The 115343-nt window shown below is 62.0% G+C and carries 94 protein-coding genes, 1 other RNA gene and 1 pseudogene (1 of these 96 running past the window's edge); 44 read left to right on the top strand and 52 right to left on the bottom strand.

Annotated features, from left to right (window positions below):
- The coding region (locus F3J17_RS19710) for an NTP transferase domain-containing protein (RefSeq protein ID WP_167062348.1) at positions 1-295 on the bottom strand (295 nt) is incomplete at its 3' end.
- A gap of 620 nt (positions 296-915) precedes the next feature.
- Between F3J17_RS19710 and F3J17_RS19715 the strand changes: the two genes are divergently transcribed.
- Positions 916-2082, top strand: a complete 1167-nt coding sequence (locus F3J17_RS19715; protein ID WP_167062830.1) for a polysaccharide biosynthesis/export family protein — start codon at positions 916-918, stop codon at positions 2080-2082.
- A gap of 142 nt (positions 2083-2224) precedes the next feature.
- On the opposite strand, the gene F3J17_RS19720 is transcribed toward F3J17_RS19715, so the two are convergent.
- From F3J17_RS19720 to F3J17_RS19745, 6 genes are all read right to left on the bottom strand, one after another.
- Positions 2225-3610: a glycosyltransferase family 1 protein gene (locus F3J17_RS19720; RefSeq protein ID WP_167062351.1), complete on the bottom strand. Its 1386-nt coding sequence runs from the start codon at positions 3608-3610 to the stop codon at positions 2225-2227.
- A gap of 175 nt (positions 3611-3785) precedes the next feature.
- Positions 3786-6005: a glycosyltransferase gene (locus F3J17_RS19725; protein WP_167062354.1), complete on the bottom strand. Its 2220-nt coding sequence runs from the start codon at positions 6003-6005 to the stop codon at positions 3786-3788.
- A 127-nt stretch (positions 6006-6132) separates the two neighbouring features.
- Positions 6133-11025 (bottom strand): DUF4915 domain-containing protein, encoded by a 4893-nt coding sequence (locus tag F3J17_RS19730; RefSeq protein ID WP_275692913.1) that lies wholly within the window; start codon positions 11023-11025, stop codon positions 6133-6135.
- A gap of 245 nt (positions 11026-11270) precedes the next feature.
- A complete protein-coding gene (locus F3J17_RS19735; protein ID WP_167062360.1) occupies positions 11271-11924 on the bottom strand; it encodes an ABC transporter ATP-binding protein in 654 nt (217 codons plus the stop codon).
- A complete protein-coding gene (locus tag F3J17_RS19740) occupies positions 11921-12670 on the bottom strand; it encodes an ABC transporter permease (RefSeq protein WP_167062833.1) in 750 nt (249 codons plus the stop codon). The genes F3J17_RS19735 and F3J17_RS19740 overlap by 4 nt, the downstream gene beginning before the upstream one ends.
- 53 nt (positions 12671-12723) lie before the next feature.
- Positions 12724-13887 (bottom strand): hypothetical protein, encoded by a 1164-nt coding sequence (locus F3J17_RS19745; protein ID WP_167062363.1) that lies wholly within the window; start codon positions 13885-13887, stop codon positions 12724-12726.
- 446 nt (positions 13888-14333) lie between these two features.
- Here F3J17_RS19745 and F3J17_RS19750 point away from each other — a divergent pair, with 446 nt between their 5' ends.
- From F3J17_RS19750 to F3J17_RS19790, 9 genes are all read left to right on the top strand, one after another.
- On the top strand, positions 14334-15542 hold the full coding sequence (locus F3J17_RS19750; RefSeq protein WP_167062366.1) for a capsular biosynthesis protein: 1209 nt from the start codon (positions 14334-14336) through the stop codon (positions 15540-15542).
- The gene (locus F3J17_RS19755) at positions 15535-16326 is read left to right on the top strand and encodes an SDR family NAD(P)-dependent oxidoreductase (RefSeq protein WP_167062836.1); all 792 of its coding nucleotides are present in this window, start codon (positions 15535-15537) and stop codon (positions 16324-16326) included. Before F3J17_RS19750 ends, F3J17_RS19755 begins: the two co-directional genes overlap by 8 nt.
- A gap of 1 nt (position 16327) precedes the next feature.
- Positions 16328-17872, top strand: a complete 1545-nt coding sequence (locus F3J17_RS19760) for an LTA synthase family protein (RefSeq protein ID WP_167062369.1) — start codon at positions 16328-16330, stop codon at positions 17870-17872.
- Positions 17869-25491: a type I polyketide synthase gene (locus tag F3J17_RS19765; RefSeq protein WP_167062372.1), complete on the top strand. Its 7623-nt coding sequence runs from the start codon at positions 17869-17871 to the stop codon at positions 25489-25491. The genes F3J17_RS19760 and F3J17_RS19765 overlap by 4 nt, the downstream gene beginning before the upstream one ends.
- A complete protein-coding gene (locus tag F3J17_RS19770; protein ID WP_167062375.1) occupies positions 25488-26414 on the top strand; it encodes a UDP-3-O-acyl N-acetylglycosamine deacetylase in 927 nt (308 codons plus the stop codon). The genes F3J17_RS19765 and F3J17_RS19770 overlap by 4 nt, the downstream gene beginning before the upstream one ends.
- A 38-nt stretch (positions 26415-26452) precedes the next feature.
- On the top strand, positions 26453-27793 hold the full coding sequence (locus F3J17_RS19775; RefSeq protein ID WP_167062378.1) for an aminotransferase class I/II-fold pyridoxal phosphate-dependent enzyme: 1341 nt from the start codon (positions 26453-26455) through the stop codon (positions 27791-27793).
- A gap of 12 nt (positions 27794-27805) precedes the next feature.
- Positions 27806-28477, top strand: coding sequence for a GNAT family N-acetyltransferase (locus F3J17_RS19780; protein ID WP_167062381.1), 672 nt, complete (start codon positions 27806-27808; stop codon positions 28475-28477).
- Between the two features lie 110 nt (positions 28478-28587).
- Complete coding sequence (locus tag F3J17_RS19785; RefSeq protein ID WP_167062384.1) at positions 28588-28956, top strand: CidA/LrgA family protein; 369 nt, start codon at positions 28588-28590, stop codon at positions 28954-28956.
- A complete protein-coding gene (locus F3J17_RS19790) occupies positions 28953-29696 on the top strand; it encodes an LrgB family protein (RefSeq protein WP_345891220.1) in 744 nt (247 codons plus the stop codon). The genes F3J17_RS19785 and F3J17_RS19790 overlap by 4 nt, the downstream gene beginning before the upstream one ends.
- A 994-nt stretch (positions 29697-30690) precedes the next feature.
- Here F3J17_RS19790 and F3J17_RS19795 read toward each other — a convergent pair.
- Positions 30691-30858, bottom strand: coding sequence for a hypothetical protein (locus F3J17_RS19795; protein ID WP_167062387.1), 168 nt, complete (start codon positions 30856-30858; stop codon positions 30691-30693).
- A 694-nt stretch (positions 30859-31552) separates the two neighbouring features.
- Between F3J17_RS19795 and F3J17_RS19800 the strand changes: the two genes are divergently transcribed.
- Positions 31553-31714: a hypothetical protein gene (locus F3J17_RS19800; protein WP_167062390.1), complete on the top strand. Its 162-nt coding sequence runs from the start codon at positions 31553-31555 to the stop codon at positions 31712-31714.
- A complete protein-coding gene (locus F3J17_RS19805) occupies positions 31711-31956 on the top strand; it encodes a hypothetical protein (RefSeq protein WP_167062393.1) in 246 nt (81 codons plus the stop codon). Before F3J17_RS19800 ends, F3J17_RS19805 begins: the two co-directional genes overlap by 4 nt.
- A 763-nt stretch (positions 31957-32719) precedes the next feature.
- Here the strand turns inward: F3J17_RS19805 and F3J17_RS19810 are convergent.
- A complete protein-coding gene (locus F3J17_RS19810) occupies positions 32720-33730 on the bottom strand; it encodes a PRTRC system protein D (RefSeq protein WP_167062396.1) in 1011 nt (336 codons plus the stop codon).
- 246 nt (positions 33731-33976) lie between these two features.
- Here F3J17_RS19810 and F3J17_RS19815 point away from each other — a divergent pair, with 246 nt between their 5' ends.
- The 3 genes from F3J17_RS19815 (at position 33977) to F3J17_RS19825 (ending at position 37010) form a co-directional block, all read left to right on the top strand.
- Entirely contained in the window at positions 33977-34123 is a 147-nt protein-coding gene (locus F3J17_RS19815; RefSeq protein WP_167062398.1) for a hypothetical protein, read from the top strand.
- 259 nt (positions 34124-34382) lie between these two features.
- On the top strand, positions 34383-35717 hold the full coding sequence (locus F3J17_RS19820; protein WP_167062401.1) for a hypothetical protein: 1335 nt from the start codon (positions 34383-34385) through the stop codon (positions 35715-35717).
- A gap of 828 nt (positions 35718-36545) precedes the next feature.
- Positions 36546-37010 (top strand): hypothetical protein, encoded by a 465-nt coding sequence (locus F3J17_RS19825; RefSeq protein ID WP_167062404.1) that lies wholly within the window; start codon positions 36546-36548, stop codon positions 37008-37010.
- A 197-nt stretch (positions 37011-37207) separates the two neighbouring features.
- Here F3J17_RS19825 and F3J17_RS19830 read toward each other — a convergent pair whose 3' ends face one another.
- Positions 37208-38008 (bottom strand): hypothetical protein, encoded by an 801-nt coding sequence (locus F3J17_RS19830; RefSeq protein ID WP_167062406.1) that lies wholly within the window; start codon positions 38006-38008, stop codon positions 37208-37210.
- 555 nt (positions 38009-38563) lie between these two features.
- On the bottom strand, positions 38564-39619 hold the full coding sequence (locus tag F3J17_RS19835; RefSeq protein WP_167062409.1) for an integrase domain-containing protein: 1056 nt from the start codon (positions 39617-39619) through the stop codon (positions 38564-38566).
- 1159 nt (positions 39620-40778) lie between these two features.
- Between F3J17_RS19835 and F3J17_RS36615 the strand changes: the two are divergent.
- Positions 40779-41018: pseudogene (locus tag F3J17_RS36615) on the top strand (PAAR domain-containing protein); the annotation flags it as partial.
- Between the two features lie 51 nt (positions 41019-41069).
- On the opposite strand, the gene F3J17_RS19840 reads toward F3J17_RS36615, so the two are convergent.
- Both F3J17_RS19840 and F3J17_RS19845 read right to left on the bottom strand, forming a co-directional pair.
- Positions 41070-41906 carry a glycosyltransferase gene (locus F3J17_RS19840; RefSeq protein ID WP_167062843.1) on the bottom strand — a complete coding sequence of 279 codons (837 nt, stop codon included), beginning with the start codon at positions 41904-41906 and terminating at the stop codon, positions 41070-41072.
- A complete protein-coding gene (locus tag F3J17_RS19845; protein ID WP_167062412.1) occupies positions 41906-43168 on the bottom strand; it encodes an oligosaccharide flippase family protein in 1263 nt (420 codons plus the stop codon). The genes F3J17_RS19840 and F3J17_RS19845 overlap by 1 nt, the downstream gene beginning before the upstream one ends.
- Positions 43169-43486: 318 nt before the next feature.
- Here F3J17_RS19845 and F3J17_RS19850 point away from each other — a divergent pair, with 318 nt between their 5' ends.
- The 5 genes from F3J17_RS19850 to F3J17_RS19870 all read left to right on the top strand — a co-directional run bounded on the left by F3J17_RS19850 (position 43487) and on the right by F3J17_RS19870 (position 50943).
- Positions 43487-44881 carry a phosphomannomutase/phosphoglucomutase gene (locus F3J17_RS19850; protein ID WP_167062415.1) on the top strand — a complete coding sequence of 465 codons (1395 nt, stop codon included), beginning with the start codon at positions 43487-43489 and terminating at the stop codon, positions 44879-44881.
- A gap of 241 nt (positions 44882-45122) precedes the next feature.
- Positions 45123-46124, top strand: a complete 1002-nt coding sequence (gene waaC / locus F3J17_RS19855; RefSeq protein WP_205194876.1) for a lipopolysaccharide heptosyltransferase I — start codon at positions 45123-45125, stop codon at positions 46122-46124.
- Positions 46125-46362: 238 nt separating this feature from the next.
- Positions 46363-47247 carry a Kdo hydroxylase family protein gene (locus F3J17_RS19860; RefSeq protein WP_167062418.1) on the top strand — a complete coding sequence of 295 codons (885 nt, stop codon included), beginning with the start codon at positions 46363-46365 and terminating at the stop codon, positions 47245-47247.
- A gap of 46 nt (positions 47248-47293) precedes the next feature.
- On the top strand, positions 47294-48598 hold the full coding sequence (waaA, locus tag F3J17_RS19865; protein ID WP_167062421.1) for a lipid IV(A) 3-deoxy-D-manno-octulosonic acid transferase: 1305 nt from the start codon (positions 47294-47296) through the stop codon (positions 48596-48598).
- A 635-nt stretch (positions 48599-49233) separates the two neighbouring features.
- Positions 49234-50943 carry a carbamoyltransferase C-terminal domain-containing protein gene (locus F3J17_RS19870; protein ID WP_167062423.1) on the top strand — a complete coding sequence of 570 codons (1710 nt, stop codon included), beginning with the start codon at positions 49234-49236 and terminating at the stop codon, positions 50941-50943.
- A 116-nt stretch (positions 50944-51059) separates the two neighbouring features.
- Here the strand turns inward: F3J17_RS19870 and F3J17_RS19875 are convergent, their stop codons facing one another.
- The 14 genes from F3J17_RS19875 to urtA all read right to left on the bottom strand — a co-directional run bounded on the left by F3J17_RS19875 (position 51060) and on the right by urtA (position 65211).
- Positions 51060-52208 (bottom strand): acyltransferase, encoded by a 1149-nt coding sequence (locus tag F3J17_RS19875; RefSeq protein WP_345891221.1) that lies wholly within the window; start codon positions 52206-52208, stop codon positions 51060-51062.
- A gap of 478 nt (positions 52209-52686) precedes the next feature.
- Entirely contained in the window at positions 52687-53334 is a 648-nt protein-coding gene (ureG, locus tag F3J17_RS19880) for an urease accessory protein UreG (RefSeq protein ID WP_167062429.1), read from the bottom strand.
- A gap of 40 nt (positions 53335-53374) precedes the next feature.
- A complete protein-coding gene (locus F3J17_RS19885; RefSeq protein ID WP_167062849.1) occupies positions 53375-54064 on the bottom strand; it encodes an urease accessory protein UreF in 690 nt (229 codons plus the stop codon).
- Positions 54051-54698 carry an urease accessory protein UreE gene (gene ureE, locus F3J17_RS19890; protein WP_167062432.1) on the bottom strand — a complete coding sequence of 216 codons (648 nt, stop codon included), beginning with the start codon at positions 54696-54698 and terminating at the stop codon, positions 54051-54053. Before ureE ends, F3J17_RS19885 begins: the two co-directional genes overlap by 14 nt.
- Positions 54699-54727: 29 nt before the next feature.
- Positions 54728-56434: an urease subunit alpha gene (gene ureC, locus F3J17_RS19895; RefSeq protein ID WP_167062435.1), complete on the bottom strand. Its 1707-nt coding sequence runs from the start codon at positions 56432-56434 to the stop codon at positions 54728-54730.
- A 43-nt stretch (positions 56435-56477) separates the two neighbouring features.
- Positions 56478-56783 (bottom strand): urease subunit beta, encoded by a 306-nt coding sequence (locus tag F3J17_RS19900; protein ID WP_167062438.1) that lies wholly within the window; start codon positions 56781-56783, stop codon positions 56478-56480.
- A gap of 9 nt (positions 56784-56792) precedes the next feature.
- On the bottom strand, positions 56793-57095 hold the full coding sequence (ureA, locus tag F3J17_RS19905) for an urease subunit gamma (RefSeq protein WP_017773123.1): 303 nt from the start codon (positions 57093-57095) through the stop codon (positions 56793-56795).
- A 315-nt stretch (positions 57096-57410) separates the two neighbouring features.
- Complete coding sequence (locus tag F3J17_RS19910; RefSeq protein ID WP_167062441.1) at positions 57411-58337, bottom strand: urease accessory protein UreD; 927 nt, start codon at positions 58335-58337, stop codon at positions 57411-57413.
- 190 nt (positions 58338-58527) lie between these two features.
- On the bottom strand, positions 58528-59178 hold the full coding sequence (locus F3J17_RS19915; protein WP_167062444.1) for a class I SAM-dependent methyltransferase: 651 nt from the start codon (positions 59176-59178) through the stop codon (positions 58528-58530).
- 214 nt (positions 59179-59392) lie between these two features.
- A complete protein-coding gene (gene urtE / locus F3J17_RS19920; RefSeq protein ID WP_167062447.1) occupies positions 59393-60088 on the bottom strand; it encodes an urea ABC transporter ATP-binding subunit UrtE in 696 nt (231 codons plus the stop codon).
- Between the two features lie 24 nt (positions 60089-60112).
- Positions 60113-60898 carry an urea ABC transporter ATP-binding protein UrtD gene (gene urtD / locus F3J17_RS19925; protein WP_240161075.1) on the bottom strand — a complete coding sequence of 262 codons (786 nt, stop codon included), beginning with the start codon at positions 60896-60898 and terminating at the stop codon, positions 60113-60115.
- An 83-nt stretch (positions 60899-60981) separates the two neighbouring features.
- Positions 60982-62160: an urea ABC transporter permease subunit UrtC gene (urtC, locus tag F3J17_RS19930; RefSeq protein WP_167062453.1), complete on the bottom strand. Its 1179-nt coding sequence runs from the start codon at positions 62158-62160 to the stop codon at positions 60982-60984.
- Between the two features lies 1 nt (position 62161).
- Positions 62162-63802 (bottom strand): urea ABC transporter permease subunit UrtB, encoded by a 1641-nt coding sequence (gene urtB, locus F3J17_RS19935; protein WP_167062456.1) that lies wholly within the window; start codon positions 63800-63802, stop codon positions 62162-62164.
- A gap of 104 nt (positions 63803-63906) precedes the next feature.
- Positions 63907-65211, bottom strand: coding sequence for an urea ABC transporter substrate-binding protein (gene urtA, locus F3J17_RS19940; protein WP_167062459.1), 1305 nt, complete (start codon positions 65209-65211; stop codon positions 63907-63909).
- Between the two features lie 412 nt (positions 65212-65623).
- Here urtA and F3J17_RS19945 point away from each other — a divergent pair, with 412 nt between their 5' ends.
- Positions 65624-66943, top strand: a complete 1320-nt coding sequence (locus F3J17_RS19945; protein WP_240161066.1) for an aspartate aminotransferase family protein — start codon at positions 65624-65626, stop codon at positions 66941-66943.
- Between the two features lie 90 nt (positions 66944-67033).
- Here the strand turns inward: F3J17_RS19945 and F3J17_RS19950 are convergent, their stop codons facing one another.
- The 4 genes from F3J17_RS19950 to F3J17_RS19965 form a co-directional block, all read right to left on the bottom strand.
- Positions 67034-67357, bottom strand: a complete 324-nt coding sequence (locus tag F3J17_RS19950) for a rhodanese-like domain-containing protein (protein WP_167062464.1) — start codon at positions 67355-67357, stop codon at positions 67034-67036.
- A gap of 77 nt (positions 67358-67434) precedes the next feature.
- Positions 67435-68088, bottom strand: a complete 654-nt coding sequence (locus F3J17_RS19955; RefSeq protein WP_167062467.1) for a protein-L-isoaspartate O-methyltransferase — start codon at positions 68086-68088, stop codon at positions 67435-67437.
- A gap of 271 nt (positions 68089-68359) precedes the next feature.
- Positions 68360-69520, bottom strand: coding sequence for an ABC transporter substrate-binding protein (locus tag F3J17_RS19960; RefSeq protein ID WP_167062470.1), 1161 nt, complete (start codon positions 69518-69520; stop codon positions 68360-68362).
- Between the two features lie 108 nt (positions 69521-69628).
- Positions 69629-70570, bottom strand: a complete 942-nt coding sequence (locus tag F3J17_RS19965; protein ID WP_167062473.1) for a CysB family HTH-type transcriptional regulator — start codon at positions 70568-70570, stop codon at positions 69629-69631.
- A gap of 234 nt (positions 70571-70804) precedes the next feature.
- On the opposite strand from F3J17_RS19965, the gene F3J17_RS19970 reads away from it, so the two are divergent.
- The 6 genes from F3J17_RS19970 to cobA all read left to right on the top strand — a co-directional run bounded on the left by F3J17_RS19970 (position 70805) and on the right by cobA (position 77062).
- Positions 70805-72484 (top strand): nitrite/sulfite reductase, encoded by a 1680-nt coding sequence (locus F3J17_RS19970; RefSeq protein ID WP_167062476.1) that lies wholly within the window; start codon positions 70805-70807, stop codon positions 72482-72484.
- A 35-nt stretch (positions 72485-72519) separates the two neighbouring features.
- On the top strand, positions 72520-73053 hold the full coding sequence (locus tag F3J17_RS19975; protein ID WP_167062478.1) for a DUF934 domain-containing protein: 534 nt from the start codon (positions 72520-72522) through the stop codon (positions 73051-73053).
- The gene (locus tag F3J17_RS19980) at positions 73050-73838 is read left to right on the top strand and encodes a phosphoadenylyl-sulfate reductase (protein WP_167062481.1); all 789 of its coding nucleotides are present in this window, start codon (positions 73050-73052) and stop codon (positions 73836-73838) included. The genes F3J17_RS19975 and F3J17_RS19980 overlap by 4 nt, the downstream gene beginning before the upstream one ends.
- Before the next feature lie 112 nt (positions 73839-73950).
- Positions 73951-74913 carry a sulfate adenylyltransferase subunit CysD gene (gene cysD, locus F3J17_RS19985; protein WP_027816650.1) on the top strand — a complete coding sequence of 321 codons (963 nt, stop codon included), beginning with the start codon at positions 73951-73953 and terminating at the stop codon, positions 74911-74913.
- 25 nt (positions 74914-74938) lie between these two features.
- The gene (locus F3J17_RS19990; protein WP_167062484.1) at positions 74939-76255 is read left to right on the top strand and encodes a GTP-binding protein; all 1317 of its coding nucleotides are present in this window, start codon (positions 74939-74941) and stop codon (positions 76253-76255) included.
- A 36-nt stretch (positions 76256-76291) separates the two neighbouring features.
- Positions 76292-77062, top strand: coding sequence for a uroporphyrinogen-III C-methyltransferase (cobA, locus tag F3J17_RS19995; RefSeq protein WP_167062487.1), 771 nt, complete (start codon positions 76292-76294; stop codon positions 77060-77062).
- An 81-nt stretch (positions 77063-77143) separates the two neighbouring features.
- On the opposite strand, the gene F3J17_RS20000 is transcribed toward cobA, so the two are convergent.
- Genes F3J17_RS20000 through lptF form a run of 3 tightly spaced genes read right to left on the bottom strand, consistent with a single transcriptional unit; the run spans position 77144 to position 79803 of the window.
- On the bottom strand, positions 77144-77527 hold the full coding sequence (locus F3J17_RS20000) for a CbiX/SirB N-terminal domain-containing protein (protein WP_167062852.1): 384 nt from the start codon (positions 77525-77527) through the stop codon (positions 77144-77146).
- 23 nt (positions 77528-77550) lie between these two features.
- The gene (gene lptG / locus F3J17_RS20005; RefSeq protein ID WP_167062490.1) at positions 77551-78699 is read right to left on the bottom strand and encodes an LPS export ABC transporter permease LptG; all 1149 of its coding nucleotides are present in this window, start codon (positions 78697-78699) and stop codon (positions 77551-77553) included.
- A gap of 3 nt (positions 78700-78702) precedes the next feature.
- Positions 78703-79803: an LPS export ABC transporter permease LptF gene (lptF, locus tag F3J17_RS20010; protein ID WP_167062492.1), complete on the bottom strand. Its 1101-nt coding sequence runs from the start codon at positions 79801-79803 to the stop codon at positions 78703-78705.
- 134 nt (positions 79804-79937) lie between these two features.
- On the opposite strand from lptF, the gene F3J17_RS20015 reads away from it, so the two are divergent.
- From F3J17_RS20015 to F3J17_RS20025, 3 genes are all read left to right on the top strand, one after another.
- Positions 79938-81449: a leucyl aminopeptidase gene (locus tag F3J17_RS20015; RefSeq protein ID WP_167062495.1), complete on the top strand. Its 1512-nt coding sequence runs from the start codon at positions 79938-79940 to the stop codon at positions 81447-81449.
- A gap of 40 nt (positions 81450-81489) precedes the next feature.
- Positions 81490-81906 carry a DNA polymerase III subunit chi gene (locus F3J17_RS20020; protein WP_167062498.1) on the top strand — a complete coding sequence of 139 codons (417 nt, stop codon included), beginning with the start codon at positions 81490-81492 and terminating at the stop codon, positions 81904-81906.
- A gap of 67 nt (positions 81907-81973) precedes the next feature.
- On the top strand, positions 81974-82546 hold the full coding sequence (locus tag F3J17_RS20025) for a DUF2486 family protein (RefSeq protein WP_167062501.1): 573 nt from the start codon (positions 81974-81976) through the stop codon (positions 82544-82546).
- A 9-nt stretch (positions 82547-82555) separates the two neighbouring features.
- Here F3J17_RS20025 and F3J17_RS20030 read toward each other — a convergent pair whose 3' ends face one another.
- Together F3J17_RS20030 and ilvD are read right to left on the bottom strand one after the other, a co-directional pair.
- Complete coding sequence (locus F3J17_RS20030) at positions 82556-82921, bottom strand: c-type cytochrome (protein WP_240161077.1); 366 nt, start codon at positions 82919-82921, stop codon at positions 82556-82558.
- Positions 82922-83121: 200 nt separating this feature from the next.
- Positions 83122-84795 carry a dihydroxy-acid dehydratase gene (gene ilvD, locus F3J17_RS20035; RefSeq protein WP_167062507.1) on the bottom strand — a complete coding sequence of 558 codons (1674 nt, stop codon included), beginning with the start codon at positions 84793-84795 and terminating at the stop codon, positions 83122-83124.
- A gap of 283 nt (positions 84796-85078) precedes the next feature.
- Here ilvD and lgt point away from each other — a divergent pair, with 283 nt between their 5' ends.
- A complete protein-coding gene (gene lgt / locus F3J17_RS20040) occupies positions 85079-85993 on the top strand; it encodes a prolipoprotein diacylglyceryl transferase (RefSeq protein WP_167062510.1) in 915 nt (304 codons plus the stop codon).
- 72 nt (positions 85994-86065) lie between these two features.
- On the opposite strand, the gene F3J17_RS20045 is transcribed toward lgt, so the two are convergent.
- From F3J17_RS20045 to F3J17_RS20065, 5 genes are all read right to left on the bottom strand, one after another.
- The gene (locus F3J17_RS20045; protein ID WP_167062513.1) at positions 86066-86794 is read right to left on the bottom strand and encodes an SIMPL domain-containing protein; all 729 of its coding nucleotides are present in this window, start codon (positions 86792-86794) and stop codon (positions 86066-86068) included.
- Positions 86795-87083: 289 nt separating this feature from the next.
- Positions 87084-87542, bottom strand: a complete 459-nt coding sequence (locus tag F3J17_RS20050) for an EVE domain-containing protein (RefSeq protein WP_167062516.1) — start codon at positions 87540-87542, stop codon at positions 87084-87086.
- An 86-nt stretch (positions 87543-87628) separates the two neighbouring features.
- Positions 87629-87809, bottom strand: a non-coding RNA gene (gene ssrS / locus F3J17_RS20055) — 6S RNA.
- 113 nt (positions 87810-87922) lie between these two features.
- Positions 87923-88237: a cell division protein ZapA gene (locus F3J17_RS20060; RefSeq protein ID WP_167062519.1), complete on the bottom strand. Its 315-nt coding sequence runs from the start codon at positions 88235-88237 to the stop codon at positions 87923-87925.
- Entirely contained in the window at positions 88234-88584 is a 351-nt protein-coding gene (locus F3J17_RS20065) for an ATPase (RefSeq protein WP_167062522.1), read from the bottom strand. The genes F3J17_RS20060 and F3J17_RS20065 overlap by 4 nt, the downstream gene beginning before the upstream one ends.
- A 509-nt stretch (positions 88585-89093) precedes the next feature.
- Here F3J17_RS20065 and F3J17_RS20070 point away from each other — a divergent pair.
- Genes F3J17_RS20070 through cobC form a run of 5 tightly spaced genes read left to right on the top strand, consistent with a single transcriptional unit; the run spans position 89094 to position 93440 of the window.
- Positions 89094-90095 (top strand): iron ABC transporter permease, encoded by a 1002-nt coding sequence (locus F3J17_RS20070; protein WP_240161078.1) that lies wholly within the window; start codon positions 89094-89096, stop codon positions 90093-90095.
- Positions 90092-90913, top strand: coding sequence for an ABC transporter ATP-binding protein (locus F3J17_RS20075; RefSeq protein WP_167062528.1), 822 nt, complete (start codon positions 90092-90094; stop codon positions 90911-90913). The genes F3J17_RS20070 and F3J17_RS20075 overlap by 4 nt, the downstream gene beginning before the upstream one ends.
- Before the next feature lie 51 nt (positions 90914-90964).
- A complete protein-coding gene (gene cobT / locus F3J17_RS20080) occupies positions 90965-92035 on the top strand; it encodes a nicotinate-nucleotide--dimethylbenzimidazole phosphoribosyltransferase (protein ID WP_167062855.1) in 1071 nt (356 codons plus the stop codon).
- Between the two features lie 53 nt (positions 92036-92088).
- Positions 92089-92856 carry an adenosylcobinamide-GDP ribazoletransferase gene (locus F3J17_RS20085; RefSeq protein WP_167062857.1) on the top strand — a complete coding sequence of 256 codons (768 nt, stop codon included), beginning with the start codon at positions 92089-92091 and terminating at the stop codon, positions 92854-92856.
- On the top strand, positions 92841-93440 hold the full coding sequence (gene cobC / locus F3J17_RS20090; RefSeq protein WP_167062531.1) for an alpha-ribazole phosphatase: 600 nt from the start codon (positions 92841-92843) through the stop codon (positions 93438-93440). Before F3J17_RS20085 ends, cobC begins: the two co-directional genes overlap by 16 nt.
- A 41-nt stretch (positions 93441-93481) precedes the next feature.
- Here cobC and F3J17_RS20095 read toward each other — a convergent pair whose 3' ends face one another.
- Genes F3J17_RS20095 through cobU form a run of 4 tightly spaced genes read right to left on the bottom strand, consistent with a single transcriptional unit; the run spans position 93482 to position 96891 of the window.
- Positions 93482-94372 carry a cobalamin-binding protein gene (locus F3J17_RS20095; RefSeq protein WP_240161067.1) on the bottom strand — a complete coding sequence of 297 codons (891 nt, stop codon included), beginning with the start codon at positions 94370-94372 and terminating at the stop codon, positions 93482-93484.
- Complete coding sequence (gene cobD / locus F3J17_RS20100) at positions 94372-95394, bottom strand: threonine-phosphate decarboxylase CobD (RefSeq protein ID WP_167062537.1); 1023 nt, start codon at positions 95392-95394, stop codon at positions 94372-94374. The genes F3J17_RS20095 and cobD overlap by 1 nt, the downstream gene beginning before the upstream one ends.
- Positions 95387-96322 (bottom strand): adenosylcobinamide-phosphate synthase CbiB, encoded by a 936-nt coding sequence (cbiB, locus tag F3J17_RS20105; RefSeq protein ID WP_167062540.1) that lies wholly within the window; start codon positions 96320-96322, stop codon positions 95387-95389. The genes cobD and cbiB overlap by 8 nt, the downstream gene beginning before the upstream one ends.
- Positions 96316-96891 (bottom strand): bifunctional adenosylcobinamide kinase/adenosylcobinamide-phosphate guanylyltransferase, encoded by a 576-nt coding sequence (cobU, locus tag F3J17_RS20110; RefSeq protein ID WP_167062543.1) that lies wholly within the window; start codon positions 96889-96891, stop codon positions 96316-96318. The genes cbiB and cobU overlap by 7 nt, the downstream gene beginning before the upstream one ends.
- A gap of 125 nt (positions 96892-97016) precedes the next feature.
- Here cobU and F3J17_RS20115 point away from each other — a divergent pair, with 125 nt between their 5' ends.
- Positions 97017-98561: a cobyric acid synthase gene (locus F3J17_RS20115; protein ID WP_205194878.1), complete on the top strand. Its 1545-nt coding sequence runs from the start codon at positions 97017-97019 to the stop codon at positions 98559-98561.
- 4 nt (positions 98562-98565) lie between these two features.
- Here F3J17_RS20115 and F3J17_RS20120 read toward each other — a convergent pair whose 3' ends face one another.
- On the bottom strand, positions 98566-98985 hold the full coding sequence (locus F3J17_RS20120) for a PaaI family thioesterase (protein WP_167062546.1): 420 nt from the start codon (positions 98983-98985) through the stop codon (positions 98566-98568).
- Positions 98986-99181: 196 nt separating this feature from the next.
- On the opposite strand from F3J17_RS20120, the gene F3J17_RS20125 reads away from it, so the two are divergent.
- Positions 99182-99808, top strand: coding sequence for a ParA family protein (locus tag F3J17_RS20125; protein WP_167062862.1), 627 nt, complete (start codon positions 99182-99184; stop codon positions 99806-99808).
- A 97-nt stretch (positions 99809-99905) separates the two neighbouring features.
- Here the strand turns inward: F3J17_RS20125 and panD are convergent, their stop codons facing one another.
- The 4 genes from panD to F3J17_RS20145 form a co-directional block, all read right to left on the bottom strand.
- Entirely contained in the window at positions 99906-100292 is a 387-nt protein-coding gene (panD, locus tag F3J17_RS20130; protein ID WP_167062549.1) for an aspartate 1-decarboxylase, read from the bottom strand.
- An 89-nt stretch (positions 100293-100381) separates the two neighbouring features.
- Positions 100382-101224 carry a pantoate--beta-alanine ligase gene (gene panC, locus F3J17_RS20135; RefSeq protein WP_167062551.1) on the bottom strand — a complete coding sequence of 281 codons (843 nt, stop codon included), beginning with the start codon at positions 101222-101224 and terminating at the stop codon, positions 100382-100384.
- A 290-nt stretch (positions 101225-101514) separates the two neighbouring features.
- A complete protein-coding gene (locus tag F3J17_RS20140) occupies positions 101515-102423 on the bottom strand; it encodes a ScpA family protein (RefSeq protein ID WP_167062864.1) in 909 nt (302 codons plus the stop codon).
- A 38-nt stretch (positions 102424-102461) separates the two neighbouring features.
- On the bottom strand, positions 102462-102647 hold the full coding sequence (locus tag F3J17_RS20145; protein WP_167062554.1) for a DUF3460 family protein: 186 nt from the start codon (positions 102645-102647) through the stop codon (positions 102462-102464).
- Between the two features lie 539 nt (positions 102648-103186).
- Between F3J17_RS20145 and F3J17_RS20150 the strand changes: the two genes are divergently transcribed.
- Entirely contained in the window at positions 103187-104995 is a 1809-nt protein-coding gene (locus F3J17_RS20150; RefSeq protein WP_240161068.1) for an autotransporter assembly complex family protein, read from the top strand.
- Positions 104996-105050: 55 nt separating this feature from the next.
- Positions 105051-109532 carry a translocation/assembly module TamB domain-containing protein gene (locus F3J17_RS20155; protein WP_167062557.1) on the top strand — a complete coding sequence of 1494 codons (4482 nt, stop codon included), beginning with the start codon at positions 105051-105053 and terminating at the stop codon, positions 109530-109532.
- An 81-nt stretch (positions 109533-109613) separates the two neighbouring features.
- On the opposite strand, the gene metG is transcribed toward F3J17_RS20155, so the two are convergent.
- Positions 109614-111761: a methionine--tRNA ligase gene (gene metG / locus F3J17_RS20160; RefSeq protein ID WP_167062560.1), complete on the bottom strand. Its 2148-nt coding sequence runs from the start codon at positions 111759-111761 to the stop codon at positions 109614-109616.
- A 361-nt stretch (positions 111762-112122) separates the two neighbouring features.
- Positions 112123-112773, bottom strand: a complete 651-nt coding sequence (locus F3J17_RS20165; RefSeq protein ID WP_167062563.1) for an OmpA family protein — start codon at positions 112771-112773, stop codon at positions 112123-112125.
- Between the two features lie 282 nt (positions 112774-113055).
- Between F3J17_RS20165 and apbC the strand changes: the two genes are divergently transcribed.
- The 3 genes from apbC to dcd form a co-directional block, all read left to right on the top strand.
- Positions 113056-114144 carry an iron-sulfur cluster carrier protein ApbC gene (gene apbC / locus F3J17_RS20170; RefSeq protein ID WP_167062566.1) on the top strand — a complete coding sequence of 363 codons (1089 nt, stop codon included), beginning with the start codon at positions 113056-113058 and terminating at the stop codon, positions 114142-114144.
- Positions 114145-114348: 204 nt separating this feature from the next.
- Positions 114349-114885, top strand: coding sequence for a superoxide dismutase family protein (locus tag F3J17_RS20175; protein ID WP_167062569.1), 537 nt, complete (start codon positions 114349-114351; stop codon positions 114883-114885).
- Positions 114886-115155: 270 nt separating this feature from the next.
- Positions 115156-115343, top strand: partial view of a dCTP deaminase gene (dcd, locus tag F3J17_RS20180; protein ID WP_167062572.1) — the 5' portion only. The gene runs 382 nt beyond the window's last position; only the first 188 of its 570 coding nucleotides appear in the window; its start codon is at positions 115156-115158; its stop codon lies off the right edge, out of view.

Genomic DNA, 115343 nt, shown 5'->3' on the forward strand with positions numbered 1-115343 from the left:
CATAAAGCACCAGCGTGGGCACGGACGGGTCGAGCAGCGGCAGCGCCTGCGCGAGCGCATGGCCGGTGCCGAGCTGCTGTTCCTGCACGGCGAACTGCACATCGGGCGCACCGACGGCCGCGCGCACGGCGTCGCCGCCATGACCGATCACGACCACGAGGCGCGACGGCGAGAGACTGCGGGCAGTGTCGATGACGTGCGAGAGAAGCGGCTGACCCGCCAGGGGGTGAAGCACTTTCGGCAACGCGGAGTGCATGCGTTTGCCCATGCCTGCCGCGAGAATCACGATGTTCATTGCATCGATTTTTAGGTGAAGAACTCCTAAATCTTAGCACGCAAACAAAGTCAATCGGAGTGGGTCGATGAAGTTGTTGTAATTGCGTTGATGAGCTTGTTTAAGAGCAATATAAAGCGGCTGTCGAGTTTGATAATTTATCAAACGGATTACGAGTCTTGGCGAATTTTTACTTCCCATATGTTGACTTGGTATCTGTCGAAAAGTAGATTTCTCAATAATGCAAACGATTGCGCTGCCGATCGTAGCAATGTCTAGGTGTGCCCCGAGGCAGTGATCTGAGGGGGGCTGAGCGCGACTTTCTCAGGATTGCGGACACTTCCCCTCACTTGCGAAAATCAGAATTTTGCGGAATTTGAATTCATAACAAATTCTCCGGATAACGGCCTTCGTCGAACAGAAAATTTGCGACCTATGCCTTGCAAGCGACCACGTTGTTTGAGCGAGGGAGCGATCCGGCGTAGTTAAGATCTGGTCTATGGACAAGCTTTTGTCAACTGCCAAGTCATCGTTCTGTTGTACCTTGGAGTGCTTCTCTGGTGTGAGAAGTGCTTTTCAACTTCGCTCATGCAATAATTACTAAAATTTTTGCCCGCGCGACCAAAACTAAACCTGAAACGATGCGAAGTCTGTTTTCTGTATCTTTTGCCCTGTCGCTGATTGGGGCGGCCACGCTTGCAGCCTGTTCGTCTATTCCGACATCGGGGCCCACCAATTCAGAGGTTGCGAAAAACGCCACCCCAGCGTCAACTGCGCCCATTCAACTTATCGATGTTGACGATAATGTAGCAAGGCATCTTTTCGCCGAGCGTCAGGTAGCCGATTTCGCATCTACGCTCGGCGAGTCAACTGTAAGGCATGATGAATTGGGTCCCGGTGACGTTATTGAGGTATCTGTCTGGGAAGCGCCACCAGCTACCTTGTTTGGAGCCTCGCCAACTGACCTGCGTTCGGGGGGGGCGTCAAACGCTCGTGTGACTGTTTTGCCAGACCAGACGATTGACAGCAACGGGAATATTGTCGTGCCGTTTGCCGGAGAGATTCACGCGGCAGGTAGGACTCTGGACGAAGTGGGGCGGGTTGTCACCGAGCGTTTGCGCGGCAAGGCAAATCAACCGCAGACTCTGGTACGTCTAGTGCAGAACTCTACGTCGTTCGTGACTGTCGTAGGCGACGTGGCCGCGAGCAAAAGAATGCCGCTTACGCCAAGCGGCGAGAGGCTTCTCGACGCACTGGCTAGTGCGGGCGGTGTGAAACAACCCGTGGATAAAATGACGCTGCAAGTGACTCGTGGCGACAGAGTTCAGGCATTACCGTTAGAAACGGTCATTCGTGACCCGCGCCAGAATGTCCCGTTGCGACCAGGTGATGTCGTTACAGCGCTCTTTCAGCCGTTCAGTTTCACCGCGCTCGGGGCGACTGGTAAGAATGATGAAGTCAATTTTGAAGCGCAAGGGATTACGCTCGCGCAAGCGCTTGCACGCGCCGGTGGCCTGAACGACTCACGCTCAGATCCTCAGGGCGTATTTATCTTTCGTTTCGAGAATCCCAAAGCGCTTGCGTTGTCACAGCAGCCTGTACGGACGGCGCCCAACGGGAAAGTACCAGTTGTCTATCGGATCAATCTGAAAGATCCGAATAGCTTCTTCGTCGCGCAGACCTTTATGATGGAAAATAAAGATCTGCTATACGTATCTAACGCTCCAATCGCTGAGTTGCAGAAGTTTCTGAACGTTATTTTCTCTGTCGCTTATCCGGTAATCACGACTGTAAATACATTCAAATAACCTGATTAGATTGAGGCATGAAGCCGCATACCTTGATCGGATGCGGCTTTTTCATTGAGCGTGGAAAAAATAATCAGTGGTTGGTTACTCAATCGTAGCCAACCCGTCGCCCGTTTTCACAACAACAAATTTGTAAAGCACTCTACCGGTGATGAGAATTTGTTACTTGAGTCAAAAATCTTTCCCACTGTGGCAAAACATGCTCTGGTAGGAAGCGTTTGGAAATTCTCGCTCCCCTTGCTTTTACGAGTTCGCCCAAAGCTTCGGCATCCGGTCCATGCAGTACCGAACGGAGAGCGTCAAAGAGGCTTCTCGCAGAATAGGGATCGAAATATATCGCCGCGTCCTCATAGATTTCCTGATGGACGGCGATGTCGGAGGCGACCACAACCCCGCCGCTACGCATACATTCGATCCCTGAGAAGTCAAACCCTTCGGCTAGGCTCGGACATACTGTTGCGGAAGCATACTTATAGAGTACGCGCAACTCTGCTGCCGGAATCTTATGCAGTAAAAAGGCAGTCCCATTCTCGATCCAGGGTCGCATTTCTCTCATTATTGGATTCGCGTCCCATCCGACGCTGCCTACTATAACGAGCTTGATCATCGGATCAAGCTCGGTCCGCAGCATAGCCAGGACTGAGGCAATAATCGTATGGTTTTTCCGTGGTTCAATGGTACTGACCACTAGTATGTATCGTATATTTTGACGTCCCAAATGCTTGTCGTAGAATCGCTGGGATTCAGAAAGCCCGCTAAACACAGGGACGGCATCTGGAGCGTCGGAATTTAGCCGTGATTTGATGATCTCCGTGATACTAGATACAGGTCTGTCGTCATCAAAAAATTCATGTGAAACCATGTTCGGAATTGTCACAGCACGATTCGACAACTCGGGTGCTATCGACAACAGACTTCTGCGAGTTGTTTCAGATACGCAAGCGAACCAGGCTCCATGCTCAATGTTGCTCCTTAATGCATGAAAGTGATTGCTATGGTGCCTTAATTTATTGGCAAACATGTGCGGCATGAAGACTGGGAACGTATCGTGATACCGAACTACGAGCGCAGTGCTATCGCTAATCTCAGCCGGATATGGCGTCTGAGCAATAAACACATCGATGCCTTGTGTGCAGAGCCGCGGATACATGGGGCGCGTTCGGAGTCGCCGAAGATTCAAACCGACAGACTGGAAGACATGCCACGGAGCTTCGCAAACTCGATAGTTCCTGGTCGTAACTGTCGAGAAATCGGTAGCCGGAAGCGCTTTCGAAAATAGCGCTTGCCAAACGAAAATTTCATAGTGCAACGGCTCGAAATAGGTCGTGCTGATCTGGTGGAATCGCCCTAGGAAGAACCTCAGCAAAGACAGAGTATAAATTTTCCATCGTTTGTAGATCCATCGTCTCACTTCATCGATAAATTTTTTTGAATTCGATTGGGTGATGGATATGATGAGCCGCGAGTAAATCCCAAGTCGCGATGTTTCATCGGAGTCATTCTGTCGTCTATCCCGTGTGGTCGCCATTCCGGGCTCCAGAAAACGGACGGACTGCTGAAGGAGACCTTCGACGTCTGTATTTGCGCTATGACAAAGCCCACGGAATAGGAGGCGCGTCTCTTGTGGAATTCCTGCATACCCGTCGAGAGCAGGGCGCATTTCAACGAGAATTTTGACTTTTCCTGTCGACTTCATTTCGGATTTAGTGAAAATAGGTTCTCGGGGGCCACGCAAGATCACAGTCTTCGCTTTCAAGGCTCAAATTCACGCTATACGCGGGATCCGACAAAAGCACAGTCCCCCAACGTTCCTCCATGTATCCTGCTTCCCTGCGTGAGCGCAGGAGTTTCTCTGGGGTCACATCGAAACCGCGACTTGTTGATTCATGGTGATAGAGTTCCGCGAATGGGGTCCAGATATTCGTAAAGCCAGCTTCTCGAACACGTAGGCAAAAGTCGATGTCGTTGCATGCCACCTTTAAATCCGTCTCGTTAAGACCGCCTACTGATTCGTATAACTGCCTTTTTATCACCAGGCAAGCTCCAGTCACTGCAGATACTGCTCGAACTAGCTGTGCTTGACCAAGGTACCCAGGGCTGTCGCGATGTAAGAAACGATGCATATGCCCCGCGACACCCTGCATTCCAAGAACAACGCCAGCATGCTGGATGGTGTCGTCGCCATAGAGAAGCTTCGCTCCAACGGCGCCGACTTCAGTCCTCATCGCGTGACTAACCATCTCTGTCAACCACTCGGGCGTAATAACTTCTACGTCATCGTTAATCAAACCAAGTACCTCCGCGGAGGTGGAGGTAGTAGCCATATTGTTCAGCGCCGAATAGTTGAAGGGGCTTGGATCGCGGATTAATTTAATGCGATGATCCATGCAGATATCTGCAAGATAGCTGAGGGTTTCGGGTTCGTCGGAGCCGTTGTCAACAATTAGGATCTGATAATTTGTGTAAGTTGTTTTCTGTAAAATCGACGTAATACAGCGGCGCAAATGCTCTCCGCCGTTTCGAGTTGGAACGATCAGGCAGACAGACGGAATATCATCAGGTAGCTCGTACCGGACTCTATATCTACCATCGACAATTGCCGCTTTCGCGTGGATGTTGAGCCGCGTAAAGTGTGCATTGAGTAATCGGCAGCCTTCCTGTGTGGTGTGCATGCCACACCTGTCGACTTCGCGTCGTGCTCGCTCGCAAGTATATCTGTGGTATAGAACGCGTGGCAGGTGATAAATTCGAGAGTGGTCAATTAGCTCTCGACAGCGAAGGATGAACGCTTGTCGAGAAGATCCGCAAGATGCCTGAGATACGTCACCGGCGGCCTCGGTGATATCACGACGCAAGAAAGTGAGGCCAGAGAATAGATTCGTCGAATAAAACAAGTTGTCGTCCCAGTCCGGTTTCAACACGGGATTCGAACGACTCCCTTTACTATTGATTTCATCTTCATCTGTGAAAATCAAGCAGATTTCGTCATGAGCGTCGACGGCCTTCATCGCCTCTTGAAAAGCGTCAGCATTCAACACATCACCGCACTCCAAAAGCACGAACCAATCCGCGATGATTCGATTTTCGGTGTAATGCTGTGCTGATGTTATTTGATGTATTCGCTTATCCAGCTTCCAAACGGCATTTTCAGAGTGATCGGCGGAATCCGTCACCACGTACAGGTGCCAATTTGTATAGGTTTGAAGAAGAAAGCTTTGCACTGTCCGCTCAATCGAAGCGGCGTCGCCGGATGAATCGTTTAGAAACGCGATTAGCGAAGGACCCGAATGGTCTGAAGATCCTTCGAGGCTGACGTGCTTAGAACCGATAGAATGAGTTGGCTCGAATGCTGCTATCCATTCATGATAGGAAACGAGATCCCGTTCTTCACTGAAGAGAGCGCAGTAGTCCAGCCACAGTGCCTTAAATTCAGCCGCAGCGTCGACTCTGATGCTCTTCAAGCATTGACTTGGAGCGGCATATTTGTGACGCGGATGAGCATTCCGAAGTTTTTGAATGATTCGGGAATGGGCAAAGCGTTTTGTTACGGGGACGACTCGAAATCGGATAACCGTTGCTTCACGTAGCAGGAGTCTAAGGTGAAGCTGTCCTGGGCGAACGTGGATCAATCGTTTGCAAAGTCGACCAGGGTGGATTGGGAGAGTGTGGTAGTTGTCATCTTGGTCGATGTCACTGGATGACGTCCAGATAGTACCAAACACGCGCATTCTCGGCGCGTGTATTTCGATTTCAGCCATATACCACCCAGACGGAATCTCTTCTCGAGATACCAGCTCGACTTCAGACTCCGTGGAGGGAATCTGAACAATATCGACTAGCGAAAGGGGCGCACGCCAGCCTGCAAGCAATGAAATCCTGTTGATCCAATTTGAGAGGTTGCTCCACAGCTTTCGCGTTTTCATCGTACTGCTCGATCTATATCGCGCCAATTCGGATATGCGCGTGTACGTCCTACTGACAACTGGTTCCGGCATGTAACAAAGCTTATTTCTATTGCACATGCCGGATCGGGGCGGGATTGGACTACGTTCAGGCTATTCTTCTTTTTCCGCCGAGAAATCGCTGGAATACTGAACTTTTCGATCTATCTTGGAACTCTCCAAGCTTTTTGCCGAGCAGTTCAGAACTTGCGGCGATCAAATCCAGATACTGCGTGTTTTTGAAGCCCCAAATTGTCGACGTATGATCCTCTTTGTGACCGACGAGAAAAGGATGCGTCGTCATGACTCTCATGGATCTCTTACGCTCAAGATACCGATCTATTGTATTCGTGTGTACATCACGATTATCAGGATCCCAGTTCGCAATCAAGTCGAAAATGCGCTTGTTATAACAATTGAAAACCGTGCTGATCAACTTATCGACGACAACATACTGCTGGTTCGATTGGATACTCTCTTCTAAAACCGATGCTTCTTCGCTAAGGTTGGCTAGCAGGCCAGAAAAAATGTCCCATTTTTCGAAGTTGCTATCAAGATGATTTTTGATATTCTCCCATTGGTTGGAGAAATCTTCAGGGAAATCCACATCGTCTTCACAAATAGTGATGCTTCGCATGCCCTTTTGTCGGGCAAGCGAAATCATGTACTTGTAACTCAGCGCACATCCGATCCACCCTTGCATGTGTCGTAGACCCGGAAACATCATAAAGCCGTTCGAGCCACTCGCTTGAAAATCATCACCCCGCACAGTGTCCTCGGGGAGGGTCAGACAGAGCCTTTCCGACTGAAGTTCGAGCTTATGACCTGCTAGCTCCCAAAAATCGTCAAATTTGATGTTGTCCGTGGCGAGCAGGAAACGATACAGGAAGTAGTCGAACGAGTTCGACATCGATTCAAGTTTGTGGCGATTCGATTGAATCTTCGCGTCTCGCCGTGCGTCATCCTCCACCCAGTATCGGATTTTGTCGAGCATTGCCTGGATATCGTCGATTTCTACGAAATCGACGATATCCTCAAGTTCCTCATGACGCTTCATGTCGCTCGATCGTTCGGAAACGACGAGTTTGTGAAGCGAAAGACATTCGTAAATACGTGTTGTCTCAAGCAATGCGCCCGGGTAATAGTGCACATTGATAACGACCTTCGCGTTAGCCATCTCCGAGTGCAGATCTGTCCCGAAAGTGTCGTTAATGATCTTAACGCGATAGTGCTTTTGAATCTCGGTCAAATATTGCTGGCGACGATCACAATTTACGTCACCATAGAACAAGACATCATATTCCGGAGCATCGATCTGCGATTCAGGTGCGTAGTCTTTTATGTAGCCTACGGGGAGGTAAAAAGTCTGTCGACGACTTAATCCATTATCCTGAAGGAAAGCGATATTTTCGAGAGAGTAATCGAAAACAGCATAAGAGTTTTCGAGAATTTTGAAATATTCTGGCGTGAACCATCGCGAGCTGACGGATTGTTCCATCTGGAACGCAACATAGAAACCCGGCAGCGTATCGAAGATTTGCGGGCAAATTACGATATGGGGAACATCCTCGTAGCCGCCTGGCGGACGCGCAAGAATGATTTCTGATTGGATGTCCGCCCGTGCGAGTGACGCCTGAATTGCGTGCGCAATGTACAGGCAGTGTTTGACTGTCAAAATGACGATCGGTGCGCCGCTGGCGGGGCGCATGTCGAACACTGGCGCGCTGGTTGTTGCTGGTGCAACGAGTTCGAGCTTGTGCATCTCGGAATCCGAGGTGGACTCCGAGCCAGCGAGCAAGTGCAGTTTTCGATCGATCTCGGAAAGACGGGTGTTCAACGCGTGGTGCATAAACTGAAGCTGCGCTTCAATGGCGCGAATGCTCTGAACTTGATCGCGGTCGTGATGCAGCCATTTCCCGACAAATGGAATATTGCGATACCGGTAGCGGCGAACAATCTCCCCCAGACCTGGAAGGTCAACTGCCCGCGCCTGCCCCTCTTTGCTAATCGCAAGTTGCGCGATGATAACGCGCTTGCTAACACCTGCCCGCAGGCGCGTCAGGTAATAGTGCGTTCCTTGCTCGTCAGGCAGTCTACGGAGCAACGTTTCATAGGCACATTGGATGAAGCTTTCGTCGTTGCGAGCAAGAAGGTCCGCGACGGATGAAGCTGGTTCTCCAACTAGTGTGAGCGTAGGTGTGGTTGGCATAAGTCGGGTTGATTTGTTGATTTGAATAGCCGCGACAGGTGCTTGCGTCGATGCTGCGGATAAATCGGCTGTGGCCAAAATATCGTTTAGCGTGAAGACAGCAGGCTCGGAATGATTGAGCAGAATTCTATGGACGGAATCAAGTACACTTCTGAGGCGTCGAAGACGCGTGGCGCCAATGCGAAGCGGGGAAAGCCGAAGGAGCGGCGTAAGGCCTTCTTGCAGGTGAATAGCGATTTCATTGCGCTGTTGCTGAAACGCAGTCAACTGAGCCATGAAATGTTGCGCCTGCGATTGAGCAATACGTATTTGCTCTTTGAGTGAGTGTTCTCTCTCAAGCGCTTCGTTGATCTGGCGTGACAGCTTGGTCTCACTATTTGATCGTTCCTGATGCAGCGCCAACTCCAGGGCGTGCAGTTGAGTCCGCCCTTCGTTGGTCGACTTTGCAATGGCATTGCACTTTTCAAATTCGAGCTCGACTTTGCGTGCAGAAGCGAGTTGGAGTTGATCTCGCAACTCGCGCATTTCACTTCGGAGATCTTCCTCCCGCTCCAGCGCTTCGCGATTTAACAGCAACTTTTCCTGCTGATATCGGTCACTCATCTTGAGCAAGCGTTCGCTGTTTGCATTTTCCTGCTGGTGCAGGGTGAGCATTGCTTGCTCGACCTGCATGCGGGAGTCCGCCAGTTGGCTGGCGTGCAATGCATCACGTTCGGCGTGTTGAAACCGAGATTCGCGTTCACGCTGAGCACTTGCTGAATGAAGATTCCGTAGCGTTTCGGCAAACTCACGTTCACGCGCAGCGAGCTGCTCAAGATGTGCTTCTGTGCGTCGCGCAGTTGCTTCAATACTTTCGGACGTGGCTCGCTCTGCGGCTACCTGAGTCAAGCGAAGATCTTCTTCTAGCTCGGTGGTCTTTCGCAGCGCGGTTGCGAGTGCTGATGCAGATGAGAGGTCGCGTTCAACTAGCGTGTGCTGAATCGCATCCGTCTGCGAATTTGCGAGGTGTATGAGTTGGTCTTTCTTTGCCCGAAAATCGGCAAGTACGCGATCAAAGAAGAGATACGGGTCCCGCATCGGCAAGCGACCGTCCTCAACGCCGCCGTTGGAGAAGTAGTGAACTTCTGGTGAGAGCCCGCTTTGTGTTGCGACCGGATACTGGTCGGTATACCAGCTAGCATCAAAATGCTTCAGGCAAAGTTCGCTGTCTAATTCATAGAGGGCTTTAACCGCCGCTGCAAAATGACCGTCGCGCTCGTTGAGCCATTTGCGCAAATCTGATCGCTCGCGTTCATATTGAGTAGTGGCGATCTGAAGAGTGTCCGCGATGATTGCGGATAGCTCTGCCTCGTCCGCGACGTGGAACAGCGTGTAGATTTCATTCGAAGGCAGTGCGTTTCGATCAACTACATGCCAGTGGAGCGCGTCGAGTTCCAGCACCATTGCGCTAGCGATGGTTGCTTCTTCGGGATTTCTTGACCGACTGAGCCCGACAAAAATCCGCCCATCTGCCACGGCAACGCCACGAACATAAGATTCGAACTGTTTGCTTCGAAGAAGTTTGCCTTGAGGTGAGTATTCGCACAGCTCATTCTGTCCTGAATTGGCGACCAGGAGGTTATCTCCGAATTGAACCAGGCTGTGTGGCTGGTCCAATCCCTCGATCACACGGTCGCCGCTTTCCAGGTCTTCGACATATCCGCGGCCACTAGTTTGGCTCTTATAGCCTCGCGTTTTATCAAAATCACCGAATGCCGAAAAGACGACGCGCCCATTCCAAACACCTAGGCAATTGATATGACGTGAATCATCCTCACCAGGGTATACCCAGCGCTTGATCTCGTGACCATTCACATCCAGCTTGGTGATCTGATTCTTGATAGTACCTACGACGTATATAAATTCGTCATGCTGTAGAACGTCGTGAATATCGTCGAAATCTTGGCGCGTAATTTCAATGCGATCTTGTCGATGTAGAACGAGCGAATACGGCTGAAGCGCGCGCAGGAAGCAGTCGCCCGTTGCCATGATGCCCGCTGTAGGGCTGCGATCGAGAACGATTACCCGGTCGTTTTTCAGCACGAACAGTCCGCCATTTTCATTTGGACTGGAGATGATGAGCCCACCTCGGCGAGATCTTGTTTTGCAATTTTGCGCGATGGCCCCATCAGGCATCGCCGCTAAAGCGTCAGATGCTGATTGCATTCCGCTTGACTCGCCTTTGGTATCTACGATATAGGCGGCTGTGCCGTGTCGTTTCACTCCAAAGAAATAGAGGTCGTGAGTCTGTGTGTTTACGTCGAACTCATACTCGGAGAAAACGCTATCCAGATCGAGTACTTCCGCAATATCGGCTGCGGTCAAATTCTTGTAATACGTGCTCCAAACCGGATCGCCCTGAAGTAACGGCGCATCGTGAGGCGTTGTTTTTGCCGTACCATGCTCGGGGCGACCGGTTGTTGCGCAGGTGAGCAGGAGTAAGCCACCGGGTTTGAGCAACCTGACGGCATTTTTGATAGTCTCAGGATAGTAGAGATCGTGCTCGAGCGCTTCTGTGGAGACGATCGTGTCGAAGGTCGAGTCGGGCATGCTAAGTTCGTGCCCTTTGCTCACGATATCGACGTTCTTGCCTGGCAGCACGTCGAGCCCCAAGTATCGGCAGTCGTCGAAAAGGTACCTATTGTTCCCATTGATGTCGAGGGAGCCAATATCTAGTACAAGTGTTCTCGAAAAGAAAGAGGGAAATCGTTTCTTTACCGAGAGGCAGTAATCAATCTGATTTTGGTGCGCCATCGTCTTATGAAAATTGTATTTCCGACTTCGAATGTGCGGAGCGGCGTCACGATACGCTTATAGTAGGGGCGCCGCTCTCTTTGGTACGCATTCGAGATGCCAAAGACACATGCCCCATGTACGCCGCAGCGAATGAGGCTTGCAAAGAAATTGCGATTGCCACTGCGCGAGTGATAGTTCATTCCCTGCCATACCTCGAGCAAGGACGAGTCGCAGGATTGCATCTTCACTTCGTGTCTAGATGCTTAGTGTTCGTTTGCTTGGTAAAAAGCGAACGCATCTTCAACATCGTCAAATACGTTCAGTTTCCCGTTCAGTAGAACAGCTGCACGTTGGCAGTGTGCCCTGATGTATTCGGGGCTATGCGAAACAATGATCATCGCTCGATCCATACGTTTCTCAAATAGCTCTATGTGACACTTCTCGTGGAAGCGACTATCCCCTACAGCCACGATTTCGTCGATAAGAAAACAATCGAATTCTACGGCCATTGAGATCGCAAAGGCGAGGCGGGCGCGCATACCGGAGGAGTACTTTTTGACCGGCTCCCTTAAATATTCGCCGAGTTCCGAGAACTCGCGAACAAATTCGATGGCGGGCGGGATGGGGGCGCCATACACTCGGCATATGAAGCGGACATTGTCCAACCCGCTGAGACTGCCTTGAAAGGCACCACCGAACGCCAGCGGCCATGACAGGCTTAATCCCCTATGGATTTTGCCGCTGGTCGGGAGTTCGGCGCCGCTCATTAGGCGAATGAGGGTGGATTTACCGGCGCCATTACGTCCAAGTATGCCGATCTTCTGACCTTTGGTGACGGTCAGATCGATCTCACGTAGCACCGTGCGAGCGCCTTGTCGCGTATGGTATACCTTCGTCACGCGTTCCAGTGTAATCATTCTGGCTCTACTCTACGTCCTGTTTCCCTAACCAATGCGAGTCCAAAAAACGTCATGACGATGTTGACCATCAAAAGGTAGATGGGATCTTCGTAGGTGTGTACGCTTGACCCGAAGAAGCCATGGCGGATCATTTCTGTGCCATGAACCATGGGGATCCAGAGCGCCAGGTGCTGCGTGGATACGGGCAGCCAGTCCACCATGTAGGCAGCCCCAGAGAGGGGGAACATCAAATAAGTAAATATGTGCCAGACGCGTTCGACAATTTCCGATCGTTCGGATGCAGCGCCAACTATCAAACTCAAAGCGTAAGCGAACCACGCGAGTAGTATCCAGGCGATGATGACCGTGAGGATATCGGCTGGGGGGCTCATTAGACCAATACAGCTGAATACGATCGTTAGTGCAATCAGGGATGACGTAGCGCCCGCAATTTCGAGGAGAATTCGTGCTGTAAATACGTCAATAACGCGCACGTTTCGGTGATACAGCAGGCTATGGTTCACTTCGATCGCCTTGACAATCCGGTTGCTGCTATTGCGCCACAGCAGAATGGATGAATAACCTGTCAGGGAAAAAGTCGTGATAGGGAGGTTGCTACCATGGGTCGCCTTGCTCAGCACCCAAAGAGTAGTGATCCCTAGAGTAAACAACATTGGCTCAAAGAAAAGCCAAAGAAATCCAATGTTGTGACGACCATAGCGAGTGATTACCTCTCGCATCAAAAGTGCGCCGATCACACGCATCTGAATCTGAAAGGACTGCTTCAGCGAGACGGATTTGGTGCTCACGGCGAATCTTAATCCTTATGCTCTTGTAGTCCCGCGACGAGCAGGGTCAAAATGCCCCAGACAATCATGCCCAATGCGAAAACTTCCGCAATTCCCTTCAACCGATGCGGTTCGACAGCGATATCGGGAGAATTTGGCTGCACGAGTCTTTCGAGGTAGAGCTGTTTACGTTGAGCTTCGGCTCGTGCCGATTCAAGCGCCGTCATGGCGGAGGCCAACTGCTTGTCGGCAAATTGGGCATCGAGTTGAAGCCGAGCGTAACTTGCTGCCTTGTCGGACAATGAGGCTTTGCTACCAGTAACGGCGCCCTCGGCTGTGGAAAGTTGCTTCTCAAGGCTTGCAATATTGACTTTCAAGCCGGCGATTTGCGGGTTTTGCGGAGCGATTGCCTCAAGTACGCTCAGCTGATTTTGTGATGCATAGAGTTGCTGACGAAGCGTGTTGGCTTGCATCAGTTGTTGAGCAGATTCCTTGTCCGGATCGAATACGGTGTTCGCGTTGCGATACGTGGCGAGTGTAACTTCCGCGTTTTCCGCCTTGGCTGCAGCAAGATCAACCTCGTGTTGGGCAAACTGAACGGCGTCATCGGCTGCGCGTTGATTCATCCGGTTGATCAATTGTTCGCTTGCGGTCAGCAACTGATCGTTAATTCGATAGGCGTCTGCAGATGAGAATGCGCGAACCTTCAGCGTCGTAATGGCAGAGGTCGAATCATAGTCGACATCAACAATGCGCGCCTGGTAGTACTTCCAAAGGGACTCAAAGCTCCGATCAAACGTGATGCTTGGGAATCTTGAGAAGAAATCGCCGTGCTGATGTCCGAACGACTTGTACATAAAATTGTCACGATTCAGCAGGCGCAGGACATCTCGCGAGCGAATGTAGTCAATTACGGGATATGTGTCATCTTGTGCTCGGGCGAATCCAGTTCCCTGCAGCAAAGCGCCAACGACGCCAGTTTGTGTTTGGCGTTCTGGACTGCGCACAACAAAGCGCGATTCCGATACATATACGTCGGATGCGATGATTCCGTAGTACGAAACCGCGATCGTAGTCGGTACTACGACTGTGAATAGAAAGAGCCGATTAATGCGCTTGACACGCTCGATCAAGCCAAGCTTCTTCCCCGTTGGCGACGTCAGCGTCGCAACCCTTTCAGATACGTTATCCAACTTTTTTCCAGGCTATTGAGCTGCTTTGCGCCGCTCGCCGGTGTCCGGCGTTTCTTACAAAGAAGCAGGAAGATACGTAAGGCTGCGCGATCGCCTCGCTCTCTGAATGCTTCTCTTGTCGGATGGGCGAACTGCACAGGCACGCGATTGTCGATCGTCATCGGATGCGTAATGAATCAACCGATGCCAAGTCTAAGCGCGTCGCCTAGATCAAGGCGACCGATTATAGCCGGACGACTTTCAGGATGCCATCACAATGTTTGTAGCGGAGCAACACCGGGAGCGCGATCTTCACTCTTTTGCTATATAAGTCCGACGCAATGCTGTATTCTTCGCAACCTGACACCGCATGGCCCTGAATTTCACACGGGGCTTTTTATAAAAAGTATCACGGGGAATACAGATGTCTCTGTATGAGGCCGGGTTCGTCGCCAAATAAAAAGCAAATGGCTCGTTCATTCCTTGCCCTTCAGGGAACGGCCTCGCCGTTTTTTAGTCGATTGGCTAGTGCATTGCAGGAGCGCGGAAGTGGAGTGCTCAGGATTAATTTCTGCGGGGGCGATCTTCTTTACGGTGGGGCAGAGAGAGCTGCGGACTACCGCGGACTCGCGGAAGATTTGCCATCCTGGTATGCTGACTTGGCGAAGGCTGGAGACTATACCGATGTGGTGATGTTTGGTGATTGTCGCGAGGTTCATCGCCACATGCACTCTATATCCAGCCGATTCGGCTTGCGTGTCCACGTCTTCGAAGAAGGTTACGTGCGCCCGCATTGGCTCACCCTTGAGGGTCGAGGTGTGAACGGACGTTCGTTGCTGTCGCGTGATCCAGACTGGTATCGGGACCGGCGTTCCACTACTCCCACGGGCTTGGTGGGCAAAGTTACGGGCTATAATTTAGCGGAGCGTGCCTATCACGATATCCGTTATCGCGCCGCTAACACATTATATGCAGCACGATTTCCTCACTATCGTAGTCATCGCCCCAAAAACGGAATGTACGAGTACGCGGGGTTGGCTATCCGAGCGCTAGGGAGGGGGTATCATCACCGGGAAGCCGAACAAGTAACCCGCGAATTGATCGATAGGCGCAGGGAATACTATCTGTTTCCACTGCAGTTGAACTCTGATGCGCAAATCATTGTTCACTCTCCATTTGAGGGTGTTTGCGAAGCAATATCCACGGTGATGCATTCATTCGTTCGCAACGCTCATAAGGATGCGTGGCTGGTAATTAAAAATCATCCCCTTGATACGGGTTTGATCGATTTTCGTGCCTATGCGCTTAGATTGGCAACGGATTTGGGTGTTGTAAATCGTTTGCGCTTTATCGATGCGGGTCACCTTCCGACGTTGCTAGACAACGCGCGCGGCGTGGTAGTAGTCAATAGTACTGTTGGTTTGTCTGCGTTACATCACTGCCGGCCGCTTATTGCCTTGGGTACGTCGATCTATAAGATGGCCGGTCTGACGTGGATGGGTGCGCTTGATGACTTCTGGGATGGTGCAGAACCTCCAGATATGCACCTCTACCAGTGTTTTCTCGACTACGTAATACACCATACCCAGATCAACGGCGACTTCTACACTCGTACCGGCATTGACATGGCAGTCGCTGGTGCGGTTCGGCGTTTGGAGGCGGCGGAGCATGCCTAGCGAGAGCACTGTTCTGCGCCACCTCGCCATCACCGGCGCGAGCGCCGGCATCGGCCGCGCGCTTGCGCTCGCGTACGCGCGTCCAGGCGTAACGCTTGGCATTGTAGGCCGCAACGCCAATCGTCTAGAGGATTGCGCCGAAGCCTGCCGCGCACAAGGCGCCACCGTCATCACAAAAGCCCTCGACGTCCGCGACGCCGCCGCACTTGAAAACTGGCTCACCGACTTCGACGCGCAACACCCCATCGACCTCCTCATCGCCAACGCCGGCGTCGCGAGCACGCTCGCACACGCAAACGACTGGGAAGGGCGCGAGCGTACCGCCAACATCGTCGACACCAACTTCTACGGCGCGCTCAACGCCGCGCTCCCGGTCATCGAGCGCATGCGCACGCGCGGCTACGGCCATATCGCGCTCATCAGCTCGATCGCAGCACTCCGCGGCATGGCAATCTCCCCAGCCTACTGCGCCAGCAAAGCCGCGCTAAAAGCTTGGGGCGATTCCGTTCGCCCAGTGCTGGCACGCGACAACATCCGCGTCTCGATCGTGCTGCCGGGCTTCGTCAAAACGGCAATGAGCGACGTCTTCCCCGGCGACAAACCCTTCATGTGGTCCGCCGAAAAAGCCGCGAGCCACATCCAGGGCAAGCTGCAAAAAGGCCGCGCCGAAATCGCTTTCCCCGGCATGCTCGCCTTCGGCATGCGTTTGCTCACGCTGCTGCCCGCCGCGCTTGCCGACGCCATCCTCGGCCGCATGTCCTATCTGCCGCGCGAGGAGCGTTAGCGTGGCGTCACCGGTTTCGATCCCGCTAACGTTTGCGTGTGCCGCTTTGCTGTCATTTGCGGCCGATTCGATCGCACTTCCGCGCGTGGGCTTGCGCCACACGCCGGTTGCGCTCGCGCTGCATATCGTTAGCGTGGTATTCGTCGCCTGCCTGATTTGCGCGCTCACTCGCCGTCCGTACTTTTCGGCGTTTATCGCCCTGGCGCTTGTCGGCCTGGTGAGCGGCGTGAGCAATGCGAAATACGCATCCTTGCGCGAGCCTTTCGTTTTTACGGATCTCAGTCTGTTCAGCCAGCTATTCGCGCATCCGCGGCTTTATTTGCCATTCCTGAGTGTGCAGACGGTGATTGCCATCGTCGCGGGTGTGCTTCTGCTGGCGGCCGGCTTTTTCCTCGATACAGCAGCGCCTGCGCGTGTGGCGGGATGCAGCGCACTGGCGGCAGCCGCCTCGCTCATCTTCGGCTACCTACTCGCCGCACGCCTGCCGCTCACGCTCGAACCACTCGAAGACCAGCGCCGTCACGGTTTTTTTGCCGTCTTCGTCGCGTATCTGCTCAACGGCATGCGTCGCGCAACGTTCCGCGGCTTCGAGCGCGCAATGCTCGCCAGCCCATTCGCGCAAGCATTCGAGCCGAAGAACCGTCCCGACATCATCATCATCCAGAGCGAATCTTTCTTCGACGCGCGCGAGTCAAGCGCCGCAATCGAACCGTCGCTCTACACGCATTTCGACGCCGCGCTGCGAGAATCGGCCACTCACGGTCAACTGGAAGTCCCCGCGTGGGGCGCCAACACCATGCGCTCCGAATTCGCGCTCCTAAGCGGCATTGCGTCGGCCAGACTCGGCTACGCGCGCTTCTATCCGTACGCCTTCGCCCGTCGCGCCTGCGCATCGCTTGCCAACTGGTTCAAAAAAGCCGGCTACGAAACCGTCGCGATCCACCCGTACTACGCCGACTTCTTCGGCCGCGAGCGCGTCTTCCCGCTGCTCGGCTTCGACCGTTTTCTCGACATCCGCGCCTTCGCCAACGCCCGGCGCGCGGGTCCGTACATTTCCGATGAAAGCGTCCTTGAGCGCATCGTCAAAGAACTCGATTCGTCGCGTTCGAAACCCGCCTTCATCTTCGCGATGACGATGGAAAACCACGGCCCTTTGCATCTGGAAACTGTAGAAAAGGGCGAATCCAGCCGTTATCACAACCTTGGGGAAGATCCGGCATACAAGGATCTCACCGCGTATCTGCGTCACATTGCGAACGCGGACGCCATGATCGGCCGGTTGCTCGCGCATCTGCGCGCGCGCCGCCGCGACACCGTGCTGTGTTTCTACGGCGATCATGTGCCCGCGTTACCGCGCGTATTCGAACGGCTCGGCACTGTACCGAGCCGCAGTCATTACTTCATCTGGCGGAATTTCGGAGATCGGCCGGCCAGGAAGCAAGACAGAGCCGTCGAGGATCTCGGCGCCGCGCTGCTCCACACGATGGAGTCGGCAGGCGGGCGTGAGGTCGCGGCGAGCGTGTCCGAGAGAACAGAGCAGCTATGAAGAACAGCAAGATCGCAATCGTCGGTATGTCGTGCCGTTTCCCGGGTGGGGTCACCGGGCCGGACGAATTCTGGAGTCTGCTCGAGAACGAGAAAGACGCCGTCACGCAGATTCCCGCCGATCGTTTCGGCACGGAGTTCTATCAGCATCCCTCGAAGCGCGAGCCCGGCAAGAGCTACACGTTCTCCGCGGGTGTGCTCGACGATGTCGCGGGTTTCGACGCGGCCTTCTTCGGCATTTCGCCGCGTGAAGCGACGCAGATGGACCCGCAGCAGCGCTTGCTGCTCGAACTCACGTGGGAAGCGTTCGAAGACGCCGGCGTGCGTCCCGAGGCGCTGCGCGGCAGCGATTGCGCGGTCTACGTGGGCGTGGCCAGCACGGACTACGGCAACCGCAATATGGACGACCTGAGCACCGTCGATCCGTATTCGGCCACCGGCAATACGCTCTCCATCGCGTCGAACCGCATTTCGTGGGTCTACGATCTGCGCGGCCCGAGCATGTCGATCGATACGGCGTGTTCGTCGTCGCTCGTCGCGCTGCATCAGGCTGTCAAGGCGCTGCAAACCGGCGACGCCAGCATGGCGCTTGCGGGCGGCGTCAATCTGCTGCTGCATCCTTACGGTTTTGTCGGTTTCTCGAAGGCGTCGATGCTGTCGCCGCGCGGCCGTTGCCGTGCGTTCGACGCGACCGGCGACGGCTATGTGCGCGCCGAAGGTGGCGCGGTCGTGGTGCTGAAGACGCTTGAGCGCGCGCTCGCGGACGGCGACACGATTCACGCGGTCATCGCGGGCAGCGGCGTCAATTCGGACGGTTTCACGCAAGGCGGCATCAGCGTTCCGGGCACGCCGACGCAGGCCGCGCTGCTGCGCGAGGTCTACGCGCGCGCGCAGATCGATCCGCGCACCGTCGATTATCTGGAAGCGCACGGCACGGGCACGGCGGTGGGCGATCCGATCGAAACGCGCGCGCTTGCCGATGTCGTCGGCGCGGGCCGCGATGCGGATTCGCCGCTGCTGATCGGCTCGGTCAAGACCAATATCGGTCACCTGGAAACGGGTTCGGGCATGGCGGGTCTGCTCAAGGCCGTGCTGTGCCTGAAGCATCGCGCGGTGCCGCGTTCGCTGCACTTCGAAAAGCCGAATCCGAATATCGATTTTGCGGGCGGTCATCTGCGCGTGGTCGAGCGTATGACGCCGATTGGCGCGCATGGTCGTGATCTGGTGGTGGGCGTCAATTCATTCGGCTTTGGCGGCACGAATGCGCACGTCGTGTTGACGCAAGCGCCTGCGCCGAAAGCCGAAGCCACGCAGACGACACAAGCAGCAGGTTTCGCGCCGCTCGTGCTTACCGCACGTTCGGAGCGCGCACTCACCACGCTCGCCGCGCGCTATCTTGCGCGCCTCGATGCAGGTCACGCGTGGGGCGCGCTCGCGGCGGCCGCCGCGCATCGTCGTCAATGGCTCGAACATCGCGCGATCATTGCGCCCGCAACCTCCGACGAAGCGCATGCCGCGCTCGCCGCGCTGGCGCATCCGGAAAACGTGGAAGCGCAGGGCGGGATCGCGCCTGCCGCACTCGTGCATGCACAAGTCGTCGCGGACGATGCGCCGATTGCGCTGGTGTTCTCGGGCAATGGCTCGCAGTGGGCGGGCATGGGCAAGCAACTGCTCGCCGAAGACGCCGTGTTCCGCGCCGCAGTCGAAGAAGTGGATGCACTCTGGTGCGCAGACGGCAGCCCGTCGCTGCAAGCCCTGCTCGCAGCGGGGGCAGACAATGAAACGCTCGCCGCCACCGAACACGCGCAGCCGCTGTTGTTTGCGATCCAGGTCGGCATTGTGCGCTCGATTGAAGCGCACGGCGTGGCCTACGATGCATGCGTTGGCCACAGCGTCGGCGAAGTCGCCGCCGCCTGGGCGTCGGGCGCGCTCACGCTCGCTGACGCCGTACAGGTCGTGAAGATCCGCAGCCGCGCCCAGGCGCTCACGCGCGGCACGGGCCGCATGGCGGCCGCTGGCATCGGCGAGGCCGAAGCGCGCGAAATGATCCTGCAGCAAGGCTTGACCGGCGACGTCGAAGTCGCGGGCATCAACAGCGTGCAGTCGGTCACGCTGGCAGGTTCGCTCGCGGGCCTCGACGTGATCGGTACGGCGCTCAAGGCCACGGGCCGCTTCTACCAGCTACTCGATCTGGACTACGCGTTCCACAGCCGTCACATGAACGCCATCGAAGCGCCGGTGCGCGAGGGCCTGGCCGATATCGCGCCGCGCGTAGCCACGCATCGTTACGTGTCGACGGTCACGGGCGCGCCGCTCGCAGGCAACGAACTCGACGCACAGTACTGGTGGCGCAATATCCGCGAGCCGGTGCGCTTTGGCGACGCCATCGCGCATCTGGTGGGCGAGGGCGTGCGCCTTTTTGTCGAAGTCGGTCCGCACTCGATTCTGCGCACTTACGTGAAGCAGACGCTCGACGCGCTCAAGGAAACTGGCGCGCCGCTGCCGACGCTCAAGCGTCAGCACGACAGCGCCGCGACGCTGCATCGCGCGGTGCTCGCCGCCGTGGCGCATGGCGCGCGCGTCGACCGCGAACGCCTCGTGCCGCGCGTCGCCGATACCGATCGGGTGACGCTGCCGGTCTACCCGTGGCAGCACGAACACTATTGGCTCGTGCCGACGATCGAAGGCTATGGCCTCGCGAACCGTCATCGCGTGCACCCGTTGCTGGGCTATCGGCTGCACGAACACGCGTTTGGCTGGGAAAACCATATCGATCCGACGCGTCTGCCGTATCTGGCCGATCACGTCGTCGATGGCGGCGTGACTTATCCTGCCGCCGGTTTCGTGGAGATGGCGCTGGCCGCTGCGCGCGTGTTCTTCGCGACCGAAACCTGCGCGCTCGAAAACGTCGAAATCCGTCAGCCGGTGGTGTTCCAGGCGAATCACGCCAAGCTGTTCCGCCTCGTGATCGATGTGCGCACGGCGGCGTTCACGATCGAAACGCGTGAGCGCATGAGCGACGACGCGTGGTCGGTCAATGTCGTGGGCCGGCTGCTCGCCAGCGGCAACACGCTCGACGCCAACACCGCGCCGGACGCGCACCTGCTGCAATCGCTGTCGACGCAACTCGCCATCGACGCGCCCACGCTCTACGCGGCCACCGAATCGATCGGCCTGACCTACGGCCCGCAATTCCGCCGCGTGCAATGCGTGCGTGCGTCGAGCGATGCGGTGCTCGCCGAACTCGCCGCGCCGCAACTTGCCGACGACGCCGATCTCGCGCGCTACAGCCTGCATCCGTCCCTGCTCGACGCGGGCTTCCACCCGCTATTCGCGCTGACGGCGGCCAATAACGGCGATCGCGCCGCGTGGCTGCCGGTGCAGTTCGGCCGCATCGACTATCTGCGCGGCGATACGATCCGCCAGGTGCTGGCCGTGGTCGAGCGCCGCAGCCCGCATTCGGTGGTCGTGTCGTTCCATTTCCTCGACAGCGCCGCGCGCGTCGTCGCACGTCTCGCGCAGTGCCGCTTCCGTCGCGTCGATCTGCAGGCGCGCCGTCACGCCGCGCCGTCGCGCTACACGTATGACCTGGAGGCGCGTCCGCTCGCGGGCGGTTTTGACGCGTCGGCGTTGCCCGCGCCCGCTGCGTTGCTGGAAGAAGCGCAGCGCGTGCTGGCGAACCAGGGCGGCCAGGACGCGCAGAAGCGCCGCTCGATGCACCTGACCGAAGTGCTGCCGCTCATCGACGTGCTCGCCAGCGGCTATGCGCTGCGCGCGTTCGAGAAGATCGGCGCGTTCCGCACGCCGGGTCTCGCGTTCGGCCCGCTGCCGGAACTGGCCGCGCGTCTGGCGTCGATGCTGGTCGAAGACGGTCTCGCGCGCTATGAGGGCGATCTGCTCGTGCGCGAGCCGGAAGCCTGCGAGGCGTTGCCGTCGATCGACGAACTCTGGCACAGCCTGCTCGAACAGTCACCCGCTCACGTCGCGGAACTGACGCTGCTCGCGCATTGCGGCGCGGCGCTGCCCGCGCTGCTCTCGGGCGAAATGGCACCCGAAAAGCTGATGTCGCCGACCAGCAAGAGTCTGGTCGAACACTTCTTCGAAGCCTCGCCGACGTGGTCGCATGTGCGTGCGTTGATCGCCGCGTTTGCTTCGCGCGCGGTGGCGTCGTGGCAAGCGCCGCGCCGTCTGCGCGTGCTGGAAATCGGCCGCTCGGATGTGGACGTGCCGCGTCCGCTCGAAGTGGCGTTGCCGCTCGCGCGCTGCGATTACGCGATTGCCTGCACCGCGCCGCAACAGGCGTCGCTGGCGGCTGAAGGCGGCCACAGCGCGCGCCTCGTCACGCTGGTCGCGGGCGATCGTCTCGCGCTTCAAGGCGACGACGACGCGCCGTATGACCTCGTGATCGCCAATTGCCTGCTGGCCGGTCAGAACGATCCGCTCGCGACGCTGACCGCGCTGCGCGGCTGGCTCGCGCCGGGCGCGTTCGTCGCACTGGCGGAGCCGCGACGCGGCCGCTTCGGCGATATCGTGTTCGGCCCGGCGCGCGCCGATGCGGCTTCGTCGCTGAATGCCGCCGATCTCGCGCGTCTGCTGGAAGCCGCCGGTTTCACCGATGTCGTGTCGTTCGCGGAGCAGGGCTACGAAATCGAAGGCACGCCCGCGATGATCGTGGCGCGCGCACCGACGCGCCAGCCGACGAATACGGCGGTCGCGGCAGAACCGGCGAAAGCGCCGTGGTTGCTCGTCCACGCCGATGAGGTGGCGGATGCTCGCGCCGCCGGCCTCGCCGATGCCCTGCGCGCACGCGGCGGCGATGTCCAACTCATCGCGCAAGCGGAAGTCGCGACCGCACTGCATGCGATCAGCGCCGCGCGCGATGGCGCGCCGCTGCATCTCGTGTTCGTCGCGCCTGACGTTGCGCTGCCCGTCGATGCCGATGGTGCAGCACTGATGCAGACCCAGCGCGCAACCTCGGTGGCGCTTGCGCGCCTCGTGCGCGAACTGGGTGCATCCGCGCTGCCCGTACAACTGAGCATCGTCACGCAGGACGGTTCGCCGTTCGCGCTCGAAGGCGACGGCAATCGCGCGCCGCGCCGCGCCGAACAGGCGACGCTGTGGGGCCTGGGCCGCGTACTCTCGAACGAACATCCGGAACTGGGCTGCCGCCTGATCGACGTATCGGCGGCCTGTGCGAACGCTCTGGAAACGCTCGCGCAGGAACTGCTGGCGGGCGATGTCGAAGAAGAAGTGCTGCTCAGCGCGCGTGGCCGCTTCGTGCCGCGCATGCTGGATGCGACGCAGGCGCAACGTCGCGCGCCGGAAAAAAGCGCAATCGCCAAAGGCTCGGTACTCGCGTTCGATACGCCGGGTTCGCTGCGCAACCTCGAATGGTTCGCACAAATCCCGCGCGCACTCGAAACCGATGAAGTCGAAATCGAACCGGTCGCCACGGGCCTGAACTTCCGCGACGTCATGTACGCGATGGGTCTGCTCTCGGACGAAGCCGTGGAAACCGGCTTCGCGGGCGCGACCGTCGGCATGGAGCTGTCGGGCCGTGTCACGCGTGTTGGCGCTGGCGTGAGCAACTTCAAGGCCGGCGACGCCGTGCTCGGTTTCGCACCGGCTTCGTTTGCGACGCGTGTTGTCACGCGGGCGGGCGCAGTCACGCGCAAACCCGCTTCGATGACGTTTGAAGAAGCCGCAACGGTGCCCACCACTTTCTTCACCGCCTGGTATGCGCTCGTCGAACTGGCGCGCGTGCGCGAAGGCGAGCGCGTGCTGGTGCACGGCGGCGCGGGCGGCGTGGGCATCGCCGCGATCCAGCTCGCTCGTCTGCTGGGCGCGGAGGTCTACGCAACCGCAGGCAGCCGCGAGAAGCGCGAATTCGTGCGCCTGCTGGGCGTCGATCGCGTGTTCGATTCGCGTAGCCTCGCGTTCGCCGATCAGGTGCGCGATGCAACCGGCGGCGCGGGCGTCGATGTGGTGCTGAATTCGCTCGCGGGCGAGGCGATGGTGCGCAGTATCGACACGCTGCGTCCGTTCGGCCGCTTTCTTGAGTTGGGCAAGCGCGACTTCTACGAGAACAGCCGTATTGGTCTGCGGCCGTTCCGCAACAACATCAGCTATTTCGGCATCGACGCCGATCAGCTCATGGGCGCGCTGCCCGAGCTGACCACGCGTCTGTTCGAAGCCGTCATGCAGCGTTTCGCCGATGGCGTGCTGCATCCGCTGCCGTATCGTCTGTTCCCGGCGGCGCGCGTGGAAGAAGCGTTCCGCTACATGCAGCAGGCGCGCCAGATCGGCAAGGTGCTGGTCGGCTATCCGGCGGGCACGCCTGCGCCGACGCGCGGCGCGACGCACGCGGCACAAGCGGCGCACGCGCTGCGCTGCGATGCGAACGGCGCGTATCTGGTGATCGGCGGCACGGGTGGTCTGGGCTTTGCGACGGCGCGCTGGATGGTGGCGCGCGGCGCGCGTCATGTGACGCTCGCCAGCCGCAGCGGCACGCTGAGCGACGCCGCACGCGCCGAAGTCGCGCGCTGGAACGACGAACACGGCGTGCAGACGCATGTGATGTCGTGCGACGTGACGAACGCCGCCGCTGTGCAGGCGCTGGTCGCGCAGATCAATGCGCGCGGCACGCCGCTCAAGGGCGTGCTGCATTCGGCCATGCATATCGACGATGGCCTCGTGCGCAATCTCGACGATGCGCGCTTCGAAGCCGTGCTCGCACCGAAGCTCGCAGGCGCGTGGAATCTGCATCGCGCGACGCTCGGTTGCGCGCTCGACTTCTTCATCGTCTATTCGTCGGCGACGACGGCGCTCGGCAATCCGGGCCAGTCGAGCTACGTGGCGGCAAACAGTTTCCTGGAGGCGCTGGTGGAAACGCGGCGCGCTACGAACCTGCCGGGCACGTTCATGGCGTGGGGCCCGCTCGACGACGTCGGCTTCCTGGCGCGCAACGAGAAGACGCGCGAGGCATTGCAATCGCGTATCGGCGGTACGTCGATCTCGTCGGAGGAGGCGCTGCTTGCGCTTGAACGCGTGCTGGTGGCGGGCGGCGCGGGCGAAGCGGTGGTGCGCCTCGACTGGCAGGCGCTCTCGCGCGGTATGCCCGCGGCCGGCGCGCGCCGTTACGCGGCGCTGCGCACGCGCAACGCAAACGAACCGGCAAGCGATGGCGGTCAGCCGTTGCGTGGCCGTATCGCAGCGCTGCCGCACGCCGAAGCGCTCGCGCTGGTCGAAGAAACGCTGCGCACGCAGATCGCGCGGATCCTGCACCTTGCGCCGGAAAAGGTGGAACTGGAGCGTTCCGTGCTCGATATGGGCATGGATTCGCTGATGGGCATGGAACTCGGCCTCGCGGTGGAAGAGGCCTTCGAGGTCAAGCTCTCGGTGATGGCGATCGCGGAGGGCGCGACGGTGCGCACGCTGGCGGCGCGCATCGTCGAATCGATCGAGGCCGACGCGGAATCCGCCGATTCGCCGCTCGAAGCCCAGGCCGACGCGCAGAGCGCCGCGCAAACCGAAGCGGCCGCGGCGCTCGCGCGCAAGCATGCGATCGAGGTCGAGCCTTCGACGTCGGCCACGCCCGCCGTCGAGGAGCTGGTCGAATGAGGGCGCCGGAAGGCTGGCGCGACACGCAAGGCACGCTCGCGCGCGAACTGACGCTGGCGGGCCACGGTCTGCACACGGGCCGCCGCGTCAACGTGCGCATCCTGCCGGTGCCCGACGCAACGGCGGCTCACGGCATCGTGTTTCGCCGCGTCGAGGCGGGCCGTGAAGTCGCCATGCTGCGCGCCGATCCCGCTTTGCGCGAGGCGCAGCCGCTTTGCACGATGCTGCGCACGCGCGATGGTGTGACGAAGGGCGAAGGCGTGCGCACGGTCGAGCATCTGCTTGCTTCGCTGCTGGTGTGCGGCATCGACCACGCCATCGTTGAACTCGACGCCGAAGAAGTGCCGATCCTCGATGGCAGTGCAGCGCCCTGGATCGACGCGATCCGCGCCTGCGGACGCACGGCGCTTGCGCAGCCGCAACGCTTTATCCGCGTGACGAAGCCGGTGGTCGTGAGCGACGGCGAGGGTTCGCAGCGCCGTGAAATGCGCATCGAGCCCTGTGAGCGTTACGAAGTCAGTGTGCGCAACGACCTCAAGGGTTTTGGCGACATGCATTGGGAAGGCGCGCTCACGCCAGACGTGTTCGCGCGCGAGATCGCGCCGTCGCGCTCGTACGGGCGCGTGAAATGGGCGCTGCCCGCCATCGCCGCGGGTTACGTGAAGCGCACGCCGATTTTGCGCGGGGCGCGGCTGTCGTGCACGGCCTCGATCGTGGGCAATCGCGTGATCGGCGGCATGCGTCTGCCGGACGAGTTCGTGCGCCATCGCGTGCTCGATCTCGTGGGCGATCTCGCGCTCGCTGGCGCGCCGCTGCTGGCGCGCGTGAGCGCATTGCGCCCGAGCCATGAAATGAACTGGCGGCTGTTGTCCGCGCTGCTCGCCGAGCGCGACGCGTGGACATGGGCCGAGTGCGACGCCTGAGCGGCGCGCACGCAAATCAAACAAGGAATCGCGCGCAGATGGGCGTAGGTGAAAAGATCCGGCAGCAACTCGCTGCCGCGGCGCTCAAGCGCCAACTGGAGCGCGTCTCGAACGAAGTGGCGCAGCCGTCGGGCGTTGTCGCGCATCAGAAAGCGACCAGCGTAGAAGGCGCATCGTTCGACGCGCGCGCGCGTTTCGAAGCCATGCCGCTTTATCAGCAGGTCAAGCTGATGAAAGAGATGGGCGAGACGCTCAAGGTGCAGTCGCCGTTTTTCCGCGTGCACGAAGGCATGGCGGGCGCGACCACGACCATTGGCGAGCGCGAGTACATCAACTACGCGAACTATAACTACCTGGGCCTAGCGTCCGATCCTGAGGTGATGGCGGCGGCGCAAGGCGCGATCACGCGCTATGGCACGTCGGTTTCTGCGAGCCGCATGGTGGCGGGCGAGCGTCCCGTGCAGCGCGATCTCGAACGCGCGCTGGCCGACTTCTACGAAGTCGACGATTGCGTCGCCTTCGTGAGCGGTCACGCGACCAATGTCACGGTGATCGGCGCGTTGTTCGGTCATGGCGATCTGATCGTGCACGACGCGCTCGCGCACAACAGCATCGTGCAGGGCGCGCAACTGAGCGGCGCGAAACGCCTCGCTTTCGCGCACAACGACTGGCAGGAACTCGACAGCCTGCTCGCACGCGTGCGCCACGAATATCGCAACGTGCTGGTGGTGATCGAAGGTCTCTACAGCATGGACGGCGACTTTCCGGAGCTTCAGCGCTTCGTCGAAATCCGTCGCCGTCACGGCGTGTTCCTGATGGTCGACGAGGCGCATTCGTTGGGCGTGCTTGGCGAAACCGGGCGCGGCATCCGCGAACATGCGGGCGTCGCGCCGCAGGACGTCGATCTGTGGATGGGCACGATGAGCAAGACGCTGGCGGGTTGCGGCGGCTTTATCGCGGGCTGCCAGCCGCTGGTCGATATGCTGCGTCATCTCGCGCCGGGCTTTCTGTATAGCGTGGGCCTTGCGCCGACGCTTGCGGCGGCGTCGCTTGCCGCGCTCGACCGCCTGCGCGCCGAGCCGCAGCGGGTTGCGTCGCTCAAGGCGCGGGGTCATCAGTTTCTGGCTGAAGCGCGCGCCGCCGGACTCGATACGGGAACGAGCGCAGGCTACGCCGTCGTGCCGGTCATCACGCGCAGTTCGCTGAAGGCCGCGCAATGGGCCAACGCGCTCTTCGACGAAGGCATCAACGTGCAGCCGATCTTCTATCCCGCGGTGGAAGAGCGCGCCGCGCGGCTGCGCTTTTTTATCTGCTCGACGCATCAGCCCGAGCAGATCACGCGCACGGTCACGGCGCTGGCGCGTCTGGCCAAGGCATAAAGGAACGTTGCGATGACAACGGTATCGACTCTCGCCGCCCAGGCCCAGACGCAGACGCTCACGTTCCGTCCCGCTCGTGCGAGCGATGCGCTGGTGTGTGCGCCGCTCGTGTTCGCATCGGGCTCGCATGAGTTTGAGTTCTTTCTGGGCGTGTCGCCGGAGCGTTGCATCACGTTTCTTGCGTTTGCGTTCGGGCTGGACGGCGGGCGCTTTTCGTGGCGTCGTCACGAAGTGGCCGTCGATCAAAACGGCGAGATCGTCGCGGTGCTGGCCGCGCACGATGGCCGCCGCATTCTCGCCGACGATCCGCATGTGGTGTTCACGCTGCTGCGTCGCTTCGGCCTGCTGCGCACCGTGCCGATGCTGCTGCGCGGCCTCGTGCTCGAAACCGAACTGCCCAAGCCGAAGCGGGCCCAGACTCTGATCGCGCACTGCGCGACACGCGAAGAATCGCGTGGCACCGGTGCGTTCAGCGCGCTGTTCACGCACGCGCTGGGTGACGCCTCGCGTGGTCTCGATACGCCCGCGCGCGAGGTCGTGCTCGACGTGCTGGTGAGCAACACGCGCGCTGCGGCGCTGTATCGGCGGCTGGGGTTTGTCGATTTGCCGCGCCGCAAGCCGCGCTCGAAGCGTTTGCCTGCGGAGCTTGAGTCGATCCGGATGCGTTTCGAGCCGCGCAAGTAGGGCGGACTAGAGGGGCGGCACGCTGCCGCGCGTGCGACGTTCCTGTAAACTTGGCGGCGCATCGCAAGCTTTCATGCTGCCTGCGCCCCCAGTCCAGCAACGCCCCGACCATGCTCCGATCCCTTGCAGCCCTGCTGATTTTCCAGTGTCTCGGCGAGAGCGTTTCCTACGTTTTCTCGCTGCCCGTTCCCGGTCCCGTCATCGGCATGCTGTTGCTGTTTGCCTTTGCGATGATGCGGCCCGCTGCCGCCTCGGCTATCGAGCCCACCGCGCTCGAACTGCTGCGCCATCTCTCGCTGCTCTTTATTCCGGCGGGCGTGGGCATCATGGTCTCCGCGCAAGCCGTGCGCGGCGAAGCGTTCGCGGTGATCGCGAGCCTCATCCTGAGCACGACGCTGGGCATTGCCGTGACCGCGCTCGTCACACGCGCATTGTTGCGTCGGCAACGAAATCGTCATGTCGAGGAGGGTGCATCGTGAATTCGCATCTGCCGCTCGACAAGCTCGACGCCATCTGGGTCTATCTCGCCGCATCGCCGCTGCTGGGGCTGACGCTCACGCTTGTGGCGTATCTGATCGCGCTGAATGTCTACGCGCGCGCGAAGCACAATCCGCTTGCGAATCCAGTTCTGATTGCTGTGGCGATTGTCGTGGTTGCGCTCAAGCTCACCGATACGCCGTATCGCGTCTATTTCGAAGGCGCGCAGTTCGTGCACTTTCTGCTCGGGCCGGCGACGGTGGCGCTTGCGCTCCCGCTTTATCGGCAATGGGACAAGTTGCGGCGGACTGCGTTGCCCTTGCTGGGCGGTCTGGTAGCGGGCTCCCTGACCGCGATTGTGTCAGCGGTTGGGGTTGCGAAATTATTGGGCGCGACGCCGCAGACCTTGGCGTCGCTTGCGCCGAAATCGGTGACCACGCCCATCGCCATGGCCGTTGCCGAAAAGGTCGGCGGCATTCCTTCGCTCACGGCGGTGCTGGTGATCTCGACGGGCGTCTTCGGCGCAGTAACGGCGCGCTGGATTCTTAACGCCGTGGGCGTGCGCGAAACCGAGGTGCGTGGCTTCGCAATTGGCGTTGCGTCGCACGGCATCGGCACGGCGCGCGCGTTTCAGGTCAGCGAGGAAATGGGCGCGTTCGCGGGGCTCGGCATGGGGCTGAATGGTGTGTTCACGGCGTTTGTGGTGCCGGTGCTGCTGCCCGTCGTGTTGCGATGGATGTAGGGTACTACTGGGGCGTACGGCGCATTTTCGCTTGCGCGAGCTAGGCCCGTTAATAAGGCCATTCTCCATTCAGCTTTGCCAATTCTGGGTGCTCGCTTTTGAGCCTGCGGTGCGCGATGCCGCCCGCTCTCCGACGCGATCTTGTAGTAGGCTTGAAGTGTGTCGAAGAGAATCGCGCGTCCATTTTGGGGCTATCTGGAAATCAACGCTGCCAAATTACTGTTGTCGTGAACGGAGAATAGCAATGGCGCTGGCCCTTTTTATACTGGCTATAACGGTGTTTTTTGGTGGGTTTGGGATGATCATGAACCATAACGGTCGCAAAGCGGATCGCAAGCGTCGCGGGCTTTCAGATTAGTTTCTAGTAACGTGGGTGATTGCGTGCGACCACTTCATATAATAGTGGCTGCACCATTCGATAGGCATTGCGTGCTTCGCTCGGTAGCTTCCGTCGCAGACGATGGGCTTTTGAAGATGGTGGCGGCGCAGCAGCAATCGTCAGAGTGAGATAGATGCCGATCAGCATGATCCGAGAGTAAGCGTTTGCCAACACGGTGTGCTTCCAATCATTGTTGTTCGTGCTCTTCAAGAACATGGCCGATGTTGCTGCACCGGCGATACCTTAACCCGCGGTAAAAAATTGGATCCCCATTATCGCCGTACGTCGTCCTGACCACAGGGGATTGGCAGAAATTATCCAACATAAGCTTTCTGCCTCCGCGTCGCACGCGCAACTGCACCGTGAGGCAGTCATACTGACCAGCGTCGATTCATGTCATTGATTTCAAAGAAATCTGGGGTGTGGGTACGTGTGTGTTGGTTGTCTCTAGCATGTGAAATTTTTGGGATGCTTCCTGTTGTTTGATTGGTTGAACCGAATGAGGAAGTGTTCGCCCCAGAAGAAGCGCTCGCGAAAAACTGCACCATTTCGCAGTAACACGTGCAGGCGCCTGCAAGCAATCATGCATGGCGCAGCAAGCGCCCGCGCACGCCGCTAGCCATACATCGGCAGGTCGGCAACGATTTCTCGAAGCTCAGCGATGAGCGACACGTCATCCAGAGCGACCATCTTGCGTCGATAACGAGACACATCCACACAGCGCCCCGAAATGCCGCTCGCCACGCGAGCTTCGCCAGCAAACGAATTCTTCAACCTAAGCATGGGCGCGTGTCCGGTCATTCAGGGCAAGTCCGGTGTTGTCGGCCGGAAGGATGTACGAGAACGGGCGTGCCAGTGTGTGCGAATGTGATCGTCGCGCCAGTGTGATGTCTTCATCCGCGCGTACCACCGGCCAAAACGCTTTTGCCGCGAGCGCAACCCGCGCATTTCGTCACGAAAAGTCAATTAAGCGCAGGCGAAAACGTTGTGGTGCCAGACTGTGGGGGGGCACGAGGTGGTCAAAATCGGCGCCGGGTCGATCCGGATTTCGGTGCGGTAGCTAACGCCAGGAGATATGTATTTTGTACATTACGTTATGGATAACTGATTAAAGTTCCATGCTAGATCCTGCATGTAGGCAGGTGACCATCACATCAAGATTCCGGCTGAGCATCGAAGGCTAAGGGCGATAAGCACGTATCTCTTGGTGGAGGATGTTTCGACGCGTTTGTGAATCTCGCCTACATGAGGCGTTCAATAGTCGTGTCCCGTGGACAAGCTCGACCCCGCAAGATGCAGCCTTGACTTTGACGAACCTTGTTAGCGGCTGGTGCTGCAAGGCTCGTGACAATAAACGCGCAGTGACCGCAGCTGCGACTTGACTTCGCTACAGGCGTGCGATCCTGAATTCATGCACCTGTGACTTTGCGCCATCGCGCTATCCATAGGTGCATGAACCTCAATAGGAGAAACAGATATGGAATACAGCCTTCTGTGCGCGCTTCTGCACGGTGATCGCTTCAACGAACCGCTTACGTGGATTTATCTAGCCGCGCTTGTCACTGTGGCGATCGCCGGATGGAAATTCGGCGAGATCACGTTTGAGCTCTCGCAACGAGTATCGGAGGGAAAACGATGAACCGTCTCGGGACGATATGGGATGACTTCAGGAGATGGCCTCACGTCGTGCAGCGAGCCGCAATTGCCCTCGCGCTTTATCTGCTATGGCTGTTTTCAGCATGGACCTACAGCGAAGGCATGCATCGTACTGCGGAGTTATTGGGCATCGTCTCTAGCTTCGGCTGCTTCTTTGCAATCGGTGGTGGTTACGTCCTGCGGGGTGCATTTTTTATCTTGGTGTGGTGGCTGCGCCTTTCCTAGGCGCCTGCCTGGTTTAGATGATGACGTGTCAGATCGCATTTACTAATCTCATACTTAAGGAATGGACATGTTTGGTCTGATAGTACTTTTCGCGCTCGGCTGTCTCGGCTACTGGCTTGGCACACGTTAGCTCGTGCCAGGCGGATAGCCGTTCGCGGCAGACGAGCTCGGTTGGCGCGCGCGTTTACATCATGTTTGGCCATGCACGCTGAATCGGGCTGCAAACGAGCATGATTCCCTTAACTCAATATCGTCGATAGACGGAGGTAAATGATGGGCTGGAGCTTCTTTGCGTTAGGTATCGCCATTGCATTCAGCGCACTCGGCATGGTCATGGATCGTAATGGCCGCAAGGCTGATCGCGAGCGTGCGCGTGGAGGTTGTTCGTGCGACCGAGAGTGATTAAGGGCGTGAAGTCGTCGCATTGGTAGTAAATTAGGTCTGCGACTATACGATTCCCATAAGACGATGGTAGTGTGGTGAACCGTAAACGGCGATTCGTTTGCTCTAAACGAACGAGAGCCGCGAAAGCTTCTGCAGCTGGTTTGAATCAAGGCCGCATCTCTTATGGTGCGGCCTTGCGCATTTCTCGCTACGCTTCAGCGGCGCTGCGTTTGTTGATACGGAATACGGGCGGTTGGAACTCTCTGCACTCCGTGAGGTTCTGAAGAATGTGTCCTTATGGCGAGCGCGCCGGCCGAATTGTTAATATACAAATGGCGGGCGAGAAAATTGATGGCCAGCTCTGTCCGGAGTTTGTCGTCTAAGCTGCACGATTCTCACGCGCGATTCCAGCTTCGCCGACGATCAAAAAGCCGCGAACGTTTGCCAGGCAAGGTGTATTGACTACTTCAACCTCAACGCGTGGAAACGCGTGACGGATCGCTGTCGCGTAGAGCGCAGCGCCGCCGCCTGTAAGAATGATTGAGCGTACGGCGGGCAGGCGCCCAACACGACTCCGTATGTGCATGACATCGTTCGAGATGAGTGGAGCGACAAGCTTGACGTACGGCGCGAGATCGATGGTCTTGTCATAACAGACGAACCGGGTGTTGTCGCGGAGTGCCTTGTCGATACCCTCAATGTCGTACACGTTTTCACCTTCGTCGCGCGCAATAAGGTCGGCAATGCGCTGGTAAATTTGCCATGTGCCGCCGACCATGCCACCACTAAGGCGGTCGTTAAGTTTGAGGCCGTCGGCGTAGAGCCAATCCGTTGTGAAGTAGCCTATGTCGACGACCAGGTGAGCATCGTCGTGCTGAACGCTGCCACCGCTGTAGCCCATCACAAGTTCGAGAGAGCCGAGGGGCTGGGGAATGACTACGACCTTTCCGATCTCGACGCAGCCATGGCCGAAGTTGTGCTTCCCAACGAATCGTTCCCTTAGTGCGGCGGCATGTTTGAGTGGATTGTGACCGGCTAGACCGAGCACAAGGCGATCGATTTGCGTGACACCGGAAAAATGAATCGCGCCGAACAGCAACGCTGCGTAGTTGTCTGTCATTGGGTAGAAGTCCACCAGTAAGCGGCCTGTCCTGCCATAAGCGGCACTGGTCGGCACGTCGGGGCCAACTTCGTATCCGACACCGTCGATCGTGATAGTCACCACTTTGCGGGCTACGGGCATGTCCTCGCTGTCACCAGAAAGCGCGCGGAACGCGGTTATCGGCGCGAGTGACGGAAACATGCTTGTTGCTCCCGTCCCATTCACAGTGCGATAAGCATATTTCGTATTGCCATAGCCGACGTCGATCGCGAAAACGGGAGCTTTCATGTTGTGAATCCTTTGGAGTATTGATGAAAGGTTTGATAAATCCGAATATGGGAATGAATTTTTTCGTAGAAATATTGATGAAGAGAAAATCTATTCCGGAAAATCCAACTAGTAATGAATATCGCGCTGAGAAAGACTGTTCGGGCTTACTGTGTGTAGTCTATCGCACGCAATAAGCCATCAGAGTAGCGTAAGCTCGCGAAAACAATAGTGCTTTCGAATTTTATTTAGTCGATTAGCCATCGTATGGACATTACGGATGCAGGTCAGCTTTTCGCCATTGGCAGGATTTTGCAGGCTCCTGCGCGCGAAAAACCGGAAAGCTACCAATTTTTATGTGGCTTTCTGGATTATGAAACGATATCAATTAAAAGCATCGGCTCGAGTGCTTGACATCGGGGGCGGCGTGACAGACCATTTTGACTGAGACGGTAATCTGTGACAATGAAATAGCCTCTATCTGCAACCTGATCGTACTAAGTTTAACTAAAGGTGTTGCAAGTGATGTTTATTCGAGCTTGGTTTCTTATTTTTGAGCACTGGTAACTGAACGACCAAATGTCATCGGGCAGTTATTGTGGGAAGTTGGATCGTCGCGCTATTGCCGATGAATCGCTCCTATGATTTGGAAAATTTACATAGATAGTCCAGTATGAAATCCCAGAATAACTTGCAGTGCGAGCCGGATTTCGATCCGACTGTGCCAGAGGAAGGTGTTGTCGTTCGCGAACGGGATGATATGGACGACCTGTTTTATCATCATTTTCCATCTGATACTGATATCGCGATTACGGCACGCGAGGTCTTCCGCAATGTTGCGTCGGAAGAGTTGATTCATGACATCGTACGCTGCAGTAGCGAGATCAATGAATCGGCACGTCGCATCATGCATGAGCATATGAGTCTCGGCTTTAAGTTCGGGGAAATCATGCGCCGCGTGCATGCCGTCTATACTGAAAAATTTGGGAACAACAAGAAAACGTCTCGTCAGGCGACAGCGGCCGTGTATGCGTATATCGAAAAACTTCACAGGATTTCAAACTCGAAGGTTCGGATGCATTTGAAAGCCTATGCCAAGTTTCACGGCAATGCGGAGGCAGTCGAATTCCTGCGGCAGACGGACATGCAGGAGCTTCTCCCGAAGGACATCGATGACGAAATCGTTAATGCGGTCATCGAGAAACGCAAAGCTAATGAGAAACTGTCCACACGCGATGTGAGAGCTCTTATTGCTGCATACCGGCAGGTTCGGGATGAACTCAGCGCCACCCGAGAGCAGGTCGAAACAGTTAGCAACGAGACGGCAACGTTGACCTCGCGTTACGACGTCAGCCAAGAAGCGGAAAAGCGACTTGGCAGTGAAGTGCGCCGGATGCGGCTCCAGCAGTCCGAGGAACGCGAGGCGATTCACCGCTTAAGTAACGAACTGTCACTCATCAGCGGCGCACGGAACGCCCTTTACCAGCAACTCAGCGAGACTGAGCGTGAGCGCGACGTTGCCCTCGGCGAATTATCGGAAATGCGTAAGCAAGCACAGAGGTGGAAACACAGTGCGACGAGTCTGAACCGAACGCGCTTCAATGAAAACGTTAGCAACTGCGCGGACGTGAACGAGCTTGACGAGAAGATCCAGACGCAGAAGGCAGAGGTGACCGCGAGCGCTGTGAAGCAGGGGGAGACCAAAGCATTTCTCGATACTTGCATCGGCGTTGGCGACCAGATGAACGCGCTGGTGGCTGATTTTTGCGCTTTTGCACAGCGATACCATCGTGTGAAGCTGCTAAGTACCGCAGAAGGTAATCCTGAGCGATACAAACCCGTCTATGACGTGCTCGTAGACGTCGTCGGCAAGTTCTACATGGAGATCGTGCCGCGAGGAACGTCAATTTCCACGACATGTCCGGACGATGCGCCAAGTTTCGGAGGTGTCACCTCCCACGCAAATCTCGAACCTGAGTCAGTTAGCCACAAACACGACGAACAATAACTCCGGGCGCACCGCGAATGCAATGCGCTGGTCCGTCAGCCGTGCTTGCGTGACGTAGCGGCTTTAGGCGCGTTTCGAGATGGAAAGTCCAGTTTGCTGTCACGATTAGATAGGGGCCGCGTGCGCATGCCCTGTCGTTCCACCGCCCTGTCGGGAGGATCCGCTTTCTGCGGGCGGGGAAGTCTCGTCCAAAGGTGATTTCTTTTTGAAGGCTGACGAGCGGAATCGTATTGCACGCTATCGGCTCATCTGGGGCTCAGGCATGCCTGTTTCGGTTCAAGCTTTGCGTTCTTAGTATTTGCGCAGCCAGTCGAGCTTGTAACCGACGACTTGTCGGCCGACCTTGCACGCCTTCTTCATCCTAGCTCTTGTACATCCTTCCACGTTCGTATAGATCTGGCAGGGAGGCCCCCGGTGAATCAGCCGTGCGAGGTCCTTGTAGGCAGCTTGGGGTGAGTCTCCCTTCATCGCCGTGAAAAGGGCTTAAACAAGTCTACCGGTTCTATCAGCAGTCGTTTCCGCCGAACTTTGCAGGCGCCTGCAGGCTTTTCTGCGGAATGGTGCAGCTTTTTGTACATCTTTTGATCTCTAGTTGTTCGGGGCAGTCCTCCGGGCATTGAGTTGCACAAATTTCAAACGTTCGTGTGTCGTTGTTTCGCTCTTGAATCAGCGAGTTAATACCAAAATTCTCTAAAACGCTGCAGGCGCCTGCAAATCGCTGGCGCGGGAGTGGCGTCAACTTGACTTTACGATAGGGGCGGAATACTGGGTTAGCGAGCGTCTACGGGAACGAGGCGATCGCTAACTTCGTTAGTCAGGAGAGTTGCTATGACGTTTGATGAGATGCCAGTAGGTCATACCCGTCAGCATTGCGCGTGCGGAAATTGCGAATGGTGTTGGGAAATGCTTGTGCACTCTGTGTACGAAGAGCCTTTGGACCGAGAGGTGCAAAGCGGCGGATCGGCGGAAGAAAACGGGACTAACGGCGCACCGGGCAGCGTCTATTGCCGACATTGTGCGTTGGTGCTTCTCGACGATAGTAGAAACTGGATTGCTTCCTATGTCCGTACGAGGCTTTTGATTATGTCGACCGACCCGTTACGCATCTCGCGCCACACCGTTGAGGTCGTAGCTCAAGCGGTGCGCGATCGCTTCTTTTCGGATACGGACGCGATATTGAGACGCATACTTGACAGGGCCGCAATGCGCTACCTGCTTGATGGTTCGAGCACGATCATGGCGGAGGACGTTAGGATTGCGCTGCGATCCGTCGAGCCAGCGGACGAGATGTGATCAGTTCAGGATGCTGAGGTGATTTTCTACGGAGTTGCGCGCAAGCGCTTCTGATCAGATTGGCGCGATTGCGAGAATCAGGCCGATCAGCCTTTGGCTGAGAGCTGAAAAAGTTCGGTTCAACGGTCCACAAATTGGCGTGGGCCGTTGATCTGAAAAGTCGTGGCGCTGTCACACGCCAATTGGAATTGGTGCCGTTATTCCATGGTCCCAACTTTTGTACGCTTACGGTTCGCGGTTAGCGGAAACTCCGCGCGCCATTCGTCCTGGGAGATGCATGGCAGTCCCAGCAACTCCGCTACGCGCCTGAACGTGGCCGCGGCGTCCAACAGTTCGCGTTGTGCGATGACCTTATGAGCCAACGCATGCATGGCCTTTTCGGGGGCACCGTTCAGACGCGCTACCGTCAATTCCGTCTCGAAATCGACCGCTTTGTTCAAGACGGCAGCAATCGGCATCTTGAACTGCTGAGCTTTGGCGAAGGACGTCGAGATAGGAAGGCTTGCTTCGACGGACAGCGTGATGCCAGCTTCGCGGGCATAGTCCGTAACCCTCGAGTAGATGTCGTCGCTCCCCGCAGTTGGCGGCGTGTCGGTGGCGAGAATTCGGATATTCGATGGTGACACGCCAGCCTCGCAAATCGCGGTGAGTGTTTCTACAGCAGCGTTTTGTGAGTCGTCGTCCGGGGAGACCGAGACGATGATCGTTTTCATTTCAGTGAGGATCGCGCGCCGCGTCTGGATGAACGCAATCATGGACTGTCGTTCTTCAGGCGAGACGTCAATAATTCCTCCACGCCGAGAAGTCATCATGGTGCAGTAGTGATTTTCCAACGCGTCTTCATTCTCGCTGGGTGCGTTGGCAACTCGATTGCCATACGCATCGAACGGGCCGGGTTTAAGCAAAATCCCTCCCATTTGCGCGTGAAGGAGTTGCGCTGCCGATGCTTGCGCTGTGCTGTTCGAGCTTTGGAAATGTGCCGCAATCAGATGGGTCATTGATTTTCCTTCAGTAGATATAGGTGAGTGCTTGTGTGACGACGCGCGTTATTGCGCGAGGCCATTTACGTGGTCGCTATCGTTGACGAGCGCTTCGCGTCTGGCTCGGCGTCTGCGACTTCGAGCGCGCTGTGACGATTCGAGAGGTTGGTAAGTGCGTAGGCGGAATGCATCCCACTGCCGGTTTTCAATAGGGCGACGAATTCGCGCTATCACCACGGTACGTAAAACCTTGGCGGAGTAGCCTGCGCGGAGGCAGACGAGAAGCACGGCGCTAAGCGCGACCAGCGCATCATCGATATGGCAGTCCTGGTAGTCGAGATGTGTTGCATATGCGCGCAGCGCTTGCTCCGGGATGTCGAGGATCGATGCTGGCAACGGTCCAAGTGACTCGAGGAATTTCTCAAACTTGGCCCATAGTGGTAGTAAGGTACTGATTGCTCCGACACCGCTGTATCGGTTAAGCGTGATGTGAGCTTGCTCTGTGAGTAACGAATGTGGCACGGCTCTTTTCTCCTTCGTGAATAACTATATTTCGCCAGAGGAAGCGTTGGACTACTTATTGGTTAGCAATTTTGGGTAGCTTTTTCCTCCGCGAGTTGATTTGATCCGGCGAGTTCGCGATGATGTCCATTGTTTATGAACGTCGTTGATCACTCGATTTTTCTCGCCGGAGTCGCCTGGTTCTGGCGTTGCCGCTTCCTTGGCACGCGTGCGCGGAACAAAGTCACTAGGCAACTGGATTTTTTCGGGAAATCTGTGGCGAATCTGCCAACAGTAGACTTCGAGAATCATCTTCATTCGCGAGGGACCGTGCCCGAGGCGGTCGGATAGCTGCGTCAACACTTCAACTGGCGGGGTGCCTCTATCAAGTGCTGCATTGGCGAAGTCCACGGCGTAAGTGAATCTCAAACTGTGGCTTGCGAGATCGCGTCGCATTGGCAGTTGCTCGAAGCGGGACTTCAGGCGCGACTTCGCGCTTTTTAAATCGGCGTTGCAACCACTTATCAACTCGAAGTCTCGATCGCAACAGAAATCGATTGCGGCGTTGATCGCCTCAAGTGTTTCGTCGACGTGATCCATCAGCACTTCGGTACGACGCGGCCGCCCATTCTTGGCGCCGCGTTCGATGGGCAGGCGTCGATTCCCCTGCAGAATCAGTTCGCGCCAGGTTTCCAGTGACTTACCGCACATGAGGGCTTCACGCATGCGAAGTCCTAGCCACCGCATCAGGCGGATCACGTGCACGACGCCGTTATCGAGTTTTTGCGCCTCGCAGAGCAGGTCGTTGAATTCCTGTTGCGTGCGGGCACGGTGTCTGCCGTGTCGATCCCGTCGCTCAAGTTGCAGTGTGCGGCTGCGCGTCGAGTCGGACGCATCTTGACCCGCCGTCGTCTGTATCACCGAGAGCGAAGCGCGATAATTGGCCAGGGTGCCTGGCTTCATCGCGCCAGCGACGAGGAACCAGACAAAATGCTCAAGCATCCAGTCTTCGACTTCGTTCACATTCTCCAGCGTGTGACCGGCACGGGCAGCGAAGCGCGAGAACTCGCACCAGTGCAGGCGGCGGTGTTTCTGGGAATCTTTGCTTCCACCTGCGTCGCGGCTCATCTGCGCGGCATGGTTGACGCCCCTTGATCTTCGACCCACGATGCTTCTTTCCTTTGTATGGTTGCTCCGCCTTGTAGCTATCCTCATGCGCCGGCGGCACGCGCGTGAGAGCACCCGGTTGCCATCGGTGTGATGGCGGCCTGTTCCAGGGGAACAGGTGACTAAGCAGACCCAACGAGGGTGCGACGTTCGTCTGCTGGAATTTGTGAGTGAGAAGAGGACGCAGAGGGCGGTTTAGCTGAGGGTCCCCGGTTGATGCCGGTGGAAAGGTCTGCGTGTGTGGAAGTTAGAGCCCGGAGGCGAGTTGAATATCGTGCGTCGCGTAGCGTCGCATTTGATGTTCAACCGCATTGGTGTGCATGCAGCACATGGGCGATGACGGTTCGCGCAAGGGCGAACGCAATGTCGGGCGGATTTCAGGGTGAGAACAGCACACCCAGATCGCGCTTGATGGGGAAGGGTTGATGTGCGCCAGAACGACGCGTGGCAGACCAAAACGCACTATGGACTTTAGCGTCTTGAAATAGAAAGCAAGCCTGCATTTACCCGCGAGCGGATGATCGAGGCGAGCTGTTAACCGGTTGTGCCGGATTCATTTTATGTCTTCGAACGGACGGCGCATCACTCCCGGCACTTTGGCTGGATTGTGAAGCACGAAGCTCGGCATGTTATTTCAGCCCCGAGCAGACAGGAGCAGATACATCGTGTGCATGTAGAGGAAATTGCGCCTGTTGGGAGCACAAGCAGGAATGGCATGCGCAGGTGACGCCGCACGTATTTTCAGAGATATGCGCTGCAAGTTGCAGCGAAAAATAGCGTTTTGTCGAGACGGACTACGGGAGCCGTGCCGGTGGCGGTAAGTGGCTCGTCGGGCAATGCAAGGGAGCCCAACCGAAGTTGTCACTGTTGCAGGGTGCCAGTCAAGCATGGGCATGGATACCATGCCGAGTCGATGCGTCATAGACGCGAGAAAGCGGAGCAACATTACCACGGCGTTCGGCGTTTGAAAATAGCGTTAGTCAGATTTCGGAACCGCCATGAAAAAAGCCCTTATTAGATTCACGTGAGACGTCAAAAGGTACCAAAAAACATGCGTGTTTTCTTCTGGCGCGAGAGTGCCTCAGTGACTAAAGCATAGGTATGCAACGGCTACCCGACGACAAAAGGTCCCCGAGTGATAGCCATCGCTTCAAGTGTGTACGACGGAGATCGGCGTATCGCCCTTGATCAGGAAATGGCTAGTTGTGGCATATGTCCGGGGGAGCATCCGATCCGTGGCAGCGGAACAGACATGCGGGAAAACGGTCGGGCCTGCGTTCAGGACGGCGATCTCGTCCTGTGCCCTTGCGAGACGAATCACGTTTCGGCCAGCGGTGATGCAGGGTGTGGGACGGGTTGAAGTGACGGGTCAGGCGTGCCCCGCCGCGCCTGGCTCCAACAAATTGATGCCTCAGCTTTTCGCACCCGCAAACATCGCCCGCTTCACCTTCTGCAGAGCGCGATAGGGCATCACAAGATGCAGCAGATTCTTGCTGATGCCCGCCCAGTCGCGCCAGTTCAGCACGTTCAGATATCGCGCCTGCAAACGCAGCGTGGACACGATCTGCTTGCGCCGCTTGGTTGCGCTGATGCCTCCTTCGTTCAGCTCGTAATAGAGCCCAAGCTCCGGCAGATTCGCGCAGTCATAGCGCTCCATCAAACGCAGGAACAGGTCGAGATCCTCGGCCGCCGGATATTGCAGACGATAGTTGCCCACATCCAGCACCGCATCGATACGCAGCATCACCGAAGGATGCACGAGCGGCGAGCGCAGCATGCGCGTCTTGCGCAACGTGCGCGCATCAGCGGCGGGGCGCAGCATGAAAAGCGGTTCGCCTGCGCGAGTGACCACTTGCGTCCACGTACCCAGCGCCGCCAGGCGGGGCTCCGCTTCCATCCGCGCACGCTGCTTCACAAGCCGATGGGGCGCAGCAAGATCGCCCGCATCGATACGCGCCGCGTAGCGAAATCCGCGCTCTGCCAGCGCATTCACACCCGCTTCCAGCGCGCGCTCGATGCCGCCGTTCTTCGGCATACGCAGCACTTCAATCTGCATGTTAGGCACGACAGGCGCGACGATAGGCGGCGTGCTGCCGTCATCGACGATCAGCGCATAAACGGGCGCATCTTCCGCAAATGAGGCCAGCGTGCGCTCGACATCGGCTTGACCGTTATAGGCGGGCATCAGCACGGCGACATCGGCAAGCGCGCCAGTGCGAGCCGCGTTCAGGGCAGCGGGGGAATTCATCATGAGGCCAGCTTGAAGCGGATGTAATAGAAGTTCACGCAGGCCGCCGCGAGGTAGCCAATCGCGAGACCCACCAGCGCGCCATACGCGCCCATGCGCGGGATCGCCACCAGATTCACGGCGAACGCCACCGCGAGCGCGAGCAGCCACTTGGCGAGCAGAACGAACTTCGCCTGATACTTGAGCACCACGAGATTGCCGATCGCCTCGATACCCGCAGGCAGCGAAAGCCACACGGCCCAGCGGAAGATGCCGATCGCGCCCGCGTAGTCCGGGCCGAACACGCGATGGATGATGAAGCCCGCGAGCGCGTCGAGCACCAGCGCGCCTGCGACCATCAACGCGGCCGTCATCGCGAAGAGACGCACGAGATTGCGCTTGAGTTGCGCGGCTTCCTGAACGCGATAAACAAACGCCGGCGCGATAGTCTGCGAAAGCATCAGCGCGAGCGTGATCCAGTTTTCGTTGAGCTGCTGCGCGGCGGAATAGCGGCCGAGATCCGCGAAGGAAATCGTGCGTTCGAGCATCAGCCGGTCGAGCTTGAGGAACAGGTACATGCAGATCAGGCCGAGCCAGAACACCGTGCCCGCCGTCGCGAAATGCTTGAAAAGCGTGCGATCCACATGCCAGCCGAGCTTGCCGCCGTGACGGCTGCGGTAATACAGCACGAGCGCCGCGCCGATTGCCGCCGATTCAATCGCCCACAACCAGCCGAAGCTGCCTGGCGTAAAGGCTGCGCGCGCCAGCAGAAACACCAGCAGCGCCTTCACCACGGCCGTACTCATGCTCGCGAGCAATTGCGGCTTGCTATACGTCATGCTCTGCAACCACGCATTGATGACGCCCACGAACGGCTCGCGAAACAGCATCGTCACGGCGAGACCGGCGAGCATCGCGCCCACCATCGGATCGGTCGCGCCCATCGCGATCCCGCCCCATGTCACCAGCAACGCCACCGCCGATACGCCGATGCGCAACGCAAACGCGCTACCCAGCACCGTGCCGGTTTCCTCGCGCGGTTTGTTGACAATGGTGGGCACCAGGATTTCCGCGCCGCAGACCCAGGTGATGGGCGCGAGCACGAGCAGCAGCGTATTGGCATACTGCCATTTGCCGAACACGTCCGGACCGAAGTAACGCGCCAGCACGCCGCTGATGACGATGGCCACGGCGATCTGCGTGATGCGCTCAAGGCCCAGCCAGACGATGTTGCTGAAGGCGCGCGTGACGTCGGGATTGGCGAAGCGTTTGAGGCTCAGCATGCGCCGCCCGCGTCGAACGAAGAACAGGCACGCGGCGTGCGCACCAGTAGGGTCGAACCGGCCGCCGATGCAAAATGCAAAGCGGATTCCGGCGAGCCAGGAATAGTCGCCAAAGCGACCGCCAGAGCGCGCGCGGATTTTGTCTTCTGGAAGAAACGGCGGGGCATTAAAATAGGTGCGTAACCTTCGGCGGACGCCGAAAACCCGCAATTATAGTTTGTAACGGATCCCTCTTTTCGTAACTGCCGGTGCCGTTCCGGTATCAAATCATGTTACGAATAGACCCCCTCGAATTTCCATCGCACGGTGAGCCTCATCATGATTTCTCAATCGATTTTCAAGGCCTATGACATTCGCGGCGTGATCGGCAAGACGCTCGACACGGATACGGCGCGCGCGATTGGCCAGGCATTCGGCAGCGAGGTGCGTGCACAGGGCGGCGACGCGGTGGTGATCGCGCGCGACGGCCGTCTTTCGGGGCCCGATCTGTCCAATGCGCTCGCCGACGGCCTGCGCGCCGCGGGCGTGGACGTCGTCAACGTCGGCATGGTCCCGACGCCGGTGGGCTATTTCGCCGCCAGCGTGCCGCTGAACCTGCCCACGGGCGAGCGCAGCGTCGATTCCTGCATCGTCGTCACGGGCAGCCACAACCCGCCCGACTACAACGGCTTCAAGATGGTCCTGCGCGGCAAGGCCATCTATGGCGAGCAGATCCAGGCGCTGTATCAGCGCATCGTCGATCAACGTTTCGAAACCGGCGCAGGCACGTATGCCGATTACGACATCGCCGATGAATACATCGCGCGCATCGTCGGCGACATCAAGCTGGCACGTCCGCTGAAGATCGTGGTCGACACCGGCAACGGCGTCGCGGGCGGTCTCGCGCCGCGCCTGTTCAAGGCGATGGGCTGCGAACTGGTCGAACTCTTCACGGAAATCGACGGCAACTTCCCGAACCACCACCCGGACCCGGCGCACCCGGAAAACCTCCAGGACGTGATTCGCGCGCTCAAGGAAACCGACGCCGAAATCGGCTTCGCGTTCGACGGCGACGGCGACCGTCTGGGCGTGGTGACCAAGGACGGCGAGATCATCTATCCGGATCGCCAGCTGATGCTGTTCGCCGAGGAAGTGCTCTCGCGCAACCCGGGCAAGCAGATCATTTACGACGTCAAGTGCACGCGTAACCTGGCCAAGTGGGTCAAGGCCAAGGGCGGCGAGCCGCTGATGTGGAAGACGGGCCACTCGCTCGTGAAGGCGAAGCTGCGCGAAACCGGCGCGCCGCTGGCGGGCGAAATGAGCGGCCACGTGTTCTTCAAGGACCGCTGGTACGGCTTCGACGACGGTCTCTACACGGGCGCGCGTCTGCTCGAAATCCTCGCGCGCGTGCAGGACCCGAGCAAGCTGCTCAACGACCTGCCGAACTCCACGGCCACGCCGGAACTGCAACTGAAGCTCGAAGAAGGCGAAAACTTCGCGCTGATCGGCAAGCTGCAGCAGAACGCCAAGTTCACGGGCGCCGATGAAGTCATCACCATCGACGGTCTGCGCGTGGAATACCCGGACGGTTTCGGTCTGGCGCGTTCGTCGAACACCACGCCGGTGGTCGTGATGCGCTTCGAAGCCGACAACGAAGCCGCGCTCGCGCGCATTCAGGCCGACTTCAAGCGCGTGATTCTCGCCGAGAAGCCGGACGCGAAGCTGCCGTTCTAAGTACCGTCGGACGCCGGATGATCAACCCGGCGTCCGATCCGAAGTCCAAGCGGCGCCGTGCGGTTTCCTCCGCCCGGCGCCGCGGCGTTTTGTGGCGTCCGACTTGGGGTGCGAAAGGGTAGGGAAGGCAGTTCCGGTGCTTATATCCGCACTTTTCCCCCGCTTTTTCGCTCAACTCCCTGCGGCGCGCTAAAATTGCGCACCTTTTTAACCCATCCGCCTGAATCAGCCCGAGTTTGCCTTGAGCGTGCAAAAGATCCTTATCGTGCGCGTGTCGTCGCTTGGCGACGTCGTCCACAACATGCCCGCCATCGCCGACATCCGGCGGCGGTATCCCGACGCGCAGATCGACTGGCTCGTCGAGGAAAGCTTCCAGTCGCTGGTCGAACTGGTGCACGGCGTGCGCCGCGCGATTCCGTTCTCGCTGCGCCGCTGGCGCAAACGGTTGCTGTCGGCCGAGAACTGGCGCGAGATCGGCGCGTTCCGCCGGGCGCTGGCCGCCGAGAAATACGACCTCGTGATCGACTGCCAGGGGCTCATCAAGACCGCCTGGGTGGCGAGCTGGGCGCGCGGGCCGCTGGTGGGGCTGGGCAACCGCACGGACGGCGCGGGCTACGAATGGCCCGTGCGCTTCTTCTACGACCGCTCGATCCGCATCGAGCCGCGCACCCACGTGGTCGAGCGCACGCGTCAGCTGGTGGCGGGCGCGCTCGAACTGCCGCCGCCGTCGCCGCAGGACGAGATCGACTTCGGCATCGACACCTATCGCGCCGCGCAGGCGCTGGCGGGCCTCGGCCTGAATCTGCCGGTGCCCTATGTGGTGTTCGTGCACGCAACTTCCCGCGCCGACAAGCAGTGGCCCGACGCGCACTGGATCGAGCTGGGCCAGGCGCTGGTGCGCCGTGGCGCGTCGCTGGTGCTGCCGTGGGGCAGCGACGCCGAGCGCGCCACCAGCGAGCGCCTCGCGCGCGAATTTGGCGAAGCGGCCATCGTGCCGCCGAAGCTCTCGCTGCCCGCGGTGGTCGGCCTGATCGACGGCGCGGCCGCGACGGTGGGCGTCGACACCGGTCTCGTCCACATCGCGGCGGCGCTGAAGCGCCCGACCGTCGAGTTGTACAATTTCGCGACCGCCTGGCGCACCGGCGGCTACTGGTCGCCGAACGTCGTCAATCTTGGCACCGCGGGGCAGCCGCCCACGCTCGCCCAGGTCAAGAGCGCGCTCGCGGGCTTTGGGCTGCTCTGAGGTCAACATCAAGGCGTGGGGTGCGGCAACGTGCTCCAGCGTCTTTGTCGGAGAAGCCTGAGGGGCTGCGGCGCATCAAGGCGCGCCTCGCGGCCCGCACGGTATAAGGGGCGGCGCGCGAAAGTGCGCACCTCGAGCCTCGGGCGCGTTGCGCGCCAACCATGTCGCCGCGCCGAACCAATCCGGCCAACGCGGCCAACGCACCAGGCATCCAGATCCATCGCTTCCAGGGGCGACCATGAACGAATCCCAGATCATCGAAATCACTTCCGCGGACTGGCAAGGGCAATCGTTGCCCATGCCGCGCGAGCAACTGCTCGACGCCGTCGAGCAGGGCAAGGTGCTGTACTTCCCCAAGCTGGAATTCGCCATCGAAGGCGGCGAGCGCGCGCTGCTCGATCCGGCCATTGCCGATCCCAAGCGCAAGAACATCAGCCTCGATCCGAACGGCGGCGCGCTGCATGGCGTGCTCGGCGACACGGTGCAGCAGTCGGCGGTGCGCGCGTTGATCGCACGTTATCAGGCCTGCGCGCGCTCGCTCGTCGATGGCCTGTTTCCCGAATACATCGGCAAGCTGCGCGTCGCACCCACCAGCCTGCGTCTGCACAAGGTGGAAACGCGCGAAACCTCGTGGCGCAAGGACGATTCGCGCCTGCACGTGGATGCGTTCCCGTCGCGCCCGAACTACGGCGAGCGCATCCTGCGCGTCTTCACCAACGTGAACCCCCATGGCGCGCCGCGCGTGTGGCGCGTGGGCGAGCCGTTCGAGGACATGGCGAAGCGCTTCCTGCCCAACATCAAGCCGCAGATGCCGGGCTCGGCGTGGCTGCAGAATCTGCTGCACATCACCAAGTCGCCGCGCAGCGAGTACGACCATCTGATGCTCAACCTGCACGACGGCATGAAGGCCGATCTCGACTATCAGAAGATCTGCCCGCAGCAAACCATCGAGTTTCCGCCGGGTTCGGTCTGGGTGTGCTTCTCCGATCACACCTCGCACGCCGTGATGTCCGGCCAGTTCATGATGGAGCAGACCTTTTTCCTGCCCGCGAAAGATATGGTGCATCCGGAATGGGCGCCGCTCGGCATCCTGCAACGCCTGAAGGGCAAGGAACTGGTTTGATGTCGACGATGAGCGAACGCGTGCGCGGCGTGGTAGCGGAGGCCCGATGCTAAGGGCGATTTATCGCGCGGTCTGGTGGCTGATCGCGCCGCTCGCGGTGCTGCGGCTGATGATCCGTTCGCGGCGCGAGCGCGGCTATCGCGAGCATGTGTGCGAGCGCTTTGGACACAGCGCCGGTCGCCTGCCCGAAGACGATACGCCGCTGATCTGGGTGCACGCGGTGTCGGTGGGCGAGACGCGCGCGGCGCAACCGCTCGTCGATGCGTTGATGGCGGCACGCCCGGACGCGCGCATTCTGCTCACGCACATGACGCCCGGCGGGCGCGCGACCGGCGAGCAACTGTTCGGCGATCGCGTGCTGCGCTGCTATCTGCCGTATGACATGCCGCATGCCGTGCGGCGTTTCCTGCGCGCGTGGCGTCCTTCGCTCGGCCTCGTGATGGAGACCGAGGTGTGGCCCACGCTCATCGACGAATGCAAGCGCGCCGATGTGCCGCTGGTGCTGACCAACGCGCGTATGTCGGCGCGGTCGTTCAAACGCGCGGCGAAATTCGGCGCGGGCGCGCGCGAAGTGTTCGGCGGCTTTACGCGCGTGCTGGCGCAAAGCCCGTCGGATGCGGAGCGTTTGAGTTCGCTCGGTGCGCGCAATGTGGCGGTGCTCGGCAACCTCAAGTTCGATATGGCGAGCCCGCCTGCGCTCGTCGCGCGTGGCCGCGACTGGCGTCGCGCGATCGGCACGCGGCCCGTGTGGGTCGCGGCGAGTACGCGCGAAGGCGAAGAAGAACTCGTGCTGGATGCGTTCGCGGCGCTCAAGGTGCCGGACGCGCTGCTGATTCTCGTGCCGCGCCATCCGCAGCGTTTCGACGAAGTCGCGGCGCTGGTCACCCGCAGGAACTTCACGCTGGAGCGGCGTTCGCAATGGGCACCGGCTGCAACATCGGTGCAAGGGCAGGCGGATGTGCCGCCATTGGCGCAGAACGTGAACGTGCTGCTGGGCGATTCGATGGGCGAAATGGGCGCGTATTACGCCGCCGCCGATCTGGCCTTCATCGGCGGGAGTTTGCTGCCGCTGGGCGGGCAGAACCTGATCGAGGCCTGTGCCGTGGGCACGCCGGTGCTGATCGGCCCGCACGTGTTCAACTTCACACAGGCGACCGCCGATGCGGTGGCTGCGGGCGCGGCGCTACAGGTCCAGGATCCCGCCGAACTCGCGCGCGCCCTGCGCGAACTCTTCGAGGACAAGCCGCGCCGCGTGACGATGGGCGCGGCGGCATCCGCCTTCGCGGCGCGCCACCGTGGCGCGACAGCGCGCACGGTGGATGTCGTGCAGGCACTGGTCGCGAGCGAATAAGCTCGGCTTAGTCGTGCATTGCAGGCTGGCGTTCACTGTGCGTGCGCGCCAGCCCGCGCAATGACATCTCGTCTAAAAGAAATCGATGTAAATCGGGATGCTCGGGTGCAGGGCTTGAAATGAAGCCCGAATTAATTGCAGTTTGCCCCTGTCCTGCGCGCGCTGCGTGCCGTTAACCCGTTTGTGCTGGAAGGGCGGGTTTTCGATTGGTGCTCATTTGCGCGTTTGGCCCTATTTTTAATTGGCGGCGTCGCGATGGAATTCAGGGCTGCTGAGGATCTGTGCTCTGGCACTTTCGTCATGGCGAGATAAGTAGTCCCAGGGACCTGGCGTAGAGCGCCGGCTATCTTTATCGGCGAAATTAAATCCGGCGGATAAAGCGGGCGCTTGCGTATCTTGCCGTCGTCAATCCCGTAGGATCACCGATTTTATTGCTGCCTGTTTACTGCGACGCAACAGTGAAACGTTTGCCTGAAACGCTTGCCTGCCAAGGCGCCAGGTGCTGTCACCGCGCCGCCTGCGAACTTTGGTATATTCAAAAGCTGGTCGATTTTCGTCGATCACTTACACATCTTACTGATCCCCCATCGTGGGGCTGATCAACCACAACGCTAATTAAACGGGGAGTCGGGACTTTGATCATTCTCGGCATATCAGATTCGCACAATGCCGCGGCCTGTCTTTACAAGGAAGATGGCAGCCTCTTCGCATTGCAGGAGGAACGGCCAAGCCGGACCAAAAATTATTTCGGCGTGCCCAAGCGGGCCATCGCCAAATTGCTGGCCGAACATAATCTCACGCCGGACGACATCGACGAGGTGGCGCTGGCCAATCTGACCCCGTTCAAGCCGCGCAACCGCGAACAGACCATCGCGGCGTTTCGCGAGGCGGGTCAATGGAAGGGGCGCGTCAAGGAATGGCTGCGTCATTCGCCGATCTTCGCCGCTGAGCAGAAGCGCCGCCGCGAAGCGCGTATTCGCGCCTACGTCGAATTGGGTTTTCCGGAAAAAAAGCTGAAAACCTACGAACACCATTCCTGCCATGCGGCCACCGCCTACCACGGCAGCGGCTTCTATGACAAACCCGTGCTGGTGATTACTGTCGATGGCGCGGGCGACGGACTCTGCTGCACCATCGGCATCGGCACCGACGGCGCGATCAAACGCCTTTACAGCGTCGATTGGAGCCACTCCATCGGCATGGTCTACGGTCTTGTGACCTACATGACCGGCATGGTGCCCGACGAGCACGAATACAAGCTGATGGGTATGGCGCCCTACGCGTCGCCGGCGGCTGCAAAGCGCATCTGCGAAAAGATGTGCGCGCTGTTCGAATGGGATGAGTCGGGCAAGCCGGTATGGCGGCGTCGTGCCGGGGTTCCGCATGTGATGCACATGCAGAAGACCCTGGAGGCGATCTTCTTCGAAGAACGCTTCGACGCGATGATGGCTGGCGCGCAATTGTTCGTCGAGAACATGATGTGCGAACTGGCGCGCCGCGCGATCGCCGAGACCGGCATCCGCGATCTGGTCTGCTCGGGCGGGGTCTTCATGAATGTGAAGGCCAACAAGATGATCCTGGAGTTGGACGAGGTCAACAGCCTCTATATCTTCCCCTCCTGCGGCGACGAAACCAACGCCATCGGCGCTGCCTATCAAGCCGTGGCGCAGCGCCGCGGCGGCAAGAGCGTGGCCCCGCTCAAGGGCTTCTATCTTGGCCCGGAATGGAGCGAGGCAGCCATTGCCGAGGCGCTGAAGCCGTTGCAGGACGAAGGTTTCGCTACGGTCGACAAGCCCGCCGACATCAATGCGGCGGTGGTCGATTGCCTGACCAATGGCGAAGTGGTGGCCCGCTTTGCCGGACGTGAGGAGTTTGGTGCGCGCTCGCTCGGCAACCGCGCGATTCTGGCCGATCCGCGCGATTCCGCGATCATCCAGACCATCAACAAGATGATCAAGAGCCGCGATTTCTGGATGCCGTTCGCCAGTTCGCTTCAGGCGGAATCCGAAAGCGACTATCTGATCAACGCCAAGGGCACGCCCGCGCCCTATATGATTCTGTCGTTCGATACGACGGAATTGGGCGCGAACTCACTGTCGGCCGGCGTGCATCCCTACGACAAGACGGTTCGTCCGCAGGTCGTGACGCGCGAAGGCAATCCGGATTACTGGGGGCTTATCGATCTGTTCCGCAGCAAGACGGGCGTTGGCGCGCTGCTCAACACCTCGCTGAACCTGCATGGACTGCCGCTCGTCCATTCGCCAGCGGACGCTATCGAGGTGCTGCGTCGCTCCGGGCTGGTGCGTCTGCAAATCGGCCCGTTCCTGGTGACGAAGAACGTCTAGCCTGATTCGCGCAAAAAGGCCCTCTGGCTCAGCAGTATCCAGAGGGCCTTCTTGTGATGCTGGCGGTGGCCGGGAGACCGCCGCCACAATCAGCCGGGAGCATCCTGGCAGCTAGCTCAGGATGGGCTCCCAAGCCGCTTGCGCATGATCGACATCACCGCAGAACGAACCGCATCGGTTTTCGCTTCGAACAGGTGATAGACAAGCGTCGCCCACGCGATCGCCGCAACACAATCCAAAGAAAATTTCGCGAGCAGGACGGGCGTCATGGGCGACATTTGCCACGGCGTATGCAGCAGCGCACACCCCAGAATCAGCAGGGGGAGGTGCGTGAGATAGAGCGAGTACGAGATCTTTGAGGACCAGTCGGCGAATCGGATATAGAACAACGATTTGCACGGCGTCGTCTGGCACTTGACGGTATAGATCAGCGCGCAAACCGCGATCGCGACAGCCAGCTCGGCGAAATACAGCGGCAGATGGAGCTTTTTGACGCCGAGAAAGAAAATAATAAAGAGCAGGCCCGCGATCGAGGCCGCCCAGTTTGCATGTCGCGCGGGAATACGGCGCGGCACTACCGACATTGCAGCGCCGGCTAGCCATGTCAGGAACAAAACGCTGTTGTGAACGCCAATGAGCGAAACGATAACGGCGATGCCGACGCCATACGCCAGCCGGCTGAGCGTATCCGTGCTAAAGCGGATCGCCAGCATGCCCATCGGGAACAGCATGTAGTACCAGAATTCGTTCGCCAGGCTCCACAACGTGACATTAGTGCCAAGCGTGGGGACGAAAATCGTTTGAAGAAACAGGATGTTTCCCGCGATCACGGGAATACTGCGTATCTGGCTCCAATTCTCCGGCAAAACATAAATCTGTCCAGGCGGCGACGAGTAAATACTGCCATTTCCAGCCAGATAATGAAAACCGATCGAATCGATCAGGATGCCGATAAAAACTGCCGGAACCAGCACAACCCACAACCGCACAAGACGTTTGATCAGATAGGACGACCAGTTCCACGTGCCGGTTCGCATGTCCCTCAAGACACTGCCGCCAACGAGGTAGCCGCTCAACACGAAAAAAACCATGACCGCTTCGTCGCCGATGGTCAGTTCATGAAAACCGGTTTTTCCTGTGAGACTGGAGAAAAACAATCCGCGGGCATGGCCAAGGGTGACGATCAATGCCGCGGCACCTCGAATCGCGTCGAGGTGGACCTTTGTCCATGTCGAATGCTGTTGGGCTGAAGATGTCACAATCACCCCGTTCTGCCGTTTGCCCGGTGGTTCAGAGATTGAAATTCCGTCGTTCTGAAACGCCTTGATCCGTAGATGCGACTACGGTGCGTTAGCGAGCCGGGTTTTACTGCATTTTTCTCGATCGTTGCGGCGCACACTATAGTTGAAATTGACGCGCCGTACATCTGCCAAACGTTTGCCGCCATAAAACTCCTTAATTGAGTTTTCCGGCTGTCATCACGTGGCCGATATCGGATCGGGCGCAGAGGTCGAAAGGCGGCAAAACTTTGATGTGAAGCGCGTACCAGAAGCGGGCGTTCCGGCCAGCGGACTGCAAGCATACCTGACGAATATGACGTGATCGAATCGTTCGGGGCGGCCCACGGGAAACAGGCGCTGGATCAGCCTCGCTGATCCAGCGCCGACGCGCGAGCGCATGGTAGCACGCCCGAGGTGGCGCAAATCAATCCAGCCGAAGAGAGCAAAAGAGGATAAAAGAGGGTCAAGCGTGCGAGCGGCTATCGTCGACGAATAAACCTCGTCGTTCGATAAACGCAATCACCTGTTCGAGACCGTCGAGCGCCTTGAGATTGCACATCACGAAGGGCCGCTCGCCGCGCATCTTTTTTGCATCCGACGCCATCACGTCCAGATTCGCGCCCACCAGCGGCGCGAGATCGGTCTTGTTGATCACCAGAAGATCCGATTTCGTGATGCCAGGGCCGCCCTTGCGCGGAATCTTCTCGCCGCCTGCCACGTCGATCACGTAGATCGTCAGATCCGATAGCTCGGGACTGAAGGTGGCCGCGAGATTGTCGCCGCCCGATTCGATAAAGACGATGTCCGCATCCGGAAAGCGCGTGAGCATCTGGTCGACGGCTTCGAGGTTGATCGAGGCGTCTTCGCGGATCGCGGTGTGCGGGCAGCCGCCCGTTTCCACGCCCATGATGCGCTCGGCGGGCAGGGCGCCCGCGACCGTCAGCAGGCGCTGGTCTTCCTTCGTGTAGATGTCGTTGGTGATGGCCACGAGGTCATAGCGCTCGCGCATGGCCTTGCAGAGCATTTCGAGCAGCGTGGTCTTGCCGGACCCAACCGGGCCGCCAACGCCGACGCGCAGCGGCGGCAGTTTCTTGGTGCGTTTGATGTTCATGAGTCGTGCGATGCAGGTGCGGATGAGTTCAGGTGCGAATTCAGGAGCGGAACAAGCGCGAATACTGCGATTCGTGCCGCGCGGACAGAATGCCGAGTTGCGGTGCAAAGGTATTGAGCGAGTCGGGCGGCGTAGCGAGTGCACGCGCGACCGCCTCTTCGATCTTTGGTCGCAGCGCCACCACGATGCGCTGCCCCGCAAGCTGGCCGAGCGGCACGGCCTTGAGCGCCGCCGCCGTCTGGTTCTCGACCCAGCTGAACGCGTAGGCCGCGAGCGTGGCTTGTGCGCTCGCATCGTGCGCCCAGGCCGCGAAGGCGAAGGCGGTGGGCTGCGCGATGGGCGTCATGCGTTCGAGCGTGGCGCGCCGTTCGGCATCGCCCCATTCAAGTTGCGCGCATAACTGACGCAGTGACCAGCCCATTTGCGCGGTCTCGCGCCGTAGCTCCGCCGATTCGCGGCTGGCGATGAATTCCGCGTTGGCTTCGATCAGCGCCTGCGCGGCCGGTGCATCGTGCGTGCGCCAGCGTTCGAGCTGATGCGCGATAAACGGCAATTCGCCGGGCGCGAGCACATGAGCGAGGCCGTTGGCGATCCAGTGCGCGACATCGTCCGCCTGAGCGAGCAAGCCGACGTCGATCGCCGCTTCGAGCCCCTGCGAATAGCTAAACGCGCCGATCGGCAGCGCGGGCGACGCCAGATGCAGCAGCGCCGTGAATTCAGCGATGTTCATGGCTGTGGTCGTGAGCGTGGCCGTCGCAGTGCGCGTGATCGTGGCCGCAGTCGTGGTCATGAGCGTGCGCGTGGTCGTGCGAATGACCATGATCGTGCGAATGCGCGTGACCATGATGCTCGTCGAACACGCGCTGCGCGAGCGCGTAGTCTTCGGCGAAAGTTTCGTCGTGACCATGCTTATGGCCGCCGCCGAGGTGACGTCCATACGCTCCCGATTCCGGCTGGAACGACAGTTCCGCTCGCTCGACCAGAGCGCCAAGACGCTTGAGCATGTCTTCGAGCACCGGATCGGCTTCGAGCTTCAGTTCATCGACGTCCACTTCCACGGGCGTATGACGATTGCCGAGGTGATAGGCCGCACGAGTCAGCGTAAGGCGATCGTGCGCGCGCACGCGCAGCACGCTTTGCGCTGCCGCGACCACGCGCACGAGGCCGCCATCGTCGGCGACGAGCATGTCGCCTTCGCGCAGGATCGTGCCGCGCGGCAGCACCACGCCCACTTCTTCGCCGCTGTCGAGCGTGGCCGCAAAGCGGCTCTTGCAGCGCATGTCGTACGGCAGCGTGAGCGTGGGGGCGCGTTTCACCAGCACGCTGGCGAGCTTCGCGGTGAGTCGTTTGTCGATCGTACGCATATCAGTGCTTCAAAACTTGAGGGCGGAACTCAGAACAGGAAATAGCGCTGCGCCATCGGCAGGACCGTGGCGGGCTCGCAGGTCAGCAATTGTCCATCGGCGACGACCTGATAGGTCTCGGGATCGACGCTGATCGACGGCTGCCACGTGTTGTGGATCATGTCCGCTTTCGTGACGTTGCGGCAGTTGCGTACCGCCACAATACGCTTTTGCAGGCCGTAACGCTCGGGCATGCCTTTGTCGAGCGCGAGTTGCGAGACGAAGGTGAGCGACGTCTGCGTCAGCGCGCGCCCGCGCGTGCCGAACATCTCGCGATAGTGCACCGGCTGCGGCGTGGGAATCGAGGCGTTCGGGTCGCCCATCTGCGCGAGCGCGATCATGCCGCCCTTGAGAATCAGCGAGGGTTTGATGCCGAAGAACGCCGGGTCCCAGAACACCAGATCGGCCCATTTACCCGGCTCGATCGAACCGACTTCGTGCGAAATGCCGTGCGTGAGCGCCGGGTTGATCGTGTACTTGGCGACGTAGCGTTTGGCGCGGAAGTTGTCATTGCGCGAGCTGTCCTCCGGCAGCGCGCCGCGTTGCACCTTCATCTTGTGCGCGGTCTGCCACGTGCGGATGATGACTTCGCCCACGCGACCCATTGCCTGGGAATCCGAAGAAAGCATCGACAGCGCCCCCAGATCGTGCAGGATATCTTCGGCGGCGATGGTTTCGCGGCGGATGCGCGATTCGGCAAACGCGATGTCTTCGGCAATCGACGGATCGAGGTGATGGCAGACCATCAGCATGTCGAGGTGTTCGTCGAGCGTATTGACGGTGTAGGGGCGCGTCGGGTTGGTCGAGGAGGGCAGCACGTTGGCTTCGCCGCAGACCTTGATGATGTCGGGCGCATGGCCGCCGCCCGCGCCTTCCGTGTGATACGTGTGGATCGTGCGGCCCTTGAATGCGCCCACGGTGGCTTCCAGGAAGCCTGATTCGTTGAGCGTATCCGTGTGGATCGCCACCTGCGTATCGGTTGCGTCCGCAACGCTCAGGCAGTTGTCGATGGCAGCGGGCGTCGAGCCCCAGTCCTCATGCAGCTTAAGGCCGATAGCCCCGGCGGCGATCTGCTCTTCGGCGGGTTTGGGCAGGCTCACGTTGCCCTTGCCGAGAAAGCCAAGGTTGATCGGCCAGCCGTCGGCGGCCTGCAGCATGCGCTCCATATGCCACGGTCCCGGCGTGCAGGTGGTGGCGTTGGTGCCCGTCGCGGGACCGGTGCCGCCGCCGAGCATCGTCGTCACGCCGCTAGCGAGCGCTTCGTCGATCTGCTGCGGGCTGATGAAGTGAATGTGCGTATCGATGCCGCCCGCCGTGACGATCTGACCTTCCCCCGCGATTACTTCCGTCGACGCGCCGATCGGAATCGTCACGCCAGGCTGCACGTCCGGATTGCCAGCCTTGCCGATCTTCCAGATACGTCCGTCCTTGATACCGATGTCGGCCTTCACGATGCCCCAGTGATCGAGGATCACGGCGTTGGTCACGACGGTGTCGGCCACTTCGGCGTGCAGGCGCTGCGACTGGCCCATGCCGTCGCGGATCACCTTGCCGCCGCCGAACTTCACTTCGTCGCCATAGACGGTATAGTCGCGCTCGATCTCGATGAGCAATTCGGTGTCGGCGAGACGCACGCGGTCGCCGGTCGTGGGGCCGAACATCTCCGCATAGGCGCGGCGGCCGATCTTCAAAGTCATATCGGATTCCTGATGAATTCGAAACGTAATGCGGGCGCGCCGCTCAGAGCGGGCCCATCACCTTGCCGCTGAAGCCGTAGACGGCGCGATCGCCCGCAAGCGCCACCAGTTCGACGGTGCGCTCCTGGCCGGGCTCGAAGCGCACGGCGGTGCCCGCCGCGATGTTCAGGCGAAAGCCGCGTGTGGCTTCGCGGTCGAACGCCAGCGCGTCGTTGACTTCGTAAAAGTGAAAGTGCGAGCCGATCTGCACGGGCCGGTCGCCCGTGTTTGCGACCGTGACGGTGACGGTTTCGCGGCCCACGTTGAGTTCGATTTCGCCATCGTCGATGAGCATTTCGCCGGGGATCATGCGCGCGCCTCAGGGAATCGGATGGTGGACGGTGACGAGCTTGGTGCCGTCGGGGAAGGTGGCTTCCACCTGGATATCGGGGATCATTTCGGGCACGCCTTCCATCACGTCGTCGCGCGTGAGCAGCGTGGTGCCGTAGTGCATGACCTCGGCGACGGTCTTGCCGTCGCGGGCGGCTTCCATCAGCGCGGCGCTGATGAAGGCGACGGCCTCCGGGTAATTGAGCTTGAGGCCGCGGGCGCGGCGCCTTTCGGCGAGCAGCGCGGCGGTGAAGATCAGGAGCTTGTCTTTCTCGCGTGGCGTGAGCTTCATCGTTCTGGGTCTTGGGCGGTGTGCTGGGTGCTGGGTCCGGGTCGTTCTCCAGCGCGCGAGCCAGCGAGGCTGATGCGAAGCGAATACGCGCGCCGTCCAGTTGGGTGCCGGATCAGCTTACGGGAGGCAGGTTACGGCCAGCTTGCAGTCTCGCGCGCAGCGCGCGAATCAGTGCAAGCTGACAGCAAGGGTTGTGCCAATGAAGGGGACAGCGCGAATGCACCAGCTGCGATGCGTTTGTGCACCGCATTGGCGATGAAATGGCGGGTTGTCGTGCGTGAGCGCGGGGAAGTGCGCCGAAGTGGTGCGCTACGTTCAGGTTGTCCACAGGCGCAGCGGCGCGCCCTTGACGCCGTGCACGAACGGCCGCAACTGCGACCAGCATTGCGCGAGCGTGTTCTGTAAAGGCTCCATCGAACGCGCGACCACGCGCACGAGCAGCACGCCCGGCGCGACGCAGCTCGCGCCCGAACGCAACGCGTCGTCGAAGGGCAGCGTCGCGGCCAGGTCCTGCGCGAGCGCGTCGTTGCACGCCGGGCCGATTGCCCACAGCACGCCAAACGCCGGATAGCCTGCAAGCCCCTGCGGCGCGTCGCGCAGCGGATCGGCAGCGTCGATCAGCGCGCGCTCGAACCACAGCAGTTGCTCTTCGGCGAGGGCTTCTGCGGCCTCTTCGGCATGAGGCGTCGCGGTGCGAACCACGCGCGTGAGCGAGCGCACCATGCCCGCAGACCAGCGCTCACCGGCTGCCTGACGGCCCAATTGCATGGCGTCCCAGCCGATGGCTGTCGCGCCTTCGGCGAGCGTCAGCGAAAAATCCAGTTCCGCGTGCGCGTGATCGAAGACGAGATTGTTCTGCGGCAGCCAGTCGAACTTCGCGCCTGCGCCCACGCGCACGTGGATGCGCTGGCGGGCGGTGCGGCCATTCGACTTGTACCACTTGGTTGCGCCCGGCGTGGTGATAACCGCGTGTGCGCCATCGCCCACGTTCACGTCGATGTCGAGCCGGTCGCCGCCCGCGATGCCCGCCGGCGGGTGCACGATTACCGCGTGGCAGATCGCGTCGCCTTCGGGGTAGAGCGGTCGTTGCACGCGCAACGGACCGGCATGCAGACGATGCGTGAGCGCCGTACGCGCCTTCTGCAGCTCGAAGCCGAGTTCGAGCTTCGCAGCCCATTCGGGCGGCGCGGTATGGCGAAGGGGGGTGTTGGCGAGCGCGGCGTGGTCTTCGTGGAGCGACATGCGCAGTAAGCTGAAAAGACGAACGATGGAGGATCGCCTGCCATTCCGTCAATCTGCCAAAAATAGCCCTGCGTAGGCTCATGGTGAATGCGTGGCCCAACCCGGCGGTCCAGTCCGGCGAGATTACCACGCGCGTCCAGCGCGAGACCAGCCCGCGATTTTCATGGAAGCCTGCAAGGCCAGCGCGCGATTACGCGTCGGCGGTATCCTGCCAGGTCGCCACGTGGCTCTTGGGGAACACCAGCCATTCGGAGCGGATGTCGGTTGCCGGGAACAGATGTTTTAGCTGTGCGCGGGAAAGCGGCCGGGTATGGAATACGGCCATATACATTTCGTCGCTCAGCGGCCCACGGAATTCCCGGTGAAAACGCCTGAGAAGCCGGATCTGCAATGCGTCGGCCATCCAGTGAACGAACGGCAGCAGAAAATGTTGCTCAAGCGGAAACTCAAATGCGGGCACCTGGATCCAGCCGCAGCGCCCGACGCGGCGCGCTTCGTTCGCGGCCTTGCGCATATCCAGCCATGATCCAACGTGCTCGATGACAGAGTTGCAGATCACGAGGTCGAATGACTGATCGCCGAAGCGGCTCAAGTCCCTTGCATCGCCGGTCAAAAGCGAAACGGTTGCGCGCAGGCTTTCCTCGTTCGGCGGCAGGCCTTCATAAGCGCCGGGAAGATTGATCAGGCTGATATTGCATTTATTGCGCGTCGCTTCCGGAATGGACAGCCAGAAAACCAGCGAGCCGCCAATATCAAGAACATTTGCCGGCCGATCGTTTTCCAGCCAGAACTTCTCGATCATCCCGACGAGTCGCTGATTGCGGCGTTTGCGGAAAAACATGCTCACGGGCTTCAGATAGGATGGGAACACCGTTAACGCACCCATCTATCGAGCGAGCAGGCAGTTGAATTTATTATTCGATGAATTGCGCCTCATTGTGTCAGTCTCTCAGTAGTTATTTATTGTTACGCTAACGAAAGAAACTGTATCACAATGTAAGATAGATAGTTGCAGGCGCAATCACTGCCAAACGTTGTCGCGGTTCATTTCATCCTCACACCGCAATCAACTCCCGCACCCCGTCCGCATCCATCTGTGCGCCCGCGCCGCCCGCGACGATCTCGCCACGGCTCATCACCCAGTAGCGGTCCGCAATGGCCTTCGCGAAGTCGTAGTACTGCTCCACCAGCAATACCGTGAGATTCATCTCCTCCACGAGCCGCCGCAGCGTGCGGCCGATATCCTGAATGATCGACGGCTGAATGCCTTCGGTCGGTTCGTCGAGAATCAACAGTTGCGGATCGCTCATCAGCGCGCGGCCAATCGCAAGCTGTTGCTGCTGACCGCCGGAAAGATCGCCGCCGCGCCGCGCCTTCATGTCCTTGAGCACGGGAAAAAGCGTGTAGATATGCTCGGGCACGCCCTTGGGCATGCGCTTTTTGCTTGCCGCGCCCACCAGCAGATTTTCTTCGACGGTAAGGCGCGGGAAAATATCGCGCCCTTGCGGCACATACGCGAGCCCTTGCGCCACGCGCGCATGCGTGGGCAGCTTCGTAAGTGCGTGATCGCCCCACGCGATCGTGCCGCTCTTCGTCGGCACGACGCCCATCAGGCAGCGCAGCAGCGTGGTCTTGCCCACGCCGTTGCGGCCGAGCAGCACGGTGAGTTCGCCTTGCGGCACCGTCATCGAGACATTGCGCAGGATATGGCTGCCGCCGTAATACTGGTTCAGCGATTCGATATTCAGCATGGCTAATCAGTCAAGTTGGCGAGGTTAGCGTCCCAGATACGATTCGATCACGGTCTCGTCGCGCTTCACTTCGTCGAGCGTGCCGTGCGCGAGCACGCGGCCTTCGGCCATCACCGTGACGCGGCCGCTCTCGCCCGCAAGGGCCGCGACGAATTCCATGTCGTGCTCGACCACCATCATCGAGCAACTGCCGCGCAGGCGGTTGAGCAGGGCGGCCAGTTCCATGGTTTCATCGTCGGTCATGCCAGCGGCAGGTTCGTCGAGCAGCAGCAGTTGCGGTTTCTGCATCAGCAACATGCCGATTTCGAGGCGTTGTTTCTGGCCGTGCGACAGCTCGCCTGCCAGACGCCGCGCATCGCTTTCGAGGCGGATGATTTCCAGCGTCTGCTCGATCTTCGCCTGCGCATCGCGATCCAGGCGCGCGCGCAGCGTCGCAAACCAGCCCTTGTCGGCCTTCATCGCGAGTTCGAGGTTTTCCCACACGGGATGCTGCTCGAACACCGTGGGTTTCTGGAACTTGCGCCCGATGCCCGCACGCGCAATCGCCGGTTCGTTCATGCGCGTGAGGTCGAGCGTCTGGCCGAGAAACACCTTGCCCGAATCGGGCGAAGTCTTGCCGGTGATGACGTCCATCATCGTGGTCTTGCCCGCGCCGTTCGGGCCGATCACGCAGCGCAACTCACCCGCGTCGATGGCGAGCGACAGCTTGTTGAGCGCGCGAAAGCCGTCGAAGCTCACGGTCACGTCTTCCAGATAGAGGATGGTGCCGTGCGAGACGTCGATCACGCCTGGCTCGACCACATGGCCCATGCTGGCGACGCCCGAGACCGTGAGCGTGTCGGTTTCTTCGAATGGGTTGTGATTGAGCGGGTCGTTGAGCAGGATGTGTCCGTTCATGCGCGCTTGCCTCCGAGGCGTTTCGCCGCCTCCTGGATCAGACCCATGATGCCGTTGGGTAACAGCAGCGGCACCAGCACGAAGATGAGGCCGAGAAAGAACAGCCAGTATTCGGCGAAATAGGCCGTGAAAAAGCTCTTCGCGCCGTTGACGGCGAAGGCGCCGATAATCGGTCCGATCAGCGTGCCGCGTCCGCCCACGGCGACCCAGATCGCCATTTCAATCGAATTGCCCGGCGACATCTCGCTCGGGTTGATGATGCCGACCTGCGGTACATAGAGCGCGCCCGCGATGCCGCAGAGCACGGCCGACAGCGTCCAGATGAAGAGCTTGTAGCCAAGCGGACTGTAGCCGAGGAACATCAGCCGCGTTTCGCCGTCGCGCACGGCCGTCACCACGCGGCCGAGCTTTGAGGTGACGATGGCGCGCGCCGCCAGAAACGCGAGCACCAGCGTGGCGAAGGTCAGCAGAAACAGCACGGTGCGCGTGCCCGGATGCGTGATCGGCATGCCGGCGATGCGCTTGAAATCGGTGAAGCCGTTGTTGCCGCCGAAGCCCGTTTCGTTGCGATAGAACAGCAGCATCGCGGCGAACGTCATGGCTTGCGTGATGATCGAGAGATACACGCCTTTCACGCGCGAGCGGAACGTGAAGAAGCCGAACACCCAGGCGACCACCGCAGGCACCAGCACGACCAGCAAGAGCGCCACGCCCAGATGCTGCGTGCCCTGCCAGTACCACGGCAGCGAATGCCAGTCGAGGAACACCATGAAGTCGGGCAGATCGCTGCCGTATTTGCCGTCGTGGCCAATCTCGCGCATCAGATACATGCCGATGGCGTAGCCGCCCAGCGCGAAAAACAGACCATGCCCCAGGCTCAGGATGCCGCAATAGCCCCACACGAGATCGAGCGCGAGTGCGGCGATCGCGTAGCACATCAGCTTGCCCGCGAGCGTCATCGTGTAGGCGGACAGATGCAGCGCGCTCGATTGCGGCAGCACCAGTGCGCACAACGGCACGCCCACGCCCATTGCGATGATGAGCACGATCAGCGCGATCCAGGCGCGGCGCGAGAGCAGCGCAGGGCGCGCGGGCAGGCCGAGTGCGAAGGTTTCAGCGGCGCTCTCGCGCGCGCCAAGTGCGTGTGGCGAGGGAGTGTGTGTCACGGTCGTCATATCAAGCCTCCGCGCTACGGCCCTTGAGGGCAAACAGCCCTTGCGGACGCTTCTGGATGAACAGCACGATCAGCACCAGTACGGCGATCTTCGCCAGCACCGCGCCCCAGAACGGCTCGATGGCTTTGGACACCAGCCCCAGACCGAAGCCGCCGATCACCGTGCCCGCGATCTGGCCCACGCCGCCCAGCACCACGGCCATGAAGGAATCGATGATGTAGCTCTGGCCGAGGTCGGGCCCGACGTTGCCGATCTGCGAGAGCGCGCAACCGCCCAGGCCCGCGATGCCCGCGCCGAACGCGAACGCCCACGCATCCACGCGCGCGGTGCGCACACCCACGCAGGCGGCCATGCGGCGGTTCTGCGTGACGGCGCGCACGAACAGGCCCAGACGCGTCTTCGTCAGCACGGTCCACGCAATGCCCACGACGATCAGCGAGAACGCCAGGATCGCGAGGCGGTTGTACGGCAGGATCAGGTTCTGCATCACGGTCACGCCGCCGCTCATCCACGCGGGGTTTTCGACCTGCACGTTCTGCGCGCCGAACAGCATGCGGGTGGCCTGGATCAGGATCAGGCTGATGCCGAAGGTGGTCAGCAGCGTTTCCAGCGGACGGCCATAAAGATGCCGGATCACCAGCCGCTCGATCACCGCGCCGATCAGCGCGGCGGTGATGAACGAAGCGGGAATCGCCAGCAGCGGATACCAGTCGAACGCGCCCGGCGCGTAGCGCTGGAACAATGTCTGCACCACATAGGTTGCGTACGCACCGATCATCAGGAATTCGCCGTGCGCCATGTTGATGACGCCGATCAGGCCATAGGTAATCGCCAGACCCAGTGCCGCGAGCAGCAGCACGCTGCCGAGCGACAGCCCCGCGAACAAGGTGCCCAGGATCTGGCTGCGACGCTGGATCGAATCGAGCGCGTCGATGCCTTGTTGCGCAGCGGCGCGCACGTCGGCGTCGGGTTCGTTGTACGCGCCGCTCGCGTTCTTTGCGACGAGCGGGCGCAGCAGTTCGTACATGTCGAGATCGTGACGCGCGGCGACCAGTTTCGTCGCTTCAAGGCGCGTTGCGGCGTTCGGATCGCGCAGGGCGCTCATGGCCCAGAGCGTGTCGAGCCGGCGTTTGAGTGTGGGGTCGGTTTCCTTCGCGCGCGCCGCGTCGATCATCGGCTTCATCGACGGATCGGGATTCTTCAGCAGTTCGGCGATGGCTGCGCCGCGCGCCTGCGCGTCGGGCGACGCGAGTTGCAGGCCCGAAAGTGCGCCCGCGACTTTGGAGCGCAGCTGGTTATTCAAGGTGATCGGTTGGGCGCTTGTCGCCACGTTCGCGGCCACGGCTTTACCAGTAGCGGCGTCGCGTGCATTGTCGCCATCCTGGATCAGCACTTCGCCGCTATCCGTGGCGGTGACGTTGTCTTCCGATAAAGCCTTCAGGAGTGCTAGTGAAGACGCGTCGTGCGTGGCGATGAGCTTGTCGATGGCGGCGGATTTCGCGTCGAAGTCATCGGCGCCTAGCGGCGCGACGTCGGCGGTGTCGAGCGCATAGGCGCTCGTGCCAAGCATCGCAAAGAGCGCAGCGGCGGCGAGCGCGTGGCGCAGCCCGGCGCAAGCGAAACTCGAGAATGAGAGAGCCATGATGTTTTCTTTTTGATGCGGGGCGCGGCGCTCATGCATCGCGCCCCGTTCGGGCAGATCGAGTGCGCTGCGCGAAGGGCTCGCGCGGCGCACCTTTGGCTTCGTCAAGCCGTACGCGAGCGGCGCAGCAAGTCCGGCAGCACGTTCTGCGTGACGACATCCGGCTTGCCTTCGTTGCCGGCGATGAACGGGCTCCACGGTTGCGCGCGGATCGCCGTTTTGGTCTTCCACACCACATTGAACTGACCGTCGCCGCGAATTTCGCCGATCATCACCGGCTTGTGCAGATGGTGATTGCCGTCCATCGTCAGCGTGAAGCCCGAAGGCGCAGCCATGCTCTGGCCGATCATCGCCACGCGCACCTTGTCGACATCGGTGCTCTTCGCCTTTTCGACGGCCTGTTTCCACATGTGGATGCCCACATAGGTGGCTTCCATCGGATCATTGGTGACTCGCTTCGAGCCGCCCGGCAGATTGTTGGTGGCGACCCACTGTTCGAACTGCTCCTTGAACTTCGTATTGTTCGGGCCTTTCACGGACATGAAGTAGTTCCATGCCGCGAGGTGACCGACGAGCGGCTTGGTGTCGATGCCGCGCAGTTCTTCTTCGCCCACCGAGAACGCCACCACCGGCACGTCCGTCGCCTTGATGCCCTGGTTGCCGAGTTCCTTGTAGAAGGGCACGTTCGAATCGCCGTTGATGGTCGAGACCACCGTGGTCTTGCCGCCCTGCGAGAAGGTCTTGATGTTCGCGACGATGGTTTGATAGTCGCTGTGGCCGAACGGCGTGTAGACCTCCTGAATATCGCTGTCCTTCACGCCCTTTGAATGCAGGAAGGCGCGCAGGATCTTGTTGGTCGTGCGCGGATACACGTAGTCGGTGCCCAGCAGGAAGAAGCGCTTGGCGCCGCCGCCTTCGGCGCTCATCAGATATTCGACTGCGGGGATCGCCTGCTGATTCGGCGCTGCACCCGTGTAGAACACATTGCGCGACATCTCTTCGCCTTCGTACTGCACCGGGTAATAGAGCAGGCCGTTGAGTTCTTCGAACACCGGCAGAACCGATTTGCGCGACACCGAAGTCCAGCAGCCGAACACGCACGCGACCTTGTCCTGGGTGAGCAACTGGCGGGCTTTTTCGGCGAACAGCGGCCAGTTCGAAGCCGGGTCCACTACCACCGGCTGGATCTGACGACCCATCACGCCGCCGTTCTTGTTGATCTCGGAGATCGTCATCAGCGCCGTGTCTTTGAGCGACGTTTCCGAAATCGCCATCGTGCCCGAGAGCGAATGCAGAATGCCGACCTTGATGGGACCGCTGCCCGTGTCGGCGTGCGCGAACGGCACGCGCCCGGCGAGTGCGAGTGCGCCCGACATCGTCCCGAATTTCAACAGACTGCGACGTTTCATTGCATTGCCCCTTTGGGTGAAGTCATGGTCGTGGCGCATCGGTGTCTCTGTTTTTGCGCCGGCTGTTCGTGTCAGTCTTGCCGGACCATTACTGCAAGGGCTATGCCAGTGCGCGAAATATGCGCGACGCGTGCAGCAGCAAGGCGCGCACGGTGTGCATGACGTGCAGCGCGGCGCAACGCGAGGCCGAATGTGGTGCAATGCGACGCATGTTCGGGCGTGCTGCATCGTTGCAGTGCGCAAAGGCAGGGCTCGGCGGTGCATGACGATGCGCGAAGCGGCCACGCGCGCTGCTTCGTTGTGCATGTCATGCGCGCGCATTGAGCGTCTCTCACTGCCTACACTGCTTGTAGAAGCCTTGTTGTGATCCGGTCGTTCTTCGGTGCCCGCCAACTTCGAAAGGGAGATGCAGATGAATGCCAGCTTGCCCGATCTGTCCGCGTTCTGGATGCCCTTCACCGCGAACCGTCAGTTCAAGCGCGCGCCGCGCCTGCTGGTCGGCGCGAAGGGGATGCACTACACCTCGCACGATGGCCGGCAGATTCTCGACGGGACGGCCGGGCTGTGGTGCGTGAACGCGGGGCATTGCCGCGATGAGATCGTCGCCGCGGTGCAGGCGCAGGCGGCCGAAATGGACTTTGCGCCGACCTTTCAGATGGGCCACCCGATTGCCTTCGAAGCCGCGGAGAAAATCGCGAAGCACACGCCCGGCGATCTCAAGCACATCTTCTTCACGAACTCGGGCTCGGAAGCCGTGGATACGGCGCTCAAGATCGCGCTGGCGTTTCATCGCGCGCGCGGCGAAGGGCAGCGCACGCGTTTTATCGGGCGCGAGCGCGGATATCACGGCGTGGGTTTTGGCGGCATTTCTGTAGGCGGCATCGCGCCCAATCGCAAGGTCTATTCGGGGCAGCTGCTGCCGTCAGTCGATCATCTGCCGCACACGCTCAATATCCGCGAGGCCGGCTTTTCGAAGGGCCAGCCCGTGTGGGGCGCGCATCTCGCCGACGAGCTGGAGCGTCTGTGCACGCTGCACGATGCGTCCACCATCGCCGCCGTGATCGTCGAGCCGGTGGCGGGCTCGGCCGGCGTGCTGGTGCCGCCGCAGGGCTATCTGCAACGTCTGCGCGAGATCTGCGACAAGCACGACATCCTGCTGATCTTCGACGAGGTCATCACGGGCTGGGGTCGTCTGGGCGCGCCGTTCGCGGCCAATTATTTCGGCGTCACGCCCGATCTGCTGACGATGGCCAAAGGCACCAATAACGCCGCCGTGCCGATGGGCGCCGTCGCCGCGAGCGCGCGCATCCACGACCAGATCGTGGGCGCCGCGCCGGGCGGCATTGAGCTGTTCCATGGCTACACGTATTCGGGCCATCCGCTTGCCGCGGCAGCGACCTGTGCGGCGATCGACCTGTATGAGCGCGAGGGACTGTTCGGCCGCGCCGCGCAGATGTCGGCGGTGTTCGAGCGCGAGATACACAAACTGCGCGGCGAGCCGCATGTGATCGATGTGCGCAATCTCGGTCTGGTGGGCGGCGTGGAACTGGAGCCGCGCGAAGGCGCGCCCGGCGCACGTGCCTACGAGACCTTCGTGCGCTGCTACCAGAAGGGCGTGCTGATCCGCTTCACGGGCGACATCCTGGCGTTTTCGCCGCCGCTGATCGCCGACGAGAAACAGATCGAGGAAATTTTCTCGACCGTGGCGCTGGTGTTGCGCGAAATCGATTGACGACCTTGCCGCAATGAAAAAGGGCGCGGCCTGTGCAAGCCGCGCCCTTTGCGCATCTGTACGGCGAAACGCGCCGCGATGGGGGTGTGATCAGTACGTCGGCACTTTAGGGTCAACCTGACGCGACCAGGCGTCGATGCCGCCTTGCAGGTTGAACACCTTCGTGAAGCCGCGCGACTCCAGGAACATCGCAACCTGGGCGCTGCGAGCGCCGTGATGGCAGATGCAGACGACTTCCGCTTCGTCATCCAGTTCCTCGCTGCGCGCGGGGATCTGCGCCATCGGGATCGAAACGATGCCGTCGATCTTCGCCGTTTCGATCTCCCACGGCTCGCGCACGTCGAGCAGGACGGGAGCGGGGCGCGAGGAATCGGCGAGCCATTCGGCGAGGGCGGGGGCGGTCAGGATCTGCATGGAAGACTCAATTCTCTGGAATGAACCGGCCGGGCGCATGGCCCGGCTTCGACGATGAACCGGTAGTAAAACCGGTTTTAGAACTTGAAACGCGACGGCTGGACGGCGTTTTCGAGCGCTTCGACATAGGTTTCGAAGACGCTGGCGACGCGGTATTGCTTGTCGTCCATGCGCGTGATGATCTGCGCTTCCATGACCGGCGCGCCGCCGACGAACGCGGCCAGACGGCCGCCCACCTTCAGTTGTTCGAGCAGTTCCTGCGGCACGACGGGCAGGCCGCCCGAGACGCAGATCACATCGTAGGGCGCGTTCGCCGCCCAGCCGCGCGAGGCGTCGCCTTGCACGACTTCGGCATTGAGCACGCCGTTCTTGACGAAGTTCGCGCGCGCGAATTCGGCCAGTTCCGTATCGATTTCGACCGTCACGACCTTCTGGGCGCGGTGCGCCAGCAGCGCCGCCATGTAACCCGAACCCGCGCCGATCTCCAGCACGTTTTCATGCTTCTTCACCGCGAGTTCCTGCAGCATGCGCGCTTCGACGCGCGGATGCAGCATGTGCTGGCCATTGGGCAGCGGCAACTGGAGGTCTGCAAAGGCGAGATCCGCATAGGCGGCGGGGACGAAGTGCTCACGCTTGACGATCGAGAGCAGATTCAGCACGTCCTGGTCGAGCACCTCCCAGGGGCGGATTTGCTGTTCGATCATGTTGAAACGCGCTTGTTCGATGTTCATGGTGACTCGGCGTTGGGGGTTCTTTCGGATTCTGGGCAGGCAACCGGACGCTAAAAACGGTGCCAGGCAACCGCGAGATTGTACCAAAGGGCTTTCGCGCCGCGCCTTGCCACCGACAGGGGAAAACACGCAGCGATATTCGACTTCTCCCGGACCCGTGATCCGCGCGTGGCGGTCGTGCGCGTGCTCCACACGTCGCGGCGCTGGCCCGGCTCGATCGATTGAGTGGTGACGGGCAGGGCGTGTGAGCCTGCCCGTGTCCTGCGCCCGCCTACTGCCCCAGATACACGAACTTCCCGCCGCGTATCGTGCCCATCACGCTCGCGCGCTGGTCCAGACCCACATGGTCCTTCTCGCTGGTGTTGACTACGCCGTTGGGAACGACCACTTCGTGCGCGTGTTCGAGCTCGCTGCGCAGCGCAACCCGGAACGCCTCGCTGCCCGGCTGCGCGGTCTTCAGCGCACGCGCCACGGCGTCCTGCAGGCGCGGATACACGCCCGCCGCGTCGCCCGCGAACTGCGTGACCGTGCCTGGGCCGTATTTGGCTTCGTAAGCGTCTACGAAAGCCAGCGCCGACTTCTGCGCCGGTTGATCGGCGGGCAGCGTGCGCGCGACCACCACCGGTTGGGTCGGGAACAGCGTGCCCTCGACATCCTTGCCGCCGAGCTTGATGAATTCTGGCGTGGCGATGCCGTGCGTCTGATAGATCGCGCCCTTGTAGCCACGCTCGACCAGCGTGCGCTGCGGCAGCACCGTGGGCGTGCCCGCGCCGGCGATCAGCACGGCGTCCGGCTTCGCGGCGATCAGCTTGAGGATCTGGCCGGTCACGCTCGCATCGGTGCGATTGAAGCGCTCGCTCGCCACGATCTGGATGTTGCGTTCCTTGGCGAACTTCGTGAATTCGTTGAGCCAGCTATCGCCATAACTGTCCGCGAAGCCGATGAAGCCCACCGTCTTCACGCCATGCGCGGCCATGTAGCGCGTCATCACGTCGGCCATCGCGGCGTCCGTCTGCGCCATCTTGAACGCCCAGACGCGCGTGCCTTGCTGCGGCTCGACCACGGAGGCGGAACCCACCAACGTAATCATCGGCGTCTTGCTTTCGGCGACGGCATCGAGCGCCGCGAGCGCGGCGGGCGTGATGTTCGGCCCGACGATCACGTCCACATGATCTTCGTTGATGAGCTTGCGGATGTTGCGCACGGCCGCGCCCGGGTCCGAGCCGTCGTCGAGCACGATGTACTCGGCCTTTTGCCCCGCGATGGTCGGCGGCCACATCAGCATCGCGTTCTTGCTGGTGATGCCGATGGCGGCGGCAGGGCCGGTGCTCGACAGGTCGATACCGACTTTCAGGTCGGCGTGCGCGGCGGGGGCGATCGCGGCCAGCGCGAGCGCGCAGGCCGTCAGGCAAGGACGTAGATACGACTTCATGCAGCGGTCTCCAGGAAGGAAAAAAGCGAGAAGCGTGTTGTTATCTAGCGATGCGATGCAACTAACAGCGAACTGCGGCGGCGCACAGTGGCGCGACCGCCGCGATTTTTACAGTTCGTAAGTCTCGTGTTCGCCCTTGAGCGCCTGTTCGATCAGCTTGCGGTTCAGGGTCGGCGAGAGCAGTTCGACCAGCGTGTAGACATAACTGCGCAGATACGCGCCCTGCTTGAGCGCCACGCGCGTCACGTTGCTGCCGAACAGATGGCCGACGGGCACGGCGCGCAGATGGCGGTCGCGTTCGGCGTTGAAGGCGATATCGGCCATGATCCCCACGCCCAGACCCAGTTCGACATAGGTCTTGATCACGTCGGCGTCGATGGCTTCGAGCACGATGTCCGGTTGCAGGCCACGCAGGCGAAACGCCTCGTTGATCTTGGTGCGGCCCGCGAAGGCGTTGTCGTAGGTGATCAGCGGATATTGGGCCAGATCGTCGAGCGAGAGCGGCTTGCGCTCCAGCAACGGGTGATCGGGCAGCATCACGGCCACGTGGTGCCAGGTGAAGCAGGGCAGCGAGACCAGTTCCTTATAGTTGGAGATGGCTTCGGTGGCGATCGCCAGGTCGGCCTGGTCGTGCAACACCATTTCCGCGACCTGCGTGGGGCTGCCTTGCAGGATCGACAGATGCACCTTCGGGAAGCGCCGCTTGAACTCGGCGATGGCCGCGGGCAGCGAGTAGCGCGCCTGGGTGTGCGTGGCCGCGATCACCAGGTTGCCCTGGTCCTGGGCCGCATAGTCCTTGCCGACGCGCTTGAGGCTCTCCACTTCCTGGAGGATGCGCTCGACCGAGGCCAGGATGATCCGGCCCGGTTCCGTGAGCGAGCGCACGCGCTTGCCGTGGCGAGTGAAGATTTCGACCCCTAATTCGTCCTCGAGCTCGATGATCGCCTTCGAGACGCCCGGCTGGCTTGTATACAGTGCCTTGGCCGCTTCCGTGAGGTTGAAATTCTGTCGTACGGCCTCGCGGACGAAGCGGAACTGGTGGAGGTTCATATATAACCCCTTGGCATATCAACCTGATTTTTAGATCGTTTGAAATATAAGGCGAGTTTATTACCATTTCCCCAACTTTTCCAATATGGATATCTGTTTTGGTCATTAGCAAATGACCGGCGATTTGAAGGCGCCGGCCGGCTGCGAGGTAGCAGGACCAGAACGGGCTAAGTCGAAGTCGGAGAACGTGGCGTAACCGGAACGCCGCGATTGATACAACCCTGGGGTCCCCGAATGTACCAATACGATCAGTACGACCAGACCATCGTCGACGAGCGCGTCGCGCAATACAGCGACCAGGTTCGCCGCCGCCTGTCGGGCGAATTGAGCGAAGAAGAATTCCGCCCGCTGCGTCTGCAGAACGGCCTGTACTACCAGCGCCACGCCTACATGCTTCGCGTCGCGATTCCGTACGGCAATCTGCGTAGCGACCAGTTGCGCATGCTCGGCCAGATTGCGCGCGAGCACGACCGCGAATACGGCCACTTCTCGACGCGCTCGAACATCCAGTACAACTGGATCAAGCTCGAAGAAACGCCCGAAATCCTCGCCAAGCTTGCTTCGGTCCAGATGCACGGCATCCAGACGTCGGGCAACTGCATCCGCAACATCACCGCCGACCAGTTCGCGGGCGTGACGCCCGACGAAGTCGTCGATCCGCGCCCGTGGGCCGAGATCATGCGTCAATGGTCGACGTTCCACCCCGAATTCGCGTGGCTGCCCCGCAAGTTCAAGATTGCTGTCTCGGGTTCGAAGGAAGACCGCGCCGCCGTGCAGATCCACGATCTGGGCGTCTATCTGGAACGCAACGAGCAGGGCGAAGTGGTCGCCAGCATCCTCGCGGGTGGTGGTCTGGGCCGCACGCCGATCATCGGCGCGATCATCAAGCGCAATCTGCCGTGGCAGCATCTGCTGACCTACTGCGAAGCCGTGCTGCGTGTGTACAACCGCTACGGCCGCCGCGACAACCTCTACAAGGCGCGTATCAAGATCCTCGTGAAGGCGCTCTCGCCCGAGAAGTTCGCGCAGCAAGTGGAAGAGGAGTGGCAGCACCTGAAGGATGGCCCGTCGACGCTCACGCAGGCTGAAGTCGATCGCGTCTCGCAATATTTCGTGCCGCCGGTCTACGAAAAGCTCGCCGATACGGATACCTCGTACGAAAAGCATCTGCTGGAAAACCGCGCCTTCGCGCGCTGGGTCGAGCGCAATACGCGCCCGCATCGCGTGCCGGGTTACGCATCGGTGACGATCTCGCTCAAGCCGCGCAACATCGCGCCGGGCGACGCCACCGACAAGCAGATGGAAGCCGTGGCCGACTGGGCCGACGAATACTCGTTCGGCCAGATCCGCGTCTCGCACGAGCAGAACCTGATCCTCGCCGATGTGAAGAAGCGCGATCTGTTCGCGCTGTGGGAAAAGGCCAAGGAGCAAGGTTTCGCGACGGCGAACATCGGCCTGTTGACCGACATCATCGCGTGCCCGGGCGGCGACTTCTGCTCGCTCGCGAATGCGAAGTCGATCCCCATCGCGCTGGCGATCCAGGAGCGTTTCGACAACCTCGACTTCGTCTACGACCTGGGCGACCTGACGTTCAACATCTCGGGCTGCATCAATGCGTGCGGTCATCACCACGTCGGCAATATCGGCGTGCTGGGCGTGGATAAGGACGGTTCGGAGTGGTACCAGGTCACGCTCGGCGGCGAGCAGGGCACGGGCGCCAATGGCGCGCGCCTTGGCCGCGTGATCGGCCCGTCGTTCTCGGCGGAAGAAATGCCGGACGTGGTGTCGAAGGTGATCGACACGTTCGTCGAAAACCGCATCGACGGCGAGCGTTTCATCGACACGTACGACCGCATCGGCATGGCCCCGTTCAAGGAGCGCGTGTACGCCTCGCGCCAGCCGGCCCACGCCTGATCAACGAGACACGAGACGAGTTACGAGAGATAGCAATGGCATTGATCATCAAGAATCGCGAGATCGTTGAAGATAGCTGGCAGGTCGTGCGCGCCGCCGAAGACGGCGTGCTGCCCGACGTGGCCGCGCTGCCCGCGGGCAAGGTGCTGGTTCCGTTCGCGTACTGGCAGGCCAACCGCGACGCGCTGGCCGCGCGCGGCAAGGATGAGCTTGGCGTGTGGCTCGCGCCGGACAGCGAACCGGCCGACGTCGTCGCCGACTTCGACAAGGTCGCGCTGATCGCAATCGACTTCCCCGTGTTCCGCGATGGCCGCGGCTATTCGATCGCGCGTCTGCTGCGCGAGCGTTATGGCTACAAGGGCGAAATCCGCGCGATCGGCGATGTGCTGCGCGACCAGTTGCGCTTCTACGAGCGCTGCGGCTTCGACGCCTACGCACCGCGCGCCGACAAGGACATCAACGACGCGCTGAAGGCGTTCACGGAATTCACCGTGCAATACCAGGGCGCGTTCGACGAGCCGTCGCCGCTGTTCCGCCGCCGTCTGGCACAAGCGGGCGCAGCAGCATGAGCACCGTCTCTACCGCAGCCAGCGAAGTCTCGGCTGACCTGCAGGCGAAGATCGAGCGTCTGGATACGCTGCTCGATTCGATCGCCGCACGTCACACCGACGTCAAGCTAGCCAGCAGCCTCGCCGCCGAAGACATGCTGCTCACCCACGCGATCCTGTCGCGCGGTGTGAAGATCGGCATCTTCTCGCTCAACACGGGCCGCCTGCACGCCGAAACCGTTGGCATGATCGACACGGTGCGCGAGCGTTATGGCTACGAGATTGAGCAGTTCCGTCCGCAGCAGGACGCCATCGACGAATACGTCACGCAGCACGGTCTGAATGCTTTCTATGAAAGCGTCGATCTGCGCAAGCGCTGCTGCGAGATCCGCAAGGTCGAACCGCTCAATCGCGCGCTGTCGGGCGTGTCGGCGTGGGTCACGGGCCAGCGCCGCGAGCAGTCGGTCACGCGCGCGGAACTGCACGAGGAAGAACGCGACGAAGCCCGCAACATCGACAAGTTCAATCCGCTCGCGGACTGGACCGAAGCCGATGTGTGGGACTACCTGCGCGCCTTCGCGGTGCCGGTGAACCCGCTGCATGCGCGCGGCTATCCGAGCATCGGTTGCGAGCCCTGCACGCGTGCGATCCGTCCCGGCGAAGATAGCCGCGCGGGCCGCTGGTGGTGGGAGTCGCGCGATACGAAGGAATGCGGGCTGCACATCACGTCGGTTTCCGCGATTCCGGTGGTGGACGCTTCCGGCGAGGCTTCGCCGCTGGTTTCCGCAATCGGCAACGCGAGCTAAGATTGAAGTTTTCGCGCCGCTTTCAGCGTTATAGCGAACGGTAGCGAAGTCGAATACAGAGTAACGCGCCTTGTTTTGAGAGCGGGGCGCGATCAGACGAAGGATTCCGAACATGAGCACGACGCTCGACTCCGCAGTGAACGCGCCGCTTCAGGTCACGGCGAACCGCATGGACCATCTCGACTGGCTCGAAGCCGAGTCGATCCACATCCTGCGCGAACTCGTTGCCGAGTGCAGCAAGCCCGCGCTGCTGTTCTCGGGCGGCAAGGATTCGGTGGTCGTGCTCGCACTCGCGCTGAAGGCGTTTGGCCTGGGCGCGAACCGCAAGACCTCGCTGCCGTTCCCGCTCGTGCACATCGATACGGGCCACAACTACGAAGAAGTGATCGATTTCCGCGATCGTCGTGCTGCTGAAATCGGCGCGGAACTCGTGGTGGGTCACGTCGAAGATTCGATCAAGAAGGGCACGGTGCGCCTGCGCCGCGAAACCGATTCGCGCAACGCCGCGCAAGCGGTCACGCTGCTCGAAACCATCGAAGAATACGGCTACACGGCGATGATCGGCGGTGCGCGCCGCGACGAAGAGAAGGCCCGCGCAAAAGAGCGCATCTTCTCGTTCCGCGACGAATTCGGTCAGTGGGACCCGAAGGCGCAGCGCCCGGAACTCTGGAGCCTGTACAACGCGCGCCTGCACAACGGCGAACACCTGCGCGTGTTCCCGATCTCGAACTGGACCGAACTCGATGTGTGGCAATACATCGAGCGCGAAAAGCTCGAACTGCCGTCGATCTACTACGCGCACCAGCGCGAGATCGTGCGCCGTAACGGCCTGCTCGTGCCGGTCACGCCGCTCACGCCGATGAAGGAAGGCGAAGTCAGCGAAATGGCGCAGGTGCGTTTCCGTACCGTGGGCGACATCAGCTGCACCTGCCCGGTGGCAAGCGATGCCGACAACGTCGAGAAGATCATCGCTGAAACGGCCGTGACCGAAATCACGGAACGCGGCGCCACGCGCATGGACGACCAGGCGTCGGAAGCCGCGATGGAACAGCGCAAGAAGCAAGGTTATTTCTAAAGAGCACGCAGAGGAAAGATTAGACATGGTTACGACGCATCAACCTGAAGACCTCGGCGTGCTGCGCTTCATCACGGCGGGCAGTGTGGACGACGGCAAGAGCACGCTGATCGGCCGCCTGCTGTATGACAGCAAGGCGGTTCTCTCGGATCAACTCTCGGCGCTCTCGCGTGCGAAGAACAAGCGCACCGTCGGCGACGAAATCGATCTCTCGCTGCTCACGGACGGCCTCGAAGCCGAGCGCGAGCAGGGCATCACGATCGACGTGGCATATCGCTACTTCGCCACGGCTAAACGCAAGTTCATCATCGCCGATACCCCCGGTCACGAGCAGTACACGCGCAACATGGTCACGGGCGCATCGACGGCGCACGCCGCGATCATCCTGATCGACCCCACGCGCGTGACGGTTGAAAACGGCGTCACGCAACTGCTGCCGCAGACCAAGCGCCACAGCGCCATCGTCAAGCTGCTGGGCCTGCAGCACGTGATCGTCGCCATCAACAAGATGGATCTGGTCGATTACAGCGAAGCCACCTTCAACCTGATCCGCGAAGCGTATGTTGAACTCGCGCGTCAACTGGGTCTGAGCAACGTGCGTTTCGTGCCGGTGTCGGCGCTCAAGGGCGACAACATCGTCGGCGCGAGCGAGCGCATGCCCTGGTATGCGGGCGAGCCGCTGCTCGATCTGCTGGAAGCACTGCCGGTCGCGCAGGCGACGGGCGACGCGCTGCGTTTCCCGGTGCAGTGGGTTGCGCGCCAGGACGGTTCGAGCGCCGACGACTTCCGCGGCTACATGGGCCGTATCGAAGCGGGCGAAGTGAAGCTCGGCGACAACATCACGGTGCTGCCGGCTGGCCGCGCAGCGACGGTCGCGGAAATCATCGCGCCGGTGCCAGGCGGCACGGCGCAGGTCGATCGCGCCTTCGCGGGCCAGACGGTCACGATCCGCCTGACGGAAGACGTCGACGTGTCGCGCGGCGATACGTTTGTTCCGGCCAGCGACGAAACGCAACCGGCGAAGAAGCTCGAAGCGGACCTCTGCTGGTTCGACGAAGAGCCGCTCTCGACGCAGCGCAAGTATCTGCTCAAGCAGACCACCAGCACGGTGTTCGCGAAGATCGGCGCGATCAAGGAAGTGCTCGACGTGCATACACTGTCGCACGCCGTGGACCGCCAGAACCTCGCCATGAACGACATCGGCCGCGTTTCGCTGACGCTGCAAAAGCCGGTGGTCGCGGACCTGTATGATGTGCATCCCGGCACCGGCGCGTTCGTCCTCATCGACGAGGCGACGCACCACACGGTGGCTGCGGGCATGATCCGCGCGCTGACGGCCTAAGACGCTGTCGCTCCGGTCGATACAGGGTTCTGAAACATGGGTAAGGTCTATCTGATCGGCGCCGGACCGGGCGCCGCGGATCTCATCACCGTACGCGGCGCGCGCCTGCTGGGTCAGGCGCAGGTCGTGCTGCACGACGCGCTGGTCGAACCGGCGATGCTCGACTACGCGCCGCAAGACGCGAAGTTCATCGCGGTCGGCAAGCGCTGCGGCCAGCGCTCGACGGCGCAGCAGTTCATCAACAAGCAGCTGGTGGACGCGGCGCGCGAGCACGACGTCGTCGTGCGTCTGAAGGGCGGCGATCCGATGCTGTTCGGTCGCGCGGATGAAGAGATGCGCGCGCTGGAAGCGGCGGGCATCGAATTCGAAGTCGTGCCGGGCATTACGGCGGCGCTCGCCAGTGCGGCGACGCTGCAGCGCTCGCTGACGCTGCGTGGCGTGTCGCGCAGCGTGGCGCTGGCCACGTATTCGCGCGCGGCTGGCAGCGACGAGATCCGCGAACACGTGAACGCCGATTCGCTGGTGTTCTACATGGGCCGCGACAGCGCACCCGATATCGCGCAGCAGCTGATCGACGCGGGCCGTCCGGGCACCACGCCGGTAGCCATCGTCGAAGCGTGCAGCACGCCGCGCGAGCGCATGCTCACGTTGACGCTGGCACGGCTGGCGGCGGGCGAGGCGCAGGACTGGCTCGATGCGGCGCAGCCGAGCCTGCTGATGATCGGCGAGGCATTCGCCGAGCGGGCAGGGCAGCAGGCCGATGCCGACGATGTCGGCGAGTCAGGAGCGAACGCGCTGGCCGCCTGAAGGATCAAGACGGGGGTTGTGCCATAAGAAAGCAGAAGGGCCGCTGAAAAGCGGCCCTTCTTGCGTTTACGGCGTCGGTTTTCAGGCGTGCTGCGTGAGGCAATACTGCACGATCGCGTCGAGCACGCCATCGTCTTCGCCCACCGCCGTCGCGCATTCGATCTTGATGCTGGGATGCGCGGTCTGGCACTGCGCGATGAGTTCGGGCAGATCGCGGCGGATATGCCCGCCCTGACCGAAGAACACCGGCACCACGGTGATCGTCGTGACGCCTTGCGCGACCTGTGCGGCGATGGCTTCGGGCAAGCTCGGCGTCATCAGTTCGAGAAACGCGAGATCGACGGGACCAGCCTTGCCTTGCGACGCACGCGCAGCGGCCAGCTTGGCGGCGAGACGCGTGAACGGCTCTTTCCAGCGCGCGTCGCGCGCGCCGTGGCCGAAGAGGATCATGCCGTGCGTGTTTATCGCCGTGCTCATCGCCAACCCCGTCAGTGTCGATCCACCCACTTCAGGCCCAACAGCCCCAGCGCCAGATAGATCAACGCTGGAGTGGCCGCCGTGAGCGGCGCGGGCCACGTGTTCAGATTGCCGATGTGCGAGAACAGCGTGTTGACGAGCTGGAAGCTCATACCCAGCATGATCCCGCCGAACACCTTCACGCCCACGACGCCCGCGCGCGTATGCAGATACGCAAACGGCAGCGACAGCACCAGCATCACGAACACCGCAAACGGGTAGAGCAGCTTGCGCCACAGCGCGATTTCATAGCGCTGCGTGTCCTGGTGGTTCTCGGTCAAATGCTGGATGTAGCGGAACAGATTGAACATCGACATACGGTCCGGCGACACCAGCAGCACCGACAGAATCTGCGGCGTGAGTTCCGAGCGCAGCGAATATTCGGGCGTCGACGTCTGCGTCGCGCGATAGATCGGCGCGAGCGCGTCGCTCGGCTGGTTCTGCGGCGGCGGCACGCTGATCAGTTCGGTGTCCGTCACGTCCTTGAGCAGCCAGTGGCCCGGCGGCTGGAACTTGCCGCTTTGCGCCACGCGCACGTTCGAGAGACGGAACTGCGAATCGAATTCGTAGATGCGCACGTTGGTGATGGTCGCATCGGGCAGCAGCTGGCCGACGTTGACGAAACGCGTGGCCTGTTCGCCATCGGCGCGCTTGGTGAGCGTGTCCTTGACCCAGACGCCCGACTTGAAGTCCGTCGAGACCGCCGAACCGAGCGCTTCCAGACGCACCTTCTCGGAAAGCTGATCCGTGTACGGACCGACCACTTCGCCGATCAGGTAAGTGAGCAGCACCAGCGGAATGCCAATCTTGAGCAGCGAGCGCAGCGCCTGACCGGTCGCCAGACCCGAGACGCGGAAGATCGTGAATTCCGAGCTCGCCGCCATCTGCGCGAACACGTAGATCGCGGCGATCAGCGCGGCGACCGGAATGATTTCATAGAGCCGCGACGGCGCCTGCAGCGCCACGCGCAGCACCGCGTAGGTGAACTTATAGTTGCCGTGGCCGACCGAGTTCAGTTCGTTGATCAGGTCGAAGAAGAAGAACAGGCCGGAGAAGGCGAACAGAATGAAGATGAACGTCAGGTAGACCTGGCGCGCAAAGTATTTCTCGTAAATGCGCATCGGTCAGTTCCCCTGCGACGCGCGGCTGAACATCGCGCGGGTAAAGAGCGGCCGGTTGCGCACACGCAGCCAGAAAATAAACACCACGAGCGCGAGCACGATGACGTGCAGGATCACAAGGCCGACGCCAAAGGCCATCTTGCCTTGCTCGATCTGCGACTGCACCACGTTGAGCAGGTTCGAATAGGTCAGGTAAATCAGCACGGCCATCACGAGGTTGATGGTGCGACTGCGGCGCGGATTCTGGTACGCGAGCGGGATCGCCAGCAGCATCAGATTGATCGCGATCAGCGGCAGGCCCATCCGCCAGGCGAACTCGCCCAGGTTGTCGTTGGTCGGGTTGCGCAGCAGATCCGGCGTGGACGTGGTGCTGGACGTGGGCGTATTGACCACCGGCTGGCTCTGGATCTTCACGCCGTAACGCTGGAACTCGGAGATGCGGAAGTCCGGGTGGCCCGGTTCGCCGTCGTAGCGGCGGCCATTCTCCAGCACGATGAAGCGGTCGCCGTCCTTGGTGGTCTCCGTGTGACCGGTCTTCGACACGATCACGTTGACCTTGCCGTTTTCCGTGCTGGTGACGAACACGTTCTCCACGCGCGCCTGGTCCGGGCTCATGCTTTCGATGAAGAAGACACGGTGCGTGGTGGGCGATTCGCGGAACTGGCCAGGCGCGAGCAGCGACACTTCATCGCGCTGCTGGAAGCGGGCGCGAATCAGCTTGCTCTGTGCGTTCGACCACGGCCAGCCGATGAAGGCGAAGAACACGATGGCAAGGATGATCGGCGTGGAAAACACGGCGATCGGCTTGATGAGGCGCGTCAGGCTCACCCCGGAGGCGAGCCAGACGACCATTTCGGAATCCTTGTACCAGCGCGTGAGCACGAACAGGATCGACACGAAAAGCGTGACGATGAGCATCACGGCGAGATAGCCGATGACGGTCAGGCCGATCAGGACCAGCACGTCGCGCGGGTCGATCTGGCCCGATGCTGCGAAGCCGACGATGCGGATCATCATCGTCGTCAGCATGATCGTGAGCAGAACCATGAACACGGCGCCGGCCGTGTACGCGAGTTCGCGCTGCAGGGAACGTTCGAAGATCATTCTAGATGGGCAGGGCGGGCGGCCTGCGCCGGGCGCCGCGCAGCTTGCGCTACCACCCAGGAGCCGCCGCGGGAAAAATAGCGGATAATTGCGGCTTTCATCCTAAGCCCTGATTTTATCCGAGGACAAGCGCGATGGACTTTAGCATAAAAGCCTGTGATTGGAGCAAAGGCGGGGAAGGCCCCTTCCTGACCGGCAAGTCGGATTGCGTCGTGGTCGGTGTCTTCGAAGCGCAGACCCTCTCCGGCGCGGCGTTCGTGATCGACGGCGCGCTCGGCGGCACCATCGCCCGTGTGGTCAAGGCCGGCGACATGGACGGCAAGCCCGGTTCGACCTTGTTCCTGCCGGAAGTGACTGGCATTGGCGCTTCGCGCGTGCTGCTGGTCGGCCTCGGCAAGCAGGATACCTTTGGCCAGAAGGCCTATGGCGAAGCGGTTCGGGCGGCATGGCGCGCGATTCTCGGCACGCGCATCGCCCAGGTGACTTTCTCGCTCGCGCAACTGCCCATCCAGGAACGTTCGGGCGAGTGGGGCGTGCGCGCCGCGATCCTCGCGCTGCGCAACGAGACCTACCGTTTCACGCAGATGAAGAGCAAGCCCGATGTGGCCCAGCGCGCGCTCAAGCGCGTGGTCTTCAGCGTGGACGCCGCCGACGAAAAGGCCGCCAAGGTCGCGGCCAAGCAGGCCGTGGCGCTGGCCAACGGCATGGACCTCACGCGCGACCTCGGCAATCTGCCGGGCAACGTCTGCACGCCCACGTACCTCGCGGCCACGGCCAAGAAGCTCGCACGCGACTGGAAGCTCAAGGCCGAAGTGCTGGGCCAGCGCCAGATCGAAGCGCTCAAGATGGGCTCGTTTCTTTCTGTAACAAAAGGTTCGGTCGAGCCGCCGCAGTTCATCGTGCTGCACTACCAGGGCGCCAGCGCCAAGGCTGCGCCGGTCGTGCTGGTCGGCAAGGGCATCACGTTCGACACCGGCGGCATCTCGCTCAAGCCCGGCGAGGGCATGGACGAGATGAAGTACGACATGTGCGGCGCGGGCTCCGTGCTGGGCACGATGCGTGCGGTCGCGGAAATGGGCCTGAAGCTCAACGTGATCGGCGTGATTCCGACCTGCGAGAACATGCCGGCCGGTAACGCCACCAAGCCGGGCGACATCGTCACGACGATGGCGGGCCTCACGGTCGAAGTGCTCAACACCGACGCCGAAGGCCGCCTGATCCTGTGCGACGCGCTGACTTATGTCGAGCGCTTCAAGCCGGCTGCCGTGATCGACATCGCTACGCTCACGGGCGCTTGCGTGATCGCTCTTGGCCACCACAACAGCGGCCTGTTCTCGAAGGACGACGCGCTTGCGGGCGAACTGCTCGACGCTTCGCGCGAAGCCAACGACCCGGCCTGGCGTCTGCCGCTCGACGACGAGTATCAGGATCAGCTCAAGTCGAACTTCGCGGATATCGCCAATATCGGCGGTCGTCCGGGCGGTGCGGTGACGGCGGCGTGCTTCCTGTCGCGCTTTACCGAAGCGTATCCGTGGGCCCACCTGGACATCGCCGGTACGGCATGGAAGGGCGGCGCGGCCAAGGGTGCAACGGGTCGTCCGGTGCCGCTGCTCGCGCAGTTCTTGATCGATCGCGCGGCGCAATGACGTTGAACGTAGTGAACGTAGCGAAAGAAGGCATCGCAGCATGACGCGCATCGACTTCCACACCAATGTGGGCGATGCGCTGCTGTATGCGTGCCGTCTGGTGCGCAAGGCGTATCTGGCCGACCAGCAGGTCATCGTGCTGGCCGAACCGGCGCGCCTGCGCACCTTCGACGAGCTGTTGTGGACGTTCTCGCCGCTTGAGTTCGTGCCGCACTGCATGGCCGACAACGCGGAGGCCGCGCAGACGCCTATCGTGCTGACCGCCGATCTTGAGCGTGCGCCGCATCATCGCGTGCTCCTCAATCTCGGCGCGGCGGTGCCGCCGCAGTTCGCGCGCTTCGAGCGTTTGCTGGAAGTGATCGGCGATGCGCCCGAGGAACTGGCGTCGGGCCGCGAGCGCTATCGCTTCTATCGTGACCGCGGCTATACGCTGAACAACTACAAGCAGGGCGGCTGAGCGTTCGCAGCAGCGGTCGCGTGCCAGGCTTGATGATTTGCCAGATCGATATCCGAAGGAGGTGATCGTGTCCGACCTGCATGAGATCGAAGAGGCCCCGATCCCGCTTTTGAGCGACATCCTCGTGGCGGGCAATCTGCTGCGGGCGCGCTCGCCGTTCGAGCGCTCGCGTGTGCCGGAAGCGGCGGACGCGGCCGCGCTGGCGGGTTCGGTGCCGGCGTCCGCGCCGGAGCCGTTCGCGACGCCCACGTCCGCCGAGACGATGGCCGCCGTGCACTCCGTACACGAACCCACGCTTGCGCCTGAGCAAACGCCCGAGTTCGCCACAGAGCCGGCAGCCGCATCCGCGCCTGTGCGCGAAGATACCTACGCCCTCTACGCCCAGGATGCCGACGCGCTGGTCGAGCGTCTGCGCGGACGCGCATTGAGCTGGCTAACCGGCGAAGGGCGCGGCGTAATCGAGCAGCGTTGCAGTGCGGCGATGCAGGAGCATTCGCACTGGATCGTCGGGCAGGTATCGCGTGAGATTGGCCTTGCGCTCGAAACCGAACTCAAAGGCTGGGTGAAGGCCGCGGTGCGCGAGGAACTGGCCGCGCGCGAGACGCATGGAACCACCGCAGGGAACACGCCCAGCGCGTAATCCTCAGGCTCACTTCAGCGTCAGAATCCAGCTTGCGAGCATGGCCGCCTGGCCCGGGCTCAGTTGGGTGTTGGCGGGCATGGGCACCATGCCCCAGACGCCCGCGCTGCCTTCCATGATCTTGTGCGAGAGATAGGTCTGCGCCTCGGGTTTGGCTGCGTACTTCGACGCCACATCGCGCAGGGCCGGGCCCATGAAGGTGCGCGTCACCGAATGGCAGCTCATGCAGTTCTGTTGCTGCGCGAGGGCAAGGCCGGTGGTGGGGTTGTTCGCACCGTTCGCGCTGTTCGCATTATTCGCGGACCCGGCTTGCGCATGGGCGACGCCCGGCGCAGCCAGTGCGCAGCTCAACGTCAATGCCGCGCTTGCGGCCATCGCAGCCGTTGCGGCCTTGGTCCGTGCCAGCGGGGCGGCCGGCGTCGCTGTCTTGTTCTTCGCTTGCGACTTCAGTTTCATGCTGGTCTCCGCCAGCGTGGTCGCCGGCTGTGTCGTCGCATTATAGAAGCAAAGGGCGCGTGCTCTGACAGCGCGCCCTTTCGTCTATTGATGCATGGCGACAAACTGCGAATCCAGCCTTATCCCGTCACCGCGCCCAGGTTAGAGGGCCGCGTGAGCGCCGCGAATTTCGCCAGCACGCCGCGCGTGTAGCGCGGCGCGGGCTGCTTCCACGCGGCGCGGCGGCGCGCCAGTTCGGCGTCGTCGATGTTCAGCTGGAGCAGCAGCTTGTGCGCGTCGATGGTGATCGAATCGCCTTCCTGCACCAGCGCGATCGCGCCGCCCTCGAAGGCCTCGGGCGCGACGTGGCCCACCACCATGCCCCATGTCCCGCCCGAAAAGCGCCCGTCGGTGATCAGGCCGACCGACTCGCCCAGCCCCTTGCCGATGATCGCCGACGTAGGCGCGAGCATCTCCGGCATGCCCGGACCGCCCTTAGGACCCAGATAGCGCAGCACGACGATGTCGCCCGCTTTGATCTTGTCGGCGAGGATGGCGTCCATCGCGCTCTGCTCGTCGTCGAACACGCGCGCCGGGCCGGTGATGACGGGGTTCTTCAGTCCCGTGATCTTGGCGACCGCGCCGTCGGTGGCGAGGTTGCCCTTGAGGATCGCCAGATGGCCTTCCTTGTAGAGCGCCTGGTCGATGGGATAGATCACCTTCTGGTCGGCGCGCGGCTTTGACGGCACATCCTTGAGTTCTTCGGCAATGGTGCGCCCGGTGATGGTCATGCAGTCGCCGTGCAGCATGCCCGCGTCCAGCAGCAGCTTGAGCACCTGCGGAATGCCGCCCGCCGCGTGCAGATCGGTGGCCACGTAGTGCCCCGATGGCTTGAGGTCGCAGATCACCGGCACTTTCTTGCGCATGCGCTCGAAGTCGTCGATGCTCCAGTCGATTTCGGCGGCGTGCGCGATCGCCAGATAGTGCAGCACGGCATTGGTCGAGCCGCCCGTCGCCATGATGAGCGCCACGGCGTTTTCGATCGACTTCTTCGTGATGATGTCGCGCGGCTTGAGATCCTTCTTGACCGCTTCGACCAGAACGCGCGCCGATTCGGCGGCCGAATCAACCTTTTCCTGATCGGGATTGGCCATCGTCGACGAATAGAGCAGCGACATGCCCAGCGCCTCGAACGACGAACTCATCGTATTGGCGGTGTACATGCCGCCGCACGAACCGGTAGACGGGCAGGCGTTTTTCTCGACGCCTTCGAAGTCCTCTTCGCTCATGCGCCCGGCGGTGAATTCGCCGACGGCTTCAAACGCCGACACGATGGTCAGATCCTGGCCCTTCCAGTGTCCCGGCCGGATCGTGCCGCCATACACATAGATGCCCGGCACGTTGATGCGGGCGAGCGCGATCATGCCGCCCGGCATGTTCTTGTCGCAGCCGCCGATCACGACCACGCCGTCCATCCATTGCCCCTGCACGCAGGTTTCGATGCAATCGGCGATCACCTCGCGCGAGACCAGCGAATACTTCATGCCCTCGGTGCCCATCGACATGCCGTCGGAGATCGTCGGCGTGCCGAAGGTCTGCGGATTGGCGTCGGCGCGTTTGATGGCTTCCACGGCGGCGTCGGCGAGGCGCTGCAGGCCCGCGTTACACGGCGTGATGGTCGAATGGCCGTTGGCGATGCCGATCATCGGTTTGTCGAAGTCGGCCTTCTCGTAGCCGAGCGCGTAATACATCGAGCGGTTCGGCGAGCGCGCGACGCCTTGCGTGATGTGCTTCGAACGACGGTTGTAGGACATGGGGACGCTCCGTTGGACGTGTCTCGGACTTGTTGAAACAGGATGGTGCGTGAAGCGCCCAATGTCCAAGGCTATTATTCGGGCCATATCTCTGTGAAACGCCGCAATCGGCCCGCGCACCGCCCGCGCATGCGGTTTTCATATCCGGCCCTTAAAGTGCCGGATGTGCAAAATGGCTCGCGGCCCCTCGCGTCGGCGATAATGTCACGCTTCGGCGTCGCCAACCGCGGCGCATCCTGCAATCCGCTTTCACAGCTCACCGCCGACAAGAACGCTTTCCACGATGCTCATTCACCCGAATTTCGACCCTGTCGCCATCCATCTGGGGCCGCTCGCCGTGCGCTGGTACGGCCTCATGTATCTCGTCGGCTTCATTCTCGCGATCGTGATCGGCCGTCTGCGCCTGCGCCTGCCGTTCGTGGCCGCGCAGGGCTGGACCGCCAAGGACATCGACGACATGCTGTTCTACGGCGTGCTCGGCACCATCCTGGGCGGGCGCCTCGGCTACGTGCTGTTCTACAAGGCGAGCTGGTATTTCGCGCATCCGCTCGACATCTTCAAGGTGTGGGAAGGCGGCATGTCGTTCCACGGCGGCTTCCTGGGCGTAACCTTCGCGATGGTGCTGTTCGCGTGGCAACGCGGGCGCACGTGGCTGCAGGTGACCGACTTCGTCGCGCCGATGGTGCCGACGGGTCTGGCCGCCGGACGTCTGGGCAACTTCATCAACGGCGAGCTGTGGGGCCGCGTGACTTCGCCCGATTCGCCCTGGGCGATGATGTTCCCGGGCGCGGCGAACGACGACGCCGCCTGGCTGCAGACGCATCCGGCGCTGGCCGCGAAGTGGCATCTGAACGAAGTGTTCGCGCAGTATCACCTGCTGCCGCGTCACCCGTCCGAGCTGTATGAAATCGCGCTCGAAGGCGTGGCGCTGTTCATCGTGCTGATCCTGTTCTCGCGCAAGCCGCGTCCGGTGGGCGCGATCTCGGCGATGTTCCTGATCGGTTACGGTCTTGCGCGCTTCACGGTGGAATTCGCGCGCGAACCGGACGACTTCCTCGGCCTGCTCGCGCTGGGTCTGTCGATGGGCCAATGGCTGTCGCTGCCGATGATTATCGCGGGCGTGCTGCTGATGATCTGGGCGTATCGCCGCGCGAAGCGCAATCCGGCTTCGCAACAGACGGTTGCCGCGAAGAGCTGATTCTTTGCTCAACGCGCACCATGAAAAAAGCCACGGTTTTTACCGTGGCTTTTTCGTTTGTGGCGCGGGCTTTTACTTCATCTGCACCGAGCCCGAAACGTTGACGGTCACCGTCGAGGTGCCGCCTTCGAGCGGCATCGGCGCCATCTTGGCATCGGCGCTGGCGGCGCGTGCGCTCATCATCATCATCGGACGCGGAGCGACGCCGTTGTGGCCCACGTTCACGTCGCGGATCGAATAGCTGCTGTAGCCAAACGCGCGTGCCGCAGCGGAGGCCTGCTCGCGGAACGAGGCGATCGCTTCGCCGGAGAGCTTCTGTTCGGCGGCGCGCTGTGCTTCGGGCGAGAGCGAGAACTGCACATTGCCTACCTGCATCACCGACGAAATATCGCCAGCGAGCTTCGATGCCGCCGCGAAGTCATGCGACTCCAGCACGACTTCCGTGCGGCCGCGCCAGGCGGAAATGCGGCCGTCGCGATCGGTGGACGGATAGATCGAGAACTGGCCCGAGCGCGCCGTGACGCCCGCAACGCCCTTGGCTTTTTGTAGCGCCGAATCGGCGCGCTGATTGAGCGTGTTGGTCAGCGTGGCGGGATCGCTCGCTTCCTGCTCGTAGAACAGCGTGATCGTGACGACGTCCTGCGGGACTTCGGCGCTTGCCTGCGAGGACAGCGAGAGCACGCCCGAAGGTTGATAGCGCGCTTCGCTCTGTGCGTACGCGGCACGCGGCGCGAGCGTCATGGCCAGCGGGACAGCAGCGGCGAAAGCGGCGGCGAGCGTGACGGCGGTTGTTCTCTTCATTTTGGGCTCCTTGCAGAACGGATTGCGCAAGCGGCCAGCACACGTACATCGACACCGGAAAGCAACACGTACACGTGCCGCGCGAGCGCATGATTGTGCGCAAGAACGGGGGCGCGTGTCGGCTGGGTGTCCGGGGGCGAAACGGCGAGAAGTGAAGCGTGTGCGGCCGTGCGTGTTCTTTGAGCGATATGCCGCGCGCGGGGTTCCCGCTGGGGCGAGGCGCTTTGCAATATTTGTAGATTGCGGAGCGCGCTTGCAACGCGGCCTTGCCCTTGATGAAGCGAAAGCGTTACATCAGCCGTTTCGTGATGAAGTCCCACTCGGACTTCGTCACTGGCGTGATGGAAAGGCGATTACCTTTGGCGAGCACGCGCATGTCGGCGAGTTCGTCATGCTCGCGCAAGGTCGCGAGCGGGATCAACGCAGACTTCTTCTTGAACACCACATCGACCAGCATCCAGCGCGGATTTTCCTGCGTGGATTTGGCGTCGTAGTAAGGGCTCTTCGGATCGAACTGGGTGGGATCGGGATACGGCGTCGACGACACCTGCGCCAGCCCCGCAATGCCGGGCTCAGGACAGCTCGAATGATAAAAGAGCACGCCATCGCCGATCTGCATGGTGTCGCGCATGAAGTTGCGCGCCTGGTAGTTACGCACGCCCGTCCACGGCAAGGTGTGCTGCGGGGCGTTGGCGAGATCGTCGATGCTTGCTTCGTCGGGTTCGGACTTCATTAGCCAGTAGCGCATGAGTCGAAGAAGAGCGTCGGAAGTAGGAGAGGTGGGGGAGGCCCCAACGGAAAACGGCATCGGACACATGTCCGATGCCGTTTGAATAGGTCCCCGCCTTAGCCGCTAGGCCGGCATCCTGAACCGAGGGTTCAGAATTGGTCGCAGTTAGCAGCACTTCGGGTACATCAGACTAGTGACGCGCACACCCGTGCTACAAATTTCCGCAACCGTGCACATGGCATTGGTTCAAGGAATATATGACCTTGGCGAACCAGGCAGGGAAGCTGACTAAACTGTTTCGAAACGTACTGTGTACGCTTCAATGAACTGCATTCTAACGCATCATGAGGCTGCTTTTACAGCGCTAAGTTTCGAATACTGTGTTTCGAACACCGCGCTTATTGCACACCGTACTGCTGTATCACTGCGCCAAGCTGTTCATTCATTTGGCGCATTGTACGACGGATTTCTTCGGCTGGGAATGCTTCGCCGTGTCGCACGCTGGTCTGCAAACGCAGCAGTTCCGAGGCCAGCGAAAGCGCGGCCATCACTGCAATACGGTCCTGACCACGCACGTTGCTGTGATTGCGGATCTTCGACATTTCCGCATCCACGCGCGCGACGGCTTCAAGCAGCGCGGCTTCGGTTTCCGGCGAACAGGCGAGGCGATAGGTCTGGCCCAGAATCGTCGCTTCGATCTGTTTGTTCGTCATGCATTTTCTCCGTGGCGAGCGGCATTGTCGTCGGCGGCGTCCTGCGATGGGTCGAGCAGATCGAGCTGGTTCTCGCGGTCTGCACCTGCGCGGGCGCGGGGCAGCTTTTCGAGGATCGCGTTCAGTCGGACCTGCGCGTCGTCGATCTTGGCGGACAGACCATCGCGCTCGGCCTGCAACGCGTTGCGCTCTTCGCGCACCTGTTCGAGTTCGACGCGCGTCGCTTCGCATTGCGCGCGCAATTGCGCGAGTTGCTCTTCGAGCGCCACGCGTGCTTCATGATGGCGCTGATTGATCTCGATCAGCCGCCCGATGTTTTGTGAGAGTGTTTCGAGTTCGTTGAGCATGTGCTGCGTCCTCTAAAGACAGGCATTCTAGCGCGGATTGTCGCGTATTCCGACATCCGCGACGTTTCCAGACGTAACAACCCTACTTCTTGCCCGTATCTTGCAGTTTCAGGCTCAAAATGCGGACCCGCGGCCCCGCGATTTCACGGATTCGACGCCAGGTCGAGTGCGCGTGCGCTGCAATAATGACGCCGTGTTGACACGCGCCATCGGGCTTTTCTACCCATGTGAATCGTCTAAAGCCGCCTGAAAGAGGGGACAAGACGTGGCAGGCGCGGCCTTGTTCCGTGCAGCATTGCGCCTGTCTTTTACGACCATTTCATCTCACCAGGGAAAAAAACGGACAATAGCGAAACCTGCTTTGCAGCCCCTGTTTTGCAGTCCTTTTACGACCGACTGATTTCGACCGATTTCGACCGCCGCCCACGATGCCAACCGTAAGCTCCGACGAACCGCGCCAGGCCCACGCGCTGCCAGGATCGCGTGCGCCTGGCGCCGCTCGCCCGGCGATGCATGCACGCCGCGCCGTGACGATCTGGTGCGCGCTTGCGCTGGCTTCCTGCGCGGTGTTTTTCGCGTCGCTCGTGATCGGCAGCGTGCCGGTGACCTTCACTCAGGCGCTGCACGCGCTCTGGCCTGATGCAGGGCCGCACGAACTCGCGGTCGAGATCGTGCAAACGCTGCGGCTGCCGCGCTCGCTCGGTGGCTTTGCGTGTGGCGCGTTGCTCGCGCTCGCGGGCGCGCTGCTGCAGGTGTTGCTGCGCAATCCGCTGGCTGAGCCCTATGTGCTGGGCGTCTCGGGTGGCGCGGCGGCCTTCGCCCTCGTTGCGATGATCGCGGGCTTCGCATGGTGGGCCGTGCAGGCGAGCGCCTGTGCAGGCGCATTCGTGTCGATCCTGCTGGTGCTCGGCCTCGCGCGCCGCGAACTCTGGCGCGGCGAACCGCAGGACAGCTCGCCGCGTCTGCTGCTCACCGGCGCGGTGACGGCGGCGGGGTGGGGCGCGCTCATCACCTTGCTGCTCACGCTTGCGCCCGACACGCGGCTGCGCGGCATGCTGTTCTGGCTGACGGGCGATCTCGACGGCATCGGCAAGGCATGGCCCGCGTGGACCGCGCTGGCACTCGTGCTGATTTTCGGCGTGCGCGCCGCGCCGCGTCTGAACGTGCTGCTGCGCGGCGACGCCGCTGCGCAGGCGCTGGGGGTGCCGGTGCTGCGCCTGCGCCTGGGGGTTTATCTGGCGGCCTCGCTGGCGGCGGCTGTGGCGGTGACGACGGGCGGCACCATCGGCTTTGTCGGGCTCGTCGTGCCGCATGTGTTGCGGCTCGCATTTGGCAACGACCAGCGCATGCTCGTGCCCGCGGCGGCGCTCGCGGGCGGCCTCGCCGTGATGGCCGCCGATCTCGCGGCGCGAACCATCGCCGCGCCGACGCAATTGCCGGTGGGCGTTGTGACCGCGCTCGCGGGCGTGCCGATGTTCCTGTGGATGTTGCTACGCAGACGCCCGACATGACGACGCACACGCAACCCATGTTCGCTGCGCACGCGCTCACGTTGTGCGTGGGCTCGCGCACGCTCGTCGGGAATCTCACACAACGCTTCGGCGCAGGCGAAATCTGGTGCGTGGCCGGTGCGAACGGCGCGGGTAAAACCACTTTGATCGCCACGCTTGCGGGATTGCGCTCTCCGGCCGCGGGACATGTCGAAATCGACGGCATCGCGCTGCGCGACTGGAAGCCCGCGCGTCTCGCGCAACGCCGCGCGCTGATGCCGCAAGACGTGCGCGACGCCTTTAGCGCGAGCGTGCTCGACATCGTGCTGCTCAATCGTTATCCGCATCTCGCGGGCTGGGGCTGGGAAAGCGACGACGACCGCGCCGCCGCGCATGCCGCGCTCGCACAGCTTGGCCTCGAATCGTTTGCCGCGCGCGATGTGCTATCGCTCTCTGGCGGCGAACGTCAGCGCGTGGCGCTTGCGGCGGCGCTGTGTCAGGACGCGCCGCTGCTCCTGCTCGACGAACCGCTCGCGCATCTGGACCTGCATCATCAGATTGCGTGTCTCGAAGCGTTGAATCGATGGGTGCGTGCCGACGCCCGCACGGTGGTGCTGTCCTGCCACGATCTCAATCTCGCGCGCCGCTACGCGACGCACGCCTTGCTGCTCGATGGCCGTGGCGCGTGCTGGGCCGGGCCGGTGCGCGACGTACTCACGGCCGAGCGCGCAAGCGAAGCGTTCGGCCATCCGCTCGCACTGATACGCGACGGTCCACACGAAGCGCTCGTGCCCGCGCTGGGCACGGCCACGCACACTGATTACCCGTACGATCGCTGAATGACGCTCGTACAAAGCCAGACACAACGCATCGCCACGAACCGAACCGCCATGACCCACACGCTTTCCGATCTGATCACTGTCGAGCCGCTGGACACCTCGCTGCGCGAGACGCTGCAGCATCTCATCGATACCAAGACCAAGCCGCCGGGCAGCCTCGGCCGCCTCGAAACCCTTGCGCGCCAGCTCGGCATGATTCAGCGCAGCACGCAGCCTCGCGTCGTGCGTCCCGCGATGATCGTGTTCGCGGGCGACCACGGCATTGCGAACGAAGGCGTGAGCCCCTATCCGCAGGCCGTCACGGCGCAGATGGTGGCGAACTTCCTGGCAGGCGGCGCGGCGATCAACGCGTTCAGCGGCGTGGCGGGCCTGGAGCTTGAAATCGTCGATGCGGGTGTGGCGACGCCGCTGCCGGACGTCGATACCTCGAAGCTGGTTTGCGTGCCCATCGCCCCGGGCACGCGCAACTTCGCGCACGAAACGGCGATGACGCGCGAGCAGGCCATCGCCGCGCTGGCGGCGGGCGCGGCGCGCGTGCGTCATCACGCGGCGCTCGGCACCAACGTGATCGGCTTTGGCGAGATGGGCATCGCGAATACCTCGGCGGCGGCGTGTCTGATGAGCCGTCTGTGCGGTGTGCCGATCGACGAATGCGTCGGGCGCGGTACGGGCCTGGACAACGCGGGCCTCGCGAAAAAGCGCAACGTGCTGGCGGCGGCGCTCGCGCGCCACGCCAGCGCGCGCGATCCGATCGATGTGCTCGCAACGTTCGGCGGCTTCGAAATCGCCATGATGGCGGGCGCGTATCTCGAAGCGGCGCGCCAGCGCATGGCGATTCTCGTCGATGGCTTTATCGCGACATCGGCGCTGGTGGTGGCCGATGCGCTCTCGCCGCATGTGCGCGATTACTGCGTATTCGCGCACGCGTCGAACGAAGCCGGGCATCGACGCATGCTCGATCATTTCGGCGCACGCGAGCTGCTCACGCTCGATCTGCGTCTGGGCGAAGGCACCGGCGCGGCGCTGGCGGTGCCGTTGCTGCGCGCGGCCACGGCCTTCCTCAACGAGATGGCGAGCTTCGAATCGGCAGGCGTCGACGACCGCAGCGAGCGTGGGCATTGAACGAGCCTGATAAAAGCGCACAATCCGGCGCGCGTGGAGCGAGCGTGAGCGCATTGAATCCGCTGATGGAAGTGCGCTATTTCTTCACGGCGCTCGGCTATTTCACGCGCGTGCCGGTGCCGCGCTGGGTCGGCTTCGAACCGCAGTGGCTCAATGCGGCGGCGCGCTATTTTCCGCTCGTTGGCGTGTTGATCGGCGTGCTGGAGGCGCTCGTCTATCTGGCCGCATTGCGCGTGTTCCCTGCCGGTGTGGCCGTGCTGCTTTCGATGGCGGCAAGCTTGCTGGTGACAGGCGCGTTCCACGAAGACGGTCTCGCCGATTGTCTCGACGCCTTTGGCGGCGCGTACAAAAAAGAGGACGTGCTGCGCATCATGCACGACTCGCGCATCGGCGCTTTTGGGGCGATTGGTCTGGTCGTTACGCTGGCCTTGAAGTGGCAAACGCTCGCCATGCTGCCGCCTTGGCGCGCGGCCACGTTGATGATCGCGGGCCATGCGGCAAGCCGCGTATTCGCGATCAGCTATCTGGCGTCGCTCGATTATGTGCGCGCCGAAGGCAAGGCGAAGCCGGTTGCGCAGCGCCTGAGCGCGGCGGCGTTGCTGGTCGCGGCCGTGTTCGGTCTGCCGTGGCTGTGCTGGCCCGCGTGGCCGGACTGGCGTGCGGCCATCGCGACGCTTGCCTTGCTTGGCGTGCTGCGCTTCGCGCTGGGGCGTTATTTCGTGCGGCGCATCGGCGGCTATACGGGCGATTGCCTGGGCTTCGCGCAGCAGATTTTCGAACTCGCGATCTACCTCATGGGACTCGCATGGATCTCGTCCTGATCCGCCATCCGGCCGTGGCGGTCGAGGCTGGCGTCTGCTACGGCCGCTCCGACGTGGCGCTTGCCGCCGATGCCGAAGCGGGTGCGGCGTCGATTGCCGCGCGGCTGGTGGCATTGGGCGTGCGCGCGCCCGTGCGCATCGAAACAAGTCCGCTCATGCGTTGCGCAAGCGTGGCGCGCGTGCTGGCGCGAGAGCACGGCGCGCTCGCGCTGCAAGAAGATGCGCGTCTCGCGGAAATGGATTTCGGCGCGTGGGAAATGCAGCGCTGGGATGGCATCGAGCGTACGCAGATCGACGCGTGGGCGGCGAATTTTCTGCACGCGCGCGATCACGGCGGCGAAAGCGTCGCGCAATTCGATGCGCGAGTGACATCGTGGTTCGAAGCGCTGGAAGTAGAACACGTCGATGCGCGCACAACGATATGGGCAATGGCGCATGCGGGCGTAATCCGCACGATTGCCGCACGCGCGCTAGGCGTATCGCTCGAACGTTGCGTGCGCTGGCCTTTGGACATGGCCGCCATCGTCGTGCTGCGGCGCGAATCGCCGGGCGGCGAATGGCTGCTTTCTCGCTGGAATGCTTAGAGCGTGCGCGCGATGTGAGCGTCATTGATCCGGATGCCGGATCAATTCGTGCGCGCACGCTGCAAATCTTCGCAAAGTTTTTGCGCGCCCTGGGCGATGCGCGGCCCCGCACGCGACAGCAGATCGCCGTCGATGGCGTAGAGGTTGCCGTGCGCTACCGCTTTCAACTGCGGCCACGCGCGCCAGTGCTCCAGCGCGGGCAAGGGGCGATCCGGCGCGGTTGCGCCCGCTGAGGCGGTCACGATGGCATCGGGATTCGCGGCGATGACGGCTTCGGTCGAGAGCGTCGGCACCAGCGGACGCAGTGCGGCGAACACGTTGCGGCCTCCGCAGAGCGCGATCGCATCGGAAATCATCGACTCGCCGTTGATCGTCATGAGCGGCTGATCCCACACTTCATAGAACACGTTCACCGGCGCGCGCTGGGCGTAGGTCGCGCGCAGCTGCGCGATCTGGCCGCGATAAGCGCTCGCCGCCGCCTGCGCGGCCGGCTCCGTGCCGAGCAGCGCACCCAGACGCGTGAGCGAGGTCGCCACGTCGTCCAGCCGATGCGGTTCGCTGAAAAACAGCGGAATATGCAGTTCGCGCAGACGGTCGAGTTGCTGCTGCGCATTGCCGTGTCGCCAGACGACGATCAGATCGGGCTTGAGCGCGGCGATGCGTTCGAGGTCGAGCGCGCGGTTGTCGCCCACGCGCGGCACGGCCTTCGCTTCGGGCGGGTAGTCGCTGTAGCTCACCGCGCCCACCAGCTTCGCGCCGCCGCCAGCCGCGTAGATCAGCTCGGTGACGTGCGGCGCGAGGCTCACCACGCGCTGCGCGGGCGCGGCCAGCGTGATGGTGTCGCCGTTATCGTCGATGGCGCTCACGGGGGCGGCGTGGGCGATGTCGATGGTGAGCGCGGCGGCGAGCGCAAGCAGGAAATGCGCACGCATCAGCCGATCACCTGAACGGCCTGCGCGAGCGCGCTGGTAAAGCGTTGCCATTCCTCCTCCGAAGCCGGCAGGCCGAAACGCAGGCTTGCGGGCGTTTCGAAGCGGCGCGTCCAGACCGCGCGAGCAGCGAGCGCGTCCTGCAACTGCGCGGCGCGCGGCTCGGCGATCCATGCGTAGAGCGGCGTGGCGTGCGGCGTGAAACCCTGAGCCGAAAGCAGTGCGGCGAGACGCGCGCCGTCCGCCGCCAGACGCTCGCGCATCGATGCTTGCCAGGCGGCGTCTTCGAATGCGTGCGTGACGGCGTGGCGCGCCGGGCCGCTCACGGTCCAGGCGCCCAGACGCGCGCGCAAGGCCGCGAGCAAGGCGGGCCGCGCGAGCGCGAAGCCGCAGCGTGCTCCCGCCAGGCCGAAGAATTTGCCCGGCGAGCGCAGCACCACGAGGCCTTCGAGATTGACCGCATCGGCCAGCGATTCGGCGCGCGCCTGAGGATAGGCATCGGCGAATGCTTCATCGACGATCAGCGTGCCGCCACGCGCCGCCAGTTGCGCGTGCCAGCGCAGCAGCGTGTCGCGGGCGACGAGCGTGGCGGTCGGATTGTTCGGATTGACGACGACGGCGTGCATGACGTCATGGGGCAGCGTGTGAGCGCCGATATCGAGCGGCACGACCGTGTGCCCGGCTTCGGCGAAAGCGGGCGCGTACTCGCCGTACGTGAGCGCAGCGATGGCCACCCGCGCGGGCGACAGCAGCGCGGGCAATGCGCGGATCGCCGCCTGGCTTCCAGCTACCGGCAGGACGTGTTGGGCGTCGGGCGCGCCATAGTAGCGCGCGGCGCAGGCGGCGAAACCGTCGCCGTCATCGGGCAAACGTCGCCAGGCAGCGGCCGGCAGCGGCGGCACCGGATAACCATGCGGATTGATGCCGGTCGACAGATCGATCCACGACGCCCAGCCGATGCCGTAGCGTTGCGCGGCCTCATGCAGATTGCCGCCGTGCGCGACCATGCGCGGTGTGTCAGACATGCGTCGCCACGCTCACGAAAGCCAGCGCGATCAGCGTGGCGAGCCAAAGGATGGTGGTGCGTTCGACGAGGCGCAGTGCGGCTTCCACGTCCTGCGCCCGCGGCGGCAAGCCCGCGCCGAGCGGCGGGCGTTCCTCGATCGCACCGTGATAGACCGCCGCGCCGCCCAGCAGCACGTTCAGGCTGCCCGCGCCTGCGGCCATCACCGGCCCGGCGTTCGGGCTGTCCCAGCGGCGCGCCTGCTCGCGCCAGCAGCGCAGCGCCATGCGCGTGTCGCCGAGCAGCGCGTAGCTCGTGGCCGTGAGGCGCGCGGGAATCCAGTTGAGCACATCGTCGATGCGCGCGGCTGCCCAGCCGAAGCGCAGGAAGCGCGGAGTGCGATAGCCCCACATCGCGTCGAGCGTGTTGGCGAGGCGAAACGCCAGCGCGCCCGGCCCGCCCGCGATGGCGAACCAGAACAGCGCGCCGAAGATCGCGTCGTTGCCGTTTTCGAGCGCCGATTCGCAGGCCGCGCGCGACAGCGCGGTGGCGTCGGCGTTGGCGGTGTCGCGCGAAACGATGCGCGCCGTGAGCGTGCGCGCCGCCGCGAGGTCGCGTTCGGCGAGCGCCCGGGCGATCGGCCCGATGTGTTCTTCGAGACTGCGTGCGCCGAGCGCGAACCACAGCAGCGCGACATGTACCACCCAGCCAAACGGCCAGGGCAGCGCCGCGCAGAGGATCATCGCGATCACGACGGGCGGCGCGACGGCGAGCAGCCAGGCGAGCAGGCCGAGCGGGCGGCCGCGCCGCCCGGTATTCAGGCGCTTCTCGATGCGCCCGGCGAGCGTGCCGAAGGCGACCAGCGGATGCGCGCGGCGCGGCTCGCCGAACCAGCGGTCGACGGCGACGCCAGCGACGGCGAGTGCAGCGGTGACGGGCAGGCTCAGCATGACGGCGCGGCCTTCGAAGGCGCTTTCAGGACCAGCGGCAGGCCGGCGGCGATCAGCGTCGCACGGTCGGCGATGGTGGCGATGCGCTGGTTCAGGCGGCCGAGTTCGTCGACATAAAGGCGGGTGGCTGCGCCCATCGGCACGACGCCCATGCCGATTTCGTTGCTCACCACCAGCACCGTGCCGCGCGCGCGTTCGCAGGCCGCCGCGAAGGCGTCGATGCGTTCGCGCCAGTCGGGGCGCGGGTGTTCGGAATCGGGCGGACAGAGCAGGGTGGCGAGCCAGAGCGTGAGGCAGTCGATCAGCACGCAGTGGCCGGGCGCGGCGGCGGCGTCGAGCGCGCCAGCCAGATCGAGCGACGCTTCGACGAGGCCCCAATGCGCGGGCCGCCGCGCGCGATGATGGCCGATGCGGGCGTTGAATTCGGCATCCGCCTGTGCGCCTGTGGGCACCGCGGCGGTGGCGATGTAGGTGACCGGCAGGCCGCTGTCGGCGGCGAGACGTTCGGCGTAGGCGCTCTTGCCCGAGCGCGCGCCGCCGACGATGAAAGTGAGATCGCGTGAAATCATCGCGTGATTGTAGCGGCTGCAGTCGAGGGGGCTGTCGGCTGTAACCGCGCGCCTCGCAGGGCCGCGCTGCCGTGCGTGTAGGGCCAATGGGATAATGCGCCTTCGTCCGAACGTACCAGGCCACGATGTCAGCCGATTCCTCCGCACCTTCGTCCGCCCTGCCGCGCGGCACGCTCATGATTCAGGGCACCACGTCCGACGCCGGCAAGAGCACGCTGGTGGCCGGACTGTGCCGTCTCGCGCGGCGCGCGGGCGTGCGCGTGGCGCCGTTCAAGCCGCAGAACATGGCGCTCAACAGCGCCGTCACGGCAGACGGCGGCGAGATCGGCCGGGCCCAGGCGTTGCAGGCCATTGCCGCGGGGATCGCCCCGCATACCGATCTCAACCCCGTGCTGCTCAAGCCCAATAGCGACATGGGCTCGCAGGTCATCATCCACGGCCGTGCGCGCATGAATCTGAATGCGCGCGCCTACCAGAGCTACAAGCCGATCGCGCGCGAGGCCGTGCTGGAGTCGTACGGGCGACTGCGCGCGGGTTACGACACGGTGTTCGTCGAAGGCGCGGGCAGTCCCGCCGAGATCAACCTGCGCGCCAACGACATCGCCAACATGGGTTTCGCCGAGGCGGTCGATTGCCCGGTCGTGCTGGTCGCCGATATCGATCGGGGCGGCGTGTTCGCGCATCTGATCGGCACGCTCGCGTGTCTGTCGGACAGCGAGCGCGCGCGCGTGAAGGGTTTCATCATCAACCGGTTTCGCGGCGATCCGTCGCTGCTCAAGCCAGGCCTCGACTGGCTGGAAGCGCAGACCGGCAAGCCCGTGCTGGGCGTGGTGCCGTACCTGCACGGCCTCACGCTCGACGCCGAGGACATGCTGCCGGGCGCGGCGCATACGCACGCCCAGGCGGGTGGTCAGGCGCTGCGCGTGGTCGTGCCGGCGCTGCCGCACATCAGCAATCACACCGATTTCGACGCGCTGCGCGTGCATCCGCAGGTCGAATTCAGTTACGTGCGCGCGGGCAACGCGCCGCCGCCCGCCGATCTGGTGATCCTGCCGGGCTCGAAGAACGTACGCGACGATCTGGCGTGGCTGCGCGCGCAGGGCTGGGACAAGGCGCTGGAGCGGCATCTGCGCTACGGCGGGCGCTTGATCGGCATCTGCGGGGGGATGCAGATGCTTGGGCGCGTGATTGCCGATCCGCATGGCGTCGAAGGCGAGCCGGGCGAGACGGCGGGTTTCGGCTGGCTCGACTACGAAACCGAACTCACGCGCGAGAAGGCGCTGCGCAACGTGACGGGGCGGCTCGCGCTGGGAGAGGGAGAGGGCGAGGGCGCGGACGTGCGCGGCTACGAGATTCACATGGGCGTGACGCGCGGCCCGGCGCTGCAGACGCCCGCGCTGCGCATCGATTCAATCGAGGGTGAAGCGCACGAAGAGCGCGGCAAGGCGCGCGTGGACGGCGCGCAATCGGCCGACGGGCAGATTCTGGCGACCTATCTGCACGGTCTGTTCGACACACCCGAGGCCTGCGCCGCGCTGCTCGGCTGGGCGGGGCTGACCGGCGCGCAGCAGGTGGACTATCCGGCGCTGCGCGAAGCCTCGCTCGAACGGCTCGCCGATACGCTGGCGGCAAGCCTGGATTTGCCGCGTCTGTACGCGGCGATGCGCTGAAAGCTCAGTACAGCACCATCTGCGTGCAGCGGAACAGGGCAGTGGTCTTGCCGTCCGGGCCGGTGACGGTGGCGTCCCAGATCTGCGTGCTGCGGCCCAGGTGCACGCCTGTCGCCACCACGCTCAGCCGGCCTTCGCGCGCGGTGCCGAGGAAGTTGCTCTTGAGTTCGATGGTGGTGAAGTTCTTCGCGTTGGGCGGCAGATGCGCGAGGCAACCGTAGCCGCAGGCCGTGTCGGCCAGACAGACGACGGTGGCCGCGTGCAGAAAGCCGTTGGGCGCAAGCAGTTCGCTGCGGATGTCGAGTTCCGCGCGCAGGATGCCCTGTTCGAGCGCGACCGGGCGAAAGCCGATCAGCTCCGGCAGGCAGCCGCGTTGGCGCTCAAGAAGGAAGTCCAGGGTCATGTCGGTGCGTAGCGTGCTCATGGGGCGAAGGTCTCCGTGGGGTTCGATTTGGTCGGGTGTTTGCAAACCGGGGGCTTCGGCCCCGCAGCATTTGCCGATATTATCGGACGGTTGCGGTATCGGCTGAGCCGACCCCGCAGTAGGAATGAGCAACAAAAGGATTGGCAGAATCGGCAAACCGGCTGGCCTTGCGCCAGCCATCCTGACGGGAGCATTCATGACGGTGATCGTGGTGGCGAACCCCAAGGGCGGCGTCGGCAAAAGCACGCTGTCCACCAATCTGGCCGGCTATTTCGCGGCGCAAGGCGAGTGGGTCGCGCTCGCCGACCTGGACCGGCAGCAGTCGGCGCACGCGTGGCTCGATCTGCGCCCCGCGGCGCTGCCGGCCATCGAAAGCTGGCAGGTCGACCTGGATCATCCGGCGAAACCGCCCAAGGGCCTGGAGCATGCCGTGATCGACACGCCAGCCGGACTGCACGGCAATCGCCTGAATGCGATCGTCGAGCTGGCGGACAAGGTGATCGTGCCGCTGCAGCCGTCGATGTTCGACATTCTGGCGACCAAGGATTTTCTCGACCGGCTCGCCAAAGAAAAGGCGGTGCGCAAGGGCGCGATCAAGGTCGGCGTGGTGGGCATGCGCGTGGACGCGCGCACGCGTTCGGCCGAGCAGTTGCAGCGTTTCGTGGAAGGGCTGGAGCTGCCCGTGCTGGGCTATCTGCGCGACACGCAGAACTACGTGCAGCTGGCGGCGCACGGCCTGACGATCTGGGACGTCGCTAAAAGCCGCGTGGAGAAGGATCTCGACCAGTGGCAGTCGATTCTGGCCTGGGCGAACGAGAAGTAAAACGAGAAGTAAAGCCGGGAAGTCAAAGTCGGGCGGTAAAAACGCAAACGGGAGCCACAGGGCTCCCGTTTTTTCGACTGGCGCGACTGAAAAGCGCTCAGGTCCAGTTCTGGGTCGGCACGTGGTCGCGGCTGCCCTTGATGCGGTTGTTTTCGTCGACGAACACGAGGTCGGGCTTCCAGCCGGCCTTGAGTTCTTCCTCATCGACGTTGGCGAAGGCGGCGATGATCACCAGATCGCCCAGCTGCGCGCGGCGCGCCGCCGAACCGTTCAGCGAAATCATGCCGCTGCCGCGCTCGCCCTTGATCGCGTAGGTCGAAAAACGCTCGCCGTTGTTGATGTTCCAGATGTCGATGCGCTCGTTTTCGACGATATTGGCCGCTTCGAGCAGGTTTTCGTCGATCGCGCACGAACCTTCGTAGTGCAGTTCGCAGTGCGTGACGGCGACGCGGTGGATCTTCGACTTCAGCATATGGCGTTGCATGGATGTCTCCTCAGGCGAGCGGGCGCTTGGCCCGCCGCAGCAGATTCGGTAATGGCGTGATGGGGACCGGCGGCGCGACGTCGCGCCGCTCAGATTTCCAGGTTGTCGATGAGGCGCGTCGGGCCGAGCTTGGCGGCGGCCAGCACGACGAGCGGCGCTTCGGCGTCGGCGGCGACGCCCGGTGCCGGCGGCAGCAGGTTCGCGCGCTTGCGGATGGCGATGTAATCGGGCTTCCAGCCGCGCTGGGCCAGCTTCGCCATGGCGTCGAGTTCGAGCTGCTGGAAGTCGCGGCGGCCCGACAGCACGGCTTCGCGGATGCCTTGCAGGGCGCCGGCCAGTTGCGGCGCTTCGGCGCGCTCGGCGTCCGACAGATAGCGGTTGCGCGAGCTGAGCGCGAGGCCGTCCTGATCGCGCACGGTCTCGGCGGCGATCACTTCGGTCGGCAGCGCGAACTGCTGGCACATCGCGCGCACGATCATCAACTGCTGGTAATCCTTCTTGCCGAAGATCGACACGCGCGGCTGCACGCACGACATCAGCTTCATGACGACCGTGCACACGCCTTCAAAGAAGCCCGGACGGAACTCGCCTTCGAGGATGTCGCCCAGATCGTGCGGCGGGCGCACGCGGTATTCCTGCGGCTGCGGGTAGAGATCGCGCTCGGTGGGCGCGAACAGCACGTAGACGTTTTCCTTCTGCAGCTTTTCGATGTCGGCTTCGAGCGTGCGCGGGTATTTGTCGAAATCTTCGTTCGGGCCGAATTGCAGACGGTTGACGAAGATGCTCGCGACGACCGGGTCGCCGTGCTGACGCGCCAGGCGCATCAGCGAAAGGTGGCCTTCGTGCAGATTGCCCATGGTCGGGACGAACGCGGTGCGGTTTTGGCCGCGCAACTGGTCGCGCAGTTCCTGAATCGAGCTGATGACTTTCATGATCGGATGCGTTGTGCCTCGCGCGGGGCAAGACGGGGTTGCAGCACACGGCAGGCCCGCAAGGCGGCCGGCCGGAAGGCGTGCCAGTCCCTGTCAGGGCAGGCGCGGGCGATTGTAGAGGATTTGTGCGTGCTGCGCAGCCGCCCGGGATGGGGGATTATCCTGGACTGGAAAGAAGGGGACGGATGCGGTGCCCGCGATGCAATGACGACGAAAACGGGGCCATTGCAGGCGGGACGGGGCGTGCGGCGGGAAGAAGCCTGCTTGGGCAGGCAAACCAGACGGGTAAATCAGGCAGGCAGATACGCAAGGCGCACGTAGATGGGCGCGAACGGCTCGGCCTGGGTGATTTCGAGCAGCGATTCACGCGCCAGTTCCAGCATGGCGATGAAGTTGACCACCACCACGGGTACGCCGCGCGTGGTGTCGAACAGTTCCGAGAACTCCATGAAGCGCGCGCCTTGCAGCTTGCGCAGAATCACGCTCATATGCTCGCGCACGGACAGCTCTTCGCGCGAGATCTTGTGATGCTGCACCAGCTTCGCGCGCTTGATGACGTCGGCCCACGCGGCGCGCAGGTCGTTGCTGTCGACGTCGGGAAAACGCGGCGTGATGCTTTGCTCGATATAGACCTCGGCGCGCAGGAAGTCGCGGCCGAGTTGCGGCAGCTTGTCCAGGCGCTGCGCGGCGAGCTTCATCTGTTCGTATTCGAGCAGACGGCGCACGAGTTCGGCGCGCGGATCTTCGGCTTCTTCGCCCGTATCGGCCTTCTTGACCGGCAGCAGCATGCGCGACTTGATCTCGATCAGCATGGCCGCCATCAGCAGATATTCGGCCGCGAGTTCGAGATTGGTCTTGCGCAGTTGCTCGACGTAACCGAGGTACTGCGCCGTGACGTCCGCCATCGGGATGTCGAGCACGTTGAAGTTCTGCTTGCGGATCAGGTACAGCAACAGATCGAGCGGACCTTCGAACGTTTCGAGGAAAACCTCGAGCGCATCGGGCGGAATGTAGAGGTCTTGCGGAAGCTTGAAGAGCGGCTCGCCGTACAGGCGCGCGAAAGCGACGCCGTCGACCGTGTCGGGCGTCGAATCCGTGGCGGGGGTGGCGAGCGCCTCGTCGGCGCTGGGCGGGGCGGGAGGGTGCGGCTGCGCGCCCTTGTCACCTTTCTCGCCCGGTTCACCGCCCGCTGGCCCCATGGCCATTTCGGGCCGTTCGGCGCCGTCGGCTTCGGCCATCAGAAGTTCTGGTAGTAAACGTAGGACGTCTGCTTGACGCGCGAAGCCTGCTGGCGCTCGCGTTCGTCGAGGTCGATCGGCTGCTTGTCCCACAGCAGCGAGCGGCCCTTGCGCTGCTGCTCTTCGAGTTGCGGCTTCTGCTCTTTGAGCTGGTTCAGGAACTGGGTGATGTCCGACTGATACATGGCTGACGTCCGTCGAGTGGGGCGGCCTGTGCCGTTTCGTCCAGTTTTGTTGTGACTTTCTGGCGGCCGCGGGGAATCCGGTGTTTCTTGTCGGCGGCAATTTTACCGCATGCGCCGCGTGCGGAACATCCGCGCGGGCGATGCGCCGAAGCCGCGCTGCGGGCGGGTGCGGGGCCACATCGACGTCGCGCCTGAGCGCGTCTCAAAAATGGCGTGAGCGTGTGCCGGTCCTGGCCGCAGTTGCAACCTGTTGCACACGTTTGCGCCTCCTCCTGGGGTTTTCACGCGCTGATGTGGTGAAATAACGCGTTTGCGCCCGTCCGGTCAGGAAGCCGCACAGTAGCGGGGCGGCGCGCGTCGGGTACAACGAAAAGACAAACGAAAGCTGGAGGTCCTGTTTGGCGGGTAGGCTGACTGAAGCAGCACGCGTATGGCCGTGTTTCCGGCGTTTCCGGCAAACCCGGCACGCCCGGCCGTTGGCACGGGCGTCGTGGCCGCGCTGCGATGTGCGCCTCGCCGTGCGCTTCATGGTGTGCTTCATGGTGCGCTTCTTGACGCACTTGCCGGTGCGCCTTGCCGCATGGCTCGCCGCGGGATTCGCCTTCAGCCTGCTGGCCGCCGCGCCCGCCAGTGCCGCGCTCACCGACCTGCTGCCGTGGTCCCACGGCAAGACGTATTACGACGTCGATATCCAGGCCTCGCCGCGCGAACTGCGCAAGCTGCTCGAAGCCCACCTCGATATCGCGCGCTTCGCCAAACGCGAAGACATCAGCGACGACCAGTTCGAATTTCTCGTCACCGCCACCCCGCAGCAGGTGCGCGATCTGGCGTCCACCGACGGCTATTTCACGCCGGTCGTGCGCACCGACGTCCACACCGATGAAAACGGTCGCCGCGTCGTCCACGTGATGGTCGATTCCGGTCCGCGCACGACGATTTCGTCGATTCAACTCGGCTTCACCGGCCCGGTGCTGACCGAAGATCATGCGCAGGAAAACGCCACGCGCTTTGCGTTTTCGCTGCACGACGGCGACGCCTTCACGCAGTCCGACTGGGACGGCGCGAAGAACGCCGCGCTGCGCGCGCTGCAATCGCGCCGCTATCTGGGCGCGAAGATCGTGCATTCGGAAGCGCGCGTCGATCCGCTCAAGCACGACGCGAAACTCTCCGTGACGTTCGACAGCGGCCCGACCTTCACGATGGGGCAGCTCGATATCTCCGGGCCGCGCCGTTACCCGGAAAAGATCGTCACGAACGTGAACCCGCTGTCGCCCGGCGAGATCTACGACGTCAACCGCGTGACCGAACTGCAACGCCAGCTCCAGAACACGCCGTACTACGCGAGCGTGGCGATCGACGTCGACGACAACACGCAAAAGCCGCTCAACACGCCCGTGCACGTGAAAGTGAGCGAGTATCCGTACAACAACTTCCGCGGCGGCGTGGGTTACTCGACCGATACGGGCGCGCACGTGCAGGGTTCGTACACCTATCTGGACACCTTCGGTGCGGCGTGGCCGTTCCAGGTCGCCGGGCGTCTCGATCAGATCCAGCAGTACGGCCAGATCCAGCTTTCGATGCCGCCCGGGCCGCGCGCGTGGACCAATAGCGCGCTGGTGTCCTACACCACGACGGACGTCTCCGACACCAACATCTACAGTCTGCGCATGGGTGTGCAACGCACGCGCACCTCGCAGAACATCGACTACGCGTATTCGCTGCTGTACTACCAGGACCGCCTGACGCAGAACGCGGCAGGGCCGACCACGAGCCGCGCGCTGGTGCCGTCGTGGTCGTGGACGCGCCGCAACGTGGACGATCCGCTGTTCCCGCGCTCGGGCAACCTGATCCGCGTGGAAGCGGGTTTCGCCGTGAAGGGCGCGGCCTCGGACGCCACCTTCATGCGCGGCTATATGCGCGGCCAGCAATACGTGCCGATCGGGCGCAGCGACCTCGTGCTGTTCCGCGCGGAACTGGGCGGCGTGTTCACCTCCAGCAGTTCGTCGGACGTGCCCGCTTCGCTGCTGTTTCGCGCGGGCGGTTCGAACTCGGTGCGCGGCTACGGCTTTCAGAGCATCGGTAACGATGTCGACGGCTCGATCCTGCCGGCCAAGTATCTCGTCACCGGATCGGCGGAATATCAGCACTGGTTCAGCCACGACTGGGGCGGCGCGGCCTTCTTCGACGTGGGCACGGCCACCGACACCTGGGGCGAGAAAGTCTTCTATCCGGGCGCGGGCCTGGGCGCGCGCTGGCGCAGCCCGGTCGGCCCGGTCAACCTCGATCTGGCCTATGGCTTTCGCGAACGCAGAGTGCGGCCCTATCTGACGCTGGGAATCGCTTTCTGATGATGTCCGCTCCGTTCCTCCGGTTTTTGCCGTCGTCCTTCGCAAGGGAGGCGACATGAGCGTGCGCGACTGGCTGCACTGGTGCGCGATTCCTCTGGCGACGTTCGCGGCGCCGCCTGAAGGCGAGGGCGCGCCACCGGCAGAAGGCGCGGATCCGCAAGCCACGCCGCCCGTGCCGAAGCGGCGTGGCCGCACCTGGCTCAAAGCGTTCGCCTGGACCTTCGCGACGCTGCTGCTGATCGTTGCGCTGGTGGCCGGCGCGCTGTATGGCGCGCTCACGACCGAGCGCGGCACGGCGTTGGCGTGGCGCGCGGCGGTCAAGGTGCTCGGCGGTCAGCTGGCGGGCACGCTCGACGGCGGCGCGCTCGCCACCGGTGTGCGTCTGCGCGACGTGAGCTGGCATGGCACGGACGGCACGACCGCCACGATCGACCGCGCAAGCGGCGAGTGGAAGCTGGAGATCAACAAGGATCGCCCGTGGCGTTTCGTCGTGAGCTACCTGCATATCGGCGATATCGATCTGCGCGTGGTGCCGTCCAACGAGCCTTCCTCTGGGCCGCTGACGTTGCCGAAGGATCTGCGCCTGCCGCTTGCGCTCGATATTCGCGACGTGCATGTGAACAAGCTCACGCTGCATCAGGGCGCGAGCGCCACCGAATTCTCGAACTTCTCGTTCCGCGGCCGCAGTGACGGGCAGCATCACGAAGCCGCCGTCGAACAGCTCGATACGCCCTATGGCGCGGTGAGCGCCGAGGCGAAGCTCGATGGCGTGCGGCCGTTTGCGCTGGCGGGCACGCTCGGCTATTCGGGCAAGGTCAATAACGAAGACGTGCAGGTGAACGCGAATCTGGGCGGTTCGCTGGAAACGCTGGGCGCGGACGTCACGGCGAGCGGCATGAAGCTCACCGGCCGCGCGCATCTGGAGGCGGCGCCGTTCGCGGCGGTGCCGCTCAAGCGCGCGACGCTGGCATTCGATCACGTCAATCCGCAGGCCTTCGCGCCGGGCGCGCCGTTCGCCGATCTCGCGTTGCGCGCCGATCTGCAGCCCGCGCAAGCAGGCGTCAAACCGTTCGTGCCCGAGCCGCGTGCCGCGGTGGCGTCGGCTGCTTCGGTGGCTTCAGCGGCAACGGCGGCATCGGCGGCATCGGTTTCGAAAGCGCATGGCGCATCGGCGGGTGCCCGCGCCGATGCGCTCGCGCCGCCGCCCGCATCGGGCGTCAAGTCGGGCGTCAAGTCGGCAGGCGGCAAGCCCGCCAACGAGAACCCCAACGCCGCGGGCTTCACGGTCGCGGGCAGTGTTTCGATCGTCAATGCGAAGCCCGGCGCGATCGACGCGCAACTGCTGCCGCTCATCGACGCCCGCACCGACGTCGTACTCGACGCCCACACGCAGCGTCTCTCGAACCTCGACGTGCGGCTCGTCAAAAACGCGACGGTCACGGGTGGCGGCGTCATCAGCGGGCGCGACGGCCGCTTCGATCTCAAGGTCGCGAACCTCGACCTCAACGCGCTGCAGGCGAGCGTGCGTCCGACCCAGCTCGCCGGGCCGATCACCGTGCGTCTGGCCGACGACGTGCAGAGCGTCACCCTCGATCTCGCCGATCCCAAGGCCGCGCTGCGCGCCCAGGGCAAGATCACGCTGGACCCGGCGCGCATCGCCTTCAACGATGTGCGCGTGAGTTCGGGCGAAGGCCGCGTCGATCTGTCGGGCGCACTCAAGCACGACGCGAAATCCAGCTACACCCTCAAGGCCACGCTGACCAATTTCGATCCGCTCTCGCTGCTTTCGCAGGCGCCCAGCACAAGCACCGAACACCGGCCTGCCAGCGTGACGCCGCAGCCTTCCGGGCCGACTGAAGCGCAACGCAAGGCACAGGCCAATGCGCTCGACTCCAAACATAGCCTCGCGCTCAATCCGGCTGCGAACCCCGCGCTGAATCCCGCGCAATCGAGCGAGCAGGCGGCGGCCCAGAACGTCGCGCGCCATACCGTCCAGCAGCCCGCCGCTGCGAAACCCGTGCGCAAATCCGCTGCAAAGGCCCCCGCGCGGCGCGTCGAAGCGCGCGTGAACGGCACGCTCACGGCCACGGGCACGCTCGCGCCGGAACTCACCGCCAAGGCCGAATTCAAGCTCGGCCCGAGCGTCTACGACAACCTGCCGCTCACCGGCGAGGGGCTGATCCAGCTGGCGGGCATGCGCCTGTTGCCGAGCCGCGCGAATCTTTCGGTGGCGGGCAATAGCGTGGACCTGCAAGGCAGCTTCGGCGCACGCGGCGACCGCCTGCGCTTCAAGGTCGACGCGCCGCAACTCGATCGGCTGGGTTTCGGCGTGGCGGGGCAGGTGGCGGCGAACGGCGACCTGACAGGTACGATCGCGCATCCCGATGTCGCGCTCGACTACAAGGCCGATCACGTGGTGTTCGGCGAAAACCGTCTGGGCCATGCCGAAGGCCACGCCGAACTGCACGACGGCGCGAACGGCGCGCTTGCCTTTAGCGCCGACGCCAGCGGCATCGCGGCAGGCGGCGTCGAGATCGCCACGCTCACTGCGCGCCTGACCGGCACGCGGGCGAAACACGCGCTCACCGCGAGCGCGAAGGGCAAGGTGCAGGGCCAGCCGATCGACGTGCAGGTGGCGGCCAACGGCAAGCTCTCCGAAACGCGCGAAGGCACGCGCTGGGACGGCACCGTCACGCAGTTGCAGAATCGCGGCGCGCCGGACGTTGATCTGCAGGTGCCGCTCACCGTCAGCGCGGGGCCGGGCAAGGTGACACTGGGCGCAACGCGGCTCACGGCGCTCGGCGCGACGCTCGATCTCAAGTCCTTCGATCTCGATCATGGGCGCATCCGTTCGGCGGGCTCGCTGACCACGGTGTCGCTCGCGCGCATCATGCAGTTCCAGCAGCAGCTCACGGGCAAGCCGTCCAGTCTCAAGACCGATCTCGTGTTCGACGGCGACTGGGACTTTTCGGTCGGGCCGACGGCGAGCGGCTATATCCAGCTCAAACGCCGCTCGGGCGATATCACCGCCGAAATCGGCCGGGGTCTCGCTTCGGTCGGTATCGGCGATCTGAGCGCGCGCGCGGCCTTCAGCGGCGGCAATCGCCTGACGCTCACCGCGCACGCGCAGGCCAGCCGCGTGGGCGTGATCGATATCGACGCGAATACGACGCTGACGCCGCGCGACGGCATGCTCACGCTCGGCGAGGAAGCGCCGCTGGGCGGCACCATCAAGGCCGACGTGCCTTCGCTCAAGACCACGGGCGGGCTGCTTGGGCCGAGCTATCTGCTCGACGGTCACTTTGCGCTGCAACTCGCGCTGGGTGGCACCGTCGCGAAGCCCAATCTCTCGGGCTCGCTGATCGGCGATGGGCTGTCCGCGACGCTCGTCGATCAGGGGCTGCAGCTCAAGGACGGCGTGGTGCGCGTGATGCTGTCGAAGAATCTCGTCGACTTCCAGCAGGTGGAGTTCCACGGCGGCGACGGCACGCTGCGCGCCACCGGCCGCGTGCGCCTGGACAACGACGAACCCGACCTCACCGCGAGCATCGTCGCCGACAAGCTCGAACTGTTCGCCGCGCCCGATCGCCACCTGTCGCTCTCGGGCAGCGCGAGCATCGCCAATGGCGGCCATCTGGGCGGCATGCAGATCGACGGCAAGTTCACGGTCGACCGCGCGCTGTTCGACATGCCGGAATCGGCCGCGCCGGAACTGGGCGACGATGTCGTGATCGTGCGCCCGGACGGCACCACGCGCGGCGGTACGCCGCCGCCCGCCGTGCAGGCGCAGCAGGCGTCGGACAAGCCCGCGCCGCGCTTTGCGCCGCGCGCCAATATCGACATCAACCTGGGCCGCAACTTCCGCTTCCGCGGCATGGGCGCGGATCTCGGACTGGCCGGCACGATCACGGCGATGAGCGCGCCCGACGTGCCGCTGCGCGCCGTGGGCAACGTGCGCGTGACCGAGGGCTCCACCTACACGGCGTTCGGTCGCAAGCTCAATATCGAAAACGGCTTCTTCACCTTCAACGGACCGGTAGCGAACCCGGGCATCAATATCCTGGCGATGCGCCGCAACCAGCAGGTGGAGGCGGGCGTGCAGGTGATCGGCACAGTGCAGGCGCCGGTGGCGAAGCTGATCTCGGAACCCAACGTGCCCGATAACGAAAAACTCTCGTGGCTGCTGTTCGGCCATGGCACGGATCAGGGCAATAACGTCGGCCAGCAGAGCGCGATGACGACGGCGCTGGCGCTGCTCGGCAGTGCGAGCGGCAAGCGTATCGCGCAGGAAGTGGGACTCGACGAGTTTTCGATCGGCCGCAGCGAAGTGGGTCTGACGGATCCACAGGTGGTGATGCTGGCGAAGGCCATCAACGAATGGCTGGTGATTGGTTACGAGCAGGGCCTGCAATCGGCCTCGAATGCGGTGAAGGCGACGCTCAACCTGACGCGTTACTGGTCGGTGACCGCGTACGGCGGCACGTTCTACGGCGCGGATATTCTTTATACGCGTCGCTTTGACAGGATTCGCTGGTAGATCGCAGCACGCGTCGCGGACGAAAAAAAAGCACACCCTTGGGTGTGCTTTTTTGCTTCGGGCGCTGCGGCCGACGTGTGTTTAGCGCACGCGCATGCCCGGCTTCGCGCCGCTATGCGGTTCGAGGATGTAGAGGCCCGGTTCGGCCTTTTCATCCGCAGCCGAAGCCGCGAGCACCATGCCTTCCGACATGCCGAACTTCATCTTGCGCGGCGCGAGGTTGGCGACCATCACCGTGAGCTTGCCCTTGAGGTCTTCCGGCTTGTAGGCCGAACGGATGCCCGAGAACACGTTGCGCGTCTTCTCTTCGCCCACGTCGAGCGTGAGTTGCAGCAGCTTGTCCGAACCTTCGACGATATTGCAGTCGACGATCAGCGCCACGCGCAGGTCGATCTTCGCGAAGTCGTCGATAGAGATAACTTCGGGCGTTTCCGGTTCTGCGGCAGGCTTCTTCGCTTCCTTCGAGGCCTTCGACTTCTTGCTGGCGTCGGCAGCAGCGGCGGGTACGTCGGTCGCCTGCAGCGAATCGCGGTTCGCGGCCAGCAGCGCTTCGATCTGCTTCGGATCGACGCGCGTCATCAGATGCTTGTACGCGTTGATCGGCTGTTGCGAGGAGAGCGCCTTTCCAGCGTCGGCCCACGTGAGCGGTTCGATCGCGAGGAACGCTTCCACGCCTTGCGCGAGCTGCGGCAGCACCGGCTTGAGCGCGAGCGACAGCAGGCGGAACGCTTCCAGGCTGACGCTGCACGACTCATGCAGGGCGACCGCGTTGGCCGGGTCTTTCGCTTGCTCCCACGGCTTGGCTGCGTCGACGTAACCGTTGACGGCATCGGCGAGTTCCATCGTCGTGCGCAGCGCGCGGCTGTATTCGCGGGCTTCGTAGTTCGCGGCGATCTGCGGGATCGCGGCGCGCAGTTGCTCCAGCAGCGGATGCTTCATCGCGCTGTCCTGCACGCGGCCTTCGAAGCGCTTGATCAGGAAGCCCGCCGCGCGGCTGGCGATGTTGATGTACTTGCCCACCAGATCGCTGTTCACGCGCGCCTGGAAGTCCTCGAGGTTCAGGTCGAGGTCTTCCATCGTGCTGTTGAGCTTCGCGGCGAAGTAGTAGCGCAGCCATTCCGGGTTCAGGCCCGTCGTGATGTAGCTTTCCGCCGTGATGAAGGTGCCGCGCGACTTCGACATCTTCGCGCCGTCCACCGTGAGGAAGCCGTGCGCGAACACGTTCGTAGGCGTGCGATGACCCGAGAATTCGAGCATCGCCGGCCAGAACAGCGTGTGGAAATACAGGATGTCCTTGCCGATGAAGTGATACTGCTCGGTCTTCGAACCGGGCTTGACCCACTCTTCGAAATTCAGGCCGCGCTTCTCGCACAGGTTCTTGAAGCTCGCGTAGTAGCCGACCGGCGCGTCCAGCCACACGTAGAAGTACTTGCCCGGCGCGCCCGGAATTTCAAAGCCGAAGTAGGGCGCATCGCGCGAGATGTCCCAGTCGGCGAGCTTCGATTCGCCCGCGTCGCCCAGCCACTCGCGCATCTTGTTGGTGGCTTCCGGTTGGGCCAGACCTGCCACCCAGCCGCGCAGGAATGTTTCGCAGCGCGGGTCGGAAAGACGGAAGAAGTAGTGCGTCGAAGTCTTGCGGATGGGCGTAGCGCCCGACACCACCGAGTACGGATTCTTCAGGTCGGTAGGCGCATAGGTCGAGCCGCATACTTCGCAGCTGTCGCCGTATTGATCCTTCGCGCCGCACTTCGGGCACTCGCCCTTGATGAAGCGGTCCGGCAGGAACATGTTCTTGACCGGATCGTAGGCCTGCTCGATGTCGCGCGTTTCGATGAAACCCGCTTCCTTGAGCGCCAGATACACCGATTCCGACAGCACACGGTTCTCGTCCGAATCGGTCGAGTAGTAGTTGTCGAAGGACACGCCGAAGCTGTCGAAGTCGCGCTTGTGCTCTTGCCAGACGCGCGCGATCAACTGCTGCGGCGTGAGGCCTTCCTTCTCGGCGCGCAGCATGACGGGCGTGCCGTGGGTGTCGTCGGCACCGACGTAATAGACCTCGTGCCCGTGCATTCGATGTGCACGGACCCAGATGTCCGTCTGGATGTACTCGACCAGATGGCCGATGTGGATCTGGCCGTTCGCATACGGCAGAGCAGACGTGACGAGAATCTGGCGGCCGCTCTGGACGCTGGAGGCGCCGGCGGCGAGGTCGGTGGCGGGTGCTGACATAAGTGGTTGGACGTCCGATGTTGCGGGGGGAAACCGCGATTTTAGCAGGGCGCACGCGCGAAGCGTCTGGGCCCCGGTGCGCCGCGTTGCAGAAAACGCAGGCAAAAAAAACCGGGGCAGGATGGCCCCGGAGCAACAACGACAAGAGGAGAATGGTGACGCGGCGGCATGACCGCACACGTACCGTAAAGACAGACAGCGCTATTTCACGAGAGTTCGAAAATTTTTTCGATTCGCTGAAATGGCCTTGCGGCGGGTTTCTCATGCGTGAAGGTCGGCCATTTCTCCTGCATGAAAAGCAGAACGGGACGGCGTTTCGGCCGTCCCGTTCTGCTTTGTCGCTATTTATCCAGCGAAGCGCTTACTGCTGATGCTGGGCCGTGGCGCGCAGATAGATTTCCACGCGGCGGTTGGCGGTGCGGCCGGCTTCCGTGCTGTTGTCGGCGATCGGTTGCGTGTCGCCGCGACCTTCGGCGGCCATGCGCTGCATCGGGATGCCGCGACCCGCCAGGTAGTTCACCACGCTCTGCGCGCGGTTGACCGACAGCGTCTGGTTGTACGCCGGCTGGCCGGTGTTATCCGTATGACCCACCACCTGGGCGACGACTTCCGGGTTCTGCTGCAGCGTCTGCGCGACCTGGTCGAGCACCGGCGCGAACGACGGCTTGATCGCGTAGCTGTTGGTGTCGAACGTCACGTTGCTCGGGATGTTGAGCTTGAGCGAGCCGTCCGGCTGTTCGGTGATCTGCGTGCCGGTGCCCTTGGTGGCGCCCGACAGCTTGTTGTGAATGGCTTGCCAGTTGTAGCCGGTGATGCCGCCCACCAGCGCGCCTGCGCCCGCGCCGATCGCCGCGCCCTTGCCGCCGCCGAAGATCGCGCCGATCGCCGCGCCCGTGCCCGCGCCGACGCCGGTGCCCACGGCCGTGTTGGTGCCCTGCTGGGTCGCGCAGCCTGCGACGAGCGCACCGGCGACAGCGAAGACGGACAGACGGGTCAAGATTCTTGTGTTCATTTTCAATCCTCTCTTGAGTGAAACGGGAAGGCTGCACTGTGCCGGTTACCGGCCCCGACTGGGTTCAGGGTCATAGGACGGCGCGCGGCGGCAGCTACTACAATGACGGCTTGAGCGCCTGTAAAAGGCGCTGGCCTGGCGCGAAAAGACTGCTGCCGCGAAGCGTGCCCTGCCGCAGGAATTTGCGCAATCCAGCTTAACAATTTCTTTCGATTTACGGCGTCTAAGCGGCACCCCACGGGCCGCTCGGGACGACGGGTCGATCATCCCCACGGAGTTTCAATGAGCATTGATCGGGCATTGGTGGACGCGGCTCTCGCGGCCCTCGCGGATCCGAACACGGGCCGTCCCTACACGACGGCCAAAGGCGTGCGCAACGTCGCGATCGACGGCGAAACGGTTGACGTCGAGATCGTGCTCGGCTATCCGGCGAAGAGCCAGTACGACGCGATCCGCGCCCAGGTCCAGGCTGCGCTCGCGGCGGTTCCCGGCGTGAAGGCAAGCCGCGTGACGGTGCGCCACGAAGTGACCGCTCACACGGTGCAGCGTGGCGTGAAGCTGCTGCCGAACGTGAAGAACATCGTGGCCGTGGCCTCGGGCAAGGGCGGCGTCGGCAAGAGCACGACCGCCGTGAATCTGGCGCTGGCGCTGGCCGCCGAAGGCGCGTCGGTGGGCGTGCTCGACGCCGACATCTACGGCCCCTCGCTGCCGATGATGCTGGGCATCGAGGGCCGCCCCGAGTCGCCCGACGGCCAGTCGATGAATCCGCTCGAAGGCCATGGCGTGCAGGCCAACTCCATCGGCTTCCTCGTCGACCAGGACAACCCGATGGTCTGGCGCGGCCCGATGGCCACCTCGGCGCTCGAACAACTGCTGCGGCAGACGAACTGGCGCGAACTCGACTATCTCGTCGTGGACATGCCGCCGGGCACCGGCGACATCCAGCTCACGCTCTCGCAGCGCGTGCCGGTGACGGGCGCCGTGATCGTGACGACGCCGCAGGACATCGCGCTGCTCGACGCGAAGAAAGGTCTGAAGATGTTCGAGAAAGTGGGCATTCCGATTCTCGGCATCGTCGAAAACATGGCGGTCCACGTCTGCACGAACTGCGGTCACGCCGAGCATATCTTCGGCGCGGGCGGCGGCGAGCGCATGGGCAAGGAGTACGGCGTCGAAGTACTGGGCAGCCTGCCGCTCGATATCTCGATTCGCCAACAGGCCGATTCGGGCGCGCCGACGGTCGTGGCCGCCCCCGAAAGCGCCGTCGCCGATACCTACAAGGCGATTGCTCGTCGCGTGGCGATCCAGATCGCCGAACGCTCGCGCGACATGAGCTCGAAATTCCCGACCATCGTGGTGCAGAACACCTGAGTGCGTTCGTCCCGACCGGCGTTTTAAAAGGCACGCCGCGTGCGCCTTGCATGACGAGGCCCGCGGCGTGCGCGTTTGCGCACATGACGGGGCGGTTCGAGGCCACGGAAGGCCCGCGACTGCGCGCGTGCGCGGTATCATGTGGGATTCATGGGTCCGGATCGACAGCCGCAATGGGCGGGCGTGCGCCGGCAAGAGGAACGCATGGTTAAAGGAAACGACAGGCAGGCGGGAAATGCAGTCCTGGTGGCCGTGGTTGCGTGCATGCTGCTGGGCGGCTGCACGAGCTTCATGGGCCAGCAGGACAAGCGTGCGGGCACGCAGTTGCAGCCCACCGTCGGCAATCAGGTGCGCGGCACCGTGTCGTTCGTCGAACACTCTGACGGCGTGCAGGTGAGCTACAACCTCGCCGGCCTGCCGCCCGATTCCGACCATGCCCTGCAGATCCACGAACGCGGCGACTGCAACGCCACCGACGCTTCCAGCGCCGGTCCGGTCTTTGCGCCCGCCGCCGAGCGTCTCAAGCCCGGCGCGCGCGTCGCGGGCGACCTCGGCAACATTCATGCGGATTCCAACGGCGTGGCCACCGGCTTTCTGGTCGCCACCGACGTGTCGCTCGACGGCGTGCGTTCGGTGCTGCAGCGCGCGGTGATCGTCCATCACGACGCCATCGATCCTTACGCCTGGCCGCAACGCGGCACCGGCGCGGCGCTGGCGTGCGGCGTGGTGAAGGTGCAGTGAGCGCATTCAACGAGCCGATTCAACGCGCCAATGCGCGGCAGGAAGCGCCTGTAAGCCGCCTGCAACACGTCTCGAACGTGCCCGAAAGCCCCGCTAAAGCGCGAATGTGACGATTGCGCGGCGCATTCGAAGCGCACTTCCAGGCACACAGACTCACATCGCGTAAAATAGTCGCCTTTCGCAAGGCAACGCCACGGCCAGAGGGCCCTGGGCGGGTTTTGCGAGCATTCTTCTTTTTTGTTCCCCGTTTTTTCTGGACCGTAGCGAAACATGGCAATCAAATCCGACAAGTGGATCCGGCGCATGGCCGAAGAGCAGAACATGATCGAGCCGTTCGCGCGCGACCAGGTTCGCCTGTCGGAAGACGGCCGCAAGATCGTCAGCTACGGCACCTCCAGCTACGGCTACGACATCCGCTGCGCCGACGAATTCAAGATCTTCACGAACATCAACTCGAC

Source organism: Burkholderia sp. Ax-1719 (genome assembly GCF_011753055.1).
Classification (GTDB): domain Bacteria; phylum Pseudomonadota; class Gammaproteobacteria; order Burkholderiales; family Burkholderiaceae; genus Paraburkholderia.

Bases quoted from the DNA above. Each gene is read 5' to 3' on its own strand.
- F3J17_RS19715 (WP_167062830.1), top strand. From the start codon at position 916: ATGCGAAGTCTGTTTTCTGTATCTTTTGCCCTGTCGCTGATTGGGGCG.
- F3J17_RS19720 (WP_167062351.1), bottom strand. From the start codon at position 3,610: ATGGCGACCACACGGGATAGACGACAGAATGACTCCGATGAAACATCG.
- F3J17_RS19725 (WP_167062354.1), bottom strand. From the start codon at position 6,005: ATGAAAACGCGAAAGCTGTGGAGCAACCTCTCAAATTGGATCAACAGG.
- F3J17_RS19730 (WP_275692913.1), bottom strand. From the start codon at position 11,025: ATGGCGCACCAAAATCAGATTGATTACTGCCTCTCGGTAAAGAAACGA.
- F3J17_RS19735 (WP_167062360.1), bottom strand. From the start codon at position 11,924: ATGATTACACTGGAACGCGTGACGAAGGTATACCATACGCGACAAGGC.
- F3J17_RS19740 (WP_167062833.1), bottom strand. From the start codon at position 12,670: ATGCGTGTGATCGGCGCACTTTTGATGCGAGAGGTAATCACTCGCTAT.
- F3J17_RS19750 (WP_167062366.1), top strand. From the start codon at position 14,334: ATGGCTCGTTCATTCCTTGCCCTTCAGGGAACGGCCTCGCCGTTTTTT.
- F3J17_RS19755 (WP_167062836.1), top strand. From the start codon at position 15,535: ATGCCTAGCGAGAGCACTGTTCTGCGCCACCTCGCCATCACCGGCGCG.
- F3J17_RS19765 (WP_167062372.1), top strand. From the start codon at position 17,869: ATGAAGAACAGCAAGATCGCAATCGTCGGTATGTCGTGCCGTTTCCCG.
- F3J17_RS19770 (WP_167062375.1), top strand. From the start codon at position 25,488: ATGAGGGCGCCGGAAGGCTGGCGCGACACGCAAGGCACGCTCGCGCGC.
- F3J17_RS19775 (WP_167062378.1), top strand. From the start codon at position 26,453: ATGGGCGTAGGTGAAAAGATCCGGCAGCAACTCGCTGCCGCGGCGCTC.
- F3J17_RS19780 (WP_167062381.1), top strand. From the start codon at position 27,806: ATGACAACGGTATCGACTCTCGCCGCCCAGGCCCAGACGCAGACGCTC.
- F3J17_RS19785 (WP_167062384.1), top strand. From the start codon at position 28,588: ATGCTCCGATCCCTTGCAGCCCTGCTGATTTTCCAGTGTCTCGGCGAG.
- F3J17_RS19795 (WP_167062387.1), bottom strand. From the start codon at position 30,858: ATGCTTAGGTTGAAGAATTCGTTTGCTGGCGAAGCTCGCGTGGCGAGC.
- F3J17_RS19800 (WP_167062390.1), top strand. From the start codon at position 31,553: ATGGAATACAGCCTTCTGTGCGCGCTTCTGCACGGTGATCGCTTCAAC.
- F3J17_RS19805 (WP_167062393.1), top strand. From the start codon at position 31,711: ATGAACCGTCTCGGGACGATATGGGATGACTTCAGGAGATGGCCTCAC.
- F3J17_RS19810 (WP_167062396.1), bottom strand. From the start codon at position 33,730: ATGAAAGCTCCCGTTTTCGCGATCGACGTCGGCTATGGCAATACGAAA.
- F3J17_RS19815 (WP_167062398.1), top strand. From the start codon at position 33,977: ATGGACATTACGGATGCAGGTCAGCTTTTCGCCATTGGCAGGATTTTG.
- F3J17_RS19820 (WP_167062401.1), top strand. From the start codon at position 34,383: ATGAAATCCCAGAATAACTTGCAGTGCGAGCCGGATTTCGATCCGACT.
- F3J17_RS19825 (WP_167062404.1), top strand. From the start codon at position 36,546: ATGACGTTTGATGAGATGCCAGTAGGTCATACCCGTCAGCATTGCGCG.
- F3J17_RS19830 (WP_167062406.1), bottom strand. From the start codon at position 38,008: ATGACCCATCTGATTGCGGCACATTTCCAAAGCTCGAACAGCACAGCG.
- F3J17_RS19835 (WP_167062409.1), bottom strand. From the start codon at position 39,619: ATGAGCCGCGACGCAGGTGGAAGCAAAGATTCCCAGAAACACCGCCGC.
- F3J17_RS19840 (WP_167062843.1), bottom strand. From the start codon at position 41,906: ATGAATTCCCCCGCTGCCCTGAACGCGGCTCGCACTGGCGCGCTTGCC.
- F3J17_RS19845 (WP_167062412.1), bottom strand. From the start codon at position 43,168: ATGCTGAGCCTCAAACGCTTCGCCAATCCCGACGTCACGCGCGCCTTC.
- F3J17_RS19850 (WP_167062415.1), top strand. From the start codon at position 43,487: ATGATTTCTCAATCGATTTTCAAGGCCTATGACATTCGCGGCGTGATC.
- F3J17_RS19860 (WP_167062418.1), top strand. From the start codon at position 46,363: ATGAACGAATCCCAGATCATCGAAATCACTTCCGCGGACTGGCAAGGG.
- waaA (WP_167062421.1), top strand. From the start codon at position 47,294: ATGCTAAGGGCGATTTATCGCGCGGTCTGGTGGCTGATCGCGCCGCTC.
- ureG (WP_167062429.1), bottom strand. From the start codon at position 53,334: ATGAACATCAAACGCACCAAGAAACTGCCGCCGCTGCGCGTCGGCGTT.
- F3J17_RS19885 (WP_167062849.1), bottom strand. From the start codon at position 54,064: ATGAACATCGCTGAATTCACGGCGCTGCTGCATCTGGCGTCGCCCGCG.
- ureE (WP_167062432.1), bottom strand. From the start codon at position 54,698: ATGCGTACGATCGACAAACGACTCACCGCGAAGCTCGCCAGCGTGCTG.
- ureC (WP_167062435.1), bottom strand. From the start codon at position 56,434: ATGACTTTGAAGATCGGCCGCCGCGCCTATGCGGAGATGTTCGGCCCC.
- F3J17_RS19900 (WP_167062438.1), bottom strand. From the start codon at position 56,783: ATGATCCCCGGCGAAATGCTCATCGACGATGGCGAAATCGAACTCAAC.
- ureA (WP_017773123.1), bottom strand. From the start codon at position 57,095: ATGAAGCTCACGCCACGCGAGAAAGACAAGCTCCTGATCTTCACCGCC.
- F3J17_RS19910 (WP_167062441.1), bottom strand. From the start codon at position 58,337: ATGTCGCTCCACGAAGACCACGCCGCGCTCGCCAACACCCCCCTTCGC.
- F3J17_RS19915 (WP_167062444.1), bottom strand. From the start codon at position 59,178: ATGTTTTTCCGCAAACGCCGCAATCAGCGACTCGTCGGGATGATCGAG.
- urtE (WP_167062447.1), bottom strand. From the start codon at position 60,088: ATGCTGAATATCGAATCGCTGAACCAGTATTACGGCGGCAGCCATATC.
- urtD (WP_240161075.1), bottom strand. From the start codon at position 60,898: ATGGGCCATGTGGTCGAGCCAGGCGTGATCGACGTCTCGCACGGCACC.
- urtC (WP_167062453.1), bottom strand. From the start codon at position 62,160: ATGACGACCGTGACACACACTCCCTCGCCACACGCACTTGGCGCGCGC.
- urtB (WP_167062456.1), bottom strand. From the start codon at position 63,802: ATGGCTCTCTCATTCTCGAGTTTCGCTTGCGCCGGGCTGCGCCACGCG.
- urtA (WP_167062459.1), bottom strand. From the start codon at position 65,211: ATGAAACGTCGCAGTCTGTTGAAATTCGGGACGATGTCGGGCGCACTC.
- F3J17_RS19945 (WP_240161066.1), top strand. From the start codon at position 65,624: ATGAATGCCAGCTTGCCCGATCTGTCCGCGTTCTGGATGCCCTTCACC.
- F3J17_RS19950 (WP_167062464.1), bottom strand. From the start codon at position 67,357: ATGCAGATCCTGACCGCCCCCGCCCTCGCCGAATGGCTCGCCGATTCC.
- F3J17_RS19955 (WP_167062467.1), bottom strand. From the start codon at position 68,088: ATGAACATCGAACAAGCGCGTTTCAACATGATCGAACAGCAAATCCGC.
- F3J17_RS19960 (WP_167062470.1), bottom strand. From the start codon at position 69,520: ATGAAGTCGTATCTACGTCCTTGCCTGACGGCCTGCGCGCTCGCGCTG.
- F3J17_RS19965 (WP_167062473.1), bottom strand. From the start codon at position 70,570: ATGAACCTCCACCAGTTCCGCTTCGTCCGCGAGGCCGTACGACAGAAT.
- F3J17_RS19970 (WP_167062476.1), top strand. From the start codon at position 70,805: ATGTACCAATACGATCAGTACGACCAGACCATCGTCGACGAGCGCGTC.
- F3J17_RS19975 (WP_167062478.1), top strand. From the start codon at position 72,520: ATGGCATTGATCATCAAGAATCGCGAGATCGTTGAAGATAGCTGGCAG.
- F3J17_RS19980 (WP_167062481.1), top strand. From the start codon at position 73,050: ATGAGCACCGTCTCTACCGCAGCCAGCGAAGTCTCGGCTGACCTGCAG.
- cysD (WP_027816650.1), top strand. From the start codon at position 73,951: ATGAGCACGACGCTCGACTCCGCAGTGAACGCGCCGCTTCAGGTCACG.
- F3J17_RS19990 (WP_167062484.1), top strand. From the start codon at position 74,939: ATGGTTACGACGCATCAACCTGAAGACCTCGGCGTGCTGCGCTTCATC.
- cobA (WP_167062487.1), top strand. From the start codon at position 76,292: ATGGGTAAGGTCTATCTGATCGGCGCCGGACCGGGCGCCGCGGATCTC.
- lptG (WP_167062490.1), bottom strand. From the start codon at position 78,699: ATGCGCATTTACGAGAAATACTTTGCGCGCCAGGTCTACCTGACGTTC.
- lptF (WP_167062492.1), bottom strand. From the start codon at position 79,803: ATGATCTTCGAACGTTCCCTGCAGCGCGAACTCGCGTACACGGCCGGC.
- F3J17_RS20015 (WP_167062495.1), top strand. From the start codon at position 79,938: ATGGACTTTAGCATAAAAGCCTGTGATTGGAGCAAAGGCGGGGAAGGC.
- F3J17_RS20020 (WP_167062498.1), top strand. From the start codon at position 81,490: ATGACGCGCATCGACTTCCACACCAATGTGGGCGATGCGCTGCTGTAT.
- F3J17_RS20030 (WP_240161077.1), bottom strand. From the start codon at position 82,921: ATGGCCGCAAGCGCGGCATTGACGTTGAGCTGCGCACTGGCTGCGCCG.
- ilvD (WP_167062507.1), bottom strand. From the start codon at position 84,795: ATGTCCTACAACCGTCGTTCGAAGCACATCACGCAAGGCGTCGCGCGC.
- lgt (WP_167062510.1), top strand. From the start codon at position 85,079: ATGCTCATTCACCCGAATTTCGACCCTGTCGCCATCCATCTGGGGCCG.
- F3J17_RS20045 (WP_167062513.1), bottom strand. From the start codon at position 86,794: ATGAAGAGAACAACCGCCGTCACGCTCGCCGCCGCTTTCGCCGCTGCT.
- F3J17_RS20050 (WP_167062516.1), bottom strand. From the start codon at position 87,542: ATGCGCTACTGGCTAATGAAGTCCGAACCCGACGAAGCAAGCATCGAC.
- F3J17_RS20060 (WP_167062519.1), bottom strand. From the start codon at position 88,237: ATGACGAACAAACAGATCGAAGCGACGATTCTGGGCCAGACCTATCGC.
- F3J17_RS20065 (WP_167062522.1), bottom strand. From the start codon at position 88,584: ATGCTCAACGAACTCGAAACACTCTCACAAAACATCGGGCGGCTGATC.
- F3J17_RS20070 (WP_240161078.1), top strand. From the start codon at position 89,094: ATGCATGCACGCCGCGCCGTGACGATCTGGTGCGCGCTTGCGCTGGCT.
- F3J17_RS20075 (WP_167062528.1), top strand. From the start codon at position 90,092: ATGACGACGCACACGCAACCCATGTTCGCTGCGCACGCGCTCACGTTG.
- cobT (WP_167062855.1), top strand. From the start codon at position 90,965: ATGACCCACACGCTTTCCGATCTGATCACTGTCGAGCCGCTGGACACC.
- cobC (WP_167062531.1), top strand. From the start codon at position 92,841: ATGGATCTCGTCCTGATCCGCCATCCGGCCGTGGCGGTCGAGGCTGGC.
- F3J17_RS20095 (WP_240161067.1), bottom strand. From the start codon at position 94,372: ATGCGTGCGCATTTCCTGCTTGCGCTCGCCGCCGCGCTCACCATCGAC.
- cobD (WP_167062537.1), bottom strand. From the start codon at position 95,394: ATGTCTGACACACCGCGCATGGTCGCGCACGGCGGCAATCTGCATGAG.
- cbiB (WP_167062540.1), bottom strand. From the start codon at position 96,322: ATGCTGAGCCTGCCCGTCACCGCTGCACTCGCCGTCGCTGGCGTCGCC.
- cobU (WP_167062543.1), bottom strand. From the start codon at position 96,891: ATGATTTCACGCGATCTCACTTTCATCGTCGGCGGCGCGCGCTCGGGC.
- F3J17_RS20115 (WP_205194878.1), top strand. From the start codon at position 97,017: ATGTCAGCCGATTCCTCCGCACCTTCGTCCGCCCTGCCGCGCGGCACG.
- F3J17_RS20120 (WP_167062546.1), bottom strand. From the start codon at position 98,985: ATGAGCACGCTACGCACCGACATGACCCTGGACTTCCTTCTTGAGCGC.
- F3J17_RS20125 (WP_167062862.1), top strand. From the start codon at position 99,182: ATGACGGTGATCGTGGTGGCGAACCCCAAGGGCGGCGTCGGCAAAAGC.
- panD (WP_167062549.1), bottom strand. From the start codon at position 100,292: ATGCAACGCCATATGCTGAAGTCGAAGATCCACCGCGTCGCCGTCACG.
- panC (WP_167062551.1), bottom strand. From the start codon at position 101,224: ATGAAAGTCATCAGCTCGATTCAGGAACTGCGCGACCAGTTGCGCGGC.
- F3J17_RS20140 (WP_167062864.1), bottom strand. From the start codon at position 102,423: ATGGGGCCAGCGGGCGGTGAACCGGGCGAGAAAGGTGACAAGGGCGCG.
- F3J17_RS20145 (WP_167062554.1), bottom strand. From the start codon at position 102,647: ATGTATCAGTCGGACATCACCCAGTTCCTGAACCAGCTCAAAGAGCAG.
- F3J17_RS20150 (WP_240161068.1), top strand. From the start codon at position 103,187: ATGGTGCGCTTCTTGACGCACTTGCCGGTGCGCCTTGCCGCATGGCTC.
- F3J17_RS20155 (WP_167062557.1), top strand. From the start codon at position 105,051: ATGAGCGTGCGCGACTGGCTGCACTGGTGCGCGATTCCTCTGGCGACG.
- metG (WP_167062560.1), bottom strand. From the start codon at position 111,761: ATGTCAGCACCCGCCACCGACCTCGCCGCCGGCGCCTCCAGCGTCCAG.
- F3J17_RS20165 (WP_167062563.1), bottom strand. From the start codon at position 112,773: ATGAACACAAGAATCTTGACCCGTCTGTCCGTCTTCGCTGTCGCCGGT.
- apbC (WP_167062566.1), top strand. From the start codon at position 113,056: ATGAGCATTGATCGGGCATTGGTGGACGCGGCTCTCGCGGCCCTCGCG.
- F3J17_RS20175 (WP_167062569.1), top strand. From the start codon at position 114,349: ATGGTTAAAGGAAACGACAGGCAGGCGGGAAATGCAGTCCTGGTGGCC.